General features: G+C 65.8%; 111 protein-coding genes and 1 pseudogene (2 of these 112 cut by a window edge). 65 read left to right on the top strand and 47 right to left on the bottom strand.

All coding sequences use genetic code 11. The annotated features are described in order from the left end of the window. Together N536_RS37190 and N536_RS0102225 are read right to left on the bottom strand one after the other, a co-directional pair. A protein-coding gene (locus tag N536_RS37190) for a cell wall metabolism sensor histidine kinase WalK (RefSeq protein WP_231514386.1) crosses the window boundary here: on the bottom strand, positions 1-195 show its start. Its footprint begins 1293 nt before the window's first position; only the first 195 of its 1488 coding nucleotides appear in the window; the start codon lies at positions 193-195; its stop codon lies off the left edge, out of view. A 47-nt stretch (positions 196-242) separates the two neighbouring features. Further along, positions 243-1016: a response regulator transcription factor gene (locus tag N536_RS0102225; protein WP_029112114.1), complete on the bottom strand. Its 774-nt coding sequence runs from the start codon at positions 1014-1016 to the stop codon at positions 243-245. A 418-nt stretch (positions 1017-1434) separates the two neighbouring features. Here N536_RS0102225 and N536_RS37185 point away from each other — a divergent pair, with 418 nt between their 5' ends. The 4 genes from N536_RS37185 (at position 1435) to N536_RS0102205 (ending at position 6148) form a co-directional block, all read left to right on the top strand. Next, the gene (locus tag N536_RS37185; RefSeq protein ID WP_036435266.1) at positions 1435-3708 is read left to right on the top strand and encodes a bifunctional SulP family inorganic anion transporter/carbonic anhydrase; all 2274 of its coding nucleotides are present in this window, start codon (positions 1435-1437) and stop codon (positions 3706-3708) included. Positions 3709-3899: 191 nt separating this feature from the next. Beyond that, positions 3900-4205 (top strand): hypothetical protein, encoded by a 306-nt coding sequence (locus tag N536_RS37180; protein ID WP_155948377.1) that lies wholly within the window; start codon positions 3900-3902, stop codon positions 4203-4205. A gap of 99 nt (positions 4206-4304) precedes the next feature. After that, complete coding sequence (locus N536_RS0102210) at positions 4305-4958, top strand: response regulator transcription factor (protein WP_029112113.1); 654 nt, start codon at positions 4305-4307, stop codon at positions 4956-4958. Between the two features lie 2 nt (positions 4959-4960). Beyond that, positions 4961-6148: a sensor histidine kinase gene (locus N536_RS0102205; protein ID WP_036434992.1), complete on the top strand. Its 1188-nt coding sequence runs from the start codon at positions 4961-4963 to the stop codon at positions 6146-6148. 9 nt (positions 6149-6157) lie between these two features. Here N536_RS0102205 and N536_RS0102200 read toward each other — a convergent pair whose 3' ends face one another. After that, positions 6158-6997: an SDR family oxidoreductase gene (locus N536_RS0102200; protein ID WP_029112111.1), complete on the bottom strand. Its 840-nt coding sequence runs from the start codon at positions 6995-6997 to the stop codon at positions 6158-6160. A 43-nt stretch (positions 6998-7040) separates the two neighbouring features. Continuing rightward, positions 7041-7241, bottom strand: coding sequence for a hypothetical protein (locus N536_RS0102195; RefSeq protein WP_029112110.1), 201 nt, complete (start codon positions 7239-7241; stop codon positions 7041-7043). A gap of 123 nt (positions 7242-7364) precedes the next feature. Here N536_RS0102195 and N536_RS0102190 point away from each other — a divergent pair, with 123 nt between their 5' ends. Continuing rightward, positions 7365-8033 carry a hypothetical protein gene (locus N536_RS0102190; RefSeq protein ID WP_029112109.1) on the top strand — a complete coding sequence of 223 codons (669 nt, stop codon included), beginning with the start codon at positions 7365-7367 and terminating at the stop codon, positions 8031-8033. Positions 8034-8092: 59 nt separating this feature from the next. Next, positions 8093-9112, top strand: coding sequence for an iron-containing redox enzyme family protein (locus tag N536_RS0102185; protein WP_029112108.1), 1020 nt, complete (start codon positions 8093-8095; stop codon positions 9110-9112). Here N536_RS0102185 and N536_RS0102180 read toward each other — a convergent pair. Both N536_RS0102180 and N536_RS0102175 read right to left on the bottom strand, forming a co-directional pair. Further along, positions 9089-9313 (bottom strand): CDGSH iron-sulfur domain-containing protein, encoded by a 225-nt coding sequence (locus N536_RS0102180; protein WP_029112107.1) that lies wholly within the window; start codon positions 9311-9313, stop codon positions 9089-9091. The two genes, N536_RS0102185 and N536_RS0102180, sit on opposite strands and share 24 nt — an antisense overlap. Continuing rightward, the gene (locus N536_RS0102175) at positions 9310-10005 is read right to left on the bottom strand and encodes a HemK2/MTQ2 family protein methyltransferase (RefSeq protein WP_029112106.1); all 696 of its coding nucleotides are present in this window, start codon (positions 10003-10005) and stop codon (positions 9310-9312) included. Before N536_RS0102175 ends, N536_RS0102180 begins: the two co-directional genes overlap by 4 nt. Before the next feature lie 127 nt (positions 10006-10132). On the opposite strand from N536_RS0102175, the gene N536_RS37175 reads away from it, so the two are divergent. Together N536_RS37175 and N536_RS0102165 are read left to right on the top strand one after the other, a co-directional pair. Beyond that, the gene (locus N536_RS37175; protein ID WP_051574169.1) at positions 10133-10417 is read left to right on the top strand and encodes a hypothetical protein; all 285 of its coding nucleotides are present in this window, start codon (positions 10133-10135) and stop codon (positions 10415-10417) included. Between the two features lie 28 nt (positions 10418-10445). Further along, positions 10446-11090 (top strand): flavodoxin family protein, encoded by a 645-nt coding sequence (locus N536_RS0102165; RefSeq protein WP_051574168.1) that lies wholly within the window; start codon positions 10446-10448, stop codon positions 11088-11090. 72 nt (positions 11091-11162) lie between these two features. Here the strand turns inward: N536_RS0102165 and N536_RS0102160 are convergent, their stop codons facing one another. The 5 genes from N536_RS0102160 to N536_RS0102140 all read right to left on the bottom strand — a co-directional run bounded on the left by N536_RS0102160 (position 11163) and on the right by N536_RS0102140 (position 13908). Next, positions 11163-11399 carry a CsbD family protein gene (locus N536_RS0102160; RefSeq protein WP_029112104.1) on the bottom strand — a complete coding sequence of 79 codons (237 nt, stop codon included), beginning with the start codon at positions 11397-11399 and terminating at the stop codon, positions 11163-11165. 80 nt (positions 11400-11479) lie between these two features. Continuing rightward, on the bottom strand, positions 11480-11830 hold the full coding sequence (locus N536_RS0102155; RefSeq protein WP_029112103.1) for a hypothetical protein: 351 nt from the start codon (positions 11828-11830) through the stop codon (positions 11480-11482). Then, the gene (locus N536_RS0102150) at positions 11820-12215 is read right to left on the bottom strand and encodes a hypothetical protein (RefSeq protein ID WP_029112102.1); all 396 of its coding nucleotides are present in this window, start codon (positions 12213-12215) and stop codon (positions 11820-11822) included. Before N536_RS0102150 ends, N536_RS0102155 begins: the two co-directional genes overlap by 11 nt. After that, positions 12212-13441 (bottom strand): NRAMP family divalent metal transporter, encoded by a 1230-nt coding sequence (locus tag N536_RS0102145; protein ID WP_029112101.1) that lies wholly within the window; start codon positions 13439-13441, stop codon positions 12212-12214. Before N536_RS0102145 ends, N536_RS0102150 begins: the two co-directional genes overlap by 4 nt. Next, positions 13441-13908, bottom strand: a complete 468-nt coding sequence (locus N536_RS0102140; RefSeq protein ID WP_029112100.1) for a hypothetical protein — start codon at positions 13906-13908, stop codon at positions 13441-13443. The genes N536_RS0102145 and N536_RS0102140 overlap by 1 nt, the downstream gene beginning before the upstream one ends. An 81-nt stretch (positions 13909-13989) precedes the next feature. On the opposite strand from N536_RS0102140, the gene N536_RS0102135 reads away from it, so the two are divergent. The 9 genes and pseudogenes from N536_RS0102135 to N536_RS37170 form a co-directional block, all read left to right on the top strand. Further along, positions 13990-14262, top strand: a complete 273-nt coding sequence (locus tag N536_RS0102135) for a DUF4235 domain-containing protein (RefSeq protein ID WP_029112099.1) — start codon at positions 13990-13992, stop codon at positions 14260-14262. A 268-nt stretch (positions 14263-14530) separates the two neighbouring features. Next, entirely contained in the window at positions 14531-16042 is a 1512-nt protein-coding gene (gene crtI, locus N536_RS0102130; RefSeq protein ID WP_029112098.1) for a phytoene desaturase family protein, read from the top strand. After that, entirely contained in the window at positions 16039-17016 is a 978-nt protein-coding gene (locus N536_RS0102125) for a phytoene/squalene synthase family protein (protein ID WP_029112097.1), read from the top strand. Before crtI ends, N536_RS0102125 begins: the two co-directional genes overlap by 4 nt. Beyond that, positions 16995-17327, top strand: coding sequence for a lycopene cyclase domain-containing protein (locus N536_RS0102120; RefSeq protein ID WP_029112096.1), 333 nt, complete (start codon positions 16995-16997; stop codon positions 17325-17327). The genes N536_RS0102125 and N536_RS0102120 overlap by 22 nt, the downstream gene beginning before the upstream one ends. Continuing rightward, complete coding sequence (locus N536_RS0102115) at positions 17324-17647, top strand: lycopene cyclase domain-containing protein (protein WP_029112095.1); 324 nt, start codon at positions 17324-17326, stop codon at positions 17645-17647. The genes N536_RS0102120 and N536_RS0102115 overlap by 4 nt, the downstream gene beginning before the upstream one ends. Further along, entirely contained in the window at positions 17644-18369 is a 726-nt protein-coding gene (locus N536_RS0102110) for a class I SAM-dependent methyltransferase (protein ID WP_051574166.1), read from the top strand. The genes N536_RS0102115 and N536_RS0102110 overlap by 4 nt, the downstream gene beginning before the upstream one ends. Beyond that, on the top strand, positions 18366-19892 hold the full coding sequence (locus N536_RS0102105) for an FAD-dependent oxidoreductase (RefSeq protein WP_029112093.1): 1527 nt from the start codon (positions 18366-18368) through the stop codon (positions 19890-19892). Before N536_RS0102110 ends, N536_RS0102105 begins: the two co-directional genes overlap by 4 nt. After that, positions 19889-20911: a DUF5914 domain-containing protein gene (locus tag N536_RS0102100; RefSeq protein ID WP_081809004.1), complete on the top strand. Its 1023-nt coding sequence runs from the start codon at positions 19889-19891 to the stop codon at positions 20909-20911. The genes N536_RS0102105 and N536_RS0102100 overlap by 4 nt, the downstream gene beginning before the upstream one ends. Positions 20912-21072: 161 nt before the next feature. After that, positions 21073-22602: pseudogene (locus tag N536_RS37170) on the top strand (13E12 repeat family protein); the annotation flags it as partial. Between the two features lie 321 nt (positions 22603-22923). Here the strand turns inward: N536_RS37170 and N536_RS0102090 are convergent. Further along, complete coding sequence (locus N536_RS0102090; RefSeq protein ID WP_036434988.1) at positions 22924-23352, bottom strand: VOC family protein; 429 nt, start codon at positions 23350-23352, stop codon at positions 22924-22926. Between the two features lie 284 nt (positions 23353-23636). On the opposite strand from N536_RS0102090, the gene N536_RS0102085 reads away from it, so the two are divergent. The 3 genes from N536_RS0102085 to N536_RS37160 all read left to right on the top strand — a co-directional run bounded on the left by N536_RS0102085 (position 23637) and on the right by N536_RS37160 (position 25343). Next, positions 23637-24011, top strand: coding sequence for a nuclear transport factor 2 family protein (locus tag N536_RS0102085; RefSeq protein WP_029112090.1), 375 nt, complete (start codon positions 23637-23639; stop codon positions 24009-24011). A gap of 64 nt (positions 24012-24075) precedes the next feature. Beyond that, positions 24076-24915, top strand: a complete 840-nt coding sequence (locus tag N536_RS37165) for a DUF6597 domain-containing transcriptional factor (protein WP_051574165.1) — start codon at positions 24076-24078, stop codon at positions 24913-24915. Positions 24916-24935: 20 nt separating this feature from the next. Next, positions 24936-25343 carry a VOC family protein gene (locus N536_RS37160; RefSeq protein WP_051574164.1) on the top strand — a complete coding sequence of 136 codons (408 nt, stop codon included), beginning with the start codon at positions 24936-24938 and terminating at the stop codon, positions 25341-25343. A gap of 11 nt (positions 25344-25354) precedes the next feature. On the opposite strand, the gene N536_RS0102070 is transcribed toward N536_RS37160, so the two are convergent. Then, the gene (locus tag N536_RS0102070) at positions 25355-26386 is read right to left on the bottom strand and encodes a LacI family DNA-binding transcriptional regulator (RefSeq protein WP_051574163.1); all 1032 of its coding nucleotides are present in this window, start codon (positions 26384-26386) and stop codon (positions 25355-25357) included. 189 nt (positions 26387-26575) lie between these two features. On the opposite strand from N536_RS0102070, the gene N536_RS0102065 reads away from it, so the two are divergent. The 6 genes from N536_RS0102065 to N536_RS41990 all read left to right on the top strand — a co-directional run bounded on the left by N536_RS0102065 (position 26576) and on the right by N536_RS41990 (position 31663). Then, positions 26576-27547, top strand: coding sequence for an asparaginase (locus N536_RS0102065; RefSeq protein ID WP_029112088.1), 972 nt, complete (start codon positions 26576-26578; stop codon positions 27545-27547). Positions 27548-27575: 28 nt separating this feature from the next. Next, the gene (locus tag N536_RS0102060) at positions 27576-28463 is read left to right on the top strand and encodes a polysaccharide deacetylase (RefSeq protein WP_029112087.1); all 888 of its coding nucleotides are present in this window, start codon (positions 27576-27578) and stop codon (positions 28461-28463) included. Positions 28464-28496: 33 nt separating this feature from the next. Beyond that, complete coding sequence (locus N536_RS0102055; RefSeq protein ID WP_029112086.1) at positions 28497-29864, top strand: MFS transporter; 1368 nt, start codon at positions 28497-28499, stop codon at positions 29862-29864. Beyond that, the gene (locus N536_RS0102050) at positions 29861-30631 is read left to right on the top strand and encodes an SDR family NAD(P)-dependent oxidoreductase (protein WP_029112085.1); all 771 of its coding nucleotides are present in this window, start codon (positions 29861-29863) and stop codon (positions 30629-30631) included. Before N536_RS0102055 ends, N536_RS0102050 begins: the two co-directional genes overlap by 4 nt. A gap of 7 nt (positions 30632-30638) precedes the next feature. Next, the gene (locus N536_RS0102045; protein ID WP_029112084.1) at positions 30639-31388 is read left to right on the top strand and encodes an SDR family NAD(P)-dependent oxidoreductase; all 750 of its coding nucleotides are present in this window, start codon (positions 30639-30641) and stop codon (positions 31386-31388) included. Between the two features lie 107 nt (positions 31389-31495). After that, positions 31496-31663: a hypothetical protein gene (locus N536_RS41990; RefSeq protein ID WP_155948376.1), complete on the top strand. Its 168-nt coding sequence runs from the start codon at positions 31496-31498 to the stop codon at positions 31661-31663. On the opposite strand, the gene N536_RS37150 is transcribed toward N536_RS41990, so the two are convergent. From N536_RS37150 to N536_RS0102005, 7 genes are all read right to left on the bottom strand, one after another. Next, entirely contained in the window at positions 31660-32736 is a 1077-nt protein-coding gene (locus tag N536_RS37150) for a DUF2993 domain-containing protein (protein WP_051574161.1), read from the bottom strand. The two genes, N536_RS41990 and N536_RS37150, sit on opposite strands and share 4 nt — an antisense overlap. A 31-nt stretch (positions 32737-32767) precedes the next feature. Continuing rightward, complete coding sequence (locus N536_RS0102030; RefSeq protein WP_029112082.1) at positions 32768-35017, bottom strand: glycoside hydrolase family 3 C-terminal domain-containing protein; 2250 nt, start codon at positions 35015-35017, stop codon at positions 32768-32770. Positions 35018-35111: 94 nt separating this feature from the next. Beyond that, positions 35112-35783 (bottom strand): nucleotidyl transferase AbiEii/AbiGii toxin family protein, encoded by a 672-nt coding sequence (locus N536_RS37145; RefSeq protein ID WP_231514385.1) that lies wholly within the window; start codon positions 35781-35783, stop codon positions 35112-35114. Between the two features lie 28 nt (positions 35784-35811). Continuing rightward, on the bottom strand, positions 35812-36300 hold the full coding sequence (locus N536_RS0102020; RefSeq protein WP_029112081.1) for a helix-turn-helix domain-containing protein: 489 nt from the start codon (positions 36298-36300) through the stop codon (positions 35812-35814). 137 nt (positions 36301-36437) lie between these two features. After that, complete coding sequence (locus tag N536_RS0102015) at positions 36438-37301, bottom strand: phytanoyl-CoA dioxygenase family protein (RefSeq protein WP_029112080.1); 864 nt, start codon at positions 37299-37301, stop codon at positions 36438-36440. A 13-nt stretch (positions 37302-37314) separates the two neighbouring features. Then, complete coding sequence (locus N536_RS37140; protein WP_036434979.1) at positions 37315-37908, bottom strand: TetR/AcrR family transcriptional regulator; 594 nt, start codon at positions 37906-37908, stop codon at positions 37315-37317. 71 nt (positions 37909-37979) lie between these two features. Continuing rightward, positions 37980-38978, bottom strand: a complete 999-nt coding sequence (locus tag N536_RS0102005) for an amidohydrolase family protein (protein WP_029112079.1) — start codon at positions 38976-38978, stop codon at positions 37980-37982. A gap of 111 nt (positions 38979-39089) precedes the next feature. On the opposite strand from N536_RS0102005, the gene N536_RS0102000 reads away from it, so the two are divergent. Beyond that, positions 39090-40208, top strand: a complete 1119-nt coding sequence (locus N536_RS0102000; protein ID WP_051574159.1) for an MBL fold metallo-hydrolase — start codon at positions 39090-39092, stop codon at positions 40206-40208. 229 nt (positions 40209-40437) lie between these two features. Continuing rightward, on the top strand, positions 40438-40755 hold the full coding sequence (locus tag N536_RS0101995; RefSeq protein ID WP_029112077.1) for an antibiotic biosynthesis monooxygenase: 318 nt from the start codon (positions 40438-40440) through the stop codon (positions 40753-40755). Between the two features lie 18 nt (positions 40756-40773). On the opposite strand, the gene N536_RS0101990 is transcribed toward N536_RS0101995, so the two are convergent. From N536_RS0101990 to N536_RS0101970, 5 genes are all read right to left on the bottom strand, one after another. Continuing rightward, positions 40774-41553, bottom strand: coding sequence for a DeoR/GlpR family DNA-binding transcription regulator (locus tag N536_RS0101990; protein ID WP_029112076.1), 780 nt, complete (start codon positions 41551-41553; stop codon positions 40774-40776). Positions 41554-41562: 9 nt separating this feature from the next. Further along, positions 41563-43800, bottom strand: coding sequence for a 4-hydroxythreonine-4-phosphate dehydrogenase PdxA (gene pdxA, locus N536_RS0101985; protein ID WP_029112075.1), 2238 nt, complete (start codon positions 43798-43800; stop codon positions 41563-41565). A 76-nt stretch (positions 43801-43876) separates the two neighbouring features. Next, positions 43877-44563: an SDR family NAD(P)-dependent oxidoreductase gene (locus N536_RS0101980; protein WP_029112074.1), complete on the bottom strand. Its 687-nt coding sequence runs from the start codon at positions 44561-44563 to the stop codon at positions 43877-43879. Continuing rightward, positions 44560-45765, bottom strand: a complete 1206-nt coding sequence (locus tag N536_RS0101975; RefSeq protein WP_029112073.1) for an exo-alpha-sialidase — start codon at positions 45763-45765, stop codon at positions 44560-44562. The genes N536_RS0101980 and N536_RS0101975 overlap by 4 nt, the downstream gene beginning before the upstream one ends. A 4-nt stretch (positions 45766-45769) precedes the next feature. Beyond that, entirely contained in the window at positions 45770-47347 is a 1578-nt protein-coding gene (locus tag N536_RS0101970; protein ID WP_029112072.1) for an ABC transporter substrate-binding protein, read from the bottom strand. Positions 47348-47657: 310 nt separating this feature from the next. On the opposite strand from N536_RS0101970, the gene N536_RS0101965 reads away from it, so the two are divergent. Genes N536_RS0101965 through N536_RS0101940 form a run of 6 tightly spaced genes read left to right on the top strand, consistent with a single transcriptional unit; the run spans position 47658 to position 52936 of the window. After that, positions 47658-48593, top strand: a complete 936-nt coding sequence (locus tag N536_RS0101965) for an ABC transporter permease (protein WP_029112071.1) — start codon at positions 47658-47660, stop codon at positions 48591-48593. Beyond that, the gene (locus N536_RS0101960) at positions 48590-49528 is read left to right on the top strand and encodes an ABC transporter permease (RefSeq protein ID WP_029112070.1); all 939 of its coding nucleotides are present in this window, start codon (positions 48590-48592) and stop codon (positions 49526-49528) included. The genes N536_RS0101965 and N536_RS0101960 overlap by 4 nt, the downstream gene beginning before the upstream one ends. Before the next feature lies 1 nt (position 49529). After that, a complete protein-coding gene (locus tag N536_RS37135) occupies positions 49530-50342 on the top strand; it encodes an ABC transporter ATP-binding protein (RefSeq protein WP_051574158.1) in 813 nt (270 codons plus the stop codon). Continuing rightward, positions 50339-51196: an ABC transporter ATP-binding protein gene (locus N536_RS37130; protein WP_051574157.1), complete on the top strand. Its 858-nt coding sequence runs from the start codon at positions 50339-50341 to the stop codon at positions 51194-51196. Before N536_RS37135 ends, N536_RS37130 begins: the two co-directional genes overlap by 4 nt. Then, a complete protein-coding gene (locus N536_RS0101945) occupies positions 51196-52152 on the top strand; it encodes an aldo/keto reductase (protein WP_029112069.1) in 957 nt (318 codons plus the stop codon). Before N536_RS37130 ends, N536_RS0101945 begins: the two co-directional genes overlap by 1 nt. Positions 52153-52177: 25 nt before the next feature. Next, complete coding sequence (locus tag N536_RS0101940; protein ID WP_029112068.1) at positions 52178-52936, top strand: HpcH/HpaI aldolase/citrate lyase family protein; 759 nt, start codon at positions 52178-52180, stop codon at positions 52934-52936. 7 nt (positions 52937-52943) lie between these two features. Here the strand turns inward: N536_RS0101940 and N536_RS0101935 are convergent, their stop codons facing one another. Then, entirely contained in the window at positions 52944-53699 is a 756-nt protein-coding gene (locus N536_RS0101935) for an SDR family NAD(P)-dependent oxidoreductase (protein WP_029112067.1), read from the bottom strand. A 15-nt stretch (positions 53700-53714) separates the two neighbouring features. Beyond that, entirely contained in the window at positions 53715-54488 is a 774-nt protein-coding gene (locus N536_RS37125) for an IclR family transcriptional regulator (RefSeq protein ID WP_051574156.1), read from the bottom strand. A gap of 163 nt (positions 54489-54651) precedes the next feature. Between N536_RS37125 and N536_RS0101925 the strand changes: the two genes are divergently transcribed. From N536_RS0101925 to N536_RS0101895, 7 genes are all read left to right on the top strand, one after another. After that, positions 54652-55614, top strand: coding sequence for a hypothetical protein (locus N536_RS0101925; protein WP_155948374.1), 963 nt, complete (start codon positions 54652-54654; stop codon positions 55612-55614). A gap of 145 nt (positions 55615-55759) precedes the next feature. Beyond that, on the top strand, positions 55760-57307 hold the full coding sequence (locus N536_RS37120; RefSeq protein WP_051574154.1) for an APC family permease: 1548 nt from the start codon (positions 55760-55762) through the stop codon (positions 57305-57307). Between the two features lie 148 nt (positions 57308-57455). Then, positions 57456-57971: a TetR/AcrR family transcriptional regulator gene (locus tag N536_RS0101915; RefSeq protein ID WP_197040044.1), complete on the top strand. Its 516-nt coding sequence runs from the start codon at positions 57456-57458 to the stop codon at positions 57969-57971. A 32-nt stretch (positions 57972-58003) separates the two neighbouring features. Then, complete coding sequence (locus N536_RS0101910; protein ID WP_029112064.1) at positions 58004-59440, top strand: aminobutyraldehyde dehydrogenase; 1437 nt, start codon at positions 58004-58006, stop codon at positions 59438-59440. Position 59441: 1 nt separating this feature from the next. Next, positions 59442-59768 carry a hypothetical protein gene (locus N536_RS0101905; RefSeq protein ID WP_029112063.1) on the top strand — a complete coding sequence of 109 codons (327 nt, stop codon included), beginning with the start codon at positions 59442-59444 and terminating at the stop codon, positions 59766-59768. 1 nt (position 59769) lies between these two features. Further along, complete coding sequence (locus N536_RS0101900) at positions 59770-61479, top strand: NAD(P)/FAD-dependent oxidoreductase (RefSeq protein WP_029112062.1); 1710 nt, start codon at positions 59770-59772, stop codon at positions 61477-61479. Beyond that, complete coding sequence (locus N536_RS0101895; RefSeq protein ID WP_029112061.1) at positions 61476-63230, top strand: dihydroxy-acid dehydratase; 1755 nt, start codon at positions 61476-61478, stop codon at positions 63228-63230. Before N536_RS0101900 ends, N536_RS0101895 begins: the two co-directional genes overlap by 4 nt. 13 nt (positions 63231-63243) lie before the next feature. Here N536_RS0101895 and N536_RS0101890 read toward each other — a convergent pair whose 3' ends face one another. The 3 genes from N536_RS0101890 to N536_RS0101880 all read right to left on the bottom strand — a co-directional run bounded on the left by N536_RS0101890 (position 63244) and on the right by N536_RS0101880 (position 68384). Next, the gene (locus N536_RS0101890) at positions 63244-64137 is read right to left on the bottom strand and encodes an LLM class flavin-dependent oxidoreductase (protein WP_051574153.1); all 894 of its coding nucleotides are present in this window, start codon (positions 64135-64137) and stop codon (positions 63244-63246) included. 143 nt (positions 64138-64280) lie between these two features. Next, the gene (gene car, locus N536_RS0101885; RefSeq protein WP_155948373.1) at positions 64281-67781 is read right to left on the bottom strand and encodes a carboxylic acid reductase; all 3501 of its coding nucleotides are present in this window, start codon (positions 67779-67781) and stop codon (positions 64281-64283) included. Further along, positions 67782-68384: a TetR/AcrR family transcriptional regulator gene (locus N536_RS0101880; RefSeq protein ID WP_029112058.1), complete on the bottom strand. Its 603-nt coding sequence runs from the start codon at positions 68382-68384 to the stop codon at positions 67782-67784. It abuts the gene before it with no gap. Positions 68385-68490: 106 nt separating this feature from the next. On the opposite strand from N536_RS0101880, the gene N536_RS0101875 reads away from it, so the two are divergent. Next, positions 68491-69306, top strand: a complete 816-nt coding sequence (locus N536_RS0101875; protein WP_029112057.1) for an oxidoreductase — start codon at positions 68491-68493, stop codon at positions 69304-69306. A gap of 81 nt (positions 69307-69387) precedes the next feature. Continuing rightward, on the top strand, positions 69388-71082 hold the full coding sequence (locus N536_RS0101870) for a CocE/NonD family hydrolase (RefSeq protein ID WP_029112056.1): 1695 nt from the start codon (positions 69388-69390) through the stop codon (positions 71080-71082). A gap of 101 nt (positions 71083-71183) precedes the next feature. Here N536_RS0101870 and N536_RS0101865 read toward each other — a convergent pair whose 3' ends face one another. Further along, positions 71184-72629 carry an amidase gene (locus tag N536_RS0101865; RefSeq protein WP_029112055.1) on the bottom strand — a complete coding sequence of 482 codons (1446 nt, stop codon included), beginning with the start codon at positions 72627-72629 and terminating at the stop codon, positions 71184-71186. A 161-nt stretch (positions 72630-72790) separates the two neighbouring features. Between N536_RS0101865 and N536_RS0101860 the strand changes: the two genes are divergently transcribed. From N536_RS0101860 to N536_RS0101845, 3 genes are all read left to right on the top strand, one after another. After that, a complete protein-coding gene (locus N536_RS0101860; RefSeq protein WP_197040043.1) occupies positions 72791-73327 on the top strand; it encodes a TetR/AcrR family transcriptional regulator in 537 nt (178 codons plus the stop codon). Between the two features lie 79 nt (positions 73328-73406). Continuing rightward, a complete protein-coding gene (locus tag N536_RS0101855; RefSeq protein WP_029112053.1) occupies positions 73407-76433 on the top strand; it encodes a protein kinase in 3027 nt (1008 codons plus the stop codon). A 343-nt stretch (positions 76434-76776) separates the two neighbouring features. After that, complete coding sequence (locus tag N536_RS0101845) at positions 76777-77721, top strand: zinc-dependent alcohol dehydrogenase family protein (RefSeq protein WP_231514382.1); 945 nt, start codon at positions 76777-76779, stop codon at positions 77719-77721. Between the two features lie 278 nt (positions 77722-77999). Here the strand turns inward: N536_RS0101845 and N536_RS0101840 are convergent, their stop codons facing one another. Beyond that, on the bottom strand, positions 78000-78656 hold the full coding sequence (locus N536_RS0101840) for a helix-turn-helix domain-containing protein (protein WP_029112050.1): 657 nt from the start codon (positions 78654-78656) through the stop codon (positions 78000-78002). Between the two features lie 491 nt (positions 78657-79147). Between N536_RS0101840 and N536_RS0101835 the strand changes: the two genes are divergently transcribed. Continuing rightward, on the top strand, positions 79148-80347 hold the full coding sequence (locus tag N536_RS0101835; RefSeq protein ID WP_369798362.1) for an SCP2 sterol-binding domain-containing protein: 1200 nt from the start codon (positions 79148-79150) through the stop codon (positions 80345-80347). 52 nt (positions 80348-80399) lie between these two features. Beyond that, positions 80400-81362 (top strand): PDR/VanB family oxidoreductase, encoded by a 963-nt coding sequence (locus tag N536_RS0101830; RefSeq protein WP_029112048.1) that lies wholly within the window; start codon positions 80400-80402, stop codon positions 81360-81362. Positions 81363-81378: 16 nt separating this feature from the next. On the opposite strand, the gene N536_RS0101825 is transcribed toward N536_RS0101830, so the two are convergent. The 5 genes from N536_RS0101825 to N536_RS0101805 form a co-directional block, all read right to left on the bottom strand. Next, positions 81379-82407 (bottom strand): LLM class F420-dependent oxidoreductase, encoded by a 1029-nt coding sequence (locus N536_RS0101825; RefSeq protein WP_029112047.1) that lies wholly within the window; start codon positions 82405-82407, stop codon positions 81379-81381. 54 nt (positions 82408-82461) lie between these two features. After that, positions 82462-83241, bottom strand: coding sequence for an SDR family oxidoreductase (locus N536_RS0101820; protein WP_029112046.1), 780 nt, complete (start codon positions 83239-83241; stop codon positions 82462-82464). 64 nt (positions 83242-83305) lie between these two features. Beyond that, positions 83306-84070 carry a 3-oxoacyl-ACP reductase FabG gene (fabG, locus tag N536_RS0101815; RefSeq protein ID WP_029112045.1) on the bottom strand — a complete coding sequence of 255 codons (765 nt, stop codon included), beginning with the start codon at positions 84068-84070 and terminating at the stop codon, positions 83306-83308. 202 nt (positions 84071-84272) lie between these two features. Continuing rightward, positions 84273-84875, bottom strand: a complete 603-nt coding sequence (locus N536_RS0101810; protein ID WP_029112044.1) for a TetR/AcrR family transcriptional regulator — start codon at positions 84873-84875, stop codon at positions 84273-84275. 144 nt (positions 84876-85019) lie between these two features. Continuing rightward, entirely contained in the window at positions 85020-85853 is an 834-nt protein-coding gene (locus N536_RS0101805) for an MBL fold metallo-hydrolase (protein WP_029112043.1), read from the bottom strand. A 229-nt stretch (positions 85854-86082) separates the two neighbouring features. On the opposite strand from N536_RS0101805, the gene N536_RS0101800 reads away from it, so the two are divergent. The 5 genes from N536_RS0101800 to N536_RS0101780 all read left to right on the top strand — a co-directional run bounded on the left by N536_RS0101800 (position 86083) and on the right by N536_RS0101780 (position 90933). Then, the gene (locus N536_RS0101800) at positions 86083-86904 is read left to right on the top strand and encodes a crotonase/enoyl-CoA hydratase family protein (RefSeq protein ID WP_029112042.1); all 822 of its coding nucleotides are present in this window, start codon (positions 86083-86085) and stop codon (positions 86902-86904) included. 56 nt (positions 86905-86960) lie between these two features. Beyond that, on the top strand, positions 86961-88142 hold the full coding sequence (locus N536_RS0101795) for an acetyl-CoA C-acyltransferase (RefSeq protein WP_029112041.1): 1182 nt from the start codon (positions 86961-86963) through the stop codon (positions 88140-88142). A gap of 66 nt (positions 88143-88208) precedes the next feature. Continuing rightward, positions 88209-89711 carry a coniferyl aldehyde dehydrogenase gene (locus tag N536_RS0101790; protein WP_029112040.1) on the top strand — a complete coding sequence of 501 codons (1503 nt, stop codon included), beginning with the start codon at positions 88209-88211 and terminating at the stop codon, positions 89709-89711. A gap of 20 nt (positions 89712-89731) precedes the next feature. Continuing rightward, positions 89732-90181 (top strand): MaoC family dehydratase, encoded by a 450-nt coding sequence (locus N536_RS0101785; protein WP_029112039.1) that lies wholly within the window; start codon positions 89732-89734, stop codon positions 90179-90181. Positions 90182-90516: 335 nt separating this feature from the next. Beyond that, positions 90517-90933 (top strand): PPOX class F420-dependent oxidoreductase, encoded by a 417-nt coding sequence (locus N536_RS0101780; RefSeq protein WP_029112038.1) that lies wholly within the window; start codon positions 90517-90519, stop codon positions 90931-90933. A 130-nt stretch (positions 90934-91063) separates the two neighbouring features. Here the strand turns inward: N536_RS0101780 and N536_RS37115 are convergent, their stop codons facing one another. Together N536_RS37115 and N536_RS37110 are read right to left on the bottom strand one after the other, a co-directional pair. After that, positions 91064-92179 carry a carbon-nitrogen hydrolase family protein gene (locus N536_RS37115; RefSeq protein ID WP_029112037.1) on the bottom strand — a complete coding sequence of 372 codons (1116 nt, stop codon included), beginning with the start codon at positions 92177-92179 and terminating at the stop codon, positions 91064-91066. Further along, positions 92176-93714: an NAD(P)/FAD-dependent oxidoreductase gene (locus N536_RS37110; protein ID WP_051574152.1), complete on the bottom strand. Its 1539-nt coding sequence runs from the start codon at positions 93712-93714 to the stop codon at positions 92176-92178. Before N536_RS37110 ends, N536_RS37115 begins: the two co-directional genes overlap by 4 nt. A 163-nt stretch (positions 93715-93877) precedes the next feature. Between N536_RS37110 and N536_RS0101765 the strand changes: the two genes are divergently transcribed. The 5 genes from N536_RS0101765 (at position 93878) to N536_RS0101745 (ending at position 100543) form a co-directional block, all read left to right on the top strand. Further along, complete coding sequence (locus tag N536_RS0101765) at positions 93878-95413, top strand: AMP-binding protein (RefSeq protein WP_051574151.1); 1536 nt, start codon at positions 93878-93880, stop codon at positions 95411-95413. 206 nt (positions 95414-95619) lie between these two features. After that, positions 95620-96531 (top strand): LuxR C-terminal-related transcriptional regulator, encoded by a 912-nt coding sequence (locus N536_RS0101760; RefSeq protein WP_029112035.1) that lies wholly within the window; start codon positions 95620-95622, stop codon positions 96529-96531. A gap of 95 nt (positions 96532-96626) precedes the next feature. After that, a complete protein-coding gene (locus N536_RS0101755; protein ID WP_029112034.1) occupies positions 96627-98423 on the top strand; it encodes an acyl-CoA dehydrogenase in 1797 nt (598 codons plus the stop codon). A gap of 208 nt (positions 98424-98631) precedes the next feature. Next, on the top strand, positions 98632-99567 hold the full coding sequence (locus N536_RS0101750; protein ID WP_231514381.1) for an AraC family transcriptional regulator: 936 nt from the start codon (positions 98632-98634) through the stop codon (positions 99565-99567). Between the two features lie 181 nt (positions 99568-99748). Next, positions 99749-100543, top strand: coding sequence for an enoyl-CoA hydratase/isomerase family protein (locus N536_RS0101745; protein ID WP_029112032.1), 795 nt, complete (start codon positions 99749-99751; stop codon positions 100541-100543). 114 nt (positions 100544-100657) lie between these two features. On the opposite strand, the gene N536_RS0101740 is transcribed toward N536_RS0101745, so the two are convergent. Then, positions 100658-101431, bottom strand: coding sequence for an enoyl-CoA hydratase-related protein (locus N536_RS0101740; protein WP_231514380.1), 774 nt, complete (start codon positions 101429-101431; stop codon positions 100658-100660). A gap of 127 nt (positions 101432-101558) precedes the next feature. Between N536_RS0101740 and N536_RS0101735 the strand changes: the two genes are divergently transcribed. From N536_RS0101735 to N536_RS0101710, 6 genes are all read left to right on the top strand, one after another. Then, on the top strand, positions 101559-102653 hold the full coding sequence (locus tag N536_RS0101735; RefSeq protein ID WP_029112030.1) for an NmrA family NAD(P)-binding protein: 1095 nt from the start codon (positions 101559-101561) through the stop codon (positions 102651-102653). Between the two features lie 161 nt (positions 102654-102814). Then, on the top strand, positions 102815-104272 hold the full coding sequence (locus N536_RS0101730; protein ID WP_029112029.1) for a class I adenylate-forming enzyme family protein: 1458 nt from the start codon (positions 102815-102817) through the stop codon (positions 104270-104272). Between the two features lie 8 nt (positions 104273-104280). After that, positions 104281-105522, top strand: coding sequence for a helix-turn-helix domain-containing protein (locus tag N536_RS0101725; RefSeq protein WP_197040041.1), 1242 nt, complete (start codon positions 104281-104283; stop codon positions 105520-105522). Positions 105523-105689: 167 nt separating this feature from the next. Next, complete coding sequence (locus N536_RS0101720; RefSeq protein ID WP_051574150.1) at positions 105690-106289, top strand: NADPH-dependent FMN reductase; 600 nt, start codon at positions 105690-105692, stop codon at positions 106287-106289. Continuing rightward, positions 106286-107413 (top strand): 3,4-dihydroxy-2-butanone-4-phosphate synthase, encoded by a 1128-nt coding sequence (ribB, locus tag N536_RS37105; RefSeq protein WP_051574149.1) that lies wholly within the window; start codon positions 106286-106288, stop codon positions 107411-107413. Before N536_RS0101720 ends, ribB begins: the two co-directional genes overlap by 4 nt. Positions 107414-107580: 167 nt before the next feature. Further along, positions 107581-108762, top strand: a complete 1182-nt coding sequence (locus tag N536_RS0101710; RefSeq protein WP_155948372.1) for a hypothetical protein — start codon at positions 107581-107583, stop codon at positions 108760-108762. 38 nt (positions 108763-108800) lie between these two features. Here N536_RS0101710 and N536_RS0101705 read toward each other — a convergent pair whose 3' ends face one another. Further along, positions 108801-109322 carry a helix-turn-helix domain-containing protein gene (locus tag N536_RS0101705; protein ID WP_029112025.1) on the bottom strand — a complete coding sequence of 174 codons (522 nt, stop codon included), beginning with the start codon at positions 109320-109322 and terminating at the stop codon, positions 108801-108803. Positions 109323-109450: 128 nt separating this feature from the next. Here N536_RS0101705 and N536_RS0101700 point away from each other — a divergent pair, with 128 nt between their 5' ends. Next, on the top strand, positions 109451-109942 hold the full coding sequence (locus tag N536_RS0101700) for a hypothetical protein (protein ID WP_036435212.1): 492 nt from the start codon (positions 109451-109453) through the stop codon (positions 109940-109942). A 104-nt stretch (positions 109943-110046) separates the two neighbouring features. Here the strand turns inward: N536_RS0101700 and N536_RS0101695 are convergent, their stop codons facing one another. From N536_RS0101695 to N536_RS0101670, 6 genes are all read right to left on the bottom strand, one after another. After that, positions 110047-110418 (bottom strand): DUF1330 domain-containing protein, encoded by a 372-nt coding sequence (locus N536_RS0101695; RefSeq protein ID WP_029112023.1) that lies wholly within the window; start codon positions 110416-110418, stop codon positions 110047-110049. A 215-nt stretch (positions 110419-110633) separates the two neighbouring features. Then, positions 110634-111467 carry an enoyl-CoA hydratase/isomerase family protein gene (locus N536_RS0101690; RefSeq protein ID WP_029112022.1) on the bottom strand — a complete coding sequence of 278 codons (834 nt, stop codon included), beginning with the start codon at positions 111465-111467 and terminating at the stop codon, positions 110634-110636. Between the two features lie 10 nt (positions 111468-111477). Beyond that, positions 111478-112923, bottom strand: a complete 1446-nt coding sequence (locus tag N536_RS0101685; protein ID WP_029112021.1) for an MCE family protein — start codon at positions 112921-112923, stop codon at positions 111478-111480. Positions 112924-112925: 2 nt separating this feature from the next. Further along, positions 112926-114044, bottom strand: coding sequence for an MCE family protein (locus N536_RS0101680; RefSeq protein WP_036434965.1), 1119 nt, complete (start codon positions 114042-114044; stop codon positions 112926-112928). Between the two features lie 11 nt (positions 114045-114055). Beyond that, positions 114056-115291 carry an MCE family protein gene (locus tag N536_RS37100; RefSeq protein ID WP_051574148.1) on the bottom strand — a complete coding sequence of 412 codons (1236 nt, stop codon included), beginning with the start codon at positions 115289-115291 and terminating at the stop codon, positions 114056-114058. Further along, positions 115288-115343, bottom strand: the end of a protein-coding gene (locus N536_RS0101670) for an MCE family protein (RefSeq protein ID WP_029112019.1). It continues 1240 nt past the right edge of the window; the window shows 56 of its 1296 coding nt (coding positions 1241-1296); its start codon lies off the right edge, out of view; it ends in the stop codon at positions 115288-115290. Before N536_RS0101670 ends, N536_RS37100 begins: the two co-directional genes overlap by 4 nt.

Genomic DNA, 115343 nt, shown 5'->3' with positions numbered 1-115343 from the left:
TTCGGGCCCCTCGGTCCCGAACAGTTGTGGATGGGCGTCGGTGTAGGTGCTCTTGGCGAGCGAATGGCTGAACGCGGCCAGCGAGTGTGTCAGCCGCTCGTCGATGAGGTCGATGGCGTAGTCACGCAGGCTGTAGACGTACAGCCCACCCATCGCCGCCATGATGACGCTGACGACGGTGGAAACGCCCAGCACGAGGCGCTGTCGAATGGTTCTTGGACGCCACCCCGCGGTGGGCCGTCTCACTGCGGGGACCGCAGCATGTATCCGATGCCGCGCACGGTGTGGATCATCGGCTCACCGCGACCGTCGAGCTTCTTCCGCAAATAGGAGATGTAGAGGTCGACGATGCTGGACCTGCCGTCGAAGCCGTAGTTCCACACCCGATCCAGGATCTCCTCGCGGGCGATGGCGCGATCCGGGTTGCGCATCAGGTAGCGCAGAAGCTCGAATTCCGTTGCGGTCAAATAGATCATCGCGCCGGCCCGGGTCACGGTCCGGCTGGGCCCGTCGAGTGTCAAGTCGCCGACGGTCAGTTGGTCGGGCGGAGGGACGTCGGTGTACTGGGACCGCCGCAGCAGCCCCCGGATCCGCGCCACGAGTTCCTCGAGGCTGAACGGCTTGGTCATGTAGTCGTCGGCGCCTGCCGTGAGGCCCGCCACACGGTCGGTCACCGAGTCGCGCGCGGTGAGGAACAGCGTGAGTGTGTAGTCCGATGCCTCGCGGACCCGCCGCAGTATCTGGAGGCCGTCGATGTCGGGCAGCATGATGTCGAGAATCAGCACGTCGGGGGCGTTCTCGCGGAACTTCGCGACGGCGTCGCGGCCGTCGTGCGCCACCTCGATCTGCCAGCCCTCGTAGTGCAGCGCCATCGTGACCAGGTTGGTCAGTGCCAGTTCGTCGTCGACGAGAAGCACCCGGATGGGGGACCCGTCGGGCCGGTACATGCGAGGCAGTTGGCCGAGGATGGCCTGCCGGTGGTTGGGCGTGCGGGCAGGGAGCGACGTCCTTGTCATGCTTCCATACTGCAAACGCGATGTGAAGCTGTCACGAAGTTCATATGCACTTCTTATGAAAAGCGTTGATAGCCAATGGGTGACGGAGATCACGCTGCTACGTCATTCGCCGCAAGATACCTGGCGGGCGAGCGACCCTGGGGAATCGGCCCGGATCGCACTGTGCCACAGGGTTTCCCGCAATCACGACTCCTTGGGCTAATGACCCGAGTTCCGTTTCGACTGCGTAACAACACATATGGGTTCGACATGAAGTAGCCGCATCGCGTTGCCGCCCCAGATGGCCATCCATACCGTTGATCCGGTCGACATCGACGTCAGACACCAATTCTGCATTGCTCAACGATGGGAGCCGCTCATTAACGAAGGTCTTCAAGTCAAATCGACGAGCGAGCCGCCGGCGCCGCAAGCACCGGCAGTGCCTACCGGCTGGCGGTCGAACCTGCGCTATGACATACCCGCCTCGCTGGTGGTGTTCCTGGTTGCACTGCCGTTGTCGCTGGGCATCGCGGTGGCCTCCGATGCCCCCGTACTCGCCGGCCTCATCGCGGCGATCGTCGGCGGCGTGGTCGCGGGTGCTCTTGGTGGATCGCCGCTGCAGGTGAGTGGGCCCGCCGCCGGGCTGACCGTCATCGTCGCGGGCCTGGTCGCACAGTTCGGCTGGGCCGTCACGTGCGCGATCACCGTGTGCGCCGGCGTGCTGCAGGTGCTGTTCGGATTGAGCCGGGTGGCTCGCGCCGCGCTGGCCATCTCGCCGGTCGTGGTGCACGCCATGCTCGCCGGAATCGGTATTACGATCGCGCTGCAACAGATACACGTGCTGCTCGGCGGCGAATCGAACAGCACGGCGCTCGCCAACGTCACCGAACTGCCCGCGCAACTGTTGAACGCCGGCGGACCGGAAGTGTTCCTCGGCGTCTTCGTCATCGCCGTCCTGCTGGCGTGGCGGTGGGTGCCCGCCCCGATCGGCAAGGTGCCGGGTCCACTGGTCGCCATCGTCGCTGCGACCGTGGCGTCGGTGGTGCTGGCGCTCGACGTGCCGCGGATCGCGCTGGACGGGTCGCTCCTCGACGCCGTGCAACTGCCGAACCTGCCCGACGGAAACTGGGGCGCCTTCGCCACCGGTGTGCTGACCGTGGCGCTGATCGCCAGCGTGGAAAGCCTCCTGTCGGCGGTTTCCGTCGACCGGATGGGTGGCACTCGAACCAACTTCGATCGTGAACTGATCGGTCAGGGCACGGCCAACATCGCCTCGGGCGCGGTCGGCGGGCTGCCCGTGACCGGCGTCATCGTGCGCAGTTCGACCAACGTCAAGGCCGGGGCGCGGACACGGGCGTCGGCGATCCTGCACGGCGTGTGGGTACTGGCGTTCGCGTTGCCGTTCGCCGGGCTCGCCACACAGATCCCGATGGCCGCGCTTGCCGGGCTGCTCATCGTGATCGGCATCCAGCTGGTCAAGTGGGCGCACATCGAGACCGCTCGCCGCACGGGAGACCTGGCGGTGTACGTCGTCACCGTCCTCGGCGTGGTGTTCCTGAACCTGCTCGAGGGCGTGCTCATCGGCCTGGCGCTCGCGGTCGGTCTCCTGCTGTGGCGGGTGGTCCGCACGCGCATCCACGCCGAACGGACCGGCGACGACGAGTGGCGCGTCCTGATCGAGGGTTCGTGCACGTTCCTGTCGCTACCGCGCCTCACCCAAGAGCTGGCGTCGGTCCCGCCGAACGCCACCGCGACGGTGGAACTGTCCGTCGACTTCCTCGACCACGCCGCGCACGAGGCGATCAAGGAGTGGCAGCGGCAACACGAGGCGGCCGGTGGCACGGTGCGCATCCGCGAGCTCGGCGCGGTCCATCTCGACAGTGCAGTCGAGGGACCGCCGGAGCGGGCCATGACGTCGGTGGACCAACTGGCGGGCATCGTCCCCTGGAAGTCGTGGCAGCGCGACTCTCGCCCGCACTCGAACGGCAACCACACGAACGGGAACGGCACGAACGGCGAGCACACCAACGGGAACGGCGGGCCCACCCGGCCGATGCTCGACGGCCTCGCCGTCTACCAGCGCCGTACCGCACCGTTCATGCGACCTCATCTGAAGGACCTGGCCAGGACCCAGCAGCCGGAGGCGCTGTTCATCACCTGCACCGACTCGCGTGTAGTGCCCAACGTGATCACGTCGAGCGGACCGGGCGACCTGTTCACCGTCCGAAACGTCGGGAATCTGGTGCCGCCGGGGCAACGAGATTCGTCGATCGAGGCGGCGATCGCGTTCGCCGTGGAGAACCTCGGAGTCTCGTCGATCGTGGTGTGTGGTCACTCGAGCTGCGGCGCGATGACGGCATTGCTGGCCGAACCCACCAACGGGTCGGCGCACAACGGACACCACCACAACGGACACGAGGATCCCCTGCACGCCTGGCTGCGACATGGCAGCCACACACTCGCCGCGTTCGACGGTGGCGGCCATCCGGTGGCGCAGTCGGCCGCCGCGGCGGGATTCTCGGTCGTCGACCAATTGAGCATGGTGAACGTCGCCGTTCAGGTCGAAATTCTGAAATCACATCCGATCGCCGAGAAAGCGCACCGCGAGGGGCGTTTGCAAATCAGTGGATTGTTCTACGACATTGCGTCGGCCAGCGTATTGCGGGTGGCGTCCACTGAAGTCGGCGTGCTGGAATTCGAGCCGAGTCTCTGACGCAATGCACAGTTAGTAGCGCATGGAATGGGCGGGCCGTGTTTGCGGCCCGCCCATTCGCGTCTGTGGCGGAACGCAATTCACATGAACCTCATTTGATAGGCGCATCGTATGAATTGATTGCACCTCTTTCGGCGCCGAACGTAACCTCGAATTGTCAGAGTTTCAACGTCGAAATGGAGGAAGAGAAAATGAGGATGAAACGCATCGGAATGGCGTTGGGAATTGCGGGCGCCGGACTGGCGACTTCGATCATGGCGGGGCCGGCAACGGCCGGCGCGGCACCGTCCGGCGGCTCGGCGGCAGACACCATCGCCCGGCTGCAAGCCGACGGCCACCGCGTGATCGTCAACAAGTTCGGAACCGGCCCGATGGAGAACTGCTCGGTCGCCTCCGTGCGTCCCGTGCAGGTTCAGCAGGCGCCGTCGGCGAATCCGCTCACGGGCGTTCCGAACTTCAACCGCAGCAGCGTCGTGCACGTCGGGCTCAACTGCTGACCGTGCGTCGGCCGTGGTGACACGCGAGGCCCTCCCCGAATTGGGGAGGGCCTCAGTGGTTCGGAGAAACGGGCGGCGGTGTTATGCCAAGCTGACGGCGTGACCGGTGTCGGAGGCGGCGAGAAGGTGCGCGTAGTGGTTGGCGACGACCACCCGCTGTTCCGTGACGGCGTGGTCCGAGCACTCAGTTCCAGCGGATCGATCGACGTGGTCGCCGAGGCCGAGGATGGCTTGGCGGCGTTGGAGCTCATCCGCACGCACCAACCGCGGGTCGCGCTGCTCGACTACCGGATGCCGGGTCTGGACGGCGCGCAGGTCGCGGCCGCGGTCCGTCGCGACGAGCTGCCCACGCGCGTGCTACTGATCTCCGCGCACGACGAATCCGCGATCGTCTACAAGGCGCTGCAGGACGGCGCCGCGGGCTTCATCCCCAAGGAGTCCAGTCGAGCCGAACTGATCGAGGCGGTGTTGAACTGCGCGAAGGGCCGCGACGTCGTTGCCCCCAGTCTCGCGGCAGGGCTGGTCGGAGAGATTCAGCGTCGCAACGATTCGGACACCCCGACGCTCAGCGCCCGCGAGCGTGAGGTGCTCGGCCTCATCGCGGGCGGCCAGACCATCCCGGCGATGGCCAAGCAGCTGTTCCTCGCACCCTCCACCGTGAAGACCCACGTGCAGCGGCTGTACGAGAAGCTCGGCGTCGGTGATCGCGGCGCCGCCGTCGCCGAGGCGATGCGTCGCGGGCTGCTGGAATAGCGTTGGGCCGCCACCTCCGACGCATCGTCGACTACTTCGCGGCAGAACCCGTTCGAGTTTCGGCGCTGTTGCGTCTGCCGCTGATTGCGCTGATGGGCTGCCTGGTCTGGTTGTGGGAGGTCGACAGCTGGCTGCCCGGGGTTTACACGGCGATCCTCGGTGCGTACGCGATCGTCGCCGTGCTGTGGGCGGTGGCCGTCTTCCGCGGCCCGGTGCCGTCCTGGGGCGGTTGGATCTCCACTGGCGTGGACGTGCTGGCGGTCGTCTCGCTGTGCGTCGTCTCCGGTGGCGCGACGGCAGCGTTGCTGCCGGTCTTCTTCCTGCTGCCGCTTTCCGTCGCGTTCGGCGACCGGCCGGTGCTGACAGGCGTTCTCGGCCTCGGTACCGCCGCGTGCTACCTCGGGGCATGGATCATCTACTCGAAACGCGACGACCACGTCGGCCTGCCCGATGTGGTCTACCTACAGTTCGGCTTCCTGCTCTGGCTGGCGGTGGCGACCACCGCGCTGTGTCTGGTGCTGTCGCGACGATCGGCGCGGGTGAAGGCTCTGCAGGAGGTTCGGCGCAGGCTGGTGTCCGAAGCACTGCAGGCGGACGACCGGCACAACCGCGACACCGCCGAGAACCTGCACGACGGCCCACTGCAGAACCTGCTGGCCGCTCGGCTGGAGCTGGACGAGGTGCGTCAGCGCCATCCGGATCCGGCGCTGGATCTGGTGTACGACGCACTGCAGCAGACCGCCGCCGGTCTGCGGTCGACGGTGACGGCGCTGCATCCGCAAGTACTCGCGCAACTCGGTCTCACCGAAGCCGTACGAGAACTGCTGCGGCAGTTCGAATCTCGCAGCGGCGTCACCGTCCGCGCCGAGCTGGATGACGTCGGCAAGCCCGCGTCTCAGACACTGATGTACCGGGCTGCCCGGGAACTGCTCGCCAACGTGCACAAGCACGCGCGCGCCACCGTCGTCACCGTCGGATTGGTGCGCCGCGACGACCGCGTCGTGCTGACCATCGCCGATGACGGAACGGGATTCGACCCGACGCACATCGACGAGGCAGTCGCCGACGGACACATCGGCCTTGGTTCACTGCTGGTGCGGTTCGATGCGATGGGCGGCGTCATCGACATCGATTCGAAGGACGGCGTCGGTACGTCGGTGACCGTGACGTCGCCACCGGAACCGGACTAGTCCCGCCCGTCAGAGAATCGGGCGTCCCCCGGTCACCGCCACGCGCGACCCGGACATGTAGCTGCCCTCGTCGGATGCCAGCAGGACGTACGCTCCGGCGAGCTCGGCCGGCTGGCCTGCCCGGCCGAGCGGGGTGTTCTCACCGAATGACGTCACCTTCTCCGACGGCATGGTCGACGGAATCAGCGGCGTCCAGATCGGCCCAGGCGCAACGCTGTTCACCCGGATGCCCTTCTCGCCGAGCAGCTGTGCGAGGCTTGCGGAGAAGTTCGCGATGGCGGCCTTCGTCGCCGCGTACGGAGCCAGGGTGGGCGATGGCATGTCGGAGTTCACCGACGAGCTGCCGATGATCGAGGAACCCGAAGGCATGTGCGGCACAGCGGCTTTCACCAGATGGAAGTAGGCGCCCACGTTGAGGCGGAAGGTGTAGTCCCACTCCTCGTCACTGATCTCGTCGAGCGTCTCGTGGGTCATCTGGTACGCGGCGTTCGACACCAGGACGTCGATGCGGCCGAACTCGTCTTTCGCCTTGTCGATCACCGCGCGGCAGTGCTGCGGGTCGGACAGATCGCCAGGCACGGTGACCGCCGTGCGGCCTGCGTCCTTTACGAGTCGAGCCACCTCGGCGGCGTCCTCGTGCTCGTCGAGGTAGGAGATCAGCACGTCCGCCCCTTCGCGGGCGAAGGCGATCGCGACGGCCCGGCCGATCCCGCTGTCGCCGCCCGTGATGACGGCTTTCTTGCCGGTCAGCCGACCGGAGCCACGATAGGAGTTCTCACCGCAGTCCGGGGTCGGCGTCATCTGCGACTGCGTGCCAGGCGGGTCTTGGTGTTGGTCAGGAAATCCCATGCGCATCGTGGTACCCACGCGCGACCGATTGAATCCGCCGATGTCATCCGCTGACGGGTACTTCGACCTCCACCTCGCGCCATTGGCTGTAACTGACCGTCCGCGCGATGACACGCCCTTCGCCGATGAGGTCCAGCATGCGCGCGGCCTCGTCGAGATCTTCGGTCACCATGAGGATCGTCTTGCTGTTGGTGGTCTGGATGCCGTACTGAACGAAGGACTCCGCTACGTTGCGCCTTGGCATGACGCCCGCCTTTCCCCACGGCCCGCACTAGGCCCTCTGTGGTGGCGGATTACCCGTTGCGCCGGAGTTGAACCCCGCTCGCCTGGCGTTTTGGCGGCGGTCCCAGTGGGCACCCCCGCCGGCATGAAGACCTCCGATGTCGCCGCGCTGCCCTTCGAGTGGGGCGCCGCACTTCGTCGCCGCAAGCTGTTTCACCCGAACGGAATCCTCGCCGAGGGACGGCTGGAACGACTCGCCGCGCCGGGTGTTGGGCTGCCCGTCGAGACTGGGGACGTCGTGGCGAGGCTGTCGAAGGGCATCGGCCTACCCGGGTCACTACCGGACATCGGTGGCCTGGCCTGGCGGATGTCGTCGGGTGCCGGGGACGCGTTCTCCTGGGATCTGCTGCTTGCCTCCACCGCGCGGGGCCCGCTTGGTCGCGTTCTGCTGCGCCCGCTCACGTCGTGGTCGGACGCGGTGTTCTCCACCGTCATGCCCCTGAGCTACCAGGGCCAGGCCTGGTGGCTGCGGGCGCGAATCGTGACGCCCGTCGACGGCGGCGGGCTCAGTCTCGACGTCGTTGCCCGGCTCGTCGCCGAGGAGGGCCTCGACCTGGAGGTCGAACAGGCCGCCGGAACCGGAGATTTCCAGAAGTTGGCCCGCCTGCGCCTGCAACGGGTGGCCGCGCCCGGCGACGTCTCGTTCGATCCCGTGCTTCACGAAGCCCCCGGCGTCCGGCTGATGCCCAGTTGGCTGGCGAGTTTCCGGCGCGCGGCCTACCGGCGCAGTCGGCACGGTAGGCATGCCGAGTGAGAGTTGCTGACGGCGCAATTGACCGGTTTTGGGGACGGCGTCGCGGGTATCAGTAATCCGTGACGCACGCTGCCACGCATCTCGAACCGGCCCTTCCCGAGGCGACGGGGCCATTGTCCTTCGCCGTCATCGACCACCTGGCCTGCCGACCGCCTCGGCGCTACTACACGCCCGTCGCGGCGCCGGTCGGTGACTCCGACCCCTATGGGCGGGACCTGCAGCTGGCCCTTGCCGTCTGCTACGAGCTGCACTATCGCGGCTTCAGCGACGTCGATCCCCGTTGGGAGTGGGATCCGGGCGTGCTGCATCTGCGGGCGCGGCTCGAGGAAGCGTTCCTCGCCGCGGTGCGCAGCGACGTCGGCCAGATCGATGCCGATGCGTCGGCGGACGACGAAATGGCGGCGTTGTCCGTCGAGCCCACGGATGGCGACGGCCCGTCGTACTACCTGCGCGACCGTGGCACCTGGGATCAGATGCGGGAGTACTTCGTCCACCGGTCGCCGTACCACCTCAAGGAGGGCGATCCGCACGCGTGGGCGATACCGCGCCTGTCCGGCACTGCCAAGGCCGCGTTCGTGGCCGTCGAGTTCGACGAGTTCGGCGGCGGGCGGGGTGATCAGGTGCACCAGCAGCTGTACGCCGATCTGATGGAGGCCGCGGGCCTCGAACCGACGTACCTGTACTACCTGAATCACGTTCCGGCGGAGGCACTTGCGGCGGTCAACCTGATGTCGCTGTTCGGATTGCACCGCGACATGCGAGGCGCAGCCATCGGCCACTTCGCCGCGACGGAGATCACCTCGTCACCCGGTTCCCGCCGACTGGTCGACGCTCTCACTCGAATGAATGCACCCGAACCCTGCATTCACTTCTACCGCGAGCACGTCGAGGCCGACGCCGTGCACGAGCAGGTGGTGCGCACCGACGTGGTCGGCGACTTGGTGGCGCGTGAGCCACATTTGGAGCGGGACGTCGTCTTCGGCATGCGGGCGTTCGACGTCGTCGAGAACCGTCTGGCCGACCACATGATGACGCGCTGGTCGGCCGGCCAATCCTCACTGCGACGGCCGCTGTCCTGACGCGTCGTCGCTGCGCTTGCGCCGTCGATGGCTGGTGTCGCACAGCGGATAGGCCTTGCTGCGGCGGCACGTACAGATCGCGACCATGAACCGATCGGACTCGACGATCCGGCCGTCGGGTGCCTCGATGCGGACCGGCCCCTCGACCATGATGGGGCCACCGGGGACGATCCGCACCACCCGCGGTGGCCCGGTGGTCATGGCACGTCCGCTCGGATGACCACCAGCTCCTCGATTCGCCTGCCCTGCTCGAGCTTCCCGACGCGCTGCAGCCAGTCTGCGCGGGCAGTCAGCACCGGCCCGAACGGAATCCATTGGCGCGCAATGACGGAAGCCTTCAGCCCGGTCTGACGCAGGATCGCCAGTGATGCGTCGACGTCGGAGAATTCCGAGTGCACGATCAGCATCGTGCCGTCCTCGTCCAGCAGATCCGGCGCCGCCGCGCACAGCGGGTCGAGCACCAGCCGTCCGTCGACACCGGCGTTGAAGGCCGTTGCGGGGCCGGCGTGGATGGGGATCACCTCGGTGTCTCCGTCGGGCGGCTCTGGCACGTACGGCGGGTTGCAGAGCACCAGATCGAACGGGCCGAATTCGGCTGCACGCGACCATGACCCGAGATGGACGTCGACGTCGACGCCCGCACTGAGAGCGTTGGCCCTCGCGCACCGCACCGCTTGCGGCGATACGTCGAACGCCAGCACGTCCACGGCGCCGTCATTAGCCGCCGTGATCGCGGCCACCCCGCTACCGGTGCACAGATCGGCCACCCGGCTGCCGCGCGCGAGACCCGTGCGCATCAACACACCGGTCAGCAGTTCGGAGTCGTGTTGGGGGGCGTAAACACCCACCGGAGCGGTCAAATCACCGCGCGGATCTGCGTATGCGCCTGTCATGTCGACCTTTCCGGCTTCCCATCTCGCTTCAACGTCAGCGACCTTGATACCCCGGCAAAAGGGGGTCTAATCACCACGTTTGCTGCCTTGGTCGACGGGTATCGCTGGTAGACACGGAGGTGGCCTGATGAGTGAGCCGTATCAGCAGGGTGTCCGCACGAGCCCTACGCGGTCGTCCGCTGAGGCGGTCCGTACGTTTCACATCGCAGAGGGCGTGTTGGTGGGACTGACCCGGTGTTCGGTCGCCCAGGCGCTGGCGACACTGGTCGAGGTGAGCCGGGTGCACGCCCTGTCGCCGTTCACGGTGGCAGAAGCGTTGGTGGCGAAGGCGACCGGTGACGGCGTCGAGGTCAACCGGGACGCGGCCGCGGTGCTGGAACGGGAGTGGAACCGGCTGACGTCGCACGTTTGAGCCGGTCGTCATCGGGTATGGGCGTCGGGTGACCGAACCGTCCGATTCCGCGTCGACCGCTTCCTCGTTGACGGCGGTGGCATTCGCCTGCAGTCTCAAGCCGAGCCCGGCGCCGTCGAGCAGCCAGCTCATGGCGGAGCACCTGCTTCGGGACTTGCGCGGCGTCGGCGTCACCGGTGAGGTGATCCGTTGTGTCGACTACGACCTCAAACCCGGTGTCCAAGCCGACATGGGTGCTGGCGACCAGTGGCCCGCGCTACGCGAAAAGGTGCTTGCCGCCGACATTCTGGTGATGTGCACGCCCACGTGGATGGGTCACATGTCGAGCGTCGCCCAACGCGTCCTGGAGCGCCTGGACGCCGAGCTCTCGGAGACCGATGACGCCGGGCGCCCGGTTTTGGTGGGGAAGGTCGCGGTGGCGGCCGTGGTGGGCAATGAAGACGGCGCTCACAAGATCGTCGCCGACCTCTTCCAGGCGCTCAACGACGTCGGCTACACGATTCCCGCGCAGGGATGCACGTACTGGAACGGTCCGGCGATGCAGACGACCGATTACAACGACCTCGACGAGGTGCCCGAGGCGGTGGCTTCCACCACAGCGAGCGCAGCGCGCAACGCCGCGCATCTGGCGGCCGTGCTGAAGACCGCGACGTATCCGCCGTACCCGGGCTGAGCGGCGCACGAAAGCACCCAGCGGGGATTCCGCTGGGTCCTTCGTCGACCGCGATCAGGCGGTCACTGCGGCCTACTGGTGGGACTCTTGGCGCCGCTCGGCAGCCTCGGCGCCGCCACGGGCGGCGTCGGCCTCGGCTTCCTTCTTCGCGGCGTCGCGCTGTGCGTCGGCCTTGTCCTGCTGGGCCTTGCCCTCTTCGACCAGGTCATTGCGCCCGGTCACGGTGCCTGCGGCCTCCTTGGTCTTGCCCTTGACGTCCTCGACGACGCCCTTGATGCCCTCTTCGGGTCCGCTGTTCTTCTCGGTCATGGCCCTCCCTCTCGTAGATTTTCTCGATGGAGCAGGGGAGTCTGTCCCCACTCTCAACGCATCCCCCGCACGGGCGGGTGTCAAACCTCGGTCTCCGAGTCCCTCAGGACCGGCGAGTACCGCACGTAGCCCTTCCTGAGCCGGACCGCGTCGGTGTCGATGACGTCGATGTCCTCCCACGCGGCGAGGAAGGTGTCGCGGTGGCGCCACTGCAGCAGCGAAAACAGCAGACGCGGCGCGTTGGCAGCGGACCGTTCATAACCGAGGAACGACGAGCGCGACCGGGGATTGACGAGAAGGCCCAGCAGCTGCGGCTGCGACGGCAGGCCTTTCGAATCCTCGGTCACCGTCAGACGCGCGTCGATCACGGTGCCGATGTGGTGGGAACCGTTGTCGCGCACCGGCAGTCCGATCAGCTCGCTAACCTGCATGGCTGCCCCCGGGAATGTGCGAGATGACGTGGTCGCGCAGCCACCGCTCGAACCACTGCGAATCCGAGGCCGAACCTTCGGCAACGCCGATCGTCACACCCAGTCGTTCGACGGACCGCCACGGAATCGCCTGCAGCCGCGATCTTGGCGGCTGACCACCCAGAATGCGGGTCGCAAGCACGTGTCCGGACAGGATCCCTTCCACCTTCGGCGCTGGCGCCCCAGGACGGACGGGCTCACCGAAGGCGACACCGTCCAATTCGAGGTCGTCGACGATGCCGACCGGGTCACCCTCCGGGTCGACGAGTTGGCGGTCCAGCAGATGCAGCCGCGCGTCGAGCAGCCTGCCCCGGTGCGGTTTGTTCGGCAGCTCCGGTTGGCTCATTGCCCCGCTCCCGTCACGATCATCAGCGGTATGGCCGCCAGCGACGCGGCCAGGATAATGACGAGATACACCGACGCCAGCACGTTCATCCCGCGCCCGTTGACGTGCTCGCCCATGTACTGGGCATCGTTGGCCACGATCAGGATGGGAAGGTACGTCAGTGGCAGCGCGATCGCGGAGAAGACCACCGAATACTCGGTGACCAGGATCGGATCCACGCCGGTGCACAACACCGCCACGCCGACCACCAGGGCGACCACCATGACGACGTGGAATCGGGTCGCCTGGGCGGGCCGGCGGAACTTGCCCCAGGTCCATCCCATGAACTGCGCAAGCGTGTAGCCGGACGACAACGTCGTCTCCAGTGCCGCACCGAATGTCGCGGCCACCACGCCGACGATGAGGAAGGCGAGTGCGAGCTGGCCGCCCGCCGCCACCACCGGCAACGCCACCTGTGACAGCGATGTCACTTCGATTTCGTTGGGCAGCAGCGTGATTGCCGCGCAGGCGGCGATCGCGACAGAGAGCACACCCCCGAAGGGGAAGCCGACCAGCACGTTCAGCCGCGACGTGCCGAGATCCTTGGTGGTCCAGCCCTCTTCGACAGCACCCGAGGAGAAGAAGAACACCTCGTACGGGGTCATCGCCGCGCCGAACAGCGCGATGGCGAAATACCAGTACGTCGCAGCGGACTCGGTCTGCGGGATGACGGGTGCCAGCGCCTGGTGTGACAGATCCGACCAGTTGGGTGCGAGGAGGAAGACGCTGACCGCGAAGACGAGCAGGCAGAGCCCGAGCAATCCGGCGACGTTCTCCATGATGGAGAACTTCACCCGCCAGATCACCAGCCAAACAGCGAAGGCGGCCACCGGCATCCACAGCAACGGGCCGACATCGGTGGCGAGCTGGAGAGCCAATGCGACACCACCGATTTCAGCCGTGACGGTCATCAGGTTGATCAGGAATGACGCACCGAGGTTGGCGCCGGCGGCCCGCGGGCCGAGGCGCTCACGGATGATCTCGAACGTGGCCCGGCCGCTGACGGCCGCGACCCGACCGGACATTTGGGCGAACACACAGATGCCGAGCACGCCGACGAACACGACCCAGACCAGCCCGAGGCCGAACCGCGATCCGACGACGGCGTTGGTGACGAGGTCGCCGATGTCGACGAAACCGCCGATGGCGGTGAGGATGCCGAGGGCTACCGAGAAGATTCGCTTCATCAGCGGTACCCATTCGCCAGCGAGTCGGCAGCCGTGGCCAGTGCGCGTTGCATGTCCCGCGACCGTTCGGCGGGAAACCGCTGCTCCACGCCTGCCCGCGCACCGTTCAGGGTGTCTATCAGTTGAGTCATCGTGTTGGTGAGGAACTGCTGGCGCTGGACGTTGACCGCGTCCTTCGTGTTGAGTTCGGCAATTCCCTTGTACGCCTTGATGACTTCGTCGCGCGCATCGCTGAGCTGTACCGAGACCAGTGCCTGGGTGGAGCGTTCTTGCTGCCAGAACTCGAGCGCCAACGCCCCGGACCGGGCGGCTGATTCGGCTTCGTCACGCGCTTGGGCCAATTGACCCGGGATGCCGTCGCGGTAGTTCGGGCAGCCGACGGCGACGAATGCGGCGGCAGCGAGGACGGCGACGATCGCGACGATCGCTCGCACCAGCGACGCCCGCTTCTCCGTCGGCGTTCTCATGCGCCGCGCCTCGTCACGCGTTTCGGCCGGCCGCGCGGCGGGTAGGAACTCCCGCATCGCGACCAGAGGGAGGACATCGCCATGAGCCGCACGTCGAAGGCGCTGTACAAGCCGCTGTCAGTAGCCATCAGCGTTGCGGGGGGTCTGGCGGCGGGGTCCGTCTTCGAACAGGTCTGGAAGCGGGTTGCGGGCAACGACGAGCCGCCGCCCGATCCGAAGGACCTGAGCCGCTCCACGCGCGCCGCGCTGCTCGGTGCGGGGCTTCAGGGACTGGTGTTCGGCCTTGTGCGCGCCGCCATCGACCGTGCGGGGGCGCGCGGGTACCGGGCGGTCACCCACGAATCGCCGGTCTGATCGCGATCGCACTGGCGTCGCCGACTGCCCTGCGAACACCTTCACCGCCACACTCTCCTGTTCTGGGGAAGATCAACTACCCGAACGGTGCCGCTCCAAACCCGTGGCGGTGATCGGCGGGTCTTGCCCAAGAGGCAATTACGGGCCCTGAACCGGATGTGTGCCGCAGCCTCCTGGACGGTTGGTTCCGTCACCCAGCGGGTATGGAGCAGGAACGCAGCGGGCGTGGGCCGGTGCCAGTAGCGCAGAGAGGTCGGGGGACCGGTTGATGACGCGACCCGAGGGCAAGACCGACCGCGTGGTGGTGGTCGGCGCCGGTCTGGCCGGACTGGCCGCCGCACTGCACCTGGCGGGCCGCGGCCGGGCGGTGACCGTGGTCGAACGCGGCCCCCATCCAGGCGGACGAATGGGCCGGATGGATGTCGGCGGCTATCGGATCGACACCGGTCCCACGGTGCTGACCATGCCCGACATCATCGAGGACACCCTCGGCGCCGTGGGGGAGTCGTTGTCGGATCGACTCGACATCGCGGAGGTGGACCCCGCATACCGCGCCTCGTTCGCCGACGGCTCGCAGATCCACGTGCACCGTGACGCCGACGCGATGGCCGACGAGGTGGCCCGCGTCGCCGGCTCCGACGAGGCGAAGGGGTATCTGGGGCTGCGTGCCTGGCTGGCCGAGCTGTACCGCGTCGAGTTCGACGGCTTCATCGCCGCGAACTTCGACTCGCCGCTCGCACTGCTGACGCCGCAGCTGGCCCGGCTGGCCGCGATCGGGGGGTTTCGCCGGTGGGACCGCGTCATGCGCCGATTCCTCTCCGACGAACGCCTGCTGCGCATCTTCACGTTTCAGGCGCTCTACGCCGGTGTGCCGCCGCAGCGAGCACTGGCGGTCTACGCGGTGATCGCCTACATGGACACCGTGGGCGGGGTGTACTTTCCGCGCGGCGGGATGCGTGCGGTGCCCGATGCGTTGGCCGGTGCGGCGGCCACGGCCGGTGTCGAGTTTCGTTATGGTGCAACGGTTTCTGGTCTGTCGCGGGCGGGTTCGCGGGTGTCCGGCGTGCTCACCGATGACGGCGAGCGCATCCCCTGCGACGCGGTCGTGCTGACCACCGAGCTGCCCGACACCTACCGGCTCCTGGACCGTCGGCCACGCCGCCTCATCCCGCTGCGGCCGGCGCCGTCCGCGGTGGTGGCCCATCTGGGCTGCCGCGCAGCACCCGACGGCGCGCACCACACCATTCTCTTCGGCGATGCCTGGGAGCAGACGTTCCGCGACATCATCGACGACGGCCGCGTGATGGCCGACCCCTCGCTGCTGGTGTCGCGGCCCACCACCGGTGATCCGTCGCTGGCACCGCCGGGACGTGACCTCCTCTACGTCCTGGCGCCCGCGCCGAACGTCCAACGCGGCGTAGTGGATTGGGAGCGCACAGGCGACGAGTACGTCGAGGGCATGCTCGACGTCGTCGCCCGCCGGCTGCCGCAAGCGAGTCAGGATCTGGAGCTGCTGCACGTCGTCGACCCTGCGGGATGGGCGCGCCAAGGGATGTTCGCAGGCACCCCGTTCGCGCTCGCGCACACGTTCTCCCAGACCGGCCCGTTCCGGCCCGCGAACAGGGTGCGCGGCGTAGACAACGTGGTACTGGCCGGATCGTCGACCGTGCCGGGGGTCGGAGTCCCGACCGCGCTGCTCTCCGGCCGGCTGGCCGCGGACCGGATCACCGGCGCGACGGGACGCCGCACCCGTACCGACATCGTGGGGAGCGCACCGTGATCGGCACCGAATTGGACGCGGCGGGCGTCCACGATCCCGACCTGCGGACGGCCTACCGGCAGGCGAGGTCGCTCAACGCGCAGCACGGGCGGACGTTCTTCCTGGCCACCCGCCTGTTGGCCGCCGAGCAGCGGCCCGCCGTGCACGCGCTCTACGGCTTCGCGCGCATGGCGGACGACATCCTCGACGACTTCGACCCCGCCATCAGCACCGACGAGCGCAGCGCGGCGCTGTGCCGCCTCAGCGCGCAGCTCTCGGCGCACCTCGCGGGCAGTGACCTCGCGAGCGGCTCGCCGGTGCTGGCCGCGCTGGCCCACACCGTGCACCGCTACCGGATCGGTCCCGAGCTGTTCGACGACTTCCTGGCCGCCATGCGCATGGACCTGACGGTGACGGACTATGCCAACCGCGCCGCGCTCGAGCGATACACGCACGGCTCGGCCGAGGTGATCGGACTGCAACTCCTGCCTGTACTCGGCACCGTCGGACCTGCCGAGGAGGCCGCGCCGCACGCCGCAGCACTCGGAAAGGCGTTCCAGCTCACCAACTTCCTGCGCGACGTCGACGAGGACCTGCGTCGCGGCCGCATCTATCTGCCCGCCGACGAGCTGACGGCGCACGACGTCGACCGGGACCTGCTGCTGTGGTGCCAAGCACGTGCCCGCACCGACCCGAAGGTCCGCCGCGCGCTCGCCGAGCAGCACGCCGTCACCCGTCGGATCTACGACTACGCCCGGCTCGGCATCGACATGCTGGCGCCACGCTCGCGGCCCTGCATCACCGCGGCGCTCACCTTGTACTCCGAGATCCTCGACCGCATCGAGGACAGCGACTTCGCGGTCTTCGGCCGCCGCGCGACCGTCGGCACCGGCCGGCGTGTGCAGGTCGCGGGACGGGGACTTCTGCAGGCGTGGGGGGTGCGCATGACCGATCGACACCAGAAGGGACCGATGTGGACCACTGGCAATACCTGATCGTCCTAGGCGCCTGCCTGCTGATCACCGCACCGTTGGAGTGGCTGTCCTCCGGTGTCTACCGCAACGCCCGCCGCACCGCATACGCCGTGTTGCCGGTCGCGGTGGTCTTCATCGCGTGGGACGCGCTGGCGATCGCGGCCGGAGTCTGGAGCTACAACCCGCGCTACATCACCGGACTGCATCTGCCCGGTGGCATACCGATCGAGGAACTGCTGTTCTTCCTGGTCATCCCCGTCTGCGGGCTGCTGACGTACTCCGCCGTGGAGTCGATCCTGCGGCGGGTGCGTTCCCGGGCGGTGCGGCGATGAACGGCATCGGCTACACGCTGCCTGCGGTCGTCGCCGTCCTCGTCGTCTGTGCGTGGGAGGTGTGGGTGCTGCGGACCGGCCTGTTCCGGCGCCCCGGCTACTGGATCTCGATGGTGATCGTGTTCGCGTTTCAGGTGCTCGTCGACGGCTGGCTCACCAAGCTCAGCGCACCGATCGTCGTGTACGACGAGCGGCACACCATGGGCGTGCGATTTCCCTTCGATATCCCCGTCGAGGACTTCCTGTTCGGCTTCGCCTTGGTGACCGCCGCGCTGCTGCTGTGGAAGCGTCAGGCCGACCGCGAGACGGACGTGCCGTGACGATCGGGCCGACCGGCCTACCGCGGGCACGTGTGCCTGCGGCATTCGACGTCGGCGCGGCCGAGTATGACCGCCTCGTCGGCGCCAATCCCGGTTACCACGACCACCTGCGAATCTCGGTGCGGCGCATGCAGTTGCCGGATCGGGGCCGCGGACTGCGACTCCTCGACGCAGGGTGCGGTACCGGCGCGTCGACGGCGGCGCTGCTCGCCGTCGCCCCCGAGGCTCGCATCGTGGCGGTCGACGCCTCCGCGGGCATGCTCGCCGAGGCCGCGGCCAAGACGTGGCCGCCGTCAGTCCGGTTCGTGCACAGCCGCATCGAGGATCTGGCAGCGGCGGGCGTCGACGGCCCATTCGATGGAATCTTCGCCGCCTACCTGGTGCGCAACCTGCCGGATCCGGATGCGCAACTGCGGGAATTCCGAACGCTGTTGCGCGCCGGTGCCACCCTGGCCGTCCACGAGTACTCGGTTCGCGACTCCGCCGTCGCCACGGCGGTGTGGAACGCGGTGTGCCTCACCGTCATCATTCCGTTGGGGCGCCTGCGCACGGGCGACGCCACCCTGTACCGGCACCTGCGGCGCAGCGTCACCAAGTTCGACGGCGCTTCGGCGTTCCGCAACCGGCTGCGCAACAACGGCTTCACCAATGTCCGCAGTGAGACCATGCCGGGCTGGCAGCGCAACGTCGTGCACACCTTCCTCGCGGACGCACCGGCATGAGTGACCCGCGGCGGGTGACGCACCCCGGACCGGGCGGCCTGCCCGACGCGGGCTGGCTTCCCGTCCGGCCCAGCGTCGTCGTCGTCGGAGCAGGCATCGCGGGGCTGGCCGCGGCCACCGGCCTGGCCGAGCGCGGCGTCCCGGTCGACGTCATCGAACGCCAGCCGTATCTGGGCGGCCGGGTGGGCGGCTGGACCGAGACCGTCGGGGGAGCCCCGGTCGCGATGAACCGCGGCTTCCACGCGTTCTTCCGGCAGTACTACAACCTGCGAAACCTATTGCAGCGCATCGATCCCGAGCTGTCGATGCTGACGCCGGTCGAGGACTACCCGCTGATCGACGGAGACGGCAGGCGCGATACCTTTCGCGGGCTGCCCCGCACGCCGCCGCTGAACGCCGTCGCCTTCGCGCTGCGCAGCCCCACCTTCCGGCTGCGTGACCTGGCCCGGCTGAACGCGCGCGCCGCGGCACCCCTTGCGGCGGTGTCGGTCCCGGCGATCTATCACCTGCTCGACGACGTCGACGCGGCAAGCTTCCTGCGGGACATCAACTTTCCCGACGCCGCACGGCACCTGGCTTTCGAGGTGTTCTCCCGCAGCTTCTTCACCGAACCCGCCGGATTGTCGGCCGCCGAATTGGCCACCATGTTCCACATCTACTTTCTGGGCTCCAGTGAGGGGCTGGTGTTCGACGTCGCCGACGACGACTTCGACGTCGCACTGTGGACACCGTTGCGCAGGCATCTGGAATCACGCGGTGTCACGTTCCACACCGAACTGTCGGTCACCAGCGTGCGGTCCGACACGACGTTCAAGGTGGAGTGCAACGACGGTCGGCGGTTCGACGCGGACGGTGTCGTGCTGGCCACCGACGTGGCGGGCCTGCGCACTATCGTCGCCGGCTCACCGGAACTCGGCGACGACGACTGGCGCGGCAGAGTTCTCGGGCTGCACACTGCGGCGCCGTTCACGGTCGTGCGGCTGTGGCTGGACCGCCGCGTCGATCCGTCCCGGCCGGCCTTTCTCGGCGTCGGCGGCCACCCGCCGCTGGACAACGTCAGCGTGGTCAACGCCTACGAACGCCACGCCGCCCGTTGGGCCGCCGACACCGGCGGTTCGGTGATCGAACTGCACGCCTACGCAGCCGATGCCACGCCCACCGAAGTGCGGGACGGGCTGGTGAAGCGGCTGCACGAGCTCTATCCCGAGACCGCCGATGCGCGCATCCTCGGCGAACGCGTGCTGCACCGCGTCGACTGCCCGCGGTTCGGGCCGGGCGACTTCGCGAGCAGACCCGGCGTCGCGACCCCACATCCTGGTCTCGCGCTGGCGGGTGATGGCATCCGCATCGACCTCCCCGTGGCGTTGATGGAGCGTGCCGCGACCACCGGTTGGGTCGCCGCCAATCGGCTGCTCGAGCACTTCGGCGTTCGGGGCCACACCCTGTACAGCGTTCCCACCCGGGGTCGTTCGGCGACGTTGCGACGCCTGGCCACGTCTCGAGAAAGGCTTTTGAAGACATGAGCGTGCGCACCGTCATGGCCTCCCGGGTGACTTCCCGTGTGAGCAAGGCCAACCCGTTCACATTGCTGCCCCGAACCGACTGGACGGCGCAGAAGCCCACGCACGGCGAGGCGCAGATCGCCGTCATCGAGGACGCGCTCAAGCGGTCCCAGGCCCGACCGAGCGGCAACTGGTTCGCCTTCGCGGCCAGCGACGCGGTGGACCAGAGGCGACCATTCGGCACCACGGTCGCCGGTCACGAGATCGTCTCCTGGCGCGACACCGAAGGAACGTTGCACGTCGGGCCGGGCAGCTGCCCGCATCTGGGTGCCGACCTTTCGACCGGCGCCCTGGACTGCGGCACGCTCATCTGCCCGTGGCACGGCATGCGTTTCAGCGGCCGTCGCCACGTCGGCTGGACGCCTTATCCCGCGTACGACGACGGCGTGCTGGCCTGGGTGCGGCTGGACAACGTCGGCGGCGAAAAACCCACCAAGGCACCGGTATTGGCCGGCCGCCCCCGCGGTGCGCGGATACCCGCCGTCACCCGACTGGTCGGAACCTGCGAACCGGTCGACATCATCGCCAATCGGCTCGATCCGTGGCACGGCGCCTGGTTCCACCCCTACTCGTTCGCCCGCCTCGACGTGCTGAGTGCGCCACCGGCCGGGCCGGCGCTGCCGGACGATGCGGACCGCTTCCTGGTCGCCGTCACCTTCCACGTCGGTCGGATCGGTGTGCCGGTGATCGCGGAGTTCACCAGCCCCGAGCGACGCACCATCGTGATGCGCATCGTCGACGGAGAAGGCAGTGGCAGTGTCGTCGAAACACATGCCACACCAGTCGGTCCCGGCCCGGACGGTCGGCCCCGCACCGCGGTGCTGGAGGCGGTCATCGCCCATTCGGACCGGCCGGGATTCGCCCATGCGCTGCGCGGCGCGGCGGTCATCACGCCGTTCATGCGCCATGCCGCCACCCGGCTGTGGCGCGACGACCTGGCCTATGCCGAACGGCGTTATGCGGTGCGCACGCACCATTAGCGGTTTGCCTTACTCGCTCCCGCGCGCGGTTGCGGGCGACACGCCGCGCAATTACCGGAGTTTGCGCACGCTCGCGGATCAGTGAAATCTCTTGCACCACTTTGGTTTCACTAGCCACAAATTTGCGTTTCTTGTCGGTGGGTCGAACTAGTGTTCGAGTCATGCAGGCAGAGGTGCTCCGGGCGAAGGTCGCCGCACTGCGCGCCGCCTACGACGAGATCGCCGCCTGCGCCATCGACACCGTCACCCACGCCGAGCTGCTGCCCGTAATGGACGAACTCGAAGCCTTGGCGTGTCAGCTGCCCACCCAGCGCCACCGCATGCTGGTGCAGCTGCAAGGCCAAACCACCCCGCGGGAGTTGGGCGCGAAGTCGTGGCGGGAGGTGCTGATGACCCGCTGGCGGCTGTCGGGCGCCGAGGCCAGCCGCCGGCTCACCGAAGCGACCCTGCTCGGCCCGCGGCGCGCGTTGTCCGGTGAGCCGATGCCGCCCGCGTTATCCGCGACGGCTACTGCGCAAGCGTTGGGGTTGGTGACCGACGAGCACGTCGACGTGATCCGCAAAGGCATCGCCAAGTTACCCGGCTTCGTCGACACGCCCACCCGCAGCCAGATCGAAGTGGACTGGGTCCGCACGGCCGTCGGCACCGGACCGAAGCAGCTCGCCGACACGGTGAAACGCACCGTCTTCCTGCTCGATCAGGACGGCCCGGTGCCCGACGACGCCGAACGCGAACGGCGCCGCGGCGTATCGATCGGGCCGCAACAACCCAACGGGATGATCCACGCCACCGCCGACTTCACCCCCGCCGCCTGGGCGACCTGGGAAGCCCTCTACGCGAAGTTCGCCGCACCCGGCATGTGCAACCCAGCAGACGAAACCCCCTGCACCTCCGGGACGCCGACGCAGGAACAGATCGATTCCGATACCCGCACCGTGGCGCAGCGTCGCCACGACGCCATGGCCTTCATCGGCCGCCAAGCCCTGGCCAAGGGTGAACTCGGGCAGCACAACGGGATACCCACCACGATCATCGTGCGCACCACCCTGCAAGACCTCGAATCGAGGGCGGGGATCGGCGTCACCGGCGGCGGCACCCTGCTGCCGGTCAGCGACGTCCTCAACCTCGCCGCGCAGAAGAACTCCCACCACTATCTGGCGGTGTTCGACGGTGCGACGGGGTCCGCGTTGGACTTGTTCCGGGCGCGGCGCACCGCGTCGGTCGCCCAACGCCTGATGTTGATCGCGCGTGATGGCGGCTGCACCAAACCGCACTGCACGGTTTCCGCCTATGGCTGTCAGGTGCATCACGCCGTCCTCGATTGGACCGAGGGCGGATTCACCAACGTCAACGACAACGGCCTGGCCTGTGGCTGCGACAACCGGATGGTCGCCCCTGGAGGTTGGACCACCAGAATCAACGACCACCACGAAGTGGAGTGGATCCCACCCCCCGACTTGGACACCGGACAAGCGCGCATCAACGACTACCACCAACCCGAAAAACTCCGCCCACCCCCGGCCGACGCATGGACACCCCAGGCGGCCGATGAGCCCGCAGGGGACAAGCCGACGGGATCCGGCCCACCCGCGGCCGCACCAGACGATGCCTCGAGTCCGCACGACCCGCCGGTTTACGACGAGCCGCCGGTTGACGATGAGCACGCGCTGCAAGAACCGACCCCACCCGACCGCACGATCACCACACAGGACTGGATCGACGCGTGGTCAACCGACGAACCGTCAGCTCCCGATCAGACCTGCAGTCCGCACCACCCGCCGGTTTACGAGGCGCCGCCAGCTGACAATGAGCGCGAGGTGGAAGAGCCGACCCCGCCCGACCGCACGATCACCACACAGGACTGGATCGACGCGTGGACATCCAACGACCCGCCGCCACCCGACGAGCCGACTATCAACGACGACAATGTGATTCGCAAATCCAGCGATCCAGACCCACCTGACGGAAAAGCGGCCTGATCCCCGTCGGCCGAAGAGCACACGGGCGTGTGTTCAGAATACCCGTTTGGGGACGAGCATGACCGTCCAGCCGTCCGGGTCCTCGAAGGCCAGCGCGCCCACACCCGCCCAGTACGGATTCTCCGCGGGCACCGGTTCGTGCCCACTCGCCGCGAGGCGCTCGACGACGTCGTACATCTGGGCGTCGCCGTGGAAGTACAAGACCAACAAGTTCTCCGATGTCGGTGCGGGGCAAGGACTGCCGTCGACATGGCTGGTGAACTCGAGGTGGTAGTCCGTACCGGGAAGCCCCAGCATCACGCCGTCGTATCCGGCGTGGTCTTCGAATCGGTAGATGACCGGCAGGCCGAGAATCGTCGAGTAGAACCGCTCGACTTCGGCGAGCCGATCGGTCGGGCGGGCGATCCGTACCTGCGCAACCCGCAGGCCGCCCGGCCATTCATTGGTGGTGGTCGTATTCATGGCCAGAGTCTCCGACCTCAACGGGACTTCAGGTCAAGCGACGCCACCGCACGCCCAAAGCCGGCGGTTGTCGTGCCCGAGATTTGCAAGCCCGACTAACCCAGCAAGGTCAACAACAGCCCGACCACGGGTAAAGTAACTATCGCGTTCGCCAATTGATTACCCTGCACTTTGCTGTCCAATTCCCCACGCCAGCAATCACACAGCAGTACGCTGACCGCGGTCTCATTTGACCAACTACAGCACCTGCGGATGGCATGAGACCACTGCAATGGGGGTAGAAAATGTCCAAAGATCAAAACATCGAGACCTTGAACAAGGGTTATGCGGCGTTCTCGGCGGGAGACGCCGAGGGGGCGATGCGCGACCTCGCAGACGACGTCGAGTGGGTCTCACCCGGCAAGAGCGCGCTCAGCGGCACGTATCGCGGCAAGGCGGAAGTCGGTGAGTTCTTCATGAAACTGGCCGAAAAGGGATTCACGACGACTCCCAACCGCTTCATCGCCGACGGCGACGATGTGATCGTATTGAGTGAGGTCAGGGTTGGCGACGAAACCGCCCATAGCGCAGATCTGTACACCCTCCGCGACGGTAAAGTCGTTCGGGCCGAGACCTTTTCGGACACAGCCATGATGGAGCGCATCTACGGCGCCAAGTAGACAGCGGGCGACGGTGCCGGGAATGAGTTTGTCGGATCCCGTCCACGGGTAGTGCCGACCCCCGGTGGAGTATCTGACGCACAGACCCGGCCCGCCGCTCGCGCGCTTCGTGGCGTACCTGTGGTCGCTGCATGATGCGCCCGCTCACCCGACCGAGCGGATCGTTCCCAGCGGCACGCTGGAACTCGTCGTCAACCTAGCCGAGGACGAGTTACGGATCTACGGCGCCGGCAACACCGCCCGCCAGCGGTACTCCGGCGCCGTAGTTTCCGGGGCGTATCACCGGTACTTCGTCGCCGACACCGCGGCACACGCGTCGATCGTCGGCGTCCACTTCAAGCCGGGTGGAGCCTGGCCCTTCCTGGATGCTCCGCCTGGTCAGCTGGCCGATCGCCACGTCGATCTCGAGACGCTCTGGGGACGGACGGCGACCGAGCTGCGCGAGCAATTGTGCACCGCCGCAACGGCTGCCGAGCGCTTCGCCGTGCTCGAACGTCACCTGTTGCAGCGGCTGCAGCACCGGCGAAGCGGCCACCGCGCGGTGCCATTCGCGCTCGACCAGCTCGCTCGGCCCGGCGTCACCGTCGGTGACGTCGCCGCCACCGTCGAGCTCAGCAGGCGCCGGTTCATCGAGGTGTTCACCGCCGAAGTCGGCATGACCCCGAAGCGGATGAGTCGCGTGCTGCGCTTCCAACGTGCCACTGCACTTGCCCAGCGCGCCGAACCGCCCGACTGGGCACGGCTGGCGCTGGCCTGCGGCTACTTCGACCAATCGCATCTCATCCATGACGTCGGTGAGTTCGCCGGCACGTCGCCGACGCAATTGATCCCGGCGAGTATGCCGGTCAAGGACCTCCATCTCGCCATCCCCGACGAGGTCAAATTTCTCCAAGACGCACCCTGACACAGAAGTAGCGTGCAGGTATGAGTACGAGTTCCGCCGGGCCGCCGCAGCTAGCCGCGGCCGACGCCGTCGTCCGCTACCAGACCACCGACCTGGATCGTGCCACCGCGTTCTACACCACCCAGCTGGGGTTCGACCTCGAGCAGCGCAGAGGCCCCATCGCGATCGTGGTGCGCGGCGCCCTGCACCTCCTGCTGAGCGGGCCGGAGAGCTCGGGGTCGCGGCCGATGCCGGACGGCCAGCGCCAGGAGCCCGGCGGCTGGAACCGCATCGTGCTCTACGTCGACGACCTCGAGGCGTTGGTGACCCGACTGCGCAACGCCGGCACGACGTTCCGCAACGACGTCGAGGTCGGTCCCGGCGGCAAGCAGATCCAGATCCTCGACCCCGACGGCAATCCGATCGAAATCCACGAAGCACCTGCCTAATTCGCGAACCCTCAGCCGGACTCCCGGACGACGAGGGTCGGGTCGAGTCGTTCCGACTCCGGTGTGCCGCCGCCCAGCACCTCGATGAGCAGTTCCATGCCGCGTCTGCCCATCTGGTGCATGGGCGACCGCACCGTCGTCAGCGGTATCGGCATCTCCGCGATCAAAGGCGTGTCGTTGTAGCCGATCAGCGCGATGTCGTCCGGCACGCGCAAACCGCGATCGCGCAGCACGCCAAGCGCGCCGATCGCGGCAAAGTCGTTGGTAGCGAAGATCGCATCGGGATACGGCTCACTCGCCAACAGTTTCTCCGCGGCCTGCCTCCCGCCCGCGGCGTCGAACGGACCCCATTCGATGCGCTCCGGCGGCACGTGCAGACCGGCGGCCTCGAAGGCGTCGACGGCTCCCTTGGTGCGTTCGATCGCGGTCGACGCGAACGGCAACCCGGCAAGTACCGCGAGGTCCCTGCGGCCGGCCTCGACCAGGTGCCGACCGACCAGCTGCCCACCGCGCAGGTCGTCGGTCGTCACCGACAGGTAGTCAGCCGAACGCCGCGAGACCAGCACGAAAGGTATGCCGCGCGCGGCGATTTCGGCGAGGAACGGGTCTTGATCGTGAGCGTCGCCGAAGATCATGCCCTCGACGCGGCGCTGCAACATCATCTCGGTGCGCGCCGCCTTGTTGGCCGGGTCGTCGAGCGAGTTGGTGACGAACGTGGAGTAGCCGTTCTCGGTGGCGGCTTCCTCGATTCCTTCGTAGATGGTGGCCAGCACGAAGTCCTGCAGGCGCGGCACCAGCACACCGACGAGGCCGGACCGCGCGGTGCGCAAACTGGCCGCGTGCGGGTTGGGCCGAAACTCCCGCTCCTTGGCGACGGCCCTGATTCGCGCCACCGTGTCGGCTGACGCCCAACGTGTCGCGTCGGCGCCCTCGGCCTTGAGGACGCGGGAGACCGTCGACACGCTCACGCCGATCTCCTCGGCGATGATGCGCAACGTGACCGGGGCCGGGCCGCGCGCGGTGGCCCCGCTGGTCTCGGTCATCGCCCCTCCTCGATTCGGCCGCGTGCGCCGCTGAGCGCGTACCTCGCACCTTAACGCCCGCCGGCGCGGCAACGCCGGTGTTGCATCGAATTTACACAAACGTTTGGCCCAAACGATTGCGTCAATCGATTGTGTTCTGCTTCACTGAGGAAGTTCAACCGTTCGCCACAACCGAAGGAGTCCGCCTCCATGCCGCATGTCGTCGTCCTCACCAGCGGAGGAACCATCGCGTCCCGCCGCAGCGGTGGAGCCGTGGTCGCCGTGGACGACGGATCGGCGGTGCTCGCCGGCATCGAGTTCGACGACGCCACCACCGTCGAGCAGCACGAGGTACTGCGCGTCGGTTCGTACCTCATGACGCTGGCCGACATGCGGACGATCGCCGAGGCGGTAGCCCGTCAGCTCGCGCGTGACGACGTGGACGGGGTGGTCATCACCCACGGCACCGACACGCTCGAGGAGACGGCCATCCTGCTCGACCTCGTCCACCGCGACAGCCGGCCCGTCGTGCTCACCGGGGCGCAACGGGCCGCCGACGTCCCGGACACGGACGGGCCGCGCAATCTCCGCGACGCGGTCGCGGTCGCCGGTTGTCCCGATGCGCGCGACCACGGCGTGTTGGTCGTCTTCAACGGCTCGGTGCTGGCCGCGCGCGGGGCCCGCAAGTCGCACACCCTTGACCTGGCCGGGTTCTCCAACCCGGCGGGCACGGTCGGGGTGGTGCATTCGGGCGCGGTCCGCATGCACGGCACTCCGGTGCGGCCCGCCGGGCTGCCCGTCCCGAACGCCTCCTTCGACGCCATCAGGGTCGACATCGTCGCCACGTACCCGAACGGCGACGACGCGCTGCTGCACGCCGCCGTGCACGCCGGAGCCACGGGCATCGTCCTGGTCGGCACCGGTCTGGGCAACGCACCGTCCGGTATCGCCAAGGCCGTCGCCGAAATCACCGACCACGGTGTGGTCGTCGCGTTGTCGACACGCGTCGCGGAGGGGCCGGTGCTCCCGGTCTACGGCGACGGCGGAGGCAGCGACGTGGTGGCCGCGGGTGCCGTCCCCGTCTCGCTACCCCCATCACAGGCCCGCATCGCATTGGCGCTGCTGCTCGCGTCGGATCGGCAACCGGCCGACGTCGCCACAGCGCTCCCTCAGTACGCCTGAAAAACAACACCGGAAAGGAAACCCCAAGGTGCCCAAGGAAATATTCGTTGCATTCGGCGTCGACGTAGACGCCGTCGGCGGCTGGCTCGGCTCCTACGGAGGTGAGGACTCCCCCGGCGACATCTCCCGCGGAGTGTTCGCCGGTGAAGTCGGCGTCCCCCGGCTGAACCGCCTCTTCGAGCGCTACCAGCTGCCCTCCACCTGGTTCTGGCCCGGGCACTCCGTCGAGACGTTCCCCGAGCAGTTCGACCAGGTCGTGGCCGCCGGGCACGAGATCGGCGTGCACGGCTACAGCCACGAGAATCCCATCGCGATGAGCCGTCAGCAGGAATCGGACATTCTCGACCACTGCATCGACCTCATCACCACCAAGTCCGGACGGCGGCCCACGGGCTACGTCGCGCCGTGGTGGGAATTCAGCAGGGTGACGAACGAACTGCTCATCGAGCGGGGCATCGCCTACGACCACTCGCTGATGCACCGCGATTTCGAGCCGTACTACGTTCGGGTCGGCGACTCGTGGACCAAGATCGACTACGACCAGCCCGCGGCGACGTGGATGAAGCCGCTGGTGCGCGGCGAGGAGACCGATCTGGTCGAGATTCCGGCCAGCTGGTACCTCGACGACCTGCCGCCGATGATGTTCATCAAGACCAGCCCGAACAGCCACGGCTTCGTCAACCCTCGGCAAATCGAGGAGATGTGGCGTGACCAGTTCGACTGGGTGTATCGCGAAAGTGACTATGCCGTATTCACTTTCACCATCCATCCGGATGTGTCCGGGCGGCCGCAGGTTCTGCTCATGCTCGAGCGGCTGATCGAACACATCAACAAACACGACGGCGTCACGTGGACCACCTTCGACGCCATCGCCAAGGACTTCGTGGTTCGCCGCCCGCGCACCGTCACCGAGTAATCCCGACCGACCCACCGGAAGGACACCGACTTCATGAGCTCCCAGACCGACGACGCTGCCGCACCCCCGTTGCGGCGGGTGCCGGTTCGCGAAACCCGCACCGCCACCGGCATCGCGTTCCTCGCATGGACGATCGCCGTGTACGACTTCATCTTGTTCGGCACACTGCTGCCGCGCATTTCAGAATCCTTCGGCTGGTCGACCAGTCACGCGCTGCTCGTCTCCACGCTGGTGAGCGTCGGCACGGCGATCGTCGTGCTCGGCGTCGGGCCGGTGGTCGATCGGCTGGGCCGCCGCAAGGGCATGATCATCTCCGTCGCAGGCACCGCCGCATCGTCGGCCGCCACGGCCGCCACCGCTGGAGCGGCGTCACTGATCGGCGTGCGCTCGATCAGTGGCCTTGGTTTGGCCGAACAGTCGGTCAACGCAACGTATCTCAACGAAATCTACGCGGTCACCGACGACGAGAAGATCCGTCGCAACCGTGGCTTCGTCTATTCGATGGTGCAGACGGGATGGCCCATCGGTGCGCTGCTGGCCGCCGCGTTCGTCGCCGTGGTCACCGCCATCTTCGGCGAAGGCGCCTGGCGGCTGGCGTTCCTACTCGCCACCGTCCCCGCGGTCATCGTGGCCCTGCTGTGCCGCAAGCTGCACGAGAGCCCGCAATTCGAACTGCAGCAACGCATCCGGGCACTCCGCAAGAGTGGCGACGACGCAGGCGCTGCCCGCCTGGCCGCCGCCTATGATCTCGACGGCAACACCGCCGCACCGTTCCGGCGCATCTTCCACGGCGTCCACCTCCGCAACACGATCGTCTTGTCGGTCGCCTGGCTGTTCAATTGGTTTGCCATCCAGACCTTCTCGGTGCTCGGCACCACCGTCCTCGAGACCGGCAAGGGCATCGACGCGTCGAACACCTTGCTGATGGTGGTCGTGTCCAACCTCGTCGGCGCCATCGGCTACCTGGCGCACGGCTGGGCCGGCGACCGGTTCGGCCGACGCAACACGATCGTCGTCGGGTGGCTGCTGTCCGGCGGCTTCTTCGCCGCGATGCTGCTGGGGCCCAGCAACCCGCTCTTCGTCATTGGCACCTACATGATGGGGTTGTTCTTCCTGCTCGGTCCGTACGCCGCGATCATGTTCCTGCAGGCCGAGTGCTTCACGACGGACTGCCGCGCGACCGGCAGCTCGTTCATCGGGGCGATGAGCCAGCCCGGCGCGATCATCGGCGGTTTCATCCTCACCGGTCTGACCGCGACGGCAGTGCCATATTCGACCGCCGCACTGTACGTCGGCGCGGTCGGAGCCGTGATCTCCGCTGTCGTCGTGCTGTTCGTCCGCAAGGTGTCGACCGGCGACGACGTCGAGGAGTCCGCCGCAACCGTCGAGGCGCCCGCATGACCGCCGCCGCACAGCCCGTCGCGGTCATCACGGGAGCCGCGTCCGGCATTGGCGCAGCGACCGCGGTGAGCCTGGCGCGGGCCGGGTACCGGATCGGGATCGGCACCTACTCGGGTGACCCGCACGATCCGAGCAAGACCCTCGCCGCCGTCCAGGAAGTCGACGGCGAGGGCGCGGTGATCGAAGTCGACGTCCGCGACACCGCGTCGGTGCAGCGGTTCGTCGACGAGGCGCTGTCCCGATGGGGGCGCCTGGACACCGCGATCGCCAACGCCGGCATCCTGCGCGCCGCAGAATTCACCGTCATGACCGACGAGCAATGGGACGACGTGCTCCAGGTCGACCTGCACGGCGTGATGCGCACCGCGCGCGCCGCGGCAGCCCACTTGACCACCGGCGGATCCATCATCGCGGTGTCCTCCATCGCGGGCGGCGTGTACGGGTGGGGACAGCACGCGCACTACGCCACCGCGAAGGCAGGAGTCATCGGACTGGTCCGCAGCCTCGCCGTCGAACTGGGACCGCGCGGCGTCCGGGCGAACGCGATCATTCCGGGGCTCATCGAAACACCGCAATCGCTGGACGCCGTCAACTCGCTGGGACCAGCAGGACTACGCGCGGCCGCCGGCTACATCCCCGCCGGCAGGGTCGGCCGACCGGACGAAATCGCCTCCGTAGCAGCGTTTCTGGCCAGTGACGCCGCCTCCTACGTCAACGGTCAAGCCATCGTCGTCGACGGTGCCCTGACCGTGCAGATGCGGGACTGAGGCACCCATGAGCATCCCGAACACCACGTTGCTCGACGGCCGCACCGCGCTGATCACCGGCGCGGCAAGCGGTATCGGCCGGGCGATCGCCGCGCACTACCTCGCAGCCGGTGCCCGCGTCGCCCTCGCCGACCGCTCCCCCGGCGTCGTCGACACCGCACGCGAACTCGGAACCGTCGACGGGCTCATCCTCGACGCCACCGATGAGGCCGCGGTCAACGACGCCGTCACCGCAGCGACCGATCTCCTCGGCCGGATCGACATCCTGGTCACCTCGCACGGCATCCTCACCCAGTCGCCGATGGTCGACATGCCGCTCGCGCAGTGGCAGGAGACGATCGCGGTCGATCTGACGAGCGTCTTCCTGCTCAACAGGGCCGTGCTGCCCGGCATGCTCGCGCAGGGTAACGGCCGCATCATCAACGTCGCCTCGCAGCTCGGCATCAAGGGTGGCGAATCGCTGGCGCACTACGCGGCCGCAAAGGCCGGCGTCATCGCCATGACGAAATCCCTTGCATTGGAAGTCTCGTCGCGGGGGGTGCTCGTCAATGCGATCGCGCCGGGGCCCATCGAGACGCCGCTGCTCGGAGGAATCGACGACGACTGGAAGCGCGCCAAACGTTCCGAGCTGCCACTCGGCCGCTTCGGCACCGCCGACGAAGTCGCGCCCACCGCGGTGCTGCTCGCGTCCGACCCGGGCGGCAACCTGTTCGTCGGTCAGGTCCTCGGGCCCAACTCCGGTGACGTGATGCCCTGATGTGCGGCGGATGCGGCGCAGGTCCCCACGACCCACTGGCGCCGCAGGTCTCGGGGCCGCGGCGTCGCGCGGCCGTCGCGAATGCCGCCGAAAGGATGGCAAGCGACGTGCGCGTGCGCGTCGTCGACCGGGCGTGGACCGTAGCCGAGCGCACGGGGAAGGTCACCGTGTGCCAGACCGTCGATCAACTGCTGGACGTGCTGGAGCGACGCGGAGTCCCTCGGGCAAGTGCTCGCAAGGCCCTCCTCGACGCTGCGGCGCTCCAGACGACTTAGAGGCGAGCGAAGCAGGGGTTGGCGTCCTCTTTGGGAATCGACGCGTTCCGGCTGGAGAACTTCCCGACGACACCGGTATCGGTGACCTCGACGCTGTCGGCGTGAATCCCGAGCGGGTAGTTGTCATTCAGCTTCTTGGTGAGGTCGTTCAGCGCGGTCTGCACCGCATCCTTGGGCAGCGGACCCTTGACGTCGAGCACCTGAAGATCGAGGTCGCCGTTGGAGACGACGGGCTTGGCCGTGACGCTGTTGTCGCCCGCTTCGAGGACGATGGTGCCCGCGGCGGGGTCGGTGCTCACGCCGGTCACCAGATTGCCCACGCCAGGCAGGTTGGCGGCGACGGTGTCCTTGATGCCTGCGGACTTCCAGGTGAGCGTCGCATCCAGCGATCCGATGGTGCCCTTCGCGTCCGCGGAGTCCTGCAGCCGCACGTCCTTCAGCGTCACGTCGGCCGTCATCCCGTTGGCGTCCTGGACATTCTTCCCGGCGGTGACGACGGAGATGTTGGTGTAGTGCCCGGTGATGTGCTGCCACAGGAAGGGCGGGTTCACGCCGAACGAGATCGTCACGCCGTCCTTGACGACGCATTCGGCGACCTCGACGAGGATGCTGTCCGCACGGTTGCGGGCGTACAGCTCGGCGCCGGCCAGACCTCCCGCCAGGAGCGCGAGAACGATGATCGCGATCAGGAAGATCGACAGCGGGTCGCGGAGGCGGCGCTTCGGTTGGGCCGGCGGAGGAGCATCGGCGACCGGTTGGGGCGGCGGGCGGTTCACCGGCGGCGGTCCGCTCGGGGGCCGGGGCGGGCTCGGCGGAGGGCCAGGTGGGCGAGGCGGCGGAGGGCCGACTGGTGGCCCAGGCTTGCGGATTCTCTCGGTAGCCGCGGCGTCGGCAGGTCGCTGTCGCGCGCGGAACTGCTCGGTCGGTGGTTCCGGCCTGCGTGGCGGCGGGATCCGCTGGGTCGTTGGGTCGGGTGCACCTGGGCGCGGGATCCGGCGCGTCGCCGGGTCTGGCGGCGGAACGGGCCTGCCGCGCCAGCCAGGATCCCCGGGGCGTTGCGGCGGTGTCGTCACCCTCGCAATTGTGCCCCATCGGCGTGACGCATCAAGGTCGTTCTGCGTTCGTGGTTTCGGCTTGCGAATTTACGTGCGCGAGAAGCTGTTCGAGGTGGTGACGGTTGACCCTTCCGCCGGTGAACGTGGCGATCCGGCCGAGCGGGATGTCGGCCATCATGCGCTGCATGTCGGCGCCCATGGCGTTCTCCGTGCCGGCGCCCAGGCTCCCGTCCGCCGCAGCGCTCATGGCTTGCAGCACGATCGGGGCGGCGACGGGGTCCCCGAGCACTTCGCCCAGTGTGGAGTCGAGTGTGAGCGGCACCCGCGCGTCGTCACCGTCGACGAAAGTCGTTCGCGTCGAACGGATGTCGCGGCTCGATGCGCCGACCGAGAACTGGTAGTCGCCGCCCTCGACGATCCAGCGGTCCAGGCGGGCGTCCCAGTAGGCCAGGTCTTGGCGGCACACGACGATGTCGACGTCACGACTCTCTCCCGGTTCCAACGTCGCACTCGCGAAGCCGACGAGCGAACGCGGCGCGCGAGCCACGTGCGACGTCGGCAATCCGACGTACAGCTGGACGACCTCCCGACCGGCACGTCCGCCCATGTTCCTCACGCTGACGGTCGCCGTCACGCCGGTGTCGTCGACGGAAAGCCGCAGGTCACCGTAGTCAAACTGGGTGTAGGACAGGCCGTGGCCGAACGGGAACGTCACGTCCAGGCGGCGGGCGTCGAACCCGCGGTACCCGACGAAGATCCGCTCGCCGTAGACCACGTGCTGGTGCTCTCCGGGCGAGGTGAGGTAGGCGGGCGAATCCTCCAGCCGCACCGGCACCGACTCGGCCAGCTTGCCGGACGGATTGACGATCCCGAACAGAACGTCGGCGATGGCCCCACCCCCGGCTTGGCCCAGAAGCGCACCGTCGAGGATCGCCGGTGCGACGTCGGTGACCGGAGCAAGGCGGACTACGCCGCCGTGGGACAGCACGACGACGGTGCGCGGCTGGGCGGCCACCACGTCGTTCAGCAGTTCCAGTTGTTCGGCGGGAAGCTCGATGTGCGTGCGGTCGAACCCTTCGGATTCCTGGTCGGCGGCGAGACCGAGGAACACCACCGCCGTGTCGGCAGCTCGGGCGGCCGCGACCGCGTCACGCCGCAGCTCGTCGGCATCACCGGAGCCATCGGTGGTGAAACCCGGCGAATAGGTCACCGACTTTGCGGCCCTGCGGATTTCATCGAGCGGAACGTCGACTCGCGTCGGATTGACGTGCGAGCTGCCGCCGCCCTGGAACCGAGGCGACTCGGCGAATTCGCCGATGACGGCGATGCCCGTGTCCGGTTCGAGAGGGAGCAGCTCGCCGTCGTTCTTGAGCAGCACGATGGTCCGTCCGGCGGCCTCCCTGGCGAGGGCGTGATGGCCGTCGACGTCCAGAGGCTGCCCCGCGTCCCGTGTCACCCTGTCGACGAGTCGGGTGACATTCCCGGCAGCCCGGTCGACGGCCGCGACGTCGAGGTCACCGGCCTTGACCGCCTCGACCACTTCGGCGTCGGTTTCGTCACCGGGAGAGGGCATTTCGAGGTCGAGGCCCGCGGCGACGGCCGCTACGCGGTCGGTGACAGCACCCCAGTCGCTCACCACGACACCGTCGAAGCCCCACTCGTCGCGCAGCACCGTGGTCAGCAGCCACCGGTTCTGAGCGGCGTGAACGCCGTTGATCCGGTTGTACGAGCACATCACCGTCCACGGCTGCGCGTCTTCCACGACTCGTTGGAACGCGCGCAGATAGATCTCGCGCAGCGTGCGCGCGTCGACGTCGGAGCTGGATCGCATCCGGTCGTTCTCGGTGTTGTTGGCCGCGAAGTGCTTCAGCGATGCACCCACGCCTCGGCTCTGCAAGCCTTTAACCCACGCCGCCCCAAGCACTCCCGACACCAGCGGATCCTCGGAGTAGTACTCGAAGTTCCGTCCGCAGCGCGGGTCGCGCTTGATGTTGACGCCAGGGCCGAGCAGCACGTGCACTCCGGTTGACCGGCACTCGTCACCGAGTGCCGCGCCGACCCGCTCGACGATGTCCGGGTCCCAGCTCTGACCGAGCGCCACTGCAGGCGGAAAGCAGGTGGCGGGTCTACTGCCGGAGATGCCGAGGTGATCGGCGGCACCGTCCTGCAGGCGCACGCCGTGCGGGCCGTCGGTCAGCGTGATCGCCGGCACGGATCCGATGGCCTTGGTGCTCCAGAACCCGGCGCCGCTACCGAGCGCGGCGCGCTGTTCGAGGGTGAGCTCGTCGATGTTGGTCACCACCCCTGCTTACTCCGGCGCGCTGGGCTGACGCCACCGCGGAACGTCCGCATCCCGCATGACTTGGCTATTTGACGGGCCACAGAGACCTATGTCACTCGCCCCGAGTGAGGTACTCGGCAAGAATGGTGATCCGCTGCCACAAAAGAGCTTTGGGCGTATCCCACATGCCGAGCGCGCTCATGCATTCATCGAGTCGGCTCGGGTCGTCCCGCAAGTATGCGACGGCCGAGTGCAGCGAGCGTACGGTGCTGTCTCCGTAGGCGCGGTCCGTTTTGGCAACCGCTTCGTCGAGGATGCTCGGCGTGGGCTGCATCATGGCGAGGTCGATGAGATCGCGGCTGAATACCGACCTGTCCGCCCAACGGTCTGCGTTCGCGAGGAGCTTGCTGGACGCGGTGTCCAGTCGGGTCAGAGTCGCCACGCCGCACACTTGATCGTCCCCGCCGGGTGTGTCCAGGGAGATGCGGCCTTCGTGGATGATCTCGAATTTGATCGGCTCTCCGTCGATTTCGAGAAGAGTGCGGATGCCGTACTGGTCGGCGCGCACCTCTCTCAGCTGGGTCAGCGGATGGTGTGTCAGAGCATTGATTCCATCGGGGCCGATGACGAGCTGTCGGAGTTGCCGGTAGCCGTCTATGTCGGAGACCAGGAAGTCGATGTCCCGGGACTCTCTGTATTCGCCATACCGGAGGACGATCGCCGTTCCACCGCCGAAGTAGCAGCGAAAACTGATGAGGAGGTTGGCGTCGAGTGCCTGCACCACTGTTGCGACCCGCCGGTGGTGAGGCCGGTTAAACAACGAGCCTCCCGCGGCTCAGGGTGTCCGCCAGTCGCTGCACGAATTCTTTCTCCACTGGATCCATCGCTGCCGTATCGACGTGGCGCCAATTGCGTTCGTAGAGCTGCAGCGCCTCGGCCTCGGTGACTTCGGTGTCCGCATCGAGCTGCCACGCGATTTGCCGGAGTTGCGGGTAGTCGCCGATCCGGATTTGGTCAGCCCTGGGTGGAGTGTCCTTGCCGGTGTCGCGTTGGGAGGCCACCGCGCCGTCGCACACCGCCAGTCTCAACCCAAGCGCGGCGGCAACATTCATATATGCGCCCATGGTCACGGCCGGTACGCCTCGCTCGATTCGGTGCAGGGTTACCCGCGAGATCCCGGCCGCCTCGGCGGTCGCCACCATGCTGACCCCCAACTGTTGGCGACGCGTGCGGATTCGGCGTCCCAACGCGTCCAGATCCGTGTGCGCGGGGCCGCTGAGCGCAGGAGGGCCAGCTGGCATAGTGTTTCTCATTCTATACAAGGATGGGTGCATTCGCCGCGTTGATTTCGGCGACGAGCCTTAACGGTGAAGCGTGCAAACGACCGCCACGGCGGCGTTGTGCGCATCGACCCATGCCCGGGCGACCGACTGGGGGCTCAGGCCGTTTCCAGGATTCGCTTGGGATGCATCCCGTCGACCATCCCCATGAACGGCGGATGGATGCTGTAGCCGAGCATGCGCCGGATGTTCTCGGAGACGGCGCGAACCGTCGCCGGCGGCGTGGACAGGGTGAACGCTTCCTGCTGCCGCAGCCACGGCTGGCAGTACTGCGCTGTGACCGCGAGCCGCCGTTCGTCGGCGGTGCGGTTGGGGCCGCCGCCATGCCAGAGGGTGCCCAGGAAGAACACCACCGAGCCGGCGGGCATGACGACGCTGACAGTTTCGTCGGCGTCCGTGGGCTTGCGGTCGTCCCACTGGTGGCTGCCGGGGACGACGACCGTCGCTCCGTTGTCCTCCGTGAAGTCCGTGATCGCCCAGATGGTGGCCGCACTCAGCGCAGCCCGAGGCCTTGGCAGCGGGTACATCCCGTCGTCGTGGTGCAGGAACTGCGCGGCCTCTCCGGGTCCGATGTTGATGGTCTGCAGCTGGGACAGCAGATAGTTGGGCATCAGCAGACGGTCCAGGAGCGCCAGCACCCTGGGATGGTCGACGAGGCGATCGCAGACGCGCGTCTTGGTGAGCACACTGTAGAGACGCTGAGTCTGGTGCCCCTCGAACACATTTCGGCCGGCCGGGCCGAGCAGGGGGTCGACGGCGGCGGCGATCTCCTCGCACACCTCGGCTGCAATCAAGTTCTCCACGACGACGTAGCCGTCCCGCTCGAGCGCCGCGAGGTCGGACTCGACCAGTTCGCGATCGACCTCGGTGACCGACGTGCCAGCGGTCGATCGGTACCGACCGGCGATGTCGCCGGACAAGTCTTCGACCTTCTCGACGCGGCCAAGCAGCTTCTCGGACATGACATTCCACCCTTCAGGAGGTTCGCAGCGCGACCGCACCGGACACGAACGACCACAGTTGATCGACTACGTCGGCAGCGGGCGGGCGCGGATCGCGGGTCAGACACACCGCGACGACCGCGTTGGTGCCGCCCAGAGTCGCCGCGGCCAGATACTCGGGGTCGCGGTCGTCGGGGATTACGCCGTCGCGTTGCCCCTGGGCCATGTTGCGGGCGCCGACCTTGCTCATCTCCTGCAGCCAGCGTCCGCGTGCAGTCGCCAGCTCGCCTTCACCGAGCCCGGCCAGGATCACGGGCGCCACCGGTTCGCCGTAGAGAAAGTGCACCCAGTCGGTGATGCGCTGACGTTCCCGTCCCGCCCACGTCGGCTCGTCGTAGTCACGCAGGGCGATCGTGTCGTAGAACCGTTGATAGAACGCGTCGACCACCGCTACGAGCAGGCCGGTCCGCGTGCCGAAGTACCGGTAGGGCAGGCCGGCGCTGACACCGGCCCGGCGCGCGACGGCAGCCACCTCGAACGACCCGGTCTGCGCGAGTTCCTGCGTCGCGGCTTCGACGAGCCGCTCGCGGGCTTGGGCGCCCCTCGTCGTCATCGCCGGCGTCGTCATACCAAGGACTCTAAGTTGAGTTCAACTCATTTACAAGAGGCAGCGCGCAGAGAGCAGGGCGCGGTCCCTGGCTACAACGCCGGGATGCGGTCCCCGAACAACCGGACCGCATTCTCCGACGCGACCTGCCGTCGCACGGCCTCGTCCATCGGGTACTCGGCGAGGAAGTCCGCGCCCGCCTTGTTGTCGTCCATCGGGTAGTCGACGGAGAACATCACCCGCTCCACACCCATCACCTCGAGCGTGCAGGCGAATGCCGGCGGGCAGAAGTTGCCGCTGGTGGTCACGTGGAAGTTGGAACGCAGGTACTCCGACGGCAGCTTCTCGAGCTTGCTATGGCCCGCCGACGTGTCGCCACCCAGCCCGTAATACCTGTCGATCCGATACGCGGCGAATGGCAGCATCTCGCCGAGGTGACCGATGATCATCTGCAGCCGAGGGAACCGGTCGAACAGACCCGAGTAGATGAGCCGCAGCACGTGCGTCCCGGTCTCCGCCGCAAAGCCCCATGACGCGAGGTGCAGGCCATCGCCCACGTACGGCTTGAACCAGGCGTCCATCACGGCGGGATGCGGCGTCGTCGGATGCAGATAGATCGGCGCACCCAGCTCCTCGGCGCACGCGAAGAGATCGCCATACGCCGGATCATCCAGGTAGCGACCTTGGCAGTGCCCGTTGATCAGGCCGCCGACCAGGTCGAGTTCGCTGACGGCCCTGCGGAATTCGGTGGCCGCGGCGTCCGGGTCCTGCGTGGCGAGTGTCGCGAATCCGCCCAGCCTGTCGGGTTTTCCGCGCACCGTCTCCGCGAGGTCGTCGTTCGCGCGGCGTGCGAGGTCGATCGCCAGCGCCACGTCGGTCTCGTCCTGCACGCCAGGATCGAACAGCGACAGGATCTGGAAGTCGATGCCCGCGGCGTCCATCTGCTCCAGGCGCAGGTCGCCGCGGTCATACAACCGTGCGTAGGCGGTGGTGTTGTTCTCCCGCAACCAGCTACCGACGACGTTGTCGGCGCTCGCCGGATCCCACGCGTAATGCTCTTCCAACGCGATCAACGACACGGCTTCTCCCATCGGTGGACCGCTAGAACCTAACGTGTGGGATCGCCGGGCGCCCCGATTCCTCGGAATGTCGTTGCCCCCAAAAGACGTAGCCACTGGGTTCGACCACTTAGTGTGACGGTCATGGACGAGCGCTGCGACCACGACCACGCCCGAGGAGTGGACGCGATCTCGCGCCGAGCCATCCTGGTGGCCTCGTCGGGTGTCCTCGGCGCTGCCGCCCTGAGCAACGCAGCACGTAGCTCGGCAATGCCGTCGACGCCGCCTCAGGCTCCGGCCGCGATGCCCGACGATGCGTTGATCACCCTCGGGGTGCAGGCCGGACCTCCGCCGGTACCCAACATGACCGGGATCTCGTCGGCGCTGAAGATCGGCGGCGACCTCTACCAAATCGACTGCGGCCTGGGCTCGTTGAACGCCTTCACCAACGCGGGGCTGCGATTCGACGATCTGAAGAGCATGTTCATCACCCATCTGCACACCGACCACATCGTCGACTACTTCAGCTTCTTCCTCTCCGGCGGCTATACGGCGTCGAAGGGCAAGGCGCCGGTCACCGTGTACGGCCCTGGCCCCGCGGGCGGCCTACCGTCGAGCCAGGTCGGCAACCCGAATCCCGCGACGATCGACCCGGCGAACCCCACGCCGGGGCTCGCCGCCACCACCGCAGACCTGCAGCGGGCGTTCGCATACACGAACAACATCTTCATCCGCGACATGGGAACCGACGACATCGGACGGCTCGCCGAAGTCATCGAGATCGCCGTGCCGCCGGGCTCGGACTACCTCAACAGGTCACCGAGGATCGCGCCGTTCCCCGTCATGTCGGACGACAACGTGACCGTCACCGCGACGCTCGTCTCCCACTACGACGTGTACACGGCGTTCGGCTTCCGGTTCGACCTGAAGAAGTCGGGGGTGTCCGTGACGTTCTCGGGCGATACCACCAAGTCGGACAACCTCATTGCCCTCGCCCACGACACGGACGTCCTCGTACACGAAGCGCAATTCAGTCTCGACGACGCGTACTACGGCAATAGATTCCCGCCGAATTACCTGATCAACTCGCACACCTCGGCCGAGCAGGTCGGTGAAGTCGCCGCGGCGGCGAACGCCAAGCACGTGATCCTGAGCCACTACTCGCCGACCGATCTGCCGGATTCCCAATGGCTCGACGCCATCGGCAAGAGCTACTCGGGCAAGGTCACCGTCGCCAAGGATGGCCAGGTCTTCGCCCTCTGAGTCCTCTGGCGGGGCAGACACCCACGCCCTATGATGTCAGTGTCGAAAAGGACCACGGTCGGAAACAGGTAAGCCCGACCACTTCCCACGGGAAGTCTCCGTTTTCACCACGTCGGTGAAACCCACGGCAAGCAATCGGCGCAGCAGCGTCGGCGGCTTGACGTGGCGTCGTCTCGACCAAACCGTCCGGCTGTCCATCAGCTGCGCCCCAACCCAAGGGAGCGCGACCATGCCCACCATCAAGCCGAACACCCAGATCGTTACTCAGATCAATGTCTTCACCGTCCCCGACGGCGGCCAACAGGCCTTGATCGACTTTCTCATCGAGGCAGCAACATTCGCGAGCACCACGCCCGGATGGATCTCCGCCAGCATCCATCGAAGCGTCGACGGAACCCGCGTCGTGAACTACGCGCAGAGCGAGAGCCTCGAAGCGGCCCAGCGCATCATCGAACGGCTCCGAGATGGGGGTTGGCTGGAGCGCAACAAGTCGTTGGGGAAGGCCGAGCCGGGGTTGTATGAAGTGGTGTTCACCCTCGACCGCTGACCAGATCAGCGGCGAACCCTAGTCACCGGAGCCGGCACGCACCACGCGCACACCGGCGTCGCGGAAGGCCTTGACCTGCTCACGCGTGGCCGAATCGTCTGTCACCAGAGTCGTTTCCGGTGGGATGGGCGCCCACGCGTGGAAGGGACGACGACCCAACTTCTCTGCGTGGGCCAGCACGTAGACCACCTCCGCGCGCTCGATCATCAGCTCCTTGAGCCGCGTCTGCTCGAGCTCCGCTTCGCAGATCCCTAGTTCGGCGTTGACGGCGTCGGCGCCGAGGAACGCGCGATCAAAGGTCAGCCGTTGCAGCGTCGCTTCGGCGAGCGGGCCGATGAAACCCTGACTGAGGTGACGCAGCGTGCCGCCGATGCACTCGACCCTGACGTCGTCGGCATCGGCGAGCGCCTCCAGTGCGGTGAGCCCGGCGGTCACCACCGTCAGACCGGCGATGTCACCGAGGAACTGGCCCATGGCGCCGACGGTGGTGCCTGCGTCGAGCAGAATCGTCTCGCCGGGAAGCACCTGGCTTGCGGCCCATCGCGCGATGGTGCGCTTGGCGTCGTACCCCTCCACCGCCCGCTGCCGCAGCGATGCCTCGGACGGTCGGTCGAGTGCGATCGCGCCACCGTAGGTCCTGGCGATCAGCCCCTGGGAGGTCAGCTGGCTGAGGTCGCGGCGGATGGTGGAGGGCGTGACGCCGAACTGAACGGAGAGCTCCTCGACACTCGCCAGCCCGCTCGACCGTGCGAGTTGCACGATCTCGGACCGGCGGGCCTGCGATCCCCGTACGGGCATTGACCTCTCCTATTTGGCAACCGTTGCGCTGCTTGCCAATTCGGCAGCCTGACGAAGGGCTTCAACCATACTACCGGCCTCCGCGATGCCTTTGCCGGCAATATCGAAAGCCGTGCCGTGGTCCACCGAGGTGCGGATGACCGGCAACCCGACGGTGATGTTCACGCCGGCCTCGATTCCGAGCACCTTGACCGGGCCATGCCCCTGGTCGTGGTACATCGCGACGATCAGGTCGTAATCGCCGCGGCCGGCGAGGAAGAACGCGGTGTCGGCAGGCAACGGCCCGTGGACGTCGATGCCGTCGGCGGTGAGGATCTCGATCGCGGGGATGATCTTCTTCTCCTCTTCGCCGTACCCGAAGAGGCCGTTCTCGCCTGCGTGCGGGTTGATGCCGCAGACCCCGATCTTCGGCGCCGCGATTCCAGCGCGGACCAGTGCTTCGTGGCCGCGGCGGATGGTGCGCTCCACCAGGCCCGGCTCGATCCTGCTCACCGCGTCCAGCAGGCCGATGTGGGTGGTGACGTGGATGACCTTGAGTTTCGGCGTCGACAGCATCATCGACACCTCCTCGGTCCCGGTCAGGTCCGCCAGCAGCTCGGTGTGCCCGGGATAGATGTGGCCCGCCGCATGCAGGGCCTCCTTGTTCAGCGGCGCCGTGCAGATGGCTTGCACCTCGCCCCGCACCGCCAGCTCGCTGGCCACCCGGATGTACTCGTACGCCGCATGACCGGCGACTGGCGACAGCTCACCCCATGGCAGGTCCGCGGGCAGCAGATCGAGGTCGATGACGTTGATTCGCCCCGGCGCTTGTTCCGCGTCGGCGATCGACCGCACGGCGACGATGTCCGCGTCGACGCCGAGGATGTCGGCTGCCTGAACCAGCCGCTTCGCATCGCCGATGACGATCGGGACGCAGAAGCCGCGCACGGCGTCGTCGAGGAGCGCGGGCACGATGACCTCCGGGCCGACGCCTGCGCCGTCGCCCATGGTGACGGCGACGACGGGGAGTGCACCGGCATCGGTGAGTGCCGTCGATGTGGTGGACGAGCTCATGAATTGTCCTTCGGTCGTGGGGTGGACGGGCGGATTGCCTGCGAGCAGGTAGCCCGCGATCGCGGTCAGGCTGGTGGCGTCACCGAAACTGCCTGGGCGCGTGACGATGCTGCGGCCATCGGAGGCAAGGCACACGACGGCGCCGTGGTGCACTTCGCCGATCGGGTGCAACGTGGTCAGGCCAACCGCGTCGACGACGGCGCGGGCCGTCTCACCACCGGTGAGCACCAGGTCGGGTCGGTGGCGTCCCTGGCCGGCGGCGACGAAGCGGCCGAGCGCGGCCGACAGTGCGCGAGCGCGCGCGGGTGCGACGTTGCCGCGCAGCGTGATCAGCACGTGGCCCTGGTCGAGGGCGTGCGACAGCACTGCAGGGTCCGCTGTTTCGCTCAGCAGCGCATCGGCGTCGAGGACGAGGTGGTGGAAGCCGAGAGCAACCAGGCGTGAAGACTGTTCGGCTGCAATGGGTTCGGCGGTCCCGACCACGGTCAGAACATGACGCGACGGCGGCCGGTCTGCGCTCTCGGGAGTACCGGCGGGAAGGGTTCTGGCGACCGCGGCGGCGAGTGCTGCGGTGCCAACCAACTGCGCGTCCCGGATCGAGCGGCTCACGCGCACAACGGCATCGAGGTCGGCATCGGTGGTGGCGTCGCAAATGGCGATCTCGCCGTTGGCGACGGCCTTCGATACCGCATCGGCGAGGTCGCCGCCCGTCGGAATCATGGCCGTCGGCCGGTCACCGAACAGTTCCGCGATGGTGTGTGGAGGTAACGTCGGTTCCGCCGCCCAGGCCCGGGTGCGGTGGAGCGGAACGCCGTTGACGTGCAGGACACCACGTTCGACGACGCGGTCGAGCACCGGGAGTGCGGCCGCGACGATGACGGGACCCCGGTCCGCGAGCACGCCGACTTCGGCGCCGACCGCTCCGCGCAGCAGCGAATCGATCTTCTTGACCAGGATCGCGTCGGTGGGGAGGCCGGCGAGTGCGGAGCGCAGAATGCGTTGTGCATCAGGCGCGTTCAAAGCACGGGTGTTCAGATCGGTGACGGTGACACCAGCCTGATCCGCCGCGGTGTCGAGGTGCAGGGTCAGCGGGACCTGCCTGCCGAGGAACACGCTGGCGCTCTCCGCCGCGCCGGAGAGGTCGTCGGCCAGCACCATGACCGTCGGCGAGCTCGCCGCTCCGGGTCCAGTCATGGCGTCGCCTTCGGTCGAAGATGTGCGCGTTCTGCGCACTCCAGGCTAGCAGTCTTGCGCGTTCCGCGCAGAAACGTCATAGCGAGGCCCCCGCACACTGCACGAGCACCTGGCCGGTGATGCTGCGGCCGCCAGGCCCGAGCAGGAACGTGATCAGCGCTGCGACCTCCTCCGGAGCGATGAACCGGCCGAGCGGCGGCAGCTTCGGCGGGGTGCTTTGGCGCGCCGGGTCGGCGAGCATCGGGGTGTCCGTGGGTCCAGGAGCGACGACGTTGACGGTGATACCGCGGCCGACCAGTTCGAGCGCCCAGGACCGTGCCATGCCGGCCAACGCGGACTTCGTTGCCGCATACTGACTTTTGCCGGCATTGCCCGTCATCGTGCGGCTGCCGACCAGGACGACGCGGCCGCCGTCCTGCAGGTGCGGCGCCAGTGCATTGACCAGGACCTCGGCGGCGCCGACGTGAATCCTCCACATCTGCAGGCCGTCCTCGACGTTCAACCCGCCGAGTGGCGCCGCGAACTGCAGCCCGGCCGCATGCACGATCGCATCGACGTCGCCGATGGTCCTGGCCCGAGACTCCAGGGCCGCGAAGTCACCGAGGTCCGTCTCGAGCCATTCGAAGGCGGCGTTCGCAATGTCCGGGGCGCGCCTGCTGAGACCGATGACTCGCCAGCCGCCGCCGAGCAACGCGTGCACCGTGGCCGCCCCGATGCCCGAGCTGGCCCCGGTGACCACGACGGTCCGGGAGGCGGTGGTCACGGCGTGTCCGCCTCGATCCATTCGGCGGTGACCTCGACGTATTCGATGGCCTGACGGAACCGGGTGAAGGCGATGTGCAGCGCGTCACCGGCTGCGGTGATGGTCGGGTACGAGAACTCTCGGTTCAGGCCGTCCCGGGAGTTGTTCGACAGGCAGTAGCCGTCGCCGACCTCGATGTTGCGGCGGATCGGCCAGGTGAGTCCGGCGTCGTCGGAGAGCGCCAACGTCATGGGTGCGCGCGGTGCACCCCAGAAGGCCGTGCGCGCATCACCGTCGGAGGGTTCGTCGGCGACGGGAGCGGGAGCGGGGCCGTCGGCGAGACCGTCGTCGTCGATCTCGTCGTAGAGCGACAGGCGGCGGGCGGTGGCGTCCGCGACGCTGGACTCGTTGAACACCAGCGCCAGCCGGTCACCGGGCAGCACCGTGAACTGGATCGACGAATTGTTGTTGGGCAACTCCGTCGGCAGTGGCGTGGTCCACGTGTCGCCGTCGTCGGCGGACGTGCTGCGGTAGATCGAGTCGGCCCAGCGACTGCGGAAGAGCGCCACCAGCTTTCCGTCCGACAGGCGGCCGATGTTCATGTGCACGCAGCCGGTGCTGTCCGGTACGACGACCTCCCGCCACGTGCTGCCGCCGTCGTCGGAGATCATCACGCTGCTGTAGTCGCGGTCGCCCACCCAGCGCTGCCCCGGCACGCGCACGCAGTGAAAGATCGGCAGCAGCAGCCGTCCTGACGGCAGCGCCACGATCGGTTGGCGCACGAAGACGCCACCGTGCTCGGTCTCGGGAAGCATCGTGTGCGTCGATCCCCAAGTGCGGCCGCCGTCGTCGGAAACACGGCGCAGCACCCGCGCGGTGTCCTGATTGCCGGCGTGCTGCGACGTCCACAACAGCCAGATCTCGCCCGAATCGTGTACGTGCAGAACGGGATTCTGCTCCGAGCGGGTCGGGTCGTCGGACAGCTGCACGGGAGCAGACCAGGTTGATCCCTCCAGCCGCGACAACCAGACGCTGATGTCGGGCACGCCTTCCTGCGTGCCTGCGAACCAGACGCAGCCCAGCGTTCCGTCGGGCAGCACCGCCAGGTTGGCGGCGTGGTTCTGCACCTGCGGCGCAGGCAACAGCGCATCGCGCCGGCCCGGTTCGGTCGAGGGCCGCACCACGCCGTCGGCCCGGGTGGTGTCTGCGGGGGTTGCGCTCACGTGGTCAGCCCTTCAGGGAAACGGCGTCGAGATCGTAGGAGTTGGTCGGGCGCAAGGTGATTCCCTCGATGCGGGTGCGCCGGCCCAGAACGGCCTTGGGCACGAACGACCACATCATGGGACAGGTCTGCCAGATCCGGCGTTGCGCGTCGGCGAGTAGTGTGGCGCGCCGGGCCGGATCGGCTTCCTCGGATGCCTGGGTGATCACCGCGGTGATCTCGGGGAAGAGATAGCCGTGGTAGGTGTCGCGGGTCGCTTCCTTCTCCGCGGTGCCGGCATACATGCCCTGCATGATCGTCAGCGCCAACCCAGTCGGGCTGGGGAAGCCATTGCCGAGCACGTCCCAGTCGCCGGCCTTGCCCTGGCGCCACTGCGCGATGTCGCCGCCCGGTTCGAACTGCTGCAGCGTGGCCCGGACGCCGACGTCGGACAACATCTGCAGGACCGATTCCATGATGTCGGTGTCGGCGGCGAATTCGCCACTCTCCCAGATGATCTTGAGCTTGAGGTCACGAAGGCCCAATGCATTGAGTTCCGACTTCGCGCGGTCCGGGTCGTAGGTGTACTCACCGGTCTCGATGGCGCCGTCGAGACTGAGCGGGATCACGCCGCGGGAGGCGGTGGCCGAGCCCTGCATCACGTTGTCGATCAGTGACTTGCCGTCGATCGCGTAGGTCAGCGCACGCCGCACCCGCGCGTCGGCCATGGGGCTGTTCGGCGGCTTGCGGAAGTTGTAGAACAGCTGGTTGAGCCGTACCCCGTCGGCACGGTCCACCGCGACGCCGGACAGGCCGGCGATCTGGTCGGTCGAGTCGGGGGTGATGGAGTCGATCACGTCGATCTCGCCGCTGCGCAGCGCCACCACGCGGCTCGACTCGTCGGGCATGAAGCGCACCCGCACCGATTCGACGTGTGGTGCGGCGCCCCAATAGTTCTCGTTGCGATTCAGGGTGTAGGTGCCCGAACCGCGGTCGGCCTGGGTGACCACGTACGGCCCGGTGCCCACACCGGACTGCAGGTCCTCTGGCACGTTCGCCGCCGCCGGCGTGACGAGGATGTTGGACATCAGATAGTCGAGCACCGGGATCGGCCGCACGGTGTTCAGCCGGAAGCTGGTCTCGTCGATCTTCTCGACGGTGGGCCACTCGGGGAAGAAGCCGGCCACGAAGGAACCGTCGACCTGGCTGTACATCTTGAGTGCGGTGGCCACGTCCTCGACGCGCACCGGCGAGCCGTCGGAGTAGCGGATTCCCGGGCGCAGGTGCACGAACCACTGCGTGGGCGAGATGAGTCGGAACTGGTCGGCGAGGACCAGTTGGACCCGCAGATTCTGATCGATCGCGGTCAGCGCCTGACGGACGGCACGCTGCACGGTCACGGCGGCGTCGTACTGCAGCAGCTTGTTGTCGAGCGTCACCAGGGACCGGTTCAGCGCGAGGCTCACGGTGGTGGGACCGGGGCGACCCGTTGGCGTCGCGCAGCCGACCGCTGCCGACCCCACTGCCAGCCCGGCGCCCAACAGCAGGCTGGACCGCAGCAGCGTTCTGCGCGACAAGGGCTGGAGCAGAACAGGTTTGGTCATCTTCGACCTCCCGGGCAGTGGTTACGAGGCGACCGAACGATGGTCCGGAGTCGGCACCGTCTGTGATCGCTGACACACCGGACTGTACGCCCAAGTGCTCACAACACGCAATATCGGATTGCATCTTGCGCACAACACGCAAAAGTGCCATTGTGAGCTGAGTAACAAGACGCGCCGCGCCAGCCCACTCGAGCGCAGCGTTACCGAAAGGTCGACGATGACTCAGCAGCTCGCCGCGACGACACCGCTCCCCCAGTCGCCACCCGGTCCCGCACCGAGCGGCGGCCTCTCCCGGCTGGTCACCGCGGCCATGCCGCGCTACATCGCCAAGCGACTCGGCCAGAGCCTGCTCACGGTCTTCCTGACGCTGACCACCGTCTTCGTGCTGATCCGACTGGCGCCGGGCGATCCCGCATATTCCATGGCCGGGCCCCTCGCCACCACTGAGGACCTGGCCCGCATCCGCACCGACATGGGACTCGACCAGTCGGTGTTCATCCAGTACCTGCGCTACCTGCAGGGTCTGCTGCATCTCGATCTCGGCACGTCCTACTCGTTCCAGGCGCCGGCATTCGGTGTCGTGCTGGACCGGCTGCCATACACGATCACGTTGTCAGTGGCGGCGATCCTGCTCACCACCGCCGTGGCCGTGCCGCTGGGCGTGTGGATGGCACGCCGGGCCGACACCCGCAGGGAGCTCGCCGCCAACGCGGTCACCATCGCGGGCCAGTCGATGCCCGACTTCTGGACCGGCCTGATGCTGATCACGCTGTTCGCGGTGCTCATCCCCGTCTTCCCGCCCGCCGGGTTCACCACCTGGTCGAGTCTGGTGCTGCCGACCGTCACCATCGCGGTCCTGCAGATCGCGCTCATCTCGCGGATGGTGCGCCGGGAGATGGTCGGCGCGTTCAGCTCCCCGTACATCACGGTCGGGCGCTCCCGCGGCGTCTCCGAGCGCGAACTGATCTGGCGTTACTCGATGCGCAACTCCGCGATTCCCGTGCTGACCGCACTGGGCACCCGCTTCGCCTCGATGCTCAACGGCGTCGTGGTGGTCGAGGTGGTGTTCGCCTGGCCGGGCGTCGGGTCGCTGGTGGTGCGGGCGCTCGAAACCCGCGACTATCCGCTGATCCAGGCGACGGTGCTGGTGACCGCGGTGCTGGCAGTGCTGGTGCAGCTGCTCGTCGACCTCTGTTATCCGCTGCTGGACCCGCGGGTTCGGCTTGGGAAGGGAACAGCCAAGTGACCACCGTGATCGACGCCCCGGAACAGCCTCGCCCGTCCGCGGTCACACCCCGCGACATCGCGCGTGCCGGCGCCACGCGCCGCGTCCGCGACAGCAGGGTCAAGATCTGGGTCGGCAGCGTGCTGGCGCTCGCCGTGATCGCGCCGGTCGCGCTGGCCCGGGTGTTGCCGCTGCCGTCGCCGGACGCCACTCACCTCGGTCAGCGCCGGCTGCCCCCACTGACCGACGGGCACTTGTTCGGCACCGACCAGTTGGGGCGGGATCTGTTGGCCCGCGTGCTGTTCGGTGGCCAGGTCTCGCTGGCCATCGGTGTGCTCGCCGTCGTGGTGTCCGGCATCATCGGCCTCACCCTCGGCGCCATCGCCGGCTATCGCGGCGGCTGGGCCGACACCATCGTCAGCCGCCTGCTCGAGGCGCAGCTGTCGCTGCCGCTGCTGATGATGCTGCTTCTGGTGGTCGCGTTGTTCGGGCCGTCGATTCCGGTGATCACGTTCGTCATCGCGATCGCCCAGTGGCCCGAGATCGCCAGGCTCACCCGATCCCTCACCCTGGTGGAACGGGAGAAGCCCTACGTCGCCGCGGCTCACGTGCTGGGTCTTGGCCGCACCGGAATCCTGTTGCGCCACATCGTGCCCAACATCATCAAGCAGGTCTCACTGGTCGTCCTGCTGCTGTTGGCGCAAGCGGTGCTGCTGGAGAGCGCGTTGAGCTACCTGGGTGCCGGGCCGCAACGACCCTTCGCCACCTGGGGTCGGATCATCTCCGACGGCCAGGACTACGTCACCACCTCGTGGTGGCTGGTCACGCTGCCGGGTTTGGTGATCGCCATGCTGGTCGTCGGGGTCAACCTGCTCGGCGACGGTCTGCGCGACCGCACCGGCCGATCGAAAGCCGGTCTGCTGAGCCGATTCTCGCTGCGGAAGAAGGAGATCTGAGATGGGCACCCTGTTGCGCGTCGACGAACTGCAGATCGAACTGATCACCGCGGGCGGCGTCGTCCGCGCCGTGGACGGGGTCTCGTTCGGCATCAATGCCGGCGAAACCGTCACCATCATCGGCGAATCCGGCTCAGGCAAGTCGACCACCGCCATGGGCATCCTCGGCCTGCTACCCGACGACCTGGCGGTGCTGTCGGGTGCGGCGCGATTCCAGGACATCGACATCCTCGGCAAGCCCAAGGCGCTGCAGAAGGTGCGCGGCAAGCACGTCGCGCTGATCCCGCAGGACCCGATGACCGCCCTGAGCCCCGTACACACCGTCGGGTCGCAGCTGCGCGACGCCATCCGGCACAGCGGTGTCACCGGCCGCACCAAGCAGAACGCCCGCGCCGTGGAACTGCTTGAGCAGGTGAAGATTCCGCGTCCCACCGAGCAGCTGTCGAAGTATCCGCACCAGCTGTCCGGCGGCATGCTGCAGCGCGTCCTGATCGCCGCCGTGTTGGCGGCCGGGCCCGAGCTGATCATCGCCGACGAGCCGACCAGCGCGCTCGACGTCACCGTGCAGGCCAGCATCCTCGACCTGCTGCTGGAACTTCAGGAACGCACCGGCGTGGGGATCCTGCTGATCACCCACGACCTCGGCGTCGCGCGGCTGATGTCGGACCGCATCTTCGTGATGAAGTCCGGTCGCTTCGTCGAGAGCGGCAACGCCGAAGAGCTGCTGCGCACCCCGCAGAGCGCGTACACCAAGCGACTGCTCGACGCCGTGCCGCGGCTCGACGGTCACACCACGATGGGAGTCCCGGCATGACCGCACCGTTGCTCGCGGTAGACGACCTCGTCGTCGAGTACCCGGCCGGCCGCGGTGTGTTCCGCGCGCTCGACGCCATCAGCTTCACCGTCGAGAAGGGTTCGACGCTGGCGGTGGTCGGCGAATCCGGCTGCGGGAAGTCGACGCTGGCCAAGTCGATCGTCCGGCTGCTCACCCCAACCTCGGGGACCATCAAGATCGACGGCGTCGACATCGCGGGCATGTCGGAGAAGTCGTTGCGCCCCTTCCGGTCCCGGATCCAGATGGTCTTCCAGGACCCCTACGGGTCGTTGGATCCCCACCTGAGCGCTGTCGACATCGTCGGCGAACCACTGCGGCTGCAAGGGGTGCGCAAGCGCGGCGACCGTGAGGCCAAGGCCGCCGCCCTGATCGACAGGGTCGGCCTGCCGAAGAGCGCGCTGCACCGCCGCCCCGCCGAGTTCTCCGGCGGCCAGCGCCAGCGCATCGGCATCGCCCGCGCCTTGGCCAGCGGGCCGGAGCTGCTGGTGTGCGACGAGGCGACCAGCGCGCTGGACGTCTCCGTCCAGGCGCAGGTGCTCGACTTGCTTCGCGAGATCAAGCGCGACACCGGTTTGACCTACGTGTTCATCTCCCACAACCTCGGTGTGGTGCGCGAGATCAGCGACACCATCATCGTGATGTGCGACGGGCGGATCGTCGAACGCGGCACCACCGCGGACGTGCTCGCGAAACCCGCAGAGCCCTACACACAAGCGCTGCGGGCGGCCGCGCTCGACCCCACCACCATGGTCGGCATCAAGCCGCGCAACGTCGTATCGCGGCTCGGCGCCACGCCCGGCGTCCTGGCTACCGATTCCCGAGGAGTTGCGTAGTGGCCGAGCTGGACTTGACCTCACTGGTTCTGGGCACCATGACGTTCGGCGACACCGTCGACGCCGACGTGGCCGCCACCATGGTCGACACCGCGCTCGCGGCGGGAATCACGCACATCGACACCGCCAACGGTTACGCAGGCGGAGCCTCCGAGCGGATGCTGGCAGACCTGCTGCGCGGCAGGCGCGACCGGATCACCTTGGCCACCAAGGCCGGAATGCCGCACCCCGACGCCGGCGAGCACGCGCCGCTGTCGGCCGCCGGGTTGCGTGCCAGCGTCGAGGGCAGCCTGGCCCGCCTGGGCACCGACCACGTCGACCTGTTCTATCTGCACCAGCCCGACCGCGCGACACCGCTCGCCGAGACCCTGTCCACGGTGGCCGATCTGGTGGCCGAGGGCAAGATCGGCGCATTGGGGGTGTCCAACTACGCGGCCTGGCAGATCGGTGAGATCAACCATCTCGCCGACGAGGTCGGCGCCCCACGGCCGATCGTCGCCCAGCAGCTCTACAACCTGCTCGCTCGCCGGATCGAGGAGGAGTACGTCGAGTTCGCGGCCGTCACGGGGCTGATCACGATGGTCTACAACCCGCTCGGAGGCGGATTGCTGACCGGACGGCACTCGTTCGACGAGTCGCCCGCCGACGGCCGGTTCGGCACCTCGCGGTTGGCGAAGATGTACAAGGAAAGGTACTGGAACACCGCCATTTTCGAGGCCATCCAGCAGCTGACGCTGATCGCCGAGAAGGCGGGACTTCCGCTCACCGAGCTCGCGCTGCGGTGGCTGGTCGCCAAGCCCGCGGCGGGCCCCATCCTGCTGGGCGGCTCGAAGGTCGAGCACCTGCAGGCCAACATCGCGGCCATCGGCAAGGGTGCCCTCGACGAGGATTTGGTGCAAGCATGCGATGACGTCGGCGCCGCCCTGCGCGGTCCGATGCCGAACTACAACCGATAGGACACTTTGTGATGAGCGCGACGTCATGAGCGCGACCGAATTCGCCGCCCGCCTGCGCAGGCGCGAACGCATCCTGGGCTACTGGTCGGTGATGGACTGCCCGGTCGCCACCGAATGGCTGGCCCACGTCGGCTGGGATTACATCGCACTGGACCTGCAGCACGGCATCATCGGCTACTCCGGCATGGTCGCAGGCCTCACCGCCATCGACTCCGCCGGTGGTCCGGTCGGGCTGGTGCGCGTGGAGGCCAACAATGCGACGCCCATCGGACGGGCACTGGACGCGGGCGCCGCCGGGGTGATCGTGCCGCTGATCAACACCGCCGCCGAGGCCGCCGAGGCGGTCGCCGCGGCGACGTACCCACCGAACGGCATCCGGTCGTACGGACCCATGCGGGCGCAGCTGCGGATCGGGCCGCTACCCGCGCACGCCGACCGGGACACCGTGGTGCTGGCCATGATCGAGACGCCGCAGGGGCTGGCCAACGTCGAGGAGATCGCTGCGGTCCCCGGACTCGACGGCGTCTACGTCGGGCCGTCCGACCTGCGCATCGCGGTGGGCGGCGCGCACTCCCAGGATCCCGCCGTCGACGACGTCTTCGAAGCTGCGCTGACCCGAGTCCGGGAGGTCGCGGAGGCGGCAGGGATCGCCGCGGGCATCCACACCCCGGACGGTGCAACCGCGGCGCGCAGACTCGGCGAGGGATACACCTTCGCGACGGTCGCCTCCGACCTGGTGCATCTCAAGCTGGCCTCGGCGGCGCACCTCAAGGCCGCACAGTAGGCGCAGATCACTGGGCGGTGTAGCCGCCGTCGACCGTGATGGTGGTGCCCGTGACGTAGCGTGAGTCGTCCGACACCAGATAGGCGACCGCGGCCGCCACGTCGTCGGGTATTGCCAATCGGCCCAAGGGAATCCGGGACACGACGTCGCGCTCGGTCTGACCGGCGTCCGGCGTGCCGGCCAGCCAGGCCTCGTAGAGTGGCGTTCTCGTCATCCCGGGGGCGACGTCGTTCACCCGGATCTGTCGGGGTGCGAGTTCGACGGCCGCCGACCGGGTGAGCGAGTGCACGGCTCCCTTGGACGCCGCGTAGACCGCCATGGTCGGCACACCGACGAGCGCCAGGCGCGACGTGACGTTGACGAGCGAACCGCCGGCTTCGGGCATCGCCCTCGCGGCCGCCTGGATCATCGCGATGGTGCCGAACGCGTTGACCTCGAACACTTCTCGAATGCGTGCCATCGGCGTCGTAGTCAAGTCATCGGTGTGATCGAGTGCCGCGTTGTTGACCAGGGCATCGACGGCGCCGAACGCCGTCACGCACGCGCCGATCACGGCGTCGGGAGCGTCTGCATCGGTGATGTCGGCCGCCAGGAACCGGACCCGCTCCCCCAACGATTCGGCTAGCCCGCGCCCACGGCCGGCGTCTCGGCCGGTCGCCAGAACGCAGGCGCCCTCGGCGTGCAGTCGGATGGCGGTGGCCGTGCCGATGCCCGACGTCGCGCCGGTGACCACGACGGACTTGCCGGCGAGACGCTCAGCCACGGCACGGAGGCGTTGTCACGGGACCTTGCGGCCGATCTCCGCAGCGGCCGCAATGATCTGCGCCCCAGCGTGTTCGAGGTTCTCTGGCGTCAGCCGGTGAGTGAGGAAGCTGATGCTCAGCGCGTAGCGGGACGGACTCCCATCGGCGGTGGGGATCGCGGCGGCCACGCAGGTGAGCTCCTCGGCGGCCTCCTCACGGTCGACGGCGAAGCCCCTTTCCCGGATCTCCTTGATCTCGGCGGCCATCTTCTTCATCGTCGTGATCGTGTGCGGGGTCAACTCCGGAAGCCCCGCCGAGGCCACGATGTCGCGCCAGACGCTGTCGGGCATGGACGCCAAGAGCGCCTTCCCCAGCGCCGAGGCGTGCCACGGATCCGACTGCCCGACGTCGCTGACCTTCTTCACCGCACGACGGCCCTCGACGACTTCGACGATGACCACCGTGCGTTCCTTGTGCGCGGCGAAGTTCACCGTCTCGTTGAACTCGAGCATCAGGCGCTCCATGGTGGGCAGGATCGCCTCGGACGGGACCTGTCCGGAGAAGGCGCGTTGACCGAGCCGGAAGATCTCCCAGCCGAGGCGGTACTGGGTCGCGTTGAACCGCTCGATGTACCCCAGCGAGACGAGACTGTTCAGGTACCGCAATACCGTCGCCTCGTTGAGCGCTGTGCGCCTTGCTATTTCGGTGAGATTCCCGGATTCGGCTTCGGCGACGGCGTTGAGGATTCGGGCGGTGCGCTCGACACCGATCAGATTCGAACCCTTGTCGGGTCGTGCCTCGGTTTTCACCCAGTGAAGGTTACCAGTACCCAGTGATGGCTCCGTCCAGCCACGTCTACCGGTTGACAGACGGTCGACGCTGTCTTAGTTTTCATTCAGCGAAGTTGAATATCAGTGAATGAAATACGCGACAACGGTCCCGGGTCGGAACCGTTCCAACGAAGGAGACGCGATGTCCACCGCAGCCGACGCCCGTTCATCGAAGGTCGACGGGGCCAGCATCCTGGCGTCGCAGGGGCTCTTGCCCAGCGACGACTACAGCCTCGCCCCGTCCACCAAGGCGTTCGACGATGGCGGCAAGTACCGGTTGGAAATCTCTGGCGTGGAGCGGCTTTCGACGCTCGAGGCGTTGCTGGACGAGTCGGACAAGCAGGGCGTCTTCATCCATCGCATCATCGCGTTCGGCGGCGGCACGACCCTGCTGAGCACCGGCGAACTCGGCGACGTGGCCGTTCTCGCCGCGGAGAACGGCATCGAGCTGATCGCCGTTCCAGGTCCACGGACCGGATGGGACCTCGGACGGCAGGCCCTGAGCACCGAGGGGCAGGCGGGTGGCCGACGGGTGCGCGGCCTCGACAACGTCCGGTACCTGCTCGACGACTACCTGCGGATCTTCTCGACGGGCATCCGGGGCGCGCTCGTGTGGGACGAGGGTGTCCTCGACATCTTGAACAAGGCCCGCGACGCCGGGCAGATCCCCGCCGACGTCAAGTTCAAGATCTCGGTCTACGCGGGCCATGCCAATCCTGCGTCGATCAAGATCCTGCAGGATCTGGGCGCCGACAGCGTGAATCCGGTCGGCGACCTGAGCCGCCCGATGCTCGCCGCCATCCGACGGTCGGTCGATCTTCCCCTCGACGTCTGGGCCGAGACCTTCGAGTCCTTCGGCGGGATGAACCGGTTGTGGGAGGCGGGCGACATCGCCCGCGTCGCCGGCCCCGTCTACTTCAAGATCGAGCCCGGCGAGTCCGAGGCGGTCATGTACAACGGCTGGGTTCGGCCCGAGTTCCACGAAGAACTCATCCGGCACAAGGTGCGCCACGCGGCCATCCTCAACGAACTGGCACTGAGCAGTTCCCCGGATGTGACGGTGTCACCGCGGCCACGGTTCGCCGCACGGGCCCTCACCAACTGACCTGCTCAACGGATCCGGCACTCGAGATGAGGGGGTGAAACAGCCGCTCACCCCAGCCCCAGTTCGCACCCTCTTGCCGAGCAGGAGAACGAAAGGTTGGCCCAGAACGCATCGTTAACGCCCATTTCACGAGAGATGAACGACTATGGAGAACGTCACTCAGTCCCTGCAGCCACCGCGGCGGCCCATCTCGGTGCCGCCACCCGCACCCGCCGGCGCACCGCCCGGCGGGCGGCGAAACCACGGGCTCAAGCAGAACAGCCTCGGCGTGCCGAGCATCTTCTTCTACATCATTGCCGCGGCATCGCCGCTGACGGTCGTGGTGGCGCTGTATCCGATCATCATCGGAGCGGGCAACGGAATCGGCATGCCCGGCGCGTTCGTCATCGCCGCCGTCGTGCTGATGATCTTCGCGGTCGGGTACGTCGCGATGAGCCGCCACGTCACCAACGCCGGTGCCTTCTATGCATACGTGACGCTCGGACTCGGCCGGATCACCGGCCTCGGGTCGGCCTCTCTCGCGATCTTCGCCTACAACGCGATTCAGGCCGGCCTCTACGGCGGGTTCGGCTACTACGCCTCCGAACTGCTCAACCCGATGCTGGGCGTCGACATCCCGTGGTGGGCCTACGCATTCGTCGGCCTCCTGCTGTGTCTGGGCCTCGGCGTCCAGGGCGTGCACTCCGGGGCGAAGGTGCTCGGCGTGTTCATGACGCTGGAAGTCACGATGATCACGGTGCTCAGCGTCTTCAGCCTGTTCGGCGACGCCGTCCCGGTGTCGCAGTTCTCGCTGGAGCCGTTCAGTCCCAGTGTCGTACTGGGTGGCGCGCTCGGCGTGGCGCTGATGTTCGCGCACGCCTCGTTCATCGGCTTCGAGGGATCGGCGATCTACGGCGAGGAAGCGCGGGACCCTGCCCGGACTATCCCCCGGGCGACGTATCTGTCGATCGCCTTCATGGGCGTGCTGTACGCGGTGTCGGGCTGGCTCATCATGAACGCGCTCGGCTTGGACAAGGTCGTCGGGATCGCCAATGAAACCGGCGGCAACTTCATCTTCGTCGCAAGCGACACGATCATCGGGCACAACATCTCGCTGATCTTCCAAATCCTGATCGTCACAGCGACGTTCGCGGCCATCGTCACCTTCCACAACAACGTGTCGCGGTACCTGTTCTCGCTCGGCCGCCAGACCCTGGTGTGGAAACCGCTCGGCTGGACGCTGCCGAGCAGACAGACACCGTGGGTGGCCTCGGTCGTGCAGAGCCTGATGGTCGGTGTCGTCATCGCGCTGTTCGCCCTCTTCGACCAGGATCCCTTCGCGACGTTGTTCACGTGGGCGACGGGCATCGGGACCATCGGCGTGATCCTGTCGCAACTCGTCGCCGGGATCGCGATCTTCGTCTTCTTCCGACGGTCGGACGTCGACAAGCGCACGTGGAACACCGTGGTCGCGCCGATCCTCGCGATCATCGGCCTCGGCGCCTTCTTCGTGCTGACGCTGAACAGCCTGGACGTGCTGTTGGGCGTGCACGGCGCGACGGCGGTGCTGATGCTCTCGCTGGTGTTCATCGCGCTGCTGGCCGGCATGGCGTACGGCGTCTACCTGCGCTTCGCCGCCCCAGCGAAGTACGCGCTCGTCGGCCACGCCCTCAACGAACGAGAGCTGGCCGAGCCGGCGCCCGAAGCGGTGTAGGCCAGCCTCGCAGAAACCCAGCACGTGTACGGACCGTTAGGTACGTTTGTACGCATCGATACGTACAAACGTTCCTAACGGAAGGTGAGCGATGCCAGCCGCTCCGCGACGCGCACGTCGTCACGATCCCGACAGAAAGGAGCGCATCGTGGAATCCGCGCTCGAGGTTCTTGCCCGCGACGGTGTCGCCGGCATTACCCACCGCGCGATCGGCGAAGTCGCCGACGTCCCCCTCGGTTCGATCACCTATCACTTCGCGACGCTCGACGACATCGTCCAACTCGCGTTCCAGACGCACGTCGACAAGTTGGCCAGCCGCTTCGAGGCTCGCCTGGCGTCGTGCGACCAGGAGGGAGATCTGATCGAATGCATCGTCTTGGCGATCACCGACGACCTCGCCGCGCATCCGAACGAGCTGGCCGTTACGTACGAGCTATACGGCGACGCGGTGCGCAGGGCCGACAACAAACGCATCACCCAGGAATGGATGGAGCGCGCAGAAGACGCCCTGGCTCAACACTTCGACCGCGCCACCGCACGCCTGATCGACGTCGTGATCGAAGGCCTCATGGTGCACATGTCCATTGCGCAACAACCAATTTCGAAGGACGCCGTGCGCGCGCTTCTGACCACGGCCGCCAACGCCGGCAACACCGTTCATTGAAATAGCCCCTCAAACACCACCAAGGAGTCACCATGACCTTCCACCGAAAGATGTTCATCGACGGCAGCTGGACCGACGCGTCCGACGGTGCCGTCGACCAGGTCCCCGCCCCGGCCACCGGAGAGACCTTCGCCGAAATCGCCCACGGCACAGCCGCGGACGTCGACCGCGCGGTGGCCGCCGCCGACGCCGCCTTCCCGGACTGGGCCAGGACACCGGTGGGCGAGCGGGCCCGCGCCTTCCTCAAGCTCGCCGACCGGATCGAGGACGATCAGCGCACCCTCGCCGAGATCGAATCCCGGAACGTCGGCAAGCCCATCGGCCTCGCGCTCGAGGAGATGGAGCTGATCCCCGACCATCTCCGGTTCTTCGCAGGCGGCGCCCGCACCATGGAGGGACGTGCGGCGGGAGAGTTCGTTAGGGGCAAGACCAGCATCATCCGGCGCGACCCGCTCGGCGTCGTCGGCTCGGTCGCACCGTGGAACTACCCGCTGTTGATGGCGATCTGGAAGATCGCACCGGCCCTGCTGACGGGAAACACGCTGGTGCTCAAGCCTTCCGAGCACACCCCCTTCTCCGTGCTGCGGCTCGCCGAACTCGCGCAGGACCTGTTCCCCGCCGGCGTGTTCAACGTCGTCACCGGCGACGGCGAGGACGTCGGTGCCCGACTCGTCTCCCATCCCAGGGTGCGGATGTCATCGCTGACCGGCTCGGTCGACACCGGGCGCGCGCTGATGCGGGCGTCGGCCGACTCCAACCTCAAGCGGCTGCACCTCGAGCTCGGCGGGAAGGCGCCGGTCCTGGTGTACTCCGACGCCGACGTGTCGCTGGCCGTCGGCAAGATCATGGAGGGCGCCTTCTGCAATTCCGGCCAGGACTGCATGGCCGCGTCCCGGCTCTACGTCCACGACGCCGTGCACGACGATCTGGTGTCGGGTCTCGAAAAGGCCGTCAAGGAGCTCAATCTCGGCGACATCGCCGACGAGAACACGACGATGGGGCCGGTCATCACGGCCGCGCATCGGGATCGCGTGGAGGGCTTCGTCGCCCGCGCGAAGGCAACGGGGCACACCGAGCTGATCCAAGGCGACAACCCCGGCACCGGTTTCTACACCGCGCCCACGGTGGTCGTCGGGGCGAGGCAGGGCGACGAGATCGTCGGCACCGAGGTGTTCGGACCGGTCACCTCCGTGACGCGGTTCGGTGACAACGACGACGTCATCGCCTGGGCCAACGACACCGAATACGGGCTCGCCGCATCGGTGTTCACCAACGACATCTCCCGCGCGATGACCGCATCGAGCGACCTGCAGTTCGGCACGGTATGGGTCAACGACCATCTCCCCGTCACGCCGGAGATGCCCCACGGTGGCTTCAAGCAGTCCGGCAACGGCAAGGACATGTCGGTGTACGCGCTCGAGGAGTACACCGAGATCAAGCACGTGATGATCAACCGCGAAAGCGCCTGACATGACCATCAGCGCGGTGAACATGTTCCGCCTCCGTCCCGGCGTCACCGCCGCGGAGTTCGAGAGGTTCTCCGTCGAACTCGACCGGCCGACGTGCCTGGCCTTCGACGTCGTGCAGGGCTTCGAGGTCTTCCTCGTCGACCGGGACGGCGCTGCGGGCGTCGACGTCATCGAGATCATGACCGTCACGTCGTGGCCGGAATGGGAGCGTGTGCGCGACGGGGCGCCCGAGCTCAAGGCCGTCGTCGAGCGATTCGACGAACTGGTCGAACCAGAAAGCGTCTCGACGCTCTTCACCCGCAATTCGCCACTACCGCAGGAGATCTGACATGCCCGACTACGACGCCATCGTGATCGGTGCCGGCCACAACGGCCTGGTCACCGCGAACTATCTGGCCCGCGCGGGTAAACGCGTGCTGGTCCTCGAGGCCCGCGCGGTCGTCGGCGGCGCCTGCGTGACGGAGGAGTTGATCCCCGGCACCAAGTGGTCGTCGTGCGCCTTCATCGCCGGGCTTCTGCGACCGGAGATCATCGAAGAACTCGAGCTGAAGCGGTTCGGGCTGGACCTCTACCAAGGTGATGCCCTGTCGTTCAGCCTGTTCCGCGACGGCACCTCGTTCACGATGTGGAAGGAAACCGACCGCACGCTTCGCGAGATCGAGAAGCTCAACAAGAACGATGCTCAGGCCTTCCTCGACTTCGGTGTCCGCCTGCAGCGCTTCGCCGGTCTCGTCACCCCGTACCTGCTCACCGCTCCCCCGCAGCGCTCCGAGGTCCTCGCCGCGTTCGAGGCGGCGGGTGAACAAACGCTGTTCGACGAATTCACGCTGCTGTCCGTGCGCGACCTGCTCGACCGGTACTTCGAGGACGAGCGGCTCAAGAGCATGCTCACGTTCTTCGGGATGGTGTCGATCTTCGGCGGCCCGTCGTCGCCAGGAACGGCCTACACATACGGCCATCACTCGTGGGGCGAGTTCAACGGCAACTTCGGGCAATTCGGCCTGGCCCGCGGCGGCATGGGCGCGATCACCGAGGCGTTGGCCGCAGGGGCCCGGCACTACGGCGCGACGATCCGCACGTCGACTCCCGTCGACAAGGTGGTCGTGGAGCGCGGCGTCGCGACCGGCGTCCGTCTCGGCGACGGCTCCGTCGTCACCGCCGCGCAGGTCTTCTCCAACGCCGACCCCAAGCGCTCCCTGCTCCAGCTGATCGAACCCGGGGTGCTGCCAGCCAGGCTCGTCCACGACGTCGAGAACATCGACACCCGCGGCTCGATGGCGAGGATTCACCTCCTGATCGACGAACTGCCGCAATACCTTCCGTTCCCCGACGCGTCAGTTGGGCCGCAACACCACGGGCATCAGCTGCTGGGACCCAGCCGGGAGGCCTTCGAGGAGGCGTTCGAGGCGCAACGGCGCGGCACCTTTCCGAGCACCTTCGTCATCGAGGCCGTCACGCAGTCGGTCACCGACGACTCGCTGGCGCCGGCAGGGCTGCACACCATGACGCTGGGGATTCAGCAGCTTCCGTCGGAGCTCACCGGCACCACGTGGGCGGCGGAGAAGGAGAAGTGGGCCGACCTCGTTCTCGAGGACTTGTTCACCTACGCCCCCAACCTGCGCGACCACATCCTCGACCGGGTCATCATCACGCCGGACGATCTGCACAACGAGTACCTGATCACCGACGGCAACATCTTCCACGGCAGCATGATGCTGGACCAGCTCTTCGGGGCACGCCCCATCCCGGAGTTGGCGAATTACCGCACGCCGGTGCGCAATTACTACCTCTGCGGATCCGGCACCCATCCCGGCGGCGGCGTGATGGGAGCCAACGGGCACAACGCCGCGAAGGCCGCGCTCGACGACGCCGCGGGCATCTCGGTACCCCAGGCGACCGCAGCTGGGCGGAAGCCGCCCTGGCAGCAGCAGTTGGTCGGCGCGATGATGTCCACCAGGCCTGGTCGCTGGCTGGGTTACAAGGCGGCTCGCCAGCCGGCGCTGCGCAAGGTCACCGCGTACGCCGCGCGCGTCCGATGACACCGCAGCCGGGCGGTTTGAGGAGCGCCAAGTGGTTCGCGGGCAGCAGTGTGCCCGGCTTCGTGCACCGCTCGGCGATGCGCGCCTCCGGCTTCTCCCGCATGGCATTCGAAGGCAGGCCGATCGTCGGGATCTGCAATTCGTGGTCGGAAGTCGTCAACTGCAACATGCACTTTCGCGGCCTGGCCGACTCGGTGCGCCGCGGAGTGTTGGCCGCAGGCGGGTTTCCGCTGGAGTTCCCCACCATCTCGCTCGGTGAGCAACTGATGAAGCCGACCACCATGTTGTTTCGCAATCTCATGGCGATGGACGTCGAGGAGTCCATCCGCGCGTATCCCTTCGACGCCGTCGTGCTGCTGGGCGGCTGCGACAAGACGGTGCCCGCTCAGCTCATGGGCGCCGCCAGCGCCGACGTGCCCGCGATCGTGTTGACCGGTGGACCGGCCTCACCGGCCGTCTTCAACGGAAAACAGCTCGGCGTCGGAACCGATCTGTGGGAGTACATCGACGACGTCAGGGCCGGCCGGATGTCCATGGCCGACTACGAACGGCTGGAGGCCGCAGCCGGACCGTCCCGTGGGCACTGCCCCGAGATGGGGACCGCCTCCACGATGGCCACCCTGGTCGAAGGCCTCGGCATGACGCTGCCGGGCACGGCGGCGATACCCGCGATGGACTCGCGTCGCCTCCAGGTCGCCGAGGAGTGCGGCGCGCGGGCGGTCGGACTGGCCACCGAGCAGCTGCGGCCATCACAGGTGCTGACCCGCGAGGCCTTCGACAATGCGATCACGTTGATGCTGGCGGTCGGCGGGTCGACCAACGCGATCGTGCACCTGCTGGCCATCGCCGGCCGCGTGGGAGTTCCGTTGTCGTTGGATCGGTTTCACGAACTGTCGGCGCGCACACCGTTGGTCGTCAACGTGCGTCCGGCGGGCGAGCATCTCGTCGAGCAGGTGTTCCACGCGGGTGGCATCCCGGCGGTGATGAAGTCCGTCGAGGCGCTGCTGCACACCGATGCCATCACCGTCACGGGAAAGACGGTCGCGGACAACCTGCCCACCACGGCGGCCACCGACACGTCCGTCATCGCCCCGCTGAGCGCGCCGTTCCAGCCGTCGCAGGGCCTCGCGGTGGTGCGCGGCAACCTCGCCCCGAACGGCGCGGTGATCAAGTGCAGCGCGGCCAGCCCGGAACTGCTGGTCCATCAGGGGCCCGCGGTCGTCTTCGAGGACATCAAGGATCTGATGCAGCGCTTCGACGATCCCGACCTCGAGGTGACGGCGGATTCCGTTCTGGTGCTGCGGTCCGCCGGTCCGCGCGGCGCCCCGGGCATGCCGGAGTGGGGACAGCTTCCGATTCCCAGCAAGCTGCTCAAGCAGGGCGTGAAGGACATGGTGCGCATCTCCGACGCCCGGATGAGTGGGACGGCCTACGGGACCTGCGTTCTGCACGTCAGCCCGGAGTCCGCGGCCGGTGGTCCGCTAGGCCTGGTGCGCGACGGTGACGTCATCGCACTCGACGCGCATGCGGGAAAGCTCGACGTATTGCTCACCGACGCCGAGATGTCCTCGCGGCGAGCGGAACTGGAGGCCCGACCGTCCAAGCCTCCGGTGCGCGGCTACGCCGCCCTGTACGTCGAGCGGGTGCTGCAGGCCGACCAAGGGTGTGACTTCGACTTCCTGGTGGGACGCTCGCAGCGCCCCGCCGACGAACCGGACGCGATCTTCGACGGCTGGGTCGGCGGCTGGTGACCACGGCCGTCGGTCACGCCAGTAGCGGTTGCACACGCGAGCCGATCACCTCGATGAAGGGCTCCAAATCCGTCCCGGCAGGGGGTTGAAAGACGACGGTGTCGGCACCCGCTGCGATCCAGCGACGGGCGCCGTCGGCGATCTGTTCCGGTGTTCCGTGCACGATCAAGTCGTCCGACGGATCCAGGCCGTCCGTCTTCATTTCGTCTTGGGTTCTGCGGTAGGCGTCGTCGTCCAGGGCACACGGGAGGTAGACCACCACCTCGTGCCGACGGCTGGTGTCCGAGCCCGCGCCGCCGCGGACGTGCGACATGGCGCTACGCAGCGCGTCGGGCGAAGTGCGGGAGGTGATCACCGTGCCGGCCGCCAACTCACCGCTGAGTGCGAGCGTCTTGGGTCCGGTCGCGGCGAGCAGCACGCCCACGTCGGTGGTCGGCGGCCAGTCGAGCCGCACGTCCGTCAGCGTGACGTACCGGCCGTCGCAGGTGACGGATTCCCCACGCAGCAGCGCCGACAGTGCGGTGGTGTACTCCCGCAGCAGCGTCATCGGTGAGCCGACCTTGGCGCCGACCTGGCCCATCCAGTCCTGGACGCCGTGGCCGACACCGATGCGCGGCCGACCGGGATACGTGCGGTCGAGCGTCGCGATCTCCATCGCGGTCAACGCGACGTTGCGCAGCGGCACCGGTAACACGCCGACGCCGACGACGAGCCGGCTGCTGTTGGCGAGCGCGATGGCGGCTGCGGAGATGCCGCCGTTGAAGAAGCAGTCCTCCCAGAGCCACAACTCGTTTAGACCGACGTCGTCGGCGATCCGCGCGGCGGCGGCGACCGCCTCCGGCGGGTTCTCGGGGCGGAACACACAGCCCACGCGGACCTGCTGCGGGGAGGTGGCGGCGTCAGTCATCGGCTCGCGCAACGTCGTTCGATCGCATTGAAACGACGATACAAGGCGCCGCGGCCGGGCGAACGTGCCGATTCGTACGCCGCGGCGGCGTGTCGCGTACGACACCGCACAGTCGAGACGCGTTTCTTCAGACCACAGCCGTGTCAGACGAGCCCCAGCCCCTTCAGGTCGACTAGGTACTTGCGGATCAGGTCCTTGTCGACGTGCGGAATGTCCTGGGCAACACCGATCTTGGCGTCCTGCACCGCTGCCCGGAAACCCTCGGTCGGGGCGATCGCACCGAGTATCGGCCGCTCGGGCACCCGGTAGGCGTCGAGCAGGGCCAGGGCAGAGCGTTGTCGCTGCTGCTCGGGCAAACTACGCAGCGCACGCTCGAACCGCGATATCCACTCGGAGTGGTCGTCGATGCGGGTGATCGAGGCACCTTCTTCGATGAGCCAGTCGACGATGACGTCCAGCGAGACTCCGTCGTCGTGGGGGTTCATCACGTCGTAGGACACGAAGCCGTCGAGGCCGGCGGCGCCGATGGTGGTGATGGCCTCGGCGACGAAGTCGGCTGGCAGGCCGTCGTAGTGCGCACGCGGCCGCTCGCTTGATCCGTCGTCGGCATAGAACGTGCGAGGGGCGATCCCCGTAGACAGCAGGCTGATCAGCATGCGGGTGAATGCATCCGGGACGTTGAGCTGGCCGGCGAACGTGCTGTGCGCCAGGATCATGTCGGCGCGGAACACGCTGACCGGCAGCCGGCACAGGTCGTGTGCCTCCCGCAGGAGCACTTCTCCGGCCCACTTGCTGTTGCCGTAGCCGTTGGCGTAGCCGTCGTCGATCGGCCGGACTGCGCTGACTTCCCGGACGTCGCCGTCCTCGACGAAGTCGGGCACACCCATCGCCACGGAGACGGTGGACAGGTAGGTCACCGGCTTCATGCGCTCGCTGATCGCCAAGCGGATCACCTCGGCGGTGCCGACGACGTTGGGCCCGAACAACTGTCCATAGGGCAACAGGTGATTGACCAGTGCCGCCGGATGCACGACGAGGTCGACGTCGCGCGCCAGGCGGCGCCACGTCGCGTCGTCGAGCCCGAGGTTCGGCTCGCCGATGTCGCCGGGCACCACCTCCAGGTGCTTGGCGGCCAACTCCCGGAATTCGTCCAACATCGCGGGGTCGGAGCCGAACACCTGCTCCAGCCGGCGCTTCGCGGAATCGGCGTCCTCGCCGCGCAGCAGCGTGATCAAGCGGCCGCCGGTCGTCGAAACCCGCCGCAGCCACTCGAGTGTCAGGAATCGGCCGAGGTAGCCGTTCGCACCCGTCAACAGCACGGTCTGAACCTGACCCTTGGTAGCGGGCAGGACGCGAGCCGCCTTCAGCGTCGCTTCGTCGATGAACTTGTCCAGGGTCAGATCCGCCGCCGCAAGCGAAGTGGCGCCTGCGCCGTGCACGCTCGTGGCGGTCGGCCGCTGGCCACCCGATGCGCGCTCGGACTCGACGTAGGCGGCCAGCGCGGCAAGGTCGGACGACGGCCCGATGATCACGCCCACCGGCACCTCGACGCCGAGCACCTCGGCGAGCAGATTGGAGAAGCTCAACGCCGACAGCGAGTCTCCGCCGAGGTCGGTGAAGTGCACGTCGGCGGCGGGCGCCGCACCGGGCAGGCCCAGCAGCGCCTGCGCGGCTTGGATCACCGTCTCGACGACCGGTTGACTGTCCGCCGCTTCGCGAAGCGCCCGCAGTTCGTCGGATCGGGCCTGCGCCAGGTCGACGTAGAGCTGCTCGAGCCGTGCACCGTAGAACTCCTTGAGCTTGGGCCGCAACAGCTTTCCGACGCCGGAGAGCAGACCGTTGGGTGTGGTGAACGGGTCGGTCTCGATGAGGAAGTCGGCGGGAACTTCATAGGATTGCAGCTCCGCCACGCGCGCGGTGGCCTGCAACGAGTCGCGTAGCGCCGCCTTCAGATCGTCGCGATCCGGGTAGCGCGAGAGCGCCTCGTCGGTCGGCACGATGACCGCGAGCAGCGAGGAGCGCTCACTGTTGCCGTAGACGAAGATCTGCCGGACCAGCGGTGCACCGGCGTAGACGGCCTCGAGGTTGGCCACCGCGACGAATTCGCCTTGAGCCAACTTCAACACGTTGTTGCGGCGGTCCACGTACACCAGGTGGTCCGGACCGACTTCGGCCATCACGTCGCCCGTGCGGTAGTACCCCTCGGCGTCGAACACTTCGGCCGTGACGTCGGGGCGCTTGTAGTAGCCGGGTGTGGCCATTGCCGTCTTGACCAGCAGTTCGCCGCGGGGATGGGGCCGGTCGGTGGTGAAGTAGTTCAACTCGGGCACGTCGACCAGCTTGTAGTCGATCACCGGCGGCCGCGAGATCACCCCGCCGCTGGACACCCCGCCGACCTCGGTGAGCCCGTAGAGGTCGGAAAGCGGTGCCTCGATGCAGGTTTCGATGAACGTGCGCATCTCCGTGGCCAGCGGGGCGGTGCTGACGAACCCGCCAAGCACTCGGCCGCCCAACAGATCGTCGCGCAGCTCGGCCTTCGCGATCGCGTCGGCCGCCACCGGCCCCTCCCCCTCGGCGCGCAACCGGTCCACCCGCGTCTGGTACTGCTGGAACAGCATGTCGACGATCCGGGGGACCACCGCCAGTTGCGTGGGGCGGACCAACTGCCAGTCCTCGAACAAGGTGGAAAGGTCGCTCTCCGGAACGAAATAGCTGGTGCCGCCGGCTTGAAACGTCGACATCAACGCGATGCGCCCGCCGAGGTGGTTCAGCGGCATGAAGTTGACGTTGAGCACCGGGGCGTCGATGTCTTCGAGGATGTCGCTGGTCCACAGCATGCTCAACATGCGCTCGGTCCACATGGCGCCCTTGGGCAGGCCGGTGCTACCGGAGGTGTAGAGGATCATGGCCAGGCGCTCGTCGTCGTCGCCGTCGAAGCCGGGCGGGACCGGCAGGGCGCGTCCGCGCGCGATGACCTCGGGCAGGGTCTCGACGGCTATCGATGTTGCTGACAGCCGAATGCGGGCCTGTTCCAGGGCTTCTCGCTGGGCATCGACGTCCGCGTCGTAGTCGAACACCGTCAGGCGGCGAACCGACGGGCTGCCCAGCGCGCACTCGACTGCCAGATCCAGATACGCCGCGCTGACCGCCAGCACCCGCGGTTCGGTCTCCGCGAAGATGGGCTGCAGCCGTGACACTGGCGAATTGTGTTGCAGCGGAACGGCAACCAGGCCCAAATAGTTGGAGACGAGGTCGACGGTCAGGTAGTCGGCGCTGGCGAAGCCGATCGTTGCGACGAAATCACCGGGGCGCACCGGCTCGTCGTCGCCGGCCCAGGCCGCGGCGATCGCCGTGAGATTGGACCAGACGTCGCCGTAGGTGATGGTGTCGAACGCGGGAAGCAACCGCTGCTCGGCGCGCCTGGTCGCCGGATCCCGCTCCACCGACGTGGCTCGGGTGCCCAGCGCGGGCCGCTCCGCGTAACCCTGCAGGAAGGTGCGAAGCACCTCGGCGAGCCGAAGACCGGGGCGACGCGCAGCTTCGAGGACGGTTGGCGACGGCTCGTGGGCCTGCACTTGCGGATCGTTGGCGTAGAGGTCTGCCAAGCGTTCGAGCCGGGCGTCACCACGGATCTCGGTGGTCAATTAGGTGCCTTTCGTCATGGGCTGCGGCGCGATGCCGAACAGCGCGAGGGTGTTCTTGATGCCTTCTTCGAGGACATCGTCGGCGAGCTGCCGGTCGGCAAGCGCCCGAGAGAGTTGAACCGTGCCGGCCATCATGGCGAAGGCGGCGAGGACCCGAGGGCGCGCCGACTTGGGATCCTCCGGCGCGAGCCGTGCCGCGAGCTCGTCGGCGGAACTGAGAAAGCCGTCGGTGAACGTCTCTTTGATCGAGGTCTGAGCCCGGCCGATCTCGTCGAGCAGTGCAGCAGAGGGGCAACCGTCCTGGGGTGCGTCACGGTGCCCGGCGGAGAGGTACCAACGCACGAATTGCTCGACGCCGCGTTCACCAGGGGGAAACGCGCGCAGGCGCTCGGTCTGAGCGCGCAACTGATCGCCGACCGCGGTGGCGATGAGGTCGTCCTTGGAGGCGAAATGGGCGTAGAAGGCCCCGTTGGTCAGGCCTGCGTCGGCCATGAGCGTGGCGATGCCCGAGCCATCGATGCCGTCGCTTTTGAACCGACGGCCCGCCGACGCGACGATCCGCCGCCTCGTCGCGTCCTTGTGCTCCTTGCCGTACCTCGCCACACGTGCCTCCGCTGCGCCGACCGATTGCCCTTGGTCCGTCGATCCTATAGTCTTACGATCGTAATTTAATATTACGATCGTACGTCAATCGACTCTGGAGCTCAACATGACGGCAACAAAGCCGGTCGCAATCGTCACCGGCGCCTATTCGGGCCTCGGCAAGTTCACGGCCGAGGCCCTGGTCAAGGCCGGTTACGTCGTCGTCGGGACGAGCCGAAGCACGGATGGGCTGGCCCGCCGCGAAGGCGTGACGTTCTTCGACCTCGACGTGACGAGTGACGACTCGGTCGCCCAGCTGATCGAGCGGGTGCTGGCCCAGTTCGGGCGGATCGACGTCCTGGTCAACAACGCAGGGATGGGTGGCTCGGGGGCCACCGAGGAGAACTCGATCGCGCAGTCCCAGCGACTCTTCGACATCAACGTCTTCGGCGTCATGCGCATGACCAGAGCCGTCCTGCCACACATGCGCGCCAGGAGAAGCGGCCGCATCATCAACATCTCGTCGATCTTCGGGTTCATGCCCGCGCCCTTCATGGCCGCCTATAGCGCGACGAAACACGCGGTCGAGGGTTACTCCGAGTCCGTCGACCACGAGGTCCGCGAATATGGCATCCGGGTGCTCATCGTCGAGCCCGGGGGTACCAAGACCGGGTTCGACGACAACACCGCGGCGCCCGACGGCCCATTGGAGGTCTATGCCCGGCAGCGCGAGACCACCAGCCAAGTGGTGGCGGACGAGGTGAACGGCGGCGACGATCCGGCCACCGTGGCGAAGGCGATCGTCGCCGCGGCCACGGATGCCAAACCCAAGTTGCGGTACCCCGGCAGCCCGCGGGCACGTCAGCTCAGCACGATGCGTCGCTTCGTCCCCGCGCGGGCCTTCGACAAAGCGCTTCGGAAGATCAACAAGTTCGCCGCCTGAGGGCCACCCCCGTTCGGGTGTACCGCGGCGGAAACGGCCCTGTCAGGCTGAGGTTCCCAACGACGGGAGAGAAGGTGCCTCGTGTATGACGTGACCGTCCAACGCAATGTCGCCGCCACCATGCGCGACGGTACGGTGCTGCGCGCCGACGTATACCGTCCGACGGAGGATGGGCCGTGGCCCGTGCTGTTGACTCGACTCCCCTACGGCAAGCACTTGCCTGGCTTCCTGCGGACGCTGATCGACCCGCTCGGTATGGCCAGCGGCGGCTATCTCGTGGTCGTCCAGGACACGCGAGGCCGCTTCGCCTCCGAGGGCAACTGGGAGCCGTGGACGTTCGAGGCGGACGACGGCTACGACAGCGTGCGTTGGGCCGCGGCTCTGCCCGGCTCGAACGGCGTCGTCGGGATGTTCGGCGCGAGCTACTTCGGCAACACCCAGTGGATGGCCGCACTGTCGAAACCGCCCGAGCTGAAGGCTATTTCGCCGGTAGTTACGTGGTCGGACCCGGATGATGGCTTGTTCTCCCGCGGCGGGGTCCTCGAACTGGGCACGTCGGTGTATTGGTCGCTGTTGCAGGGCGCCCAGACTCTCGTGCGCCGACATTCCGACGATCCTGCAGCGCTCGGCGGGGCCATCTTCTCGCTGATCGCAGACATCGACGGCGTAGCCAGGTCTGGGTACTCGGAACTTCCCGCCGAGCATCACCCTGCGTATGCCCGACACGACATCGCCGAACTGGGTTTCGAACGCTCGCAGCGGGAACCGGAGTGGAGTGCTTCGTGCCGGGTGGCGGGACGTCACGCGGAAGTGGACCTGCCGAGTCTGCAAATCGGCGGCTGGTACGACCTCTTCTGCCAGGGGACGCTGGACAACTTCACGGGCATGCACGCGGCTGGGCGCCCCGCGACGCTGATCATGGGTCCGTGGGCACACACGAACACCAGCGGGTACCTCGGTGACGTCAACTTCGGGCTGGCATCGAGCGCCGAGATCCTCGGCTTCCGCGGTTCACTGACCGACATTCAAACCGCTTGGTTCCGACACCATCTTGTTCCGGCGGCCGATGAGAACGCTTCTGCCCCGGCGACATTGCCCCCGGTGCTGCTGTTCGTCATGGGCACCAACCAGTGGCGCGAGGAACGGGAATGGCCGTTGTCGCGCGCGATGGAGACTGACCTGTTTCTGCGAGCGGATGGCCAGCTCACAGCCGAACCACCAGCGGCCGAAGAGGCTGTCGACACCTACCGATATGACCCGACTGACCCCGTCATCACCATTGGCGGAGCCCTGTTGATGTCCAACGAGTTCCCGCCCGGCCCCCTTGACCAAGCTGCCGTCGAGTCACGGCCAGACGTGCTCGTCTACACCACCGAGCCGATGACGGAAGACCTCGAGGTCACCGGGCGTATCCGTGCCGTGCTCCACGCAGCGACCGACGCCCCGAGCACCGACTGGGTCGTCCGCGTCTGCGACGTGGACCCCGGGGGGACGTCGCGCAACGTCGTCGACGGGATCGTGCGCAGCGACGCGCAGCCGGACGAGTTCACCGCCCAAGACGTCGACTTGTGGTCCACGAGTTATGTATTCCGGACCGGGCACCGCATTCGAGTGCAGGTGACGTCGAGCAACTTTCCGCGCTGGGCCCGCAATTTCAACACCGGCGAGGCGGTCGAAGACGGCACCCGTGCCCGCACGGCGCAGCAGCAGATCGCCCACGATGCGGCGCGGCCGTCGCGCATCATCTTGCCGGTGATTCCGAATGGATCTGCGTGACACGACCGTCCCTGGTGCTATGGCCGAGATCGACACCTGGGTCGTGGATTGACTGAATGACGTCCCATCGGCAGCCGTGACGTCGAAATGGGCGCTAGGCATCAAACGAGACCAACGGCCGCGGATGTCTGCGCCGCGATCGGTGGGCGGCGATCACCAAGGCCGCCTCGGCGTTCGAGCAGCGCGCCCAGTCGCAACAGGGTCGCTTCGTCGAACCACTTCGAAACGAGCTGGATGCCGATCGGCAACGCTTCGGAGCTGAAGCCGTACGGAACTGAAATCGCTGGCAGCCCAGTCAGATTGAATGGGGACGTCGCGTCCGCTACGTGAGTCCAGGGTGTGGCGACACCGTTGACCATGACGTCGGGCTGGCCGTGTGGCATTGCGGTGACCGGGGTGACGGGGCACAGCAGCACGTCGTATTTCTGGAAGTAGCCGGCGAACGCCGACCGTAGCGCCTCCATCGCCGTCCTCGCCGCCAGAAGATCCTGGGCGGTGGGCTCGTCGACGGCGATGAGACCCGCGCTGGTGAAGAACAACTCGTCTTCGCGACCTGCGACCAGCGACCTGACGTACGGAATCAGCTCGCCGTAAACGAAGGTCAATAGGACCGCCTGGGCTTCGGCGCCGTTGAGGAAGGGCAGATTCACTTGCTCGACCTCGCAGCCGAGGTCGGCCAACTGCGCGGCCGCGGCCACGACGGCGGCGGTGACCTCGGGATCCACCGGTGCAAAAGCGTCGTCGGAAACCCAGCCCACCCGGAGGGTCCGGCCGGCGACGGGTGCGGCCGGAGGTTCGGTGTCCTTGGCGTGAATGGCGTAGCCGTCGACACCGTCGGGTCCGCTGAGGATGGAGTAGCCGAGCGCAACGTCGCGCACCGTGCGCGCCATCGGTCCGACGTGCCACCACGCCGAAGTCACCGTTGGGAAGTGTCCGGTGTAGGGGATGCGGCCGTGGGTGGCCTTGAGCGCGGCGACACCGGTGAACGACGCTGGGCCTCGTACCGAAATCGCAACGTCGCTGCCGATGCTGATGGGAGTCATTCCGGCTGCGAGCGCCGCCGAATCACCGCCCGAGGATCCGCCGGGTGTTCGGTCGAGATTCCACGGGTTGTTCGTGCGGCCGGTGACCAGGTTGTCGGTCTCGGTCGATGCCGAGAATTCCGGCAGGTTCGTCTTTGCGAGCGGGATGCCGCCAGCCCCCTTGAAGCGCGCCACCGCGGTGGCGTCGCGGTCGGGAATGAAACCGGCGAAGAGCTTCGAGCCTCGTTGGGTGGGGATGCCCGCGGTGTTCAGTGAGTCCTTGATGCTGAACGGAACTCCGTGCAGAGGACCGAGTTCGGCACCGGCGGCGACCGCCCGGTCGGCCGTATCGGCATCCCGCAAAGCCTCTTCGCCGAGCAGGGTGACGATCGCGTTGATCTCCGGATTGACGGCCGCGATGCGGTCCAGATGTTCCTGCACGACTTCGCGCGACGAGACCTGTTTCGTGGCGATCAATTCGGCCAGTGCGGTGGCGTCCTGATAATGCAGCGGTTCCGAGTTCATGGCTTCCCTTCGATGCCTACCTGCTACGTGGTAGGTACCCTACCTGCCACATGGTAGGGAATCTACCGGGCACTAGGTAGGTTAGGATTGCCGCAGGTCAAACGCGCAGAACGGGAGCAATGACGGTGACGAGCGAGGCTGGCAATACGCGGGAAAGAATCTTGGCCACCGCCAGACTGGTCGCGCAGGCGCGCGGCTACGGCGGGTTGAGCTTCCGGGATCTCGCACGTGAGGTGGGCATCAAGGCCGCCAGCGTCTATCACTACTTCCCCACCAAGGCGGAACTCGGGGTCGCACTGGCGCGGCGCTATTGGGAGGACTCGGCCGCCGCACTCGAGGCACTGTTGGCCGAATCCTCTGATCCCACCGTCGCGCTCCGCCGATACCCAGAGACGTTCCGCATGGCGCTGTCGAACGACAATCGCCTCTGCCTGGCCAGCTTGATGGCCGCCGAATCGGACTACCTACCGGAGCCAGTGAGGAAGGAAATCCAGACCTTCACCGATGTCAACGTCGCTTGGCTGGCCAAGGTCATGGTCGCTGCGTCGCTGGTGGATCCGGAGAGCGCCGAACCGCGGGCTCGCGCCATCTTCGCCGCAGTCGCCGGCGCTCAGCTACTTGCGCGAAGCCGCACCGAAACCGCACTGTACGACGCCGTGATCGACAGCTACCGCGCGGCGGGCTTGCTACCGGCATAACGGGTACGGGGCGCAAAAGTCAGCTCGCCCCTTCTTTGCTGAGCTGGCGTTATGCTCGTCTCATCGCAGGAAGCCGGTGATGGACAGCGACCCACTCCAGACGCAGCGTGACGAAGGCTCTGCCGTCGTCTCGGAGTTGAGCGCTGCCGGGTTCGATGATGCCGAAGAGATCGGCCGGGGCGGTTTCGGCATCGTCTTTCGGTGCACACAAGCAGCACTCAGCCGCGAGGTCGCGGTCAAGGTGCTCACCGCCGAACCAGACCAGAACCGGGAGCGCTTCCTGCGGGAGCAACGCGCGATGGGCGTGCTCACCGGTCACCCGAACATCGTCGGCGTGCTGCACGTCGGCGAAACCGAGAGCGGCCATCCGTATCTGGTCATGCAGTACCACCGCCCCGGTTCGCTGGACGCACGGATCCACGACGTTGGTGCCCTGCCGGTGGACGAGGTACTTCGACTCGGCGTGAAATTGGCAGGCGCATTGGAGACGGCGCATCGCGCGGGGATCCTGCATCGGGACATCAAGCCGGCCAACATCTTGTACACCGAATTCGGCGAGCCGGCCCTGAGTGATTTCGGAATCGCCCACATCACAGGCGGATTCAAGACCGCGACGGGCGTCTTCACCGGTTCGCCAGCGTTCACCGCTCCCGAGATCCTCAGCGGTGATCCGCCCAGCCAGGCTTCCGACGTGTACGGGCTCGGCGCCACCCTGTTCGCCGCCCTGACCGGTCACGCGGCATTCGAGCGCCGCAGCGGCGAGCAGGTGATCGCCCAGTTCTTGCGGATTGCCAGCGAGTCGGCGCCGAACCTTCGCGAAGGCGGAGTCCCCGACGACGTCGCGGACATCGTCGACATGGCGATGACGCGCGACCCCCGTGACCGGCCGTCCGTCGTCGAACTGTGCGAGCAGATTCAGCGCGTCCAAGCCCGGCATGGTTTCCCCGTCGACGAGATGGCGTTGCGCAGCGAACGCACGAACCGACCGCCACGGCAAGCGACGCACACCTCGGGCAGCGGGCGGACACTTGGGAACATTCCGCTGGAGATGACCAGCTTCGTCGGTCGCCGCAACGAGTTGGCGGAGGTCAAGAAGTCGCTGTCGGCCGCCCGTCTCGTCACCTTGACCGGCATCGGCGGGGTGGGCAAGACCCGCCTGGCGCTGCGGGTTGCAAGCGACGTGCGGACGGACTTCCGCGACGGTGTCTGGTTCGTCGAGTTGGGCGAACTGCGCGATGGGTCGATGGTGGTCGACGCGGTGACGGCGACTCTCGGCGTCCGCGATCAATCAGCGAGACCACCGCTCGAGGTGTTGATCGAGTTCTTGAGCAACCGCAGACCGCTACTCGTACTCGACAATTGCGAGCAAGTGGTCGACGAAGCGGCGAAGCTCGCCGAAGCGCTGCTGCGGGCCGCACCGGAGTTGCACATCCTGGCGACCAGTCGAGAGGCGCTCGGCATCGGCGGCGAAACCGTCCTCCCGATATCGCCGCTGTCGTGTCTTGAGGCCAACTCCGAGTACCCAAGTCTTGGGCCCTGCAACGACGCGGTGGCATTGTTTGCCGAACGTGCTACCGCCGCAGTGCCCGGCTTCGAGCTCACCGCCGACAACATGGCGACCATCGCCCAGATCTGTTCGCGCGTAGATGGTTTGCCGTTGGCGATCGAGTTGGCGGCGGCACGCTTGCGGGCGATGTCACCAACTCAGATCCTGGACCGGTTGTCCGACCGCTTTGCGCTCTTGACCCGCGGCAGTCGAGGTGCGCCGACTCGCCAACAGACGCTGGCGTGGAGCATCGGGTGGAGCCATGACTTGTGCACTCCCGACGAGCAACAAGTGTGGGGACGGCTCTCCGTCTTCTCCGGAAGCTTCGAACTCGCAGCGGCCGAAGACATTTGTGGTCATGACGTGCCGGCCGAGACGTTCGACGATCTGGTGTCGTCCCTCGTCGACAAGTCGATCCTGCTGCGGACGGAAGTTCGCGGTGAAGTCCGACTGCGGTTGCTCGACACCGTGCGCGACTACGGCCGTGAGCGACTCGAGCAGACCGACGAATACCCACGACTGCGGCGACGGCACCTCGATTGGTACCGCCAGTTGGCGCACGACGCCGAGGCCGGATGGTTCAGCGCCGACCAAGTCCAGTGGCTCGACCGAGTGCAGCGCGAGCTTCCGAATCTGCGGGAGGCACTGGACTTCAGCATCCTCGAAGGCAGCCCGGATGCACTCGAGTTCGCCGCCGACCTCTATCAATTCTGGTTCTTGCGTGGACCGTACAGTGAGGCGCGTCGCTGGCTCGACCGCGCGCTGGCAGCAGCACCGGATGAGCCGACGACGGCTCGCGCTCGCGCGATCTACGGCGCGTGCATGATCGCGAGCACCCAAGGCGACTTACCGGCGGCAACTGCTCTTGTCGCGGCGGGACGAGCACTGGTGCAGCGGACGCCCGACCCGATCGCCCGCGCCGCCGTGGCCATCGGCGACGGATTCACCGCGCTCGCCATCGGCCAACTCGACCATGCGTGCGCCTGCCTGCAGGAAGCCGCCGATGAACACGTCAAGCCGACGATGCGCGGCGGTGCGTTGGTAATGCTCGGCTGGGCAAGGGAATTGCATGGCGAACCGACGACGGCCATGGCCTGTTACGAAGCAGCGCTCGCGCTTTCGGAGTCCCATGGCGAATCGATGTACCGGATGATTGCACTGTTGTCGATGGGGACCGTCAAATGGCGCCACGGCGAGGCCGACGATGCGATACGGCTGGTCCGGCAGAGCCTTCAGCTGGCTCAACTGGTGAACGATCGACGCACGGCCGCATACTGCTTCGAGTCGCTGGCCTGGATCGCCGGCGATGCCGGCCGCCCACGGATCGCGGCGGTGCTGCTCGGAGCCGCAGCCGGACTCGCCAAAGCGGTTGGAAGTACCAGCTTTCCGTTCGCGCATATGTCCGTTCACCACGACCAATGCGAAGACGCGGCTCGACACGCCCTTGGCTTAAAAGAATTCGATATCGCCCGTCAGGAGGGCTATTCGCTCAATTTCAACGACGCGATCGAGTTTGGGCTCGAGGCCGACCTCGATGGTGGTGCGACGCGTAGCCCGTAATCGATGACTAGGTCCAGACCGCCCGGATCCGGCCGGTGCGGAAGTCCGAGGGCCTGCCAATCAGCCGAGTACCGATTTGCGAATCTTCGTGGTCTTCTCTCGTTCCCGTGTGCAGGATCGATGACAATCTCGCGGCGACGTCGGCGGTCGCGTTCTCGCTGTCCGTCCGGAAGGTGTGGTGGTCTTGCGGGGCGCCAGTCATGCCCCGCCGGGCGACCCTGCTAGACTATTACGTCTAGACCCCATCGTCAGATCCGGGCAAAGTTCCGACAGCTCGGTCATACGACCATGACCGGAGGTCACGGTGAAGACATTGCAAATAAAGGCCTTTGGGAAGCCGACCGTGGCTCCGGAACTGATCGAGTCGGACCCTCCCGAACCCAAAGCCGGACAGGTGGTCGTTGCACTCGAGGCCGCGCCCATCGATCCGTCGGACCTGCTTCTCATCAGAGGCTGGTATGGACATCGCCCGGCCCTGCCCGCCGCTCTCGGCACCGAAGGCGTCGGTCGAATCGTGGCCGTGGGCAGTGCCGTCGATCCCGTCCGCGTGGGCGAGCGGGTCCTGATCCTTCCCACTCTGCAGCACGGAACCTGGCAGGACCAGATCGCGGTCGACGAAGGCGATGCGATCCCAGTCGATCCGGGGGCCGACCCCCTCCAGCTGGCGATGCTCGGTGTCAACCCGCTCACGGCCGATCTTCTGCTCCGTAGTTTTGTGGATCTCCCGCCGGGCGCGTGGGTCGGACAGACGGGCGCCAACTCGGCCGTCGGCCGCTACGTCATTGCCCTCGCCAAACGGGCCGGCGTCCGCACGCTCAACGTGGTGCGCCGCCCTGAGGTCGCGGCCGAGCTGCTGAAATCAGGCGCCGACGCCGTGGTCGTCAGTGGGCCGGACCTCGATGAGCAGCTGAAGAAGGCGCTCGGCGATGAGCGGCTGTCGCTGCTGCTCGACCCGATCGCCGGAGAATTGATCGCCGAACTCGCCCCTTGGGTTGCCCACGGGGGCACCCTCGTCAGCTATGGCGGGATGAGCGGGGGCCCGCTCGTCGTCGCACCCCCCGACATAATCTTCCGTGATCTGACCGTCCGGGGCTTCTGGCAGAAGCACTGGATGGACGCGACTCCCCGCGACGAGATCGCTGCCGCGTACACCCCCCTCGCCGCCCTGGTCGCCGACGGCACCCTGCGAGCTCCCGTGGCGGCCACCTACCCGCTCGAGCAGTATCGGGACGCGCTAGTACACGCCATCAACGCCGAGGGTGCCGGAAAGGTGCTCTTCACCTGGTGAAGGTGAAGTCAGCCGGCGATCTGTAGAGGGATCCCAGATCGGCCTACACGTTCGTCTGCTGATGAGCCCAAACTCGTCACGGTAGTACCCTGGTGAGCCGCAAACGAATCCGCCGACATCACCGAGGCGATGGTGTACCTCTGCGGTCGATCGGGCCGCTACATCACCGGCATCACCTTGCCAGTCGACGCTGGGCCACCAGGAGGGCGTTGCACTGAATTTCAACGATGCGCTGGAACCCGGGCTGGGAGCCAAGTTCGACGACGGGGATGGATGAGTCAGGCTGACAGTTGGAAGGCCTGCTGCAACTCGGCCACGGCATCGCCGGCGCCGTCGAACCTTATCCGTCGCATCGCCGCCTGACGTCGCGCTGCCGTAGGCGCCAGCCGCGCCGTGATCAGATCGGCTGCGGTTGCCTCTACGGTCACTGCAAGTGCATCACGCCCTGCCGCCAGTTCGCCTCGGTCGATTGAGAAGTCGAAGGTTCGCTCGTCGACTCTGACGCGGTATGAGGCGCGGATGTCGGCGGCGCGTGACGGGTCGAAGCCCATGAGCAATCCAACGAGGAATCCACCCAGTGGCGTGCGGACAGCGTTGTCGGCGTCGAATTGATCGATCCCGAAGTTCGCAATGGCCTGGAGAACAGGAGTGAACTTGCACCAACCTGCGTCGCTGAGTTCGTACACGGTGCGTGCAATGGGCGGGGGCATGTCGGTGCGTTGGATGAGGCCTGCCTCTTCCAACGCACGAAGTCTCTCCGCCAGCAGGTTGGTGGCAATCCCCGGCAACTCTGCGCGCAGGTCGCTGTATCGGCGGGATCCGCCCACCAGCTCACGCAGAATCAACAGAGTCCATCGCTCACCGAGGATGTCCAGGCCCAAGGCGACGGGACAGTTCTGATTGTAGGTCTTGCGAACAGCCACAGCTGGAATCATACGCTCTCCACCATATCAACACTGTTTCTATCTTAGTGCTTGATAAACATGTCGACAGGACCGCCGCAATCTTTGGCCGAAGGCCTATGTCCGACGTGATACATGGATGTCGCCGCGTCTTGCCGCCTCCGTGCTGCCACGACTGCCGGGCAACATGATTCTGCATCAACTAGTTGCTTTTCTTGTCTACGTCTTGGATTATCAGTACGTCAGCACTCCTCGGCCGACGGTGCACCTGAGGATCGCTGACCATGTCGTCGGGACGGCGCGAAGGTCGCCGCGGCACTCGGTCCACGTGCTCGCGAGGGCGCGCTCCAATCCGATCCGTTCAAGAGAGGCACTTTCTCGTGGCTAAGCAGAACAAGCTCGAAGAGCATCCGAATGTGATCGCGGTGCGGCAGCGGGACGCCGACGTAAAGCCTGCCAAGCCACTGGACGAGTCCTGGTTGCGCCAACTGTGTCTCGACGCCGGCGCCGACGACGTGGGGTTCGTGCACGTCGATCGGCCCGAGATCGAAGACCAAAGGGCTGATCTCAACGCAGCGCTGCCGGGCGTCAAGGTATTGGTCAGCTATGTGTGCCGGATGAACCGGGAGAACATCCGCACTCCGGCACGTTCGGTGGCCAACCTGGAGTTCCACCACACCGGCGACCATTCCGATGACGTCGGCCGAAGCATAGCCGCCAAGCTCGAAGCGGTCGGTGTGCGCGCCATCAGTCCAGCAATGGGATTTCCCATGGAAATGAACAACTTTCCCCGGAAATCATGGGTAGTCAGTCACAAGCCGGTCGCGGTGGCGGCCGGGCTGGGAAAGATGGGCATACACCGCAACATCATTCACCCGAAGTTCGGTAACTTCATTCTGCTGGGCACGGTGCTGATCGATGCGGAGGTCAGCGACTACTCGCAACCGATCAGCTACAACCCTTGCCTCGAATGCAAACTGTGCGTGACCGCCTGCCCCACTGGTGCGATCGCCTCGGACGGGCACTTCGACTTCTCCGCCTGCTACAGCCACAACTACCGCGAATTCATGGGTGGCTTCACCGACTTCGTCGAGGACGTCGCCGACAGCAAGGACTCCATCGACTTCCGCTCGAAAGTCACCGCGAGCGAATCGGCGTCCATGTGGCAAAGCTTGTCCTTCGGCGCCAACTACAAGGCTGCGTATTGCATGTCGGTCTGTCCGGCCGGTGAGGACGTGCTCGGACCCTGGCTCGACGATAAGAAGTCACACCTCGCCGACGTGGTGCGTCCCCTGCAGGCGAAAGTGGAACCCGTCTACGTCATCGAAGGTTCCGACGCCGAAGAGTTCGTGACCAAGCGCTATCCCCACAAAACCGTCAGGCACGTCGGACAGACCTTGCGAGCCACGAGTATCGACGGCCTTGTCGAAGGCCTGCCGATCATCTTCCAACGTGAGCAAGCGAAAGACGTCTCCGTGATGTACCACTTCACCTTCACCGGATCCGAGAAGCGGAGGATCACCGTGACCATCCGCGACCGAGAACTCGATGTGGCCGAGGGACACCACGGCAAGCCCGACATCCATGTCACCGCAGACTCGGACACCTGGATACGTTTCCTGAACAAGCAGGCTTCCATGCCATGGGCACTCGTGACTCGACGCATAAAGATCAAGGGTTCACCATTGCTCTTGCGCATTTTCGCGCGCTGCTTCCCCACGTAACTCTGCGTGGCAGAACACTTCCCCGAGCTGACCCCAACGAGAAGAGCCGAACATGAACATGTTCTTCGTGGACACCGAACACGACCTCGTCTTAGACAGGAAGTCGGTCGTCGCCGAGGACGTCGTGATGCTGACGTTGCGCGATCCACTGGGCCGGCCGGCACCCAAATGGCACCCCGGCGCCCACATCGACCTGATGCTGGGCGACGACTTGGTAAGGCAGTACTCATTGTGTGGAGACCCTACCGATCGGTCCAGCCTGCAGGTTTCGGTGCTGCGCGCACCGAACAGCCGCGGTGGATCACGCCATGTGCACGACGACTTGGTCGAAGGCCAAAGGATCCACGTTCGAGGTCCGCGCAACAACTTCGAATTCGTAAGCGAGAAGCGCTATCTGTTCATCGCAGGTGGGATCGGGATCACCCCGATCCTGCCGATGGTGGCGGCTGCTCACGCGCAAGGCGCCGACTGGCGCCTTGTCTACGGGGGTCGCACACGGTCATCGATGGCGTTCCGCGATGAGCTGCAGAGCACCTACGGAAAGCGGGTGCAGATACGTCCGCAGGATGAGTACGGACACCTGGATCTGAAGTCACTGCTCGGTCGCCCGAAGCGGCGGACAGCGGTGTACTGCTGCGGCCCGGAACCGTTGCTCAATGCGGTCGAGTCCGCCAGCACGAAGTGGCCGGCAGGAGCGCTGCACCTGGAGCGCTTCGCGCCGAAGAGGATCGAGGGCGCCGACGCAGACCAGACGTTCGAGGTCGAACTTGCGCTCTCCGGCGAGACGGTGACCGTGACCCCGGACATGTCGATCCTCGACGCCATCGAAGACGTTGGGGTGCCGATGATGTCATCGTGCGAAGAGGGCGTCTGCGGCACGTGCGAGGTCGCAGTGTTGTCGGGACAGATCGACCATCGCGACTCCGTCCTCAACGGCACGGAACGCGCCGCCGGCAACAAGATGCTGATCTGTGTCTCCCGCGCTCGCGGTGACCGCCTAGTCCTCGACCTTTAGTCGGGCTCTCGGAATTTCACGCGAGGATCTCGGCGATCGTCTCGAATTGCGCAGCCGGTCCGCTGATGAGGGCGGTCGTGATGACTGATTCCTTCCACGACACGGCCTCGCCCTTGACCTTGTCGAGTGGCCCCACCAGGGCAACGTCTTCGACCAGTGCAGTGGGCACCGCTGCGATCGCATCCTCTCGATGGCCGTCGAGGTAGAGCTGCTGAATCTTGGCGCACTCGCCTTCATAGCCCATTCGGGCGAAGACTTCGTAGTGGAAGTTCGCCCCCTTCGCCCCCATCCCCCCGATGTACAGGGCCAGCATGGGCCGCAAAAGGTCGGCGCCCGCGTCGACGTCGTCGGCAACTATCACCGGCACCATCGACACCACCTCGAACGTATCCAGACCCTGGTGCCTACTCCCCGATCGGCCGAATCCCTCAGCGAGCGCCGCGCGGTAGAAGCCATCGCTCTTCGGCGAGAACCAAAATGGCAGCCAGCCATCGGCGATTTCCGCGGCCAAGGCGACGTTCTTTGGGCCTTCTGCTGCGAGCATCACCGGAATGTCCTGGCGTAGCGGATGAACCGTCGACTTGAGTGCCTTGCCTAGCCCCGTGCCACCGCGATGAGGCAGCGGGTAGTACTGTCCGCCGGCGACAACCGGCTCTTCGCGCGCGATGACCTGGCGCACGATTTCGATGTACTCGCGAGTTCGGGCGAGCGGCTTCGAATACGGTTGCCCGTACCAACCCTCTACCACCTGCGGCCCCGATGCTCCGAGCCCGAGAATGAAGCGGCCACCGCTCAGGTGGTCCATGGTGATCGCCGCCATCGCCGTGGCAGTGGGGGTGCGGGCCGACATCTGCATGATCGAAGTACCGAGTCGCAAGGTGGCGGTGGACGCTCCCCACCACGCCAATGGACTCAAGGCATCCGAGCCGTACGCCTCGGCCGTCCATACCGAGTCGAAGCCCAGTCGCTCGGCTTCTGCGATCTGATCCAGCACGCCGTTGGGTGGACCGGCCGACCAATAGCCCGTATTGAGTCCGATCTTCACGAAATTCTCCTCACCGTTGGTCTCCTGCAGTCCAGTCGCCCATGTCGGGGAATTTCAGTGGGCCGGCCCTGTCGTACTGATGCCGCCGTCGACGGGGATGACCGCGCCGGTCATGTACGTGGTGGCCCGCGAGGACAGGTAAATGACCGCTGCAGCAATGTCTTCCGGTGTCCCAACGCGACCGACACGCGTCATCGCGCGCACTTCGTCTCCGTGGTCACGCAGGGTCGCCTCCATCATCTTCGAGGGGAAGGGTCCAGGAGCAATCGCGTTGACGAGGATCGTCGGAGCCAGCTCTGCGGCGAGGTGAGTGGTGAGGTGGTGCACCGCCGCCTTCGACGCGGAGTATGCGTAGTTGTTGAAGATGGGAACAATGATGCCGTCGATGGAACCGATGTTGATCACACGCGCCGGATCGTCTGGGGTGGACGCCTTCTCGAGCAGCGGAAGGGCGAACCTCGTTACGTTGAAGACTCCCTTGACGTTGAGGTCCATCACGCGGTCCCAGCCGGACTCGGGATACTCCCCGATCGGTGCACCCCAGCTGACTCCCGCGTTGTTGACCAGGATGTCGATCGAATCCGTCTGTGCCTCAACCTCCTCGACGAAGAGCCGGCATTCGGATTCCTGGCTCAGATCGCGCGCGAATGCGTGCACCTTGCCGAGCTTTCCAAGTTCCTGCGCTGCCTGCTCACAGGCGTCTGCCTTGCGTGACGTGATGAAGACCTCAGCGGCGCCGGCCTCCAGCAGACCGTGGGCGATCATGTACCCGATGCCACGGGTTCCGCCAGTGACGATCGCCTTCTTACCGCGAACTGAAAATAGCTCCTGCATGTTCAACTCTCTATCTAGTATGGGTTTTCGCTATCGGGTTAGGACGTTGACGGGTGAAAGTGCCTCACGCTTTGGGGCCGCCGGCGACGTAGAGAATCTGACCGGACACGAAGGACGCTTCCTCGGAAGTGAAGAAGGCGATTGCGGCCGCGATATCTTGGGGCTGGCCAACTCGGCGAACCGGGATGTCGGCGGCGAAGGTTTCCTTGAGCTGATCGAACGACACGCCCATGCGCGTTGCCGTAGCCGCCGTCATCTCAGACTCGATGAATCCGGGCGCCACCGCATTGACCGTGACACCGTAGGGACCCAGCTCGATCGCCAAGGTCTTGGTGATCCCCTGCACGCCTGCCTTGGCCGCCGCGTAGTTCATTTGACCGAAGTTCCCGAGCGCCGAGACGCTGGAGAGATTGACGATCCGGCCCCAGCCGGCTTCGCGCATGTGCGGCTGGACAGCTCGACTGAACAGGAAGTTCCCGCGAAGGTGGACAGCGGTCACCGCATCCCAATCGTCTACCGACATCTTCCGCAACACGTTGTCGCGCGTGATGCCGGCGTTGTTGACCAGGATCGTCGGACCTCCCAACTGGTCCGCGATCGCCGCAGTCGCATCGGTGACGGAATGTTCGTCGCTGACGTCGGCCGCTACCGCAACAGCGGTGCCGCCCTTGTCCTCGATTGCAGTGGCAACCGACTTACACGCTTGCTGGTCGAGGTCGACGATCGCCACGGCGTGGCCGTCTGCCGCGAGCCGTGTCGCGACTGCGGCGCCGATGCCGCGTGCTGCGCCCGTCACAATGGCGACGCGCTGGGTGTTGGCTTCAGACATGCGTAGTTTCTTCCATTAGTTGCGTCTGACGATCGACGCAATCGCGGACCGTATCCGGTGCAGCACGGGAGGCGCCGCGATGCTTAGACTAAATCGTCTAGACCGGATCGTCAAGCCCGGAAGTCGCTACGAGCAACGGTCGACGTGGCTACCGCCTACTGTCGCATCCCGGAGAAAATCCAAGCGCTGCAACCGATCACACCTAAGCGCTCGGTTCGACGACGATCTTGATCGTTGTCGCCACCGCGGCCAAGGTGTGCTTATCCCGTGTGGAGAGGGCGATCACGAGCGAACCCTGGATCAGAGAAAGCACTGCATCAGCGAGATCCTCGGCAGTTCGGTCTTGCCGGACGTCGCCGTCGGCCTGACCTGCCGCCAACAGATCGACGATGCCGCCCTTCCAAGCCTGCAACTGAGTGTCCAGCTGTTCGCGGAATGAGTCGGAGGCGGCGGCCACCTCCGTGGAGAACTTGCCCACGAGGCACGCCCGCTCGTAACCGGATTTGACGAAGATCTGCGATATCTCTTTGAAGTACCCGACCAGCTTTGCGGATGTACTCAAGTTCTTCTTGACCGCCCACTTGTTGAAGAGGTCGATCTGAAACTGCATGTAGCGGTCGAGAACCGCCTGACCGAAGACGTCCTTCGAGCCGAAGTGGTGATAAAACGATCCCTTGGGCACCCCGGCAGACGCAAGAATGGCGTCAACGGTAGTGCCGTGAAACCCCTGCGCGTAGAACAACTTCGTGCCATGCCGGAGCAGACGCTCCTTGTGCGGTAAGGCTTCTACGTCTTGACTGTTCATCTCTCGACCTCAAATGCTGGTGAAGGAAGGATTCGCACCTACACCGCTGTAGTTCCGAAATCCCTCACATCGTAGGTTTGACGATCAAGTCTAGACCGGTTCGCCTACCGCCGGCGACCCGACGGGCCGAAGCTGTCCCTGGCGCTAGGCGTCCTGGCGCTTCTTTCGTTTGAACGCGGTGACAGCCGACATCACCAACGCCGAGGGATTGACGTGGTCGGGATAGAGCTCTTGCATACGCCGGACCAGTTCCCGCGAGTCGGCGCTAGCGCCGAAGAACTCGATGAACTTCGTCAGGTAGTGGCGGGTTTCACCGATGCATGCCGCGTCGTCGCCCAGCGTCGGTGACTTATGACCGGCGATCACCGTCGTCGGGTTGAGTGCGGCGATCTGGTCGACGCTGGCCACCCACTTCGGCCAGTCGGCGGGACCACTGGCCGCCAGGAAGGGATTGACTCCGTTGTAGATCGCGTCGCCGGCGATCACCGCGCCAATGGATGGAATGTGCACGATCGACGTCGGAGAGATGTCGGCCTGCTCGAGGTCGATGACTCGGAGTTCATCGTCGTCCAGCTGCAGGGTCCCAGAATCGAGGGGCTCAGGTACGACAGTGCTGTCGAGGCCATGGCTGCCGCAAAGCTCGACGGCGAACTTCCTTTCCGTACTGTGGTTTCCGGCAATGTATGCGGCCACCAACGGAGTCGCCACCGCCCGTGCGTCGGGAAACTCCGCTAACAGCATGTCGAGTCCGAAGTAGTGGTCGAAGTGGCCGTGCGTGATGAAAATCGTCGTCAGAGTCTTGCCCGATGCCTCGATGCGACGAATCACCTCGCGCACGTCGGATTCCCTGTACTGAGTGTCCACCAGTATCGCTTGGGTGTCCCCGATGATGAGCGTCGAGGTGGTGGGCGAGAAGATCCCGCCATTCCCCAGCTCTAGCGCTTCGGAGGTGAAAACGTCCAGGGCGATGTCGGTCATCCGGTGCTTCCTAACTCGATGGGTCCGCAGCGGGGCGATAGAAGCGCAAACGTCTCAGCGCGTTCACTGCACGTCGCTTTAGACTAAAACGTCTAGACGGAGGCGTCAAGTAGGGGTGAGTCGCGCGGCCCTGGCACTCGTGTACCACCGTCAGGCGTGTTTGTTCTATTCGAGACATCAGCCTGGTTCGTACCGTCATTGGAGGCCAACCCCAAGGAGAGGACCGCAGATGTCGGGCACTACAGCCGAAGTACAGGCAGGACAGAATCAGGCGACCGGTGGCGTCGTCACCGAGGTCCAGGGTCATGTGTTACTGATCGGACTCAACCGACCAGAGAAGCGGAACGCCTTGACGCCGGAGATGTTCGCCGAACTTTCGGCCATCTACTCGCGCTACGACAAGGACGACAATCTGCGTTGCGCCGTGTTGTACGGGGAGGGCGCCGTGTACAGCGCGGGCGCCGACTTGACGCGACTTCATGAATTGACGGAGAGCGGCGGCTTGAATTACGGCCCAGACGAGTACGACCCGTTCGGAACCGAGGGCGCCCGCCTATCCAAGCCGCTGATCACCGCCGTTCACGGCATGTGCTTCGCGGGCGGACTCGAGTTGGCGTTGTGCGGCGACATGATCATCGCCGCCGAGGGCACCTTCATCGGGCAGCCTGAGGTTGCTCGCGGCCTGTTTGCATTCGGAGGTGGCGCCGCTCGCTGGAGTGATCGGGTCGGCTGGGGGAATGCCATGCGCTATCTGCTCACCGGAGACATGCTCAATGAGCAGGAGGCGCTGCGGATCGGGTTGATTCAGGAAGTAGTTCCGGCCGACCGGCTCAAGGAGCGCGCGATCGAACTGGCGACGATGATCGCCGGTGCCGCACCGATCGGCGTAAGCCACACCCTCGCCGTCGCCCGCCGCGTCCACGACGAGGGACTACAAGCCGGCTTGAACGCGATCGGGCCTTTGCGTACCCACATCCTGGGCACACAGGATGCGGCCGAAGGACTGGCGTCGTTCAAGGAGAAGCGCACTGGCAACTACGTGGGTCGCTGACCTTCCCAAACCCTTCTGCCAACAACACTTATCGATTCATCACCAGAGGATTCAAAATGCGTGAAGCCGTCATCGTCTCAACCGCCCGCACCCCGATCGGGAAGGCCTATCGTGGCGCCTTCAACGACACCCACCCCGCCACGATGGGTGGACATGCCGTCAAGCATGCGATCGAAAAGGCGGGGATTGAGCCGGCCGAGGTGCAAGACATCGTCATGGGAGTGGCCATGCCGCACGGCTCGGGCGGAGGAAACATTGCCCGACACATCGCGCTCCGAGCCGAAATCCCGGTCACCACACCGGGTCTCACCGTGAGCCAGTTCTGCGCTTCGGGACTGGAAGCCATCGCCGTCGGTGCTTACAAGGTGCTCAACGAGGGACTCAATGTCGTTGCGGCTGGCGGCGTCGAAACCATCAGCCAGGGCCAGATACCGGGGGTCGACCCGATGGTCACGGAGCCATGGGTACTGCAGCACAAGCCCGACTACTACATGCACATGCTTCAGACCGCCGAGGTGGTGTACGACAGGTACGGCGTCAGCCGAGAGTCACAGGACGCCTACTCGCTGCAAAGCCAGCAGCGCACCGCCCTGGCGCAGTCCAAAGGACTCTTCGATCAAGAGATCGTGCCGATGGAGTCGATCAAACGCGTCGTCGACAAGCAGACTGGCGCAGAGTCTTTCGAGACCGTCACCCTGACCCAGGATGAAGGGAACCGCCCGAGCACTACGCTCGAAGGACTTCAGTCGCTCAAGCCAGTCGCTCGTCCCGATGGCTGCGTCACCGCCGGCAACGCCAGTCAACTCTCGGACGGGGCGTCTGCCGTCATCGTAATGAGCGGCGAAGAGGCCGAACGTCAAGGGATGCAACCCCTCGGGTACTTCCGCGGCTTCGCCAGCGTCGGTCTTGAGCCTGACGAGATGGGCATCGGTCCCATCTTCGCGGTTCCTGCCCTGTTGGATCGATTCGGTCTCAGCATCGATGACATCGGACTGTGGGAACTCAACGAGGCGTTCGCCGTGCAGGTGGTGTACTGCCGCGACAAGCTAGGAATCGACGACGAGGTCCTCAACGTCAACGGCGGCGCGATTTCGATCGGCCATCCCTACGGAATGAGCGGCGCGCGTATGGCCGGGCACGCTTTGATCGAAGGCAAGCGGCGCGGGGCGAAGTATGTCGTCGTCACCATGTGCGCTGCAACCGGTATGGGCGGCGCCGGACTCTTCGAGATCGCCTGACTTCACGGCTCGTTCTCGGGCCCGGTTGTCTTTGTTTCGAGTTAGCGGTTTAGAGAAGGAGTTTTCATGACTACCACTGATAAGGCCAAAACCGTTTCGGCGGCGCGGGTGGGTAACGGCGCGGTTAGCGTGGCGGGCGGCGATCACGCGGAGTCGGTCGCTGCCGGTGAGCTCGGGGAGGTGTTTGCGCGTCAGCGTGCCGCGTTCGACCGCAACCCTGCGCCGTCATTGCAGATGCGCAGGGCCACGTTGCTCAAGTTGCAGAATTTGATCGAACAGAATCGCACCATTCTGGCCGAAGCCGCCAACAAGGACTTCGGCACCAGGTCGGGGTTCGAGACCGAGATGTCGGAGATCGTGGGCACGATCAGCATCATTCGCTACATGCGGCGCCGGCTCCGGTCATGGATGTCGGCGCGCAGGCGGTCGGTCTCGATCTGGTACATGCCGGCCAAGAACCGCGTCGAGCCGGGACCGCTGGGGGTCGTCGGTGTGGTCTCCCCGTGGAACTTCCCGCTGCACCTGGCGTTGATTCCTGCGGCGACCGCGCTGGCCGCGGGCAACCGGGTGATGCTCAAGGTCAGTGAGTTCACCCCGCACACGTCGGCGGTGCTCAAGCGCCTCATCGAGGAGAACTTCAGCCCGGAGCTGTTCTACGTCACCGACGGCGGCGGTGAGGTGGCCTCGCAGTTCACCACGCTGCCGTTCGACCACTTGTTGTTCACCGGATCGACCCCGGTGGGCAAGATCGTGGCCAAGGCTGCCGCCGAGAACCTCACCCCCGTGACCCTGGAACTGGGCGGTAAGAGCCCCGTCATCGTCGACGGTAACTACCCGCTTGAGCGCGCGGCCGCCAACGTCGCGTGGGCCAAGCTCTACAACGGCGGTCAAGTGTGCGTCTCACCGGACTATGTCCTGGTGCCGCGCGGACGCGAGAAGGAGTTCGCCGTCGCCGCGCGACAGGCAGCCCGCGCGCTGTACCCGAAGGCTGCCGGAAACCCGCAGTACACCGCGATACTCAACCAACGCCACTACGACCGCATCACCGGTTACGTGACCGAAGCCCAGGCACTCGGCGCGGAGATCATCACCGCCGAGGATCCCGAGTTGGGCAGGGAACGCCGGCAGCTTCCGCTGACCATGATCATCAACCCACCGGCCGACTCCACGGTGATGAAAGACGAGATCTTCGGGCCGGTCCTACCGATCATCGGATACGACAGCGACGACGCCGCAGTCGATTTCGTGAACTCCCGATCGACACCGCTGGCGATGTATCTGCTCAGCGACGGGAAGCGCCGCCAACAGAAATGGTTGACCCGCATTCCCAGCGGCAGCGCCGTGGTCAACGACCTGATGGTCGGCTACCTGCAAAACGATCTGCCCTTCGGGGGACTCGGCGGATCAGGACACGGCGCCTACCACGGGCGCGAAGGGTTCGACGCGATGTCGCATCTGCGCCCAGTCATGTACCAACGCCACATCTTTGGACGCACCGGTGGTCAAATGCTGTATCCGCCCTACGGCACCATCGCTGACGTATTGCTCAAACTCATGCGCCGGATCTAACAACACTTAAGGACACCTACATGAGCACGTGGACCCTGGACCAATTGAGTGGTGCAGTCGGTACGCATCTGGGTTACAGCGACTGGCACACCATCACCCAGGAGCAGATCAATCAGTTCGCTGACGCCACTGGTGACCACCAGTGGATACACACCGATCCGCAAAGAGCCGCCGATGGGCCGTTCGGAGCCACGATCGCTCACGGGTATCTGGTGTTATCGCACATCCCGCTATTTCTCAGCGAAGCGTTTGAGATATCTGGATTGACGATGGCAGTCAACTACGGCAGCAACAAGGTTCGGTACTCAGCACCGGTTCCCGTTGGGTCGAAACTCCGCGGTGGAGTGGAACTCATCGACTTCACGCAACGGCCGAACGGACCAATGATTGTCCTGCGGGTGACCATAGAGCGCGACGGGAGCGACAAGCCGGCGTGCGTGGCTGAAGTGGTATCGCTGGCAGTGCCATGACGAAGTTGCCGCCGGCGGTTGATGTCACCGGCGTGTTCACTGCGGGCCGCCCTGTGATTCCACGGGTGGACGTTGGCACCGCTCGTGTACGAATGTTGACGCCATCGAGCAAATGTCGAGACCCGTGGATCGCAGGTCTGCCACAGTGGTCTTGGTCAACGGGTCCGACGGCGGGTGGAGGCGGCTTCGCGCAAGGGAGCGTTGTCCGCTAAGTTGTAACTGGAACTCCGTATCCCGCACCCGAGAATGACGTCGCAGATGGGCGCGAGACCCCAATTTGGTTGGGGAGGAGGTGGCGACAGATTCGTTCTGTCCATTCCACCTTGGGAGTTGTCATGTTCACCGACGCAGAGATCGCTTACTTGCTTGCTCAGCCGCTAGGCCGGATCGCCACTATGCAGGCGGGAGCGCGCCTCCAAGTTAGCCCGGTCTGCTACACCTTCGACCCTCAGACCGGTTGCTTTGAAATAGCCGGTATCGACATGGCCAGCAGCCAAAAGTTCCGGAATGTGTCCAATAACGGGCGTGTGGCGTTCGTCGTCGATGATCTTGTCTCGACCGTTCCGTGGCGTGTGCGCTGCGTAGAAATCCGCGGTCATGCTGAAGCGATCAGGGCATCTGCCCAGCCAGGCGACAGACGCGACGGGTCAGTTATTCGTATCCATACCGAACAGATCATCAGTTTCGGGATCGACGATGACCGCGACCCGCACGACCTCGCCGTCCACAACCGCAGAGTTCACGGCGTTTGACTGCAACCTGTTGCCAAACCGTCGGACCTGCTCTGCACGCACATGGCCAGTCGGCCGTCGGCGGTCCTCGAATCGAGGACGGTGGATTCGTGGTGTTGTTAGGGCAGATCGTTTTGATACGCCGGCGCCGTCATGTCAGCTGTGCCTCCGTGTCGTCGGTGGTCGCGGTGATCGCTTCTTCGACGGGTCCGGCGGCCAGGGCGCCCAGCGTGAGCTCAGAGGATGCGTCTGCCGGGATGTAGTTCGGCAGATCGGTAGGTACGCCCTGCTGCCAGGGGAACCCACCCAGTGCGTGCCTAACCTTGTAGGAGATGCGGCCGTGCAGCTTCTGGTAATGCCAGAGGCCCTGGACTATTCCCGCCGCCGGTTGCGTCCAGAAGCCGGTGGGAATGGGGTGAATGGGCTCCTGCGGGCCGATTTCCACTTCGGCGCAGGCGATTGCGTTGTAGTCCTCGGGACCCAAGTGCGCGAGGATGGTGCCCGAGGCGTCGACGATCTGCGAGTCGCCACTGAACATGGTCGACCAACCGACACCGGGCAGCATCGGTGTGTCCGACTCGACCGGTCCCACATGCTGTGCGACCGCGACCGGAGCGCCGACCATCCGCGCCATCGTGGTCAGCGCTGCACCACACGCCAAGGCGTTGTACTGATGGTCGCGTGCCATCCAGTCACGCATCACCGGCCATGTCGGGCCTCCCCACCAACACGACCCGCCCAGGACGACGTCGACCTTGTTGCGTAACCGCCTCGCGGTACGCGAGCGCCCCCACTCGAATCCCATTGCCATGCCGACGTTTCCGAAGGAGGTGGAGGTCAGTCCATGGTCCGTGCCCGCTGTGTAGAAGTTGGTTTCCCACATCGACGGCTCGTCCTTGTCGTGCAGGTGGGTCGTGCCGTCGGGTTCAGCCAAGACGTAGGTGTGTCGAGCGTGTTGCCCCCGCACCGACAGAAATCCCCCGCCGACCGTGCAGTGCAGTTCTTGAGCCAGCCGTACGATCATCTGATACGGAGCACCGTCGACGGGTTGGGGAACTCGCCGCAACGATCGATGGAAGACGTTGGGTGAAGTCATCGCCTCGGGCAGCAAGATCACGTCCGGCGAGTGCATTACCGACGCTTCCCGGACCAACGATGCGCAAAGACGAAGGTTCATCTCCACTGCGCCAACGGCGAGATGTGGTTGGACGACGGCAATCCGCAGCATCTTGCGCTGTGCTGTCTTGCCGTTGGGCGATGTGGTCATCGTGGCTCCAGACTCGCGAGATCGTCATGCTTAATGCTGGCAGCAGTGAGTAAGCCCACCGCTTCGTTGAAGGCTGGAACCGGCCGAGAAGAACCTTTTCCGTGGTAACCCCAAGTCCGCGGTGCATTCGTCGTGACGACGGTGTGGCGTTGCAGCGCAACCGCATCGGACCAGCCGTCACGCCAACGGCGCGCGTTGCCGGCACGCGCACGCCCACGCAGCGCGATTTCGGCCTTATCCCTAAGGAACGAGAATTTCAGCTTGAGCTCTGCTGCACTGAACCGTAGGGTCCCCGCACGGTCCTCGCGTGAGCGGATCAGCGATTTGGCCGACCATCGAGCAAGCCGCCGGAACGAGAAGAGACGTTCCAACGAGAGAGTCCGTGTGTACGCGTTGCCGAACTCACTGTTGAACGACGGGCTGGTTTCCAATTCCCGCCACAGCTCGGCCTCTGGGGCGGCGAGGGAATGGGTACGGGTGTACCGGCCCGCGAGGTACAGGCTAGGCAAGACACCGCGATCACGCTCGCGCTCGTAGGACCGCAACGCCTTGTCGATGCTGCTGTCATCCTTGTCGAGGACGGGCCCCAGTTTGTCGCCCAGTACGGTCGCCCACAGCACCGCGTCGTGCATGCCGTGGGCGATCACCGGATCCTTGAAGTGCCCAGCGTCACCCACCAGTGCCCACCCCGGCCCCGAGGAAATTCTGAAGTAACTGGATAGGTCCTCGGTATACCGTTGCTTGGTCTGCACATTCACTCCCTGCACCAGCTCGCGCAGCCTCGGCAGCATGGCCAGCTTGGTCGCCCACATGCTGTCGGGATCGGACCGGAACTTGGCGATGTCGGCCCGAGGGGGCATCAAGAGCACCAGCGCACCGTCATTACAGGGGAAGTGAAAGCCGATCGTGTCGCCCACCCGGGTCATCAGCCACGAGTCACGCACCGGCCGCGGGTCGTCGACGTAGTACCAGACCATCCCGCGCTGATTCGGCCAAATGCGGTACGGCTCAGCCGAACCTACCCAGCCCGCCACCGTCGAACGCCTGCCGTCCGCGCCGATCACCGCACGCGCCCGGATCAGAACCTCATCACCCGAGGCGCTCTTGGTCCACACTCCTGACAAGCGACCACCGGCCCAGAAGGGCCGCACCGCCTTGGTGCCCTCTCGGACGTCGACTCCGCTTTCTCGCGCGGTGTCCACGAGTGCGGCGTCGAAGTCGGGCCGCCGGACGTTGAACCCGTAGTCGATTCCCTCGGGCGTCTGATAGTGGCATTCGGGCTCATAGTCTTCGGCGTACATCCGGAAGCCATGCAGCGGCGGAGCCCCGGTCGCCAGAATGCGGTCGAGTGCCCCCAGACGCCGAACCGTCGCGACGACCGTTGGTGTCATGAGGTGTGTCGACAACGTGTCCGAGGGGAAGTTCGCCCGGTCGAGCGCAATCACCTTCCGGCCGTGCTGGGCCAGTGTTATCGCCGTACTTGCGCCGGCCGGTCTGCACCCGACAACGACGACGTCGGCATCCTCGATGCGCATATTTGAACCTCTCTTCGACGATGATGCCGATGCTATGACCGCTGTGAGCCACGCAACATCCTCCTACCGCCGGATCCATGTCCTTCGAAGAACGGTTTTCCTAGACCAAAGTCCTCCCTAGGTTTGTCATAGAGGTAAACCAAAGAACTAGGAGGGCATCAGAGTGCTCAACACTGCCCAGATCCTTTCGGGCGCAGTAGCCGTCAACTCCGAACGGATCGCACTCAGGAGCGGCGATCTCACGCTGACGGTTGGGAGCCTCGACAGTCTCGCCAAGAAGTGCGCCCGCCTGTTCGCGGGCGAGGGCGTCGGCCCCGGCCATCGGGTTGCCGTCGTGATGCCGAACGTGCCGCACTTCGCCGCGGTCTACTTCGGCGCCTTGCGCACCGGCGCCACGGTTGTTCCGCTGTCTCCGTTGATGACTGCAGTGGAGTTCGAGTACATCTTCCGAGACTGCACACCAACGGTTGTCGTTGCATGGAACGGCTTTCACGAAGCGGCGGCCAAGGCCGCTGAGGCCTGCGGCGTCCGATTGGTGTACTCGGCCGGGCCGCCGAGTGGGCCGGACACCGGGCTGCCCGACCTCGTCGCCAGCGTTGAGGCTGGGACGGGCAGTGCGGAGGTGGTGTGTACCGACGCGTCCGATATTGCGGTGATCATCTATACATCGGGCACCACCGGCGCCCCGAAGGGCGCGGCTCTGACCCACGACAACCTGGTGTGGAATGCGCGCCTCTTCAGTGACGCGGTTGAACTGACACCCGGTGACGTCTCACTGGCGGCGTTGCCGTTCTTCCACTCCTTCGGTCAGAGCTGCATCATGAACGCGGGCCTGCAATCCGGCGCCGAGCTGGTGCTTCAACCTCGTTTCGATGCCGCCGAAGCCTTGGACCTCGTCGAGCGTCACCGGATTACGGTGCTCATGGGAGTTCCGAGCATGCTCGCGGCATTGTTGGCGGAGCAAAGATCCCGGCGAAGGGACGTGTCCTCGCTCCGATGGCTGGCTTCGGGCGGCAGCGGGCTGGCATCCGGCCTCCAGGAGGACCTCGAGCAAGAGCTGCTAGTACCAGTCCTTCAGGGCTATGGGCTATCGGAGACCTCACCCATAACGCATGTGTGCCGACCTCGTCAGCCGAGGAAGGGCACAGTTGGTCCCCCACTATGGGGCATCGAGCATCGAGTCGTCGACGACGAAGGCCTGACTTTGCCCGTGGGCGCCGTGGGGGAACTCCTCGTGCGAGGACACGGTGTGATGTCGGGATACTTCGGACGTCCGGAGGCGACCGATGCCGTGATCGACTCCGAGGGCTGGTTCTCCACGGGCGATCTGTGCTCGATCGACCAGGATGGCTACTTGAGGATCGTTGATCGAAAGAAGGAACTCATCATTCGCAACGGGCACAATGTGTATCCGTCCGATATCGAGGCCGTCTTGAGCGAACATCCGGCGGTGGCACTGTCCGCCGTGATCGGCGTACCCAACGACAAAGTCGGGGAGGAGGTTGCCGCAGTCATCATGCTGAAGCCCGGCGCTGAGGCGACGAACGAGGAGATCACCCAGTTCGTCAAGGAGCGGGTCGCGAGCTACAGCTACCCCCGGATCGTGCGGATCGTCGGCGAGCTGCCGCTGGGCCCGACAGGAAAGGTGCTCAAACGAGCCATCGACCTGTCCTCCTTCAGCCGCACCCGCCAGTCTTAAAGGGCCGGCCCCGGAAAGAGATTCGTGGGCCCCGGTGGTAGCACCGATTTGGGTGGCACCGCAGTCCCACCGATTGGCACACCCGTTCTAGCGTTTCGGGTTCCTCATCCCTAGCGTGAAATCTATTCAGCGGGGACTGATTTACGACAGGTGTGTACGACCTTGGAAATCAACAGCACCACTGTAAGCGGAGCTCCATTCCGTATATGACTCTCATCGGTGAGACCACCCACGACGAAGTGGGGAAGCCCATGTCCACGGCCGTCGAGACACTCGAGGGCCTGCGCCACGGCTTGCTCGGGCTGCGTTCGAACGCCTCTCCGACGAAGCTCCTCAAGCAGGGAGCCGTCGAGCTCGTGCGGTGCTGCGGGTTCAGCCGGGTGGTGATCTCTCGCGTCGTCGGGTCACAGCTCATCCCGATAGCGTGGCATGCCGGCGAAGATCCGGAGGACTTCGACCGGCGGCTGGATTCCTGGCGAGAAGACCCACCCGTGGTGACCCATAGCTTCCACGAGGGTGAAGTCTTGCGCCGCCGCCTGCCCGTCTTGACCCACGATGCTCTCACCGATCCTCTGACCTACAAGCCCATCATGATTGCGCTCGACTGTCGCGCCTATGTGGCCGCGCCAATCACGGTCGCCGGGCGTGCGGTGGCCATCATCCATGCCGATCGGCAAGGTGGCGATCTCGACCGCGCCGATCGTGCTGTCCTCGCCATGTTCGCCGATGTTCTCGCGATGGCGCTCGAACGCAGTGAACTCACTGAGCGCATCCGCGTGCACGAGACGAAGATGCGCAAGTTGCTCAGTGCCGGAATCGGGCTGTTCGATGACCTCATCGAGGACACCGTCGACTTCACGCGACCCTTGGAGCCTGCTCGAACTGGACACCAAGAAGCAGGTCGGCTCGACGCGCCAGCTCAAGGTGGCCCGCTCTCGCTCTTGACCCGCCGTGAGTTGGAAGTGCTCGACATGATCGCCGCTGGAGCCACCAATGTCGCCATCGGCGAGGCGCTCTTCATCACGGAGGTCACGGTGAAATCGCACGTCCAACACATTCTCCGGAAGCTGCGGGCAGCCAACCGTGCCGAAGCAGCGGCGCGTTACGTTCGCACCTGACGCCCTGCCGGCCAACTCAGCCCCAAAACGCCACCACCACAATGGATTTTACGGCTACGTCGCCCACCCCAGATGGCCAGCCTGGAAGGACTGTCATGCAATCAGTACTGCTGTCGAGGCGTGACATCGACTTCCTACTCTTCGAATGGTTGGGCGTCGACGAACTGACCAAACAGGAGCGCTTCGCCGAGCACTCACGCGAAACGTTTGACGCGTTACTCGACCTGTGCGAAGACCTTGCGACACGCCACTTCGCGACACACAACACGAAGAGCGACGCCAATGAGCCGAGCTTCGACGGACAAACGGTGACGATGATCCCCGAGGTGAAGGAGGCGTGGACCGCGTTCGCCCAAGCCGACCTCCTCGGGTTCGCGATGGACGAGCGGGTTGGCGGGTCACAACTGCCCACCGTCGTCGCCCAAGCCGCGCTCGCGTGGTTTTCAGCTGCCAACGTGAGCACCGCGGGCTACTTGATCCTCACGATGGCAAGTGCCAACCTGCTCAACCGGTTCGGCACCGACGATCAAGTCGACACGTTCGTCAAGCCAATGCTGTCGGGCCGATTCTCCGGCACCATGGCGCTCTCGGAGACGCAGGCAGGCTCATCGCTCGCGGACGTCGTAACCCGTGCTGAACGCCAGCCTGACGGTACTTACCGGCTCTTCGGGTCCAAGATGTGGATCTCCGGCGCAGAGCACGAGCTCACCGAGAACATCGTCAACCTGGTTCTGGCGAAGATTCCCGGCGCTCCGGCCGGCACGAAGGGCATTTCCTTGTTCATCGTGCCGAAGTACCTGATCAATGGCGACGGCACGATCGGTGAGCGCAACGACGTCGCGTTGGTGGGCCTGAACCACAAGATGGGTCAACGCGGGCTCACCAACACCGTACTGAACATCGGCGACGGCGCCTTCACACCCAGCGAAAAGCCCGGCGCAGTCGGCTATCTCGTGGGTGAACCCCACCGCGGCATCACCTACATGTTCACGATGATGAACGAGGCACGCCTCGGCGTCGGAATGGCCGCCGTCTCGCTCGGGTACACGGGCTACCTCAAGTCGCTGCGATATGCCCGCGAGCGTCTGCAGGGACGTCCGCCAACGGCCAAGGACCCATCGACACCCCAGGTGCCGATCATCGAGCACGCCGACGTGAAACGGATGTTGTTGGCTCAGAAGGCCTACGTCGAGGGCGGAATGGCGCTCCTGCTGTACTGCGCCAACTTGATCGACATCCAGCACAGTTCGGATTCGGCGGATGAACGCATGAATGCCGAATTGCTGCTCGACATCTTGACGCCCATAGCCAAGAGCTGGCCGTCCCAGTGGTGCCTCGAGGCCAACAGCTTGGCCATCCAGGTGCATGGCGGGTACGGCTATTCCCGCGAGTACGACGTAGAGCAGCACTATCGCGACAATCGACTCAACCCGATCCACGAAGGCACACATGGTATCCAGAGTCTGGATCTATTGGGCCGCAAGGTTCGACATCACGGAGGCGCCGGACTGGCGGCGCTCGGCATCGCGATCGAGAAGACCCTCGCAGACGCCGCTGCCCTGGGTGGTGAAGCCTCCGAGCAGGCGCAGCAACTCGACAACGCATGGGAGCGCCTCATCGGGGTGACCCACGAGCTGCTCGGCTCCGGTGACCTCGACGTTGCGATGGCCAACAGCGTGGTCTACCTGGAGGCTTTCGGCCACACTGTCGTCGCGTGGATCTGGCTTCAGCAAGTCGTTGCCGCCCATGGCTGCGTCGGCGACTTCTACGATGGCAAACGCCAGACATCGCGTTATTTCTTTCGGTACGAACTTACCAAGGCGTCAACGCAATTAGATCTGCTAGCCAGTCTTGATGACACCACGGTCGGGATGCGCGACAGATGGTTCTGACCTCCCGCACGTGTTCGCCGAGTCGTGCAACAGACACGCAAAGACAAATCCTTGTCGCCTTGAGACAAGTAATGACGGTTGGATCCGAGGAAACTACAGCAAAGTCGGGCCGTAGCGACACCGCCCGTCCAGATGTAGAAGCGGTACCGGCAGGAGGCAGGCTGTGACACCAGCTCAATCAACCTTGCCCCGGACCGACCGAGCGGCATTGGAAGAGCAGGACTTCCATTGGCGAGCGGCCGTTCGTGACCGGATCTTCGGCACGGACCTGCGGCGCAAGGAGTGGGCCGGAGGCTTCGGCTCCTTCACGATCCGCGACCTCGGGGATCTGCTCATCACCGATTGGGAAGGCCCCCCGATGGAGGGCGTTCGACGCAAGAGTTACACGCGTCGCGACGATGACGCCTTGCTGGTCTTCACCGTCTCCGCAGGTACACATATCTTCGAGTTCGCGGACCAGGCCGTGGCGCTGCGCCCCGGGGCAGTTCTGATCACCAGCACTCGCGCAACGGGCAGCTTCGTCATCCCCGATCGCCTGACGAAACGAACCATCAAAGTGCCCATGACTGCCCTTTCCCCGTTCGACACCGGAAGCCGCCTGCCCGAGTACCTGCTCATGGGCACCGCCGAAAACCCGCTAGCGGCGATTCTGCAGGACTTTCTCATCGGCATCGACGGCCAATCCGGCCGGATGTCCGCCGTAGAGATCGAGGCCGCGCGCAACGCGCTACTGACCTTGATCGCCGGGATGCTGCGGGCCAGTGAGCGCCCCGATGCGGGCGAGGGTGAGCTCCTGCCGCTGCTGCGGCGACAGCTGGAGACGTGGATCGTGGACCACCTCTCAGCCGGCGCCGTCAAGGTCCAGGATCTGGCTGCAGCACACAACGTTGCGCCCAGAACCGTTCACCGCGCATTCGAAGCAACCGGCGACACCGTCGGATCCATCGTCCGAAAGCACCGCCTGGCCGCCGCCAGAGCCGATCTCGTCAACACGAACCTCTCGATCGCCGCGATCGCGCACCGCTGGGGATTCTGCGATGCCAGCCACCTCGGTCGAGAATTCCGGCGACACTTGTCATTGTCGCCAGGTGACTACCGCGAGGCCCACGGAACACACGTCAGTTTGAACATCGCCACTGCCTGAACGGTGACATGCGGCATCCGACGACGAGCCGCGATTCGCTGAAACAATCTGCGCACCAATGCATGCTGGCTGGGATCACGACCCGGCAACGCTATCAGCCGCCCCGAACTTCTTGACGGTATGGTCTAGACGCTTTAGTCTAATTGCTTGAGCGTACTGGTTCCCAACAGCAGGAGATGTAATGAGTCGTGTGGATCTTGATCTGATTGACTACGTGGCGATTGTTACCACGGTCAACCCGCCAGCCGAACTCTTCGATGAGGCTCAGATCACGGGCTTGCGAGACGCGGTGCAAAAGGCCACCGCGGACGGTGCCCGAGCGATGGTCATCAAGAGTGACGCGCCGCTGTTCTCCGGAGGCGCAGACGTCTCGCTGTTCCACGGGAAGACGCAGCAAGAAGGACGGGACTCGCTGTCCGGTGCAATGGAGTTGATTGCCGAGCTAGAGGACGCCCCATTCCCGATCATCGCCGCGGTCAACGGGATGTGCTTTGCGGCCGGTCTGGAACTGGCGCTGGCCTGTGACTTCATCTACGCCTCGGACGACACGGTCTTCTCACAGGTTGAGGCCATGATCGGCGCGACGACATTCCTTGGCGGCGCCTACCGGTTGGCCGAGCGCTGTGGGCCGGCGATTGCGCGCGAGATCGTTTACACCACCGACCATTACAGCGCTGAGCAGTTCGCTCAATGGAACATCGTCAATCGCGTGGTGCCCCTTGCTGAGCTGCACAGCACCGCCGTGACAGTCGCCAAGAAGATCGCAAAGGGACCGACGATGGCGCACCTCCAGACCAAGCGCATCATTCGGCACGCGCTTACCCATAACTCGCGCGCGACAGACCCATTTGTGCTCGAGGAGGCCACCAGCGTGTTCGAAACCCGCGACATGCAATACGCCGTCGGTCTGCTACTCGAGCAGGGAGCGCGCAAGTTCATCAAGAACCACGACGAGGTGTCTTTCGAAGGACGTTGACGGCGTTGGTCCGGTGCCGCGTCGATCGCATTGAGGGACTTTCCCGCGTGATCGACGCGTACCGGGCCACCCGCCATCGGGGAGAGCCGAATGGTGGCGGGCACGCCACGTTGGCTACTTCAGGAAACGTGCGATCGCTTCCTTGGCTTCCACTGAATGGGTGCGCTGCCGGAACAGCTCAGACTCCTCATCGATTGCCTGTAGAACGTCGGGTTTGTCGCGGTGGAGCAAGCGCTTGGTGATCCGCACCGATTCGGCGGGCAACGCCTGCAGCGACATCGCGGAATCGCGTGCTGCGGATAGCGCCTGTCCATCGGCAACGAGATGGCTTATCAGGCCGGCGCTTTCGGCACGGTCGGCATCGAACTTATCTCCCAGCATCAACAGCTCCGTGGCGGTCTTGATGCCGGCGAAGCGCGGTAGCAACAGGGTTGAGGCGCCTTCCGGGCTCAGACCGAGTTTCACGAAGGGCAGCGCGAACACGGTCGAGCGACCCGCGAAGGCCAGGTCGCAATGCAGAAGCATGCTCGCACCGATGCCAACCGCAAATCCCTCGACCGCCGCGACGATGGGTTTCTCCGCCTCGACGAGGGCGCGCAGCAGGGTGAACGGTGCAACTGAGTCGGGATGATCCCGGAAGTCGGCGAGGTCGTTGCCACTCGTGAAGACGCCACCGCGCCCGGTGATCACCACGACGCGTACGTCCGGATCATGGTCGGCATCCGAAACCGCCTCGGCCAGTGCCTCATACATGCGAATGTCGAAGGCGTTGCGCTTTTCGGTTCTGTCGATCGTCAGAACACGGACGCCGGGTTCAACGGTCTCTGAGGTTACAGGCATCTGATCCGTCCGGAAGGTGAGGCGGTCAAGGTGAATGAGGTCGGTCATGCCCGGCCGGGCGACCATGCTAGACTAACTAGTCTAGACTAGCTCGTCAAACGTAGCTGGTGGCCCATAGCGACGCGCCAGCACCCTAGGCCTCGATTGAGACCGACAACCTATGGAGTCAACCGTCATGTCCTCAAACACCGTTTCCAGCATCTTCGTCATCGGCGGTACGGGCGCTCAAGGAATGCCCATCGTCCGTGATCTCGTTGCCGACGGGAAGTACTCGGTTCGAGTGCTTACCCGTGACACCACGTCGTGGCGAGCCAAGGCACTCGTCGAACTCGGTAACGTCACCCTTGTCGAGGGTTCGTTCGCCGATGACGATGTCCTGCGCGAGGGGTTCCGCAGCTGCGATGGAGCGTTCGTCAACATCGACGGGTTCAACACCGGCGAGAAGACCGAAACCTACTGGGCCATCCGCAGCTACGAGATCGCCCTCGAAGAGGGCATCAAGTTCTTCGTCTACGGAAATCTCGACTACGCGCTCAAGAAGTCGGGCTATGTCTCGCGGTTCCGCACCGGCCACTACGACGGCAAGGGCCGCATGGCCGAATGGATCCTGTCGCAGAACCAATCCAACGCCGACAGGATGGGTGCGGCGATCTTCACAACGGGCCCCTACATCGAAATGACTGTCTCACCTCGGACGCCCATGACGCCCGCGATCGAGGACGGCGTTGTTACCTGGCGGGTTCCCCTCGGGCAGGGAGCCGTCCCGCACGTGGCCCTGGACGATTGCGGCTACTACGTACGGTGGCTCTTCGATCATCCCCGCCTCGCCAATGGCATGAACCTCGAAACCGCGATCGCCGACATCAGTTACACCGAGCTTGCATCGGCATTCGAAACGGTGACCGGTCATCGCGCCCGATTCATCGACACCGATCTCGAGGACTACTGGAACGGTCCGCTCGCACGGCTCGCGAGCAAGCCGGCCGGTTACAATGCAGACCCGAATGACAAGAGCACTATGACCTTTCGGGAGAACTTCACCGGGTTCTGGAACATGTGGAAGGCCCGGTTCATCACCCGCGACTATGCCCTGCTCGACGAGATCCACCCGAACAGGATCAGTAGCGCCGAGGAATGGCTCAGACGCGAAGACAAACTCGGACGAGAGCTCGGCAAGGGCAGTCTGTGGGAGCGGCTACAGCCGGAGAACTGGACTGCGGACTCACCAATCCTCAAGGACAGCGCGGATTTGAGGGCCGGCAAGCTCTGACAGCACCGGGGAATGCCGTGTCCGATCGATCCTAGTCATTGGCGCGATTGTCCTAGTGTCCTGCGACACAGCAAGTTACGGTCGAAACACGTCACTGTTCCGCTTGATCGTCGGCGCGTACGGCGACTTGGTCAGGGCTAGCTCTAACACTCAGGAGCATCGTGACGTTTCCGTATCTGCCGTGGTCCCCTGAGCGGGACCGGTTGGCGACGGCGGTGCGCGATGACGCGGTCACATTGACCTACGGCGAGCTGGACGACTGGTCGGCAGCCGTAGCAAGCCAACTTGCCGCTCAGGGCTTCGGCGAAGGCGACGTGTTGGCGGTGATGCTGCCCAACCGCGTCGAATTGTTGGTGGCGATACTGGCCGCATGGCGGCTCGGCGGCATCGCCACGCCCGTCAATTCAGAGTTCACCGCCGCTGAAGCGGAGTTTCAGATCAACGATTGCGACGCCCATCTCGTGATCAACGAGTCACCGGACGCACCTAGCGCCGGCCGCCCCGCCATTCATGTCGACGAACTCCTCAAGCCGGGGCCCGGGCCTCAGGCCGTTGAGTCGGCAGGCGATCACGTCGCGTTGCTGATCTACACCAGCGGGTCAACCGGGAAGCCCAAGGGAGTGATGCTGGATCACGCCAACATCGACGCGATGACAACCGCCATTGCCGAGCACATGGAACTGACGGCGCAGGATCACAGCCTGGTGATTCTGCCGCTGTTCCACGTCAACGCACTGATGCTCAGCACTTTCAGCCCGTTTCGCGTTGGCGCTCGTACGAGCATCGTTGGCAGATTCTCGGTGAGCCGATTCTTCGAGCAAGTGGAGAAATTGCGACCGACGTACTTCTCGTCGGTGCCGTCCATTCTTTCGATGCTGGTGGCGTTGCCCGACCACGTCGAACCGGACACGACGTCACTTCGCTTTGCCGCCTGCGGTGCGGCTCCCCTGTCCGAGGAGTTGATGACTCGAGCGCAGGAACGCTTCGGGATCGTCATCGTCGAAGGCTACGGCCTTACCGAAGCCACCTGCGCCTCAGCCGCGAACCCGATTCATGGCCCAAGAAAGCTCGGCACGGTGGGGCCTGCAATGAGCGGGCAGCGCATCGAGATCATCTCTCCTACAGGCGGATTCCTACCGCCAGGCGAGCGCGGTGAAGTGGTCATCTCCGGCCCCACCCTCATGCGCGGCTATCTCGGCTGCCCCGAGGCCACTGCCGAGACCATCGCGAAAGGCTGGCTACGCACCGGCGATGTCGGAATCCTGGACGAGGATGGATATCTACGCATCGTCGGGCGAATCAAGGACATGATCATCCGTGGCGGCGAGAACATCTACCCAAGGGAGATCGAAGCGGTACTGACCGCTTTCGACGGTGTCCTGGAAGCCGCAGTCGTGGGATACCCCCACGAGGTTCTTGGCGAGATCGCGGTTGCCTATGTGCAGGCCTACCCGGACGCTGCGCTCGACGTCGACAGCATTGCTGCCCACTGCCGTCGCAACCTGGCAAAAGTGAAAGTCCCAGAGTCCATCACGATTGTCGACGAACTTCCCAAGAACCCAGTCGGAAAGCCGGACAAGCCCGCGCTGCGCCGGATGGCCGCCAGCTCGTTCACATGATCACTGACATGGCGAAGTCTGCTCCCGCCATCGAGCTGCCATCCATTCGAGCAGTGGCCGCGAGCTGGGGCGCGGAGAAGCAACAAGCCATTGCCGACGAGATGCTGCACGACGTCGGCATGGGGATCTCGTCGATAATCGACAACGAACAGCTCATGTGCCTAGGCAGGGGAACATGTCTGGCCATCGTGGAACTCACGCTGGCGATGATTGAACACGCGATTCCGGCCGATCGGGCCGAGCCGCCTGTCGTTGCGATTGAACATGCGCGCCTGCTGGCCGATCGTGGGCTTCCCCTCGAAGCACTGTTGCGAGCGTACCGGCTGGGCCACGCCTGCTTCGCGCGCCGAGTGGCCGATGCAATGATGGAGTTGACACAAGATCCAGCTGAATTGGTTCGCGGCGTAAGGGAAACCGAGCGGTTCCTGTTCGCGTTCGTTGACGTCATCTCCTCCAAGGTCGGTGCCGCCTATATCGACCAGCGTCAACGAGTCACCACCCGTGCCGCGTCAATGCGCCGTGACGTGGTGCGGGCGCTGCTCGATGGCCACGACATCGACATCACGCGCGCCGAGCGGTCGTTGGGACACAGCCTAAGTGGACCGCAGTTGGCATTCATATGCTGGGGTGACGGCGATAGCGCAGCGCTGCAGCAGGCCGCCGCCGCCATGCAGGAGGTGCTCAGCGCACCACGGCCGGTGCTTCTCCCGTCAGACGATTGTGTGCTTTCCGGATGGTTCGACGTAACGCGTGGGATGCGGGCAGGCGTCGAGGCACTCGCCAAAGCGACCGGTGCCGCCGCACCCGCCGCGCACATCGCGCTGGGTCCAGTCCTACCTGGTCTGAACGGATTTCAAAGAAGTCGCGCTGGTGCTCAGCGCGTCAAACGGATCGTTGACATGACCGCAAGACACCCGCCAACAATGACAGAGTGGACCAACATCGCCCTGGTCGACGCGCTCAGTGCCGACCTCGATGCGGCCCGCGAACTCGTTCGCACCGAGCTCAGGGCGCTCAATCGCCCCGGTGACCACAACGCGCTGCTTCGCCAGACCGCGCAGGCATTCGTGTTGTCGGGCTTCAGCTATGCCGCGGTCGCCAGCAGTTTGCACATCCATCGCAACACCGCTCTACAGCGGGTGAAGAAGGCCGAGGCCTTGCGCGGAAAGCCCTTCACCGAGCGGCCGGCCGAGCTGCTTGCCGCATTGATGCTTGTCGATGCGATAGGAGCGACGCTACTGGATCACTGACCGGCAGTGTGCGCTGTGCACATAGCTGTGTGCGGGCACCACCTGTTGCAGCAACAAGCACGAACGTACCTTTGCTGACATGGCCATCGTCACATTACAGGGGCCTATGAGCTCCCGCTCACAGCGCCAATAACGTTCCACCGCAAATTCATTGAGGAGGGGTCGACATGTCCGTCGCAGTCGATAGCCGCCACGAAACTGCTCGTGATCCGCGCCCGCTCATCGTCGGACTGGGCGGCACTCTCAGCGAAGCTTCTTCAAGCGAGCGTGCTCTGCGCCAAGCCTTGGCCGCGGCCGAGCAGCAGGGAGCGCGAACGGAGTTGTTCGCAGCCGAGGCGCTCGATCTGCCGATGTACACGGTCGACCGCTCGAAGAGAACCTCTGCGGCAATTGCTTTGGTCGACGCTTTGGCGCGGGCGGACGGCCTCATCATCGCCACTCCTGGGTACCACGGCGGGATCTCGGGGCTGGTGAAGAATGCGCTCGACTACATCGAGGATCTTCGCGGCGATGCACGGCCTTACCTGGACGGCCGCGCGGTGGGGTGCATCGTGTGCGCCTACGGGTGGCAGGCGACCACCACCACGTTGGTGTCTCTGCGTTCCACCGTGCATGCACTTCGCGGCTGGCCGACGCCGCTGGGAGTTGCGATCAATTCCGCCCAGACGACATTCGATGACGCCGGTCGTGTGCTCGATGACCAATGCAGCCAGCAGTTGACGATGCTCAGCAGGCAGGTTCTCGATTTCGTCGGGGCACGACGGTGAACGCCTTGGCTGCCGATGTTGAACGGGCGATTGCAGCGATCGGCTCTGGAGAGATGGTCATTGTCGTCGATTCGGCCGACCGGGAGAATGAAGGCGACCTGGTGATGGCGGCACAATTCGCCAGTGCGCGCCACGTGCATTTCATGGCATCCGAGGGCCGTGGGTTGGTATGCGTTCCGATGACGGCGGGCCGGTTGGCCACACTGCGGATCGACCCCATGGTGGCCCGCAACACCGACCCTGCCGGTACCGCGTTTCACGTGAGTGTCGACGTCCTCGCGGACACTACGACCGGTATCTCGGCCAGTGATCGGGCTTCTACGATTCGTGCACTGGCCGACCCACATTCGCGTCCGGAGGATTTCTCACGTCCCGGCCACATATTCCCGCTGGCCGCGCGAGCTGGAGGCGTGCTCGAGCGTCCCGGGCACACCGAAGCCGCCATCGACTTGGTGACCTTGGCCGGCCTCGAGCCCGTCGCGGTCATCTGTGAGATCGCCGACAGTGATGGGGAAATGGCCAGGATGCCGGCCTTGGTCGACTTCGCCGAACGCCACCAGATCCCGATGATCACCATCGCGCAGTTGGCCGCCTACCGCCGGCGCACCGAACGGCTGATCGAACGGGTAGGGCAAGCTCGTCTACCGCTCCCCCAAGGAGAATTTACAGCCGTCGGATACCGGGACAGGACGAACGGTTGTGAACACATCGCGCTCATTCATGGCGACCCGACAACGGCCGGGCACGTCCCCGTGCATGTACACACCGAATGCCTCGCTGGTGACGTCTTTGGTTCCATGACATGCAACTGTGGCACCCACTTGCAACACGCTCTCGACCTCATAGTCGGCGACGGGGTTGGCGCCATCATCTACCGCCGTGACAACTACGTCAGCCGCCACGGCCTCCAATGTCCCTCGCCGAGACGGCAACTCGACGACATCGACGTCCAGATCCTGCGGGACCTCAACATCAACTCCGGTACCACACAGTTAGTCACAGCCCCTCGCGCTTCGCTGTCCAACGCCCTTGCCTCTCTCGGCAATGTTCCAGATCGCCAGCGGACGTTGTTCCATCCAGTTTTCGCATCAGGCCGACGACGCCCAAGAAAGGTACAACTATGACAACCCTCGATGAGACGAGACTGGCTGCTGCCACGTCAGTTTTGCAGCAGCCGAACCGGATCGACGCTGATAGCCATCCAACTGATCGCGACGCCAAACGGTTCGCGCACATCGGAGCGCTGGTCGACCGCGCGGCTGGGACCGGGGCGCGGCCGTACTACGACTCCGTGGTGATCGCCGGTGCGGGCCTGACCGCCTCGGTGATGGCGGCGCGATTGGCGCGTAGTGAACGGTTCCATGGCAAGGTCGTGTTGGCAGGGCCGCGTTCCGAGGAGTCTCGTCGACTCAAGGACGGGGCGACGTTGCGGGGCCACGGCGCCGATTACATCTGCTATGCGTTGGGCGTGCCGCAGTGCGCATTCGTGGATTCGTTGTACGGCGATATCGTCGATGGCCGCGGAGTGGGGACGCGGCTTCTGGTGAACATGTCGAAGAAGGGTCGCAGCGGGGCTTTCGAATTCGGCCGTACCTTCCCCGTCATGGGCGGATACCCAGGGACTTCGCGTCCGTTGTTCTACGGTGTACGCAACAGCCGTGTGCAGGCCGCAATGCACGAGTTCATGAACCGCGCAGGTGTGATCGAAGTGCCCGAGGCAATCAACTCGTTGGACGAGGCTCATGCTCTGGCACCGGGCAAGCGGCCTTTGATCGTCAACGCCAGCCATAACGCGGGCCTGCTGCGGGGCCAAGGGCCCAAGGTCGATTGGGCCACGGTCGCGGTTCAAGCACCATTGGTAGTGCGGCCCGGTGGTTTTCGAAACATCGCGTCCAATGCCGCGCTCTTCACCGGTGTTCGACGCGCCGGCCGGATCGTCGTCGGACTGTTCAACCCCTATGGTGATCCGTTGTCACCGCAAGCGACGTTCTACGGGATCATGGTCGGCGAGGTTCGTCCAGGGTCCGGATTCGACAAGCAGCGCGAGGTCGACACCATGACCGACGAACTCTATGGCATCGCCGATGGGCTGGGGATGGACGTTCATGACCCCGACGAGACGCTGTTCTCGGGATTGATTCCAGGCTCTCCGTGGAAAGCACCCCAGTCGGCCCCTGGCACATTGGAACTACAAATGATCTCCCACCAAGGTGTTTCGGCGACCTTCTCCGACGGGATGACCTCGGGCGCGGCGGCTGCGGTGGCGGCCGCCGAGGCCGTGATCAGGGGTACCGATCCCGATCGCGCGGCTCGACGTGCAGTACGTGAAATCACGCGTGACCGGCGAATCTACAACTTCGAACGGACCAAACTCGCGTTGGCGTGGGATATCGGTATTCGTGTTCTGCCAGAGGCTGTTTCAGCATACCCATACTCGTTCCACAGCCGGACCAACTGGTGCAGTGCGGGCTGACCGCGTTGTATCGAGGCAACGGTGATTCGGCGCCGGGGTCATGTCGGCCGGATCGGCTCCAACATTCGGTGCGGTCGCTGCAGCGCTTTGCTGGTCGCGTCGTCCCGACTGACCCTGGCGCGTCGCGGCGGCGACGTGGTCACGTCCGCCGGATCCGGAGCGTCTCCGCACCGCGCGCATACCGCTTGGGGGTCGATCGGCCCGCCACACTCGGCGTGGACGAAGGACCGCCGCTGCTGGGCCGTCTGGTAGTGCTCGGCGCCCCACTGGGCGAGGGCGCACATTACCGGCCACAGGTCTCGACCCATCGAAGTGAGGACGTACTCGTCGCGGCCGCCGGGCACTGACACCGCAGTGTCGAGTAACCCTTGCTCGACGAGGAGGGCCAGGCGTTGGGACAGAACCGCTTTGGGGATGCCGAGGTGGGTATGGAAGTCGGTGAACCTTCGAACACCGTAGAACGCGTCGCGCACGATGAGCAGCGTCCAGCGTTCACCGACGACTTCCAGCGACCTGGCGATCGAGCAGTTCTCCTCGGGGTAGTCACGCGGTAGGGCCATGCCCCATTCTGACACTTGCAGGTTCGGTCAACGAACTCTACGGTGAAGTTGCTGCAGTTCATTGAACGAACCAAATAATGGCGGAGGCCGGCGTGAGCAGTTCGGAAGTACACACAGCGTCACACGTCATGAACCGGATCGACGTCTCCACCGGAGTGCCGTTCGACGACTTCACATCACGGTTCGAGCACGCCGCCCCGGCGTTCGACGCGCAGTTCTTCCAGCAGCTCATCGAGACCGGCGGCTCCTGGGCAGATGTCCAGTCGGCGGTCGATCGGATGGCCCCGCACCAGCTGATCCGATACGCGACCATCGAGGCGACCGCGATGATGGCGTTGGCCGGCCATACCACCAAGGTGGTCGAGTACCTGCTGGGCAACCATGTCATCGCCGAGAGCATGTTCCGCCATGACCCACGCGCCCTGCTGTACGCCCCGCTGCGAGTGCTGATCTTCAGCGACGCCCAGGGCGACGCGGTCTTCAGTCTCGATCAGCCCAGCACGGCGTTCGGGAGTCTCGGCATCGACGAGGTGACCCGGGTCGGCGTCGGACTCGATGACAAGGTGGCGGCGCTGCTGCAGTTCCTCGGGGTCGACGCCTCGTTCCCTCTACCCGTCTGATGCGGACACTGATCGTCGGGGCCGGCAAGCGACCCGGGAACGCTTTCGATGGCTTTTATGGATTGGGTGAACAGGTCTCGATCAAGAGCCCATGTGGACGAGAGTCAAGGCTTGAGCACCGCAAGTACATCGTCGATCGCAGCGGCGGCAGGGTCAGTCATATCGAGACCATCGAACGTCTGCCAGATGTAGGAGGCCGTCCCACTCTCCCGCAGCGGATGCAAATCGGCCAAGTCCGGGTCATCCCGGAAGCTGTTGAACGCCTCTTCGGACTCCCATTCGACGAGAAACAGAACCTGCCGTGGCGCAAGGTCACCGGCCACGTTGTCTCGGAAACGGCCAAACGCCACCATTCGACCACCATATGGCGGAGCCGCTGAGGGCAAACGGCTGAAATACGCGAGATACTTCTCCACGTCGACCACATCGAACATGTTCAGCGCGAAGAATTTCTTCTCTTGCGAACGATCACCCATGTACTTTTCCCTTTCAGCGCCGCGACAACTGACGAGCAGCCGTCGTCGACTCTCATGTGACTGAACACATTCGACGGTAGGCAATGAGACAACCGCTGCCCTAGGACGAAGGTGACGCTCGATGGGATTAGGGTGCCAACCATTCGGTCCTGCGACCAGGGTTAGCGCGCTAAGGCAGTTGCACCTCTATCGCGCTGTCAACCATCCACCACCCGTTAGAACCGTGGCTTGTCGGAATCTGCCTGTCCAGCAGCCAGTGCACGGAGTCTGCGTACTTGCGCCGCGCTTTCCAATGTGCGCTGCTGCTCGAGATCCAAGTTCTCGGCTGACTGCAAGAGCCGCTTGGTTTCTCGAACGGCGTCCGTATCGGACTGCAGCACGGAACGAACCAAAGCATCGACCTCGCTGGTGAGTTCTCCGACCGGCACCCCGCTCTGCGCAATACCCAGCGTGACGGCTTCAGTTGCGTCGATGTTGCGCGCGCGAACACAGAGTTCGAGCGCGCGCGCATACCCTACTTGTCTCACCAAGGGGCGGAGTCCGGTGAGGTCGGGGACGAGGCCGAGCGCAGGCTCCTTCATACAGAAGGTGACATCGTCGGCCACGACCCTGATGTCACAGGCGAGGGCGAGCTGGAAACCGCCCCCGACGGCGTGCCCCTGCACCGCGGCGATGGAGACGAAGTTCGGGTCTCGCAGGAACGTGAATCCCTGCTGGTACTCCCCGATCAGGCGGGCGGCGGCGAGGTCCGTGCTATCGAGAAGTCCGCGAACGGTTTCCACTTCGACGCCATCACTGAGCATGGACCGATCCAGTCCGGCCGAGAAGGACGGTCCTTCGGCGCGAACGACGACGATGCGGACTTCATCGGGCATCGACCGCCCGAGAGCGGCCAGCGCGCGCCACATCGCGGGGGTCTGAGTATTACGGCGTTCGGGCGCACAGAGCACGATCTCGGCGACTGGCCCATCTACTGAGAAGGCCAACCCCGCCGAACGTAACTCATCGCTGGTCGGTGCCGTCGTCGATCCGTCGCGTGTTCCAGACATCGTCGTTCTCCTAGTTCGGCGGGATCAGCATGCTCTGCCACGTTTGGTCTGCCGGGTTCTGCGCCAGATTTGCCTGCGCATAAACCTTTCCGTCCGGCCCAATGTAGGACCCGGTGGCGGGGTCGTATTCGGCCACCGCCAGCGGGGGTGGCACGACGGCAGCCGCCGGCGGGGGCGGCGACTCGGGCGGCAGTTCAGGGATCTCCTGCCCCGACAATGTGGCGTTCGGATCGCCCTTCCAGTTGGTGCCGTCGTTGAGCGGGACGTACGGCTCGCCGCTTTCGCACATCTTGACCGTCGGAGCGCGTTTACCCGGCACTGTCGCACACGGGGTATTGCGCGCCCCGCGGACGGCCTGCAGGTCGGAGTCCTGTGGGACCCGGCAGTACACGTCACCACCTGGAGCATCGGGGTAGTCCTGCGGAGCGGCCGGACGGCGTTGTTGGGCAGGCAGATACCCGGTGGTGCATGGCGGCGGCAGGTTCACGTTGAGGTTGAAATTCATGTGGGTGCCCTTGTAGTCCTGCGTGGTGCCGTGACTGGAGAGAGAGGCGCCCTGCAACTCCGAAGTCGCTTGCGGAAAGAGGACGAGGATCTGTTCGATGTTGGGCTGGTATGCGACCGCGACGTCGCCAAGACTTACGAGATTGGCCATCAGGATCGGCAGGGTGGGTCGCAACCTGTCGAACAGTCGTCGAGCTTCGTCGGTCGCCGGTCCACCCTTCGTCAGGACATCGGCCACCGCGTCGTCGTGGGCACGCAGTTGATCGGTGACGGTCGCCAGATGCGCAGACCACGCCGAGATCGCGCCGGCTGTATCGGCTTGAGAATCCAGCACTGGTGCGGATTGATCGATCAACGCGGTGATCGCATCGAGATTCTTGCGGGCGTTGCTGACCACCACCGTGGACCCCTGTACGAAGCGTGCGAGCTCCGGTCCCAAACCACCGACGGCAGTGTAACTTTCGTCGACCACCGTCTTGAGGTTGTCCCGAGGAATGACCCGCAATCCCGAGTTGAGAGATTCCACGACACCATTGATGTCCGGCGGCACCCACGCTCGACCGACCGGTATGACGTCACCGCTCTTCAAGGCCGCCGACGTGCCGTTGCGGGGCAAGAGCGCCATGTACTGCTCGCCGAGCGATGACACGCTGTGCACTCGTGCGTCGAGGTCCGACGGGATCGCGACGTCCGAGCGCAGCGACAACACCGCGTCGACCCCGGTGTCGGTCAGCTTTACCTCGGCGATCCGCCCGACCTCGGTACCGCGGTAGGTGACGTTTGCGCCGGAGTACAGCCCGGATGCGCGTGGTAGCTCGACCGTCACGCTGTACCGGCCGACGCCGAACATCTCCGGGAGCCGGATGTACCCGATCCCCAGCACCACACCCGCCACCAGGGTGACCACCGCATAAACCACCAGCTGGGTCCTGATCCGCCTGTCGAGGTGCATGGCTAGGGTCCCTGGTCGAGGTGGTACGGGATGATCAGCGGATTGCCTGCGGTGTACGGGCTGGGGGTTTGGCCGATCGTGCGCCCCCACTGCAGTTCGAGCTTGGTGAGATCGCCTTCGAACCTGGTCCCGGTGAACAAGGAGGAGTCGATGCGGCTCAGCGTGAGATCCACGACCATTGTCAGATTGGCGTAATCACCGCGCATCCAGTTGGCCAGCGTCTCCTTCGGCCACGGGAAGGTGGGCAGCAAGCTCAGCGAACGTGTCAATGCCGGGCCGGCATCTGCGAGCGATTTCAAAACTGGGCCAAGATCTTTGAGCTCGGTCACCAAGTTCTCCTTCGACTGATCGACCATGTCGGCGGTCAGCGCGCTGAATCGTCCGAACGCGTCAAGTGCGTCGATCAGGTGGGTGCGTTGCTCGGAAAGCACGTCCAATGCGTCCGGAATCGTGCGCAACGCGTTGTCCAGCACCGGCTTGTCGGCGGCGAACTGACCGACAAGGCCGTTCACGCTCTCGCTGGCAGCGATGATCTCGGCTGTCTGCGCATTGAGGTGCCCGATGAACTCGTCGACCTGGCCGATCACGCTGCGCAAGTCGGCCTCGCGCCCGGCGAACGCGGTGTTGAAAGCCGTGGTGATTTCCTGCACTTGGCCCAACCCGCCCCCGTTCAGCAAGAGCGACAGGGCGCCGAGGGTCTGCTCGGTGTTCGGGTAGGCGCCGCCGGACGCCAGCGGGATCAGCGATCCGGCGTGCAGGTTGCCTTCCGGTGCAACGTCGCTCGGCGGGGCGAGTTCGACGTGCGTGGAGCCGAGCAGACTGGTCTGGCCCACCGTGGCGACGGCGTTGGCCGGCAGTTGCACATCGCCGTTGACGGTCATCGTGATCAGCGCGTGCCACCCCTCGTGTTCGATCTTGCTCACGGTGCCCACATTCACGTCGCCGACCCTGACCCGCGAATTCTCTTGCAGAGTAGACACATCCGGTAGCTGCGCCTTGACCTGAAACGAGCCCGCCCCACTGCCCTCCGTACCGGGCATCGCCAGCGAGTTCAGACCGCGCCACTCGCAACCGGACGACACCGCCGCCAACGCCAGCATGACCAGGGCAGCAAGGCTCATACGACGACGCTTCACGGACCCGTCCCCACGGGCACCATGAGACCCGGCAGGCCATTGGCGGGATCGGTTGCCGGCGGTACGTAGTCCGGTCGCATCCAGTCCTCGCTGTACGTGATCTCGTTGGGCCTGGCCTGAGCACCGACGAAGAGGTTGAGTCCGACCGGCGGAAAGTTCATCTGGCGGTTCTTGACGATGGGCGCCAGGTACTGTACGCACAGCTTCGACGACTGCTCTGCACCCAGTCGTGATGCTGCCTGCACTGCCCCGCAAAGGAATTCGAGCGGGTTGGCGAAGTTGTTGATCACCGGCATGGTGCTCAGCGACGCCTGCGCGGGCTGGTAGATGTTGGACAGACCTTGCAGCGATCCCGGGGCCAGGTGCAGGACCTGCTTGACGTCATCGAGCCTGTCGACGAGCACCTGCGATACCGAGGTCAGCTTGTCGGACGTCACGCCGAGTGTCTCTCGATTGTCGGCCACGAACGTCTTCACGTCACCGACCGCGGAGTTCAGATCATCCAGCGCCTGGCCAACCTCGTGGGGGTCATTGGCCAGCAGCCCACTTACCGACGCCAAGTTGCGGTTCAACTGTGCCATCAGGTCGCTGCTGGACTGCAGCGCCGACACCAGGGTGGACACGTTCCTCACCGAGGAGAACAGGTCGTCGTTGTGGTCGCCCAACACCGAAAACGCCTGCGACATCTTGATGACGGTGTCGCGAATGCTGGCGCCCCTTCCGCGCAGGTTGTCCGCCGAGGTGTTGATCAACGCCCCCAACGTGCTGTCCCCGCCCGGTGTGGTGGGCTGCAGCATCTTGGTGAGCTTCTCCAACTGGACGCGCAGCTCATCCCACTCGACCGGTACGGCCGTTCGGTCCTCGGGGATTACCGACCCTTCCGCCATGACCGCGCCGCCGGTGTAGACGGGGGTGAGTTGGATGGCGCGCGCGGTCACCAGTTGTGGGGCCAGGATCACCGCCTCGGCGTCCGCAGGCACCTTGTACTTGTCGTTGACCCAGAACGTGACCTTGGCGCGTGTGGGCTGGGGTTCGATGCCGTCGATCGCACCGACTCGCACCCCGAGGATCCGCACCTCGTCGCCGGGGAAGATGCCGTTGCTGTTGTCGAAGTAGGCCACCATGTGTGTCTTGCCCACCGAGTTCCACAGCGATCGGGAGACCACCGCGATGCCACCGGTCAGCAGCACTACCAGGGCGATGACCACCCCGATCCTGGTCGTGCGGTTCACGGCGCCTGCTCCCCGATCGGTGGCACTTCGCCGGGTGCGGGTACGACGGTAG

Source organism: Mycobacterium sp. URHB0044 (genome assembly GCF_000620625.1).
Classification (GTDB): Bacteria; Actinomycetota; Actinomycetes; order Mycobacteriales; family Mycobacteriaceae; genus Mycobacterium.
Note: the sequence above shows the minus strand (reverse complement) of the source record. Positions and strands in the feature narration are given on the sequence as shown.

Coding starts and splice junctions, on each gene's coding strand:
- N536_RS0102225 (WP_029112114.1), bottom strand. CDS start 1,016: ATGACAAGGACGTCGCTCCCTGCCCGCACGCCCAACCACCGGCAGGCC.
- N536_RS37180 (WP_155948377.1), top strand. CDS start 3,900: ATGAGGATGAAACGCATCGGAATGGCGTTGGGAATTGCGGGCGCCGGA.
- N536_RS0102200 (WP_029112111.1), bottom strand. CDS start 6,997: ATGGGATTTCCTGACCAACACCAAGACCCGCCTGGCACGCAGTCGCAG.
- N536_RS0102195 (WP_029112110.1), bottom strand. CDS start 7,241: ATGCCAAGGCGCAACGTAGCGGAGTCCTTCGTTCAGTACGGCATCCAG.
- N536_RS0102190 (WP_029112109.1), top strand. CDS start 7,365: ATGAAGACCTCCGATGTCGCCGCGCTGCCCTTCGAGTGGGGCGCCGCA.
- N536_RS0102180 (WP_029112107.1), bottom strand. CDS start 9,313: ATGACCACCGGGCCACCGCGGGTGGTGCGGATCGTCCCCGGTGGCCCC.
- N536_RS0102175 (WP_029112106.1), bottom strand. CDS start 10,005: ATGACAGGCGCATACGCAGATCCGCGCGGTGATTTGACCGCTCCGGTG.
- N536_RS37175 (WP_051574169.1), top strand. CDS start 10,133: ATGAGTGAGCCGTATCAGCAGGGTGTCCGCACGAGCCCTACGCGGTCG.
- N536_RS0102160 (WP_029112104.1), bottom strand. CDS start 11,399: ATGACCGAGAAGAACAGCGGACCCGAAGAGGGCATCAAGGGCGTCGTC.
- N536_RS0102155 (WP_029112103.1), bottom strand. CDS start 11,830: ATGCAGGTTAGCGAGCTGATCGGACTGCCGGTGCGCGACAACGGTTCC.
- N536_RS0102150 (WP_029112102.1), bottom strand. CDS start 12,215: ATGAGCCAACCGGAGCTGCCGAACAAACCGCACCGGGGCAGGCTGCTC.
- N536_RS0102145 (WP_029112101.1), bottom strand. CDS start 13,441: ATGAAGCGAATCTTCTCGGTAGCCCTCGGCATCCTCACCGCCATCGGC.
- N536_RS0102140 (WP_029112100.1), bottom strand. CDS start 13,908: ATGAGAACGCCGACGGAGAAGCGGGCGTCGCTGGTGCGAGCGATCGTC.
- N536_RS0102135 (WP_029112099.1), top strand. CDS start 13,990: ATGAGCCGCACGTCGAAGGCGCTGTACAAGCCGCTGTCAGTAGCCATC.
- crtI (WP_029112098.1), top strand. CDS start 14,531: ATGACGCGACCCGAGGGCAAGACCGACCGCGTGGTGGTGGTCGGCGCC.
- N536_RS0102115 (WP_029112095.1), top strand. CDS start 17,324: ATGAACGGCATCGGCTACACGCTGCCTGCGGTCGTCGCCGTCCTCGTC.
- N536_RS0102105 (WP_029112093.1), top strand. CDS start 18,366: ATGAGTGACCCGCGGCGGGTGACGCACCCCGGACCGGGCGGCCTGCCC.
- N536_RS0102100 (WP_081809004.1), top strand. CDS start 19,889: ATGAGCGTGCGCACCGTCATGGCCTCCCGGGTGACTTCCCGTGTGAGC.
- N536_RS0102090 (WP_036434988.1), bottom strand. CDS start 23,352: ATGAATACGACCACCACCAATGAATGGCCGGGCGGCCTGCGGGTTGCG.
- N536_RS0102085 (WP_029112090.1), top strand. CDS start 23,637: ATGTCCAAAGATCAAAACATCGAGACCTTGAACAAGGGTTATGCGGCG.
- N536_RS37160 (WP_051574164.1), top strand. CDS start 24,936: ATGAGTACGAGTTCCGCCGGGCCGCCGCAGCTAGCCGCGGCCGACGCC.
- N536_RS0102070 (WP_051574163.1), bottom strand. CDS start 26,386: ATGACCGAGACCAGCGGGGCCACCGCGCGCGGCCCGGCCCCGGTCACG.
- N536_RS0102065 (WP_029112088.1), top strand. CDS start 26,576: ATGCCGCATGTCGTCGTCCTCACCAGCGGAGGAACCATCGCGTCCCGC.
- N536_RS0102055 (WP_029112086.1), top strand. CDS start 28,497: ATGAGCTCCCAGACCGACGACGCTGCCGCACCCCCGTTGCGGCGGGTG.
- N536_RS0102050 (WP_029112085.1), top strand. CDS start 29,861: ATGACCGCCGCCGCACAGCCCGTCGCGGTCATCACGGGAGCCGCGTCC.
- N536_RS0102045 (WP_029112084.1), top strand. CDS start 30,639: ATGAGCATCCCGAACACCACGTTGCTCGACGGCCGCACCGCGCTGATC.
- N536_RS0102020 (WP_029112081.1), bottom strand. CDS start 36,300: ATGCCAGCTGGCCCTCCTGCGCTCAGCGGCCCCGCGCACACGGATCTG.
- N536_RS0102015 (WP_029112080.1), bottom strand. CDS start 37,301: ATGTCCGAGAAGCTGCTTGGCCGCGTCGAGAAGGTCGAAGACTTGTCC.
- N536_RS37140 (WP_036434979.1), bottom strand. CDS start 37,908: ATGACGACGCCGGCGATGACGACGAGGGGCGCCCAAGCCCGCGAGCGG.
- N536_RS0102005 (WP_029112079.1), bottom strand. CDS start 38,978: ATGGGAGAAGCCGTGTCGTTGATCGCGTTGGAAGAGCATTACGCGTGG.
- N536_RS0102000 (WP_051574159.1), top strand. CDS start 39,090: ATGGACGAGCGCTGCGACCACGACCACGCCCGAGGAGTGGACGCGATC.
- N536_RS0101995 (WP_029112077.1), top strand. CDS start 40,438: ATGCCCACCATCAAGCCGAACACCCAGATCGTTACTCAGATCAATGTC.
- N536_RS0101990 (WP_029112076.1), bottom strand. CDS start 41,553: ATGCCCGTACGGGGATCGCAGGCCCGCCGGTCCGAGATCGTGCAACTC.
- pdxA (WP_029112075.1), bottom strand. CDS start 43,800: ATGACTGGACCCGGAGCGGCGAGCTCGCCGACGGTCATGGTGCTGGCC.
- N536_RS0101970 (WP_029112072.1), bottom strand. CDS start 47,347: ATGACCAAACCTGTTCTGCTCCAGCCCTTGTCGCGCAGAACGCTGCTG.
- N536_RS0101965 (WP_029112071.1), top strand. CDS start 47,658: ATGCCGCGCTACATCGCCAAGCGACTCGGCCAGAGCCTGCTCACGGTC.
- N536_RS37135 (WP_051574158.1), top strand. CDS start 49,530: ATGGGCACCCTGTTGCGCGTCGACGAACTGCAGATCGAACTGATCACC.
- N536_RS37130 (WP_051574157.1), top strand. CDS start 50,339: ATGACCGCACCGTTGCTCGCGGTAGACGACCTCGTCGTCGAGTACCCG.
- N536_RS0101940 (WP_029112068.1), top strand. CDS start 52,178: ATGAGCGCGACCGAATTCGCCGCCCGCCTGCGCAGGCGCGAACGCATC.
- N536_RS0101925 (WP_155948374.1), top strand. CDS start 54,652: ATGTCCACCGCAGCCGACGCCCGTTCATCGAAGGTCGACGGGGCCAGC.
- N536_RS37120 (WP_051574154.1), top strand. CDS start 55,760: ATGGAGAACGTCACTCAGTCCCTGCAGCCACCGCGGCGGCCCATCTCG.
- N536_RS0101910 (WP_029112064.1), top strand. CDS start 58,004: ATGACCTTCCACCGAAAGATGTTCATCGACGGCAGCTGGACCGACGCG.
- N536_RS0101905 (WP_029112063.1), top strand. CDS start 59,442: ATGACCATCAGCGCGGTGAACATGTTCCGCCTCCGTCCCGGCGTCACC.
- N536_RS0101900 (WP_029112062.1), top strand. CDS start 59,770: ATGCCCGACTACGACGCCATCGTGATCGGTGCCGGCCACAACGGCCTG.
- N536_RS0101895 (WP_029112061.1), top strand. CDS start 61,476: ATGACACCGCAGCCGGGCGGTTTGAGGAGCGCCAAGTGGTTCGCGGGC.
- N536_RS0101890 (WP_051574153.1), bottom strand. CDS start 64,137: ATGACTGACGCCGCCACCTCCCCGCAGCAGGTCCGCGTGGGCTGTGTG.
- N536_RS0101875 (WP_029112057.1), top strand. CDS start 68,491: ATGACGGCAACAAAGCCGGTCGCAATCGTCACCGGCGCCTATTCGGGC.
- N536_RS0101865 (WP_029112055.1), bottom strand. CDS start 72,629: ATGAACTCGGAACCGCTGCATTATCAGGACGCCACCGCACTGGCCGAA.
- N536_RS0101855 (WP_029112053.1), top strand. CDS start 73,407: ATGGACAGCGACCCACTCCAGACGCAGCGTGACGAAGGCTCTGCCGTC.
- N536_RS0101840 (WP_029112050.1), bottom strand. CDS start 78,656: ATGATTCCAGCTGTGGCTGTTCGCAAGACCTACAATCAGAACTGTCCC.
- N536_RS0101830 (WP_029112048.1), top strand. CDS start 80,400: ATGAACATGTTCTTCGTGGACACCGAACACGACCTCGTCTTAGACAGG.
- N536_RS0101820 (WP_029112046.1), bottom strand. CDS start 83,241: ATGCAGGAGCTATTTTCAGTTCGCGGTAAGAAGGCGATCGTCACTGGC.
- fabG (WP_029112045.1), bottom strand. CDS start 84,070: ATGTCTGAAGCCAACACCCAGCGCGTCGCCATTGTGACGGGCGCAGCA.
- N536_RS0101810 (WP_029112044.1), bottom strand. CDS start 84,875: ATGAACAGTCAAGACGTAGAAGCCTTACCGCACAAGGAGCGTCTGCTC.
- N536_RS0101805 (WP_029112043.1), bottom strand. CDS start 85,853: ATGACCGACATCGCCCTGGACGTTTTCACCTCCGAAGCGCTAGAGCTG.
- N536_RS0101800 (WP_029112042.1), top strand. CDS start 86,083: ATGTCGGGCACTACAGCCGAAGTACAGGCAGGACAGAATCAGGCGACC.
- N536_RS0101795 (WP_029112041.1), top strand. CDS start 86,961: ATGCGTGAAGCCGTCATCGTCTCAACCGCCCGCACCCCGATCGGGAAG.
- N536_RS0101790 (WP_029112040.1), top strand. CDS start 88,209: ATGACTACCACTGATAAGGCCAAAACCGTTTCGGCGGCGCGGGTGGGT.
- N536_RS0101785 (WP_029112039.1), top strand. CDS start 89,732: ATGAGCACGTGGACCCTGGACCAATTGAGTGGTGCAGTCGGTACGCAT.
- N536_RS0101780 (WP_029112038.1), top strand. CDS start 90,517: ATGTTCACCGACGCAGAGATCGCTTACTTGCTTGCTCAGCCGCTAGGC.
- N536_RS37115 (WP_029112037.1), bottom strand. CDS start 92,179: ATGACCACATCGCCCAACGGCAAGACAGCACAGCGCAAGATGCTGCGG.
- N536_RS37110 (WP_051574152.1), bottom strand. CDS start 93,714: ATGCGCATCGAGGATGCCGACGTCGTCGTTGTCGGGTGCAGACCGGCC.
- N536_RS0101760 (WP_029112035.1), top strand. CDS start 95,620: ATGACTCTCATCGGTGAGACCACCCACGACGAAGTGGGGAAGCCCATG.
- N536_RS0101755 (WP_029112034.1), top strand. CDS start 96,627: ATGCAATCAGTACTGCTGTCGAGGCGTGACATCGACTTCCTACTCTTC.
- N536_RS0101745 (WP_029112032.1), top strand. CDS start 99,749: ATGAGTCGTGTGGATCTTGATCTGATTGACTACGTGGCGATTGTTACC.
- N536_RS0101740 (WP_231514380.1), bottom strand. CDS start 101,431: ATGACCGACCTCATTCACCTTGACCGCCTCACCTTCCGGACGGATCAG.
- N536_RS0101735 (WP_029112030.1), top strand. CDS start 101,559: ATGTCCTCAAACACCGTTTCCAGCATCTTCGTCATCGGCGGTACGGGC.
- N536_RS0101725 (WP_197040041.1), top strand. CDS start 104,281: ATGGCGAAGTCTGCTCCCGCCATCGAGCTGCCATCCATTCGAGCAGTG.
- N536_RS0101720 (WP_051574150.1), top strand. CDS start 105,690: ATGTCCGTCGCAGTCGATAGCCGCCACGAAACTGCTCGTGATCCGCGC.
- N536_RS0101705 (WP_029112025.1), bottom strand. CDS start 109,322: ATGGCCCTACCGCGTGACTACCCCGAGGAGAACTGCTCGATCGCCAGG.
- N536_RS0101700 (WP_036435212.1), top strand. CDS start 109,451: ATGAACCGGATCGACGTCTCCACCGGAGTGCCGTTCGACGACTTCACA.
- N536_RS0101695 (WP_029112023.1), bottom strand. CDS start 110,418: ATGGGTGATCGTTCGCAAGAGAAGAAATTCTTCGCGCTGAACATGTTC.
- N536_RS0101690 (WP_029112022.1), bottom strand. CDS start 111,467: ATGTCTGGAACACGCGACGGATCGACGACGGCACCGACCAGCGATGAG.
- N536_RS0101685 (WP_029112021.1), bottom strand. CDS start 112,923: ATGCACCTCGACAGGCGGATCAGGACCCAGCTGGTGGTTTATGCGGTG.
- N536_RS0101680 (WP_036434965.1), bottom strand. CDS start 114,044: ATGAGCCTTGCTGCCCTGGTCATGCTGGCGTTGGCGGCGGTGTCGTCC.